Origin of the sequence: Fusibacter ferrireducens, assembly GCF_015352425.1 — a bacterium.
Classification (GTDB): Bacteria; Bacillota; Clostridia; order Peptostreptococcales; family Acidaminobacteraceae; genus Fusibacter_A; species Fusibacter_A ferrireducens.
The window spans coordinates 1-115,343 of sequence record NZ_JADKNH010000009.1 but is presented as its reverse complement, the minus strand read 5'-3'; the positions used below and the strand labels follow the sequence as shown (position 1 = coordinate 115,343).

General features: G+C 38.9%; 93 protein-coding genes (1 of these 93 running past the window's edge). 74 read left to right on the top strand and 19 right to left on the bottom strand.

The genetic code is table 11. From position 1 onward, the window contains the following. On the top strand, positions 1–2,214 hold the 3' portion of the coding sequence (locus tag ISU02_RS15200; RefSeq protein ID WP_194702691.1) for a pyruvate formate lyase family protein. It extends 198 nt beyond the left edge of the window; 2,214 of the gene's 2,412 nt are visible here — the last part of the coding sequence; its start codon lies beyond the left edge, outside the window; its stop codon occupies positions 2,212–2,214. A 149-nt stretch (positions 2,215–2,363) separates the two neighbouring features. On the opposite strand, the gene ISU02_RS15195 is transcribed toward ISU02_RS15200, so the two are convergent. Beyond that, positions 2,364–5,630, bottom strand: a complete 3,267-nt coding sequence (locus tag ISU02_RS15195) for a CocE/NonD family hydrolase (protein WP_194702690.1) — start codon at positions 5,628–5,630, stop codon at positions 2,364–2,366. Between the two features lie 446 nt (positions 5,631–6,076). On the opposite strand from ISU02_RS15195, the gene ISU02_RS15190 reads away from it, so the two are divergent. The 6 genes from ISU02_RS15190 to ISU02_RS24365 all read left to right on the top strand — a co-directional run bounded on the left by ISU02_RS15190 (position 6,077) and on the right by ISU02_RS24365 (position 13,605). Beyond that, a complete protein-coding gene (locus tag ISU02_RS15190) occupies positions 6,077–7,051 on the top strand; it encodes an ABC transporter permease (RefSeq protein ID WP_194702833.1) in 975 nt (324 codons plus the stop codon). Further along, complete coding sequence (locus tag ISU02_RS15185) at positions 7,041–7,907, top strand: ABC transporter permease (RefSeq protein ID WP_194702689.1); 867 nt, start codon at positions 7,041–7,043, stop codon at positions 7,905–7,907. The genes ISU02_RS15190 and ISU02_RS15185 overlap by 11 nt, the downstream gene beginning before the upstream one ends. 12 nt (positions 7,908–7,919) lie before the next feature. Then, a complete protein-coding gene (locus tag ISU02_RS15180) occupies positions 7,920–8,897 on the top strand; it encodes an ABC transporter ATP-binding protein (protein WP_194702688.1) in 978 nt (325 codons plus the stop codon). 1 nt (position 8,898) lies between these two features. Beyond that, on the top strand, positions 8,899–9,852 hold the full coding sequence (locus tag ISU02_RS15175; protein WP_194702687.1) for an ABC transporter ATP-binding protein: 954 nt from the start codon (positions 8,899–8,901) through the stop codon (positions 9,850–9,852). Positions 9,853–9,869: 17 nt separating this feature from the next. After that, positions 9,870–11,432 (top strand): ABC transporter substrate-binding protein, encoded by a 1,563-nt coding sequence (locus tag ISU02_RS15170; protein WP_194702686.1) that lies wholly within the window; start codon positions 9,870–9,872, stop codon positions 11,430–11,432. A 187-nt stretch (positions 11,433–11,619) separates the two neighbouring features. Then, positions 11,620–13,605: a sigma 54-interacting transcriptional regulator gene (locus ISU02_RS24365; RefSeq protein WP_194702685.1), complete on the top strand. Its 1,986-nt coding sequence runs from the start codon at positions 11,620–11,622 to the stop codon at positions 13,603–13,605. Positions 13,606–13,661: 56 nt separating this feature from the next. Here the strand turns inward: ISU02_RS24365 and ISU02_RS15160 are convergent, their stop codons facing one another. After that, positions 13,662–14,819 (bottom strand): PucR family transcriptional regulator, encoded by a 1,158-nt coding sequence (locus ISU02_RS15160; RefSeq protein ID WP_194702684.1) that lies wholly within the window; start codon positions 14,817–14,819, stop codon positions 13,662–13,664. Positions 14,820–15,143: 324 nt separating this feature from the next. On the opposite strand from ISU02_RS15160, the gene ISU02_RS15155 reads away from it, so the two are divergent. From ISU02_RS15155 to ISU02_RS15140, 4 genes are all read left to right on the top strand, one after another. Continuing rightward, positions 15,144–16,304 carry an MFS transporter gene (locus ISU02_RS15155; protein ID WP_194702683.1) on the top strand — a complete coding sequence of 387 codons (1,161 nt, stop codon included), beginning with the start codon at positions 15,144–15,146 and terminating at the stop codon, positions 16,302–16,304. An 88-nt stretch (positions 16,305–16,392) separates the two neighbouring features. After that, on the top strand, positions 16,393–17,319 hold the full coding sequence (locus tag ISU02_RS15150) for an alpha/beta hydrolase (RefSeq protein ID WP_194702682.1): 927 nt from the start codon (positions 16,393–16,395) through the stop codon (positions 17,317–17,319). 46 nt (positions 17,320–17,365) lie between these two features. Further along, positions 17,366–18,274 (top strand): adenylylsulfate kinase, encoded by a 909-nt coding sequence (locus tag ISU02_RS15145; RefSeq protein WP_194702681.1) that lies wholly within the window; start codon positions 17,366–17,368, stop codon positions 18,272–18,274. Between the two features lie 27 nt (positions 18,275–18,301). Continuing rightward, the gene (locus tag ISU02_RS15140) at positions 18,302–20,005 is read left to right on the top strand and encodes an alpha-amylase family protein (RefSeq protein WP_407646446.1); all 1,704 of its coding nucleotides are present in this window, start codon (positions 18,302–18,304) and stop codon (positions 20,003–20,005) included. 63 nt (positions 20,006–20,068) lie between these two features. On the opposite strand, the gene ISU02_RS15135 is transcribed toward ISU02_RS15140, so the two are convergent. Continuing rightward, the gene (locus tag ISU02_RS15135; protein ID WP_194702679.1) at positions 20,069–20,974 is read right to left on the bottom strand and encodes a LysR family transcriptional regulator; all 906 of its coding nucleotides are present in this window, start codon (positions 20,972–20,974) and stop codon (positions 20,069–20,071) included. Positions 20,975–21,109: 135 nt separating this feature from the next. On the opposite strand from ISU02_RS15135, the gene ISU02_RS15130 reads away from it, so the two are divergent. The 16 genes from ISU02_RS15130 (at position 21,110) to ISU02_RS15055 (ending at position 40,160) form a co-directional block, all read left to right on the top strand. Continuing rightward, the gene (locus ISU02_RS15130; RefSeq protein ID WP_194702678.1) at positions 21,110–22,390 is read left to right on the top strand and encodes an aminotransferase class V-fold PLP-dependent enzyme; all 1,281 of its coding nucleotides are present in this window, start codon (positions 21,110–21,112) and stop codon (positions 22,388–22,390) included. A gap of 65 nt (positions 22,391–22,455) precedes the next feature. Then, the gene (locus tag ISU02_RS15125; RefSeq protein WP_194702677.1) at positions 22,456–23,664 is read left to right on the top strand and encodes a dicarboxylate/amino acid:cation symporter; all 1,209 of its coding nucleotides are present in this window, start codon (positions 22,456–22,458) and stop codon (positions 23,662–23,664) included. Positions 23,665–23,775: 111 nt separating this feature from the next. After that, a complete protein-coding gene (locus tag ISU02_RS15120) occupies positions 23,776–24,630 on the top strand; it encodes a MurR/RpiR family transcriptional regulator (protein WP_194702676.1) in 855 nt (284 codons plus the stop codon). Positions 24,631–24,930: 300 nt separating this feature from the next. Beyond that, complete coding sequence (locus ISU02_RS15115; RefSeq protein WP_194702675.1) at positions 24,931–26,889, top strand: alpha/beta hydrolase family protein; 1,959 nt, start codon at positions 24,931–24,933, stop codon at positions 26,887–26,889. Between the two features lie 52 nt (positions 26,890–26,941). Continuing rightward, positions 26,942–27,319: a DUF3899 domain-containing protein gene (locus ISU02_RS15110; protein ID WP_194702674.1), complete on the top strand. Its 378-nt coding sequence runs from the start codon at positions 26,942–26,944 to the stop codon at positions 27,317–27,319. A gap of 107 nt (positions 27,320–27,426) precedes the next feature. Further along, a complete protein-coding gene (locus ISU02_RS15105; RefSeq protein ID WP_194702673.1) occupies positions 27,427–29,232 on the top strand; it encodes a peptide ABC transporter substrate-binding protein in 1,806 nt (601 codons plus the stop codon). A gap of 114 nt (positions 29,233–29,346) precedes the next feature. Next, complete coding sequence (locus tag ISU02_RS15100) at positions 29,347–30,294, top strand: ABC transporter permease (protein WP_194702672.1); 948 nt, start codon at positions 29,347–29,349, stop codon at positions 30,292–30,294. Beyond that, complete coding sequence (locus ISU02_RS15095) at positions 30,294–31,433, top strand: ABC transporter permease (RefSeq protein ID WP_194702671.1); 1,140 nt, start codon at positions 30,294–30,296, stop codon at positions 31,431–31,433. The genes ISU02_RS15100 and ISU02_RS15095 overlap by 1 nt, the downstream gene beginning before the upstream one ends. A gap of 17 nt (positions 31,434–31,450) precedes the next feature. After that, on the top strand, positions 31,451–32,500 hold the full coding sequence (locus ISU02_RS15090) for an ABC transporter ATP-binding protein (protein ID WP_194702670.1): 1,050 nt from the start codon (positions 31,451–31,453) through the stop codon (positions 32,498–32,500). Next, a complete protein-coding gene (locus ISU02_RS15085) occupies positions 32,484–33,443 on the top strand; it encodes an ABC transporter ATP-binding protein (protein ID WP_456071378.1) in 960 nt (319 codons plus the stop codon). The genes ISU02_RS15090 and ISU02_RS15085 overlap by 17 nt, the downstream gene beginning before the upstream one ends. Before the next feature lie 2 nt (positions 33,444–33,445). Next, positions 33,446–34,897, top strand: a complete 1,452-nt coding sequence (locus ISU02_RS15080) for a serine hydrolase domain-containing protein (RefSeq protein ID WP_194702669.1) — start codon at positions 33,446–33,448, stop codon at positions 34,895–34,897. A 34-nt stretch (positions 34,898–34,931) separates the two neighbouring features. Then, on the top strand, positions 34,932–36,515 hold the full coding sequence (locus ISU02_RS15075) for an N-acyl-D-amino-acid deacylase family protein (protein WP_194702668.1): 1,584 nt from the start codon (positions 34,932–34,934) through the stop codon (positions 36,513–36,515). Between the two features lie 49 nt (positions 36,516–36,564). Continuing rightward, complete coding sequence (locus ISU02_RS15070; RefSeq protein WP_194702667.1) at positions 36,565–37,353, top strand: putative hydro-lyase; 789 nt, start codon at positions 36,565–36,567, stop codon at positions 37,351–37,353. Positions 37,354–37,417: 64 nt separating this feature from the next. Further along, on the top strand, positions 37,418–38,155 hold the full coding sequence (pxpB, locus tag ISU02_RS15065) for a 5-oxoprolinase subunit PxpB (protein WP_194702831.1): 738 nt from the start codon (positions 37,418–37,420) through the stop codon (positions 38,153–38,155). A gap of 14 nt (positions 38,156–38,169) precedes the next feature. Beyond that, positions 38,170–39,198, top strand: coding sequence for a 5-oxoprolinase subunit C family protein (locus tag ISU02_RS15060; protein ID WP_194702666.1), 1,029 nt, complete (start codon positions 38,170–38,172; stop codon positions 39,196–39,198). A gap of 71 nt (positions 39,199–39,269) precedes the next feature. Beyond that, positions 39,270–40,160, top strand: a complete 891-nt coding sequence (locus ISU02_RS15055; RefSeq protein WP_194702665.1) for a DUF4392 domain-containing protein — start codon at positions 39,270–39,272, stop codon at positions 40,158–40,160. Positions 40,161–40,171: 11 nt separating this feature from the next. On the opposite strand, the gene ISU02_RS15050 is transcribed toward ISU02_RS15055, so the two are convergent. Continuing rightward, positions 40,172–41,911, bottom strand: coding sequence for an ABC-F family ATP-binding cassette domain-containing protein (locus ISU02_RS15050; RefSeq protein ID WP_194702664.1), 1,740 nt, complete (start codon positions 41,909–41,911; stop codon positions 40,172–40,174). A 230-nt stretch (positions 41,912–42,141) separates the two neighbouring features. Here ISU02_RS15050 and ISU02_RS15045 point away from each other — a divergent pair, with 230 nt between their 5' ends. The 8 genes from ISU02_RS15045 to ISU02_RS15010 all read left to right on the top strand — a co-directional run bounded on the left by ISU02_RS15045 (position 42,142) and on the right by ISU02_RS15010 (position 48,411). After that, entirely contained in the window at positions 42,142–42,300 is a 159-nt protein-coding gene (locus ISU02_RS15045; protein WP_194702663.1) for a nucleotidyltransferase domain-containing protein, read from the top strand. Positions 42,301–42,418: 118 nt separating this feature from the next. Then, positions 42,419–42,799 (top strand): lactoylglutathione lyase, encoded by a 381-nt coding sequence (gene gloA, locus ISU02_RS15040; RefSeq protein WP_194702662.1) that lies wholly within the window; start codon positions 42,419–42,421, stop codon positions 42,797–42,799. Positions 42,800–42,911: 112 nt separating this feature from the next. Beyond that, entirely contained in the window at positions 42,912–43,346 is a 435-nt protein-coding gene (locus tag ISU02_RS15035) for a DUF3783 domain-containing protein (protein WP_194702661.1), read from the top strand. Between the two features lie 400 nt (positions 43,347–43,746). Further along, positions 43,747–44,883, top strand: coding sequence for an ABC transporter substrate-binding protein (locus tag ISU02_RS15030; protein ID WP_228727841.1), 1,137 nt, complete (start codon positions 43,747–43,749; stop codon positions 44,881–44,883). A gap of 167 nt (positions 44,884–45,050) precedes the next feature. Further along, positions 45,051–45,926, top strand: a complete 876-nt coding sequence (locus ISU02_RS15025; protein ID WP_323985052.1) for a branched-chain amino acid ABC transporter permease — start codon at positions 45,051–45,053, stop codon at positions 45,924–45,926. A gap of 2 nt (positions 45,927–45,928) precedes the next feature. Next, complete coding sequence (locus ISU02_RS15020; protein ID WP_194702659.1) at positions 45,929–46,927, top strand: branched-chain amino acid ABC transporter permease; 999 nt, start codon at positions 45,929–45,931, stop codon at positions 46,925–46,927. Positions 46,928–46,939: 12 nt separating this feature from the next. Beyond that, the gene (locus tag ISU02_RS15015) at positions 46,940–47,698 is read left to right on the top strand and encodes an ABC transporter ATP-binding protein (protein ID WP_194702658.1); all 759 of its coding nucleotides are present in this window, start codon (positions 46,940–46,942) and stop codon (positions 47,696–47,698) included. An 8-nt stretch (positions 47,699–47,706) separates the two neighbouring features. Then, complete coding sequence (locus tag ISU02_RS15010) at positions 47,707–48,411, top strand: ABC transporter ATP-binding protein (RefSeq protein ID WP_194702657.1); 705 nt, start codon at positions 47,707–47,709, stop codon at positions 48,409–48,411. A gap of 168 nt (positions 48,412–48,579) precedes the next feature. Here ISU02_RS15010 and ISU02_RS15005 read toward each other — a convergent pair whose 3' ends face one another. The 3 genes from ISU02_RS15005 to ISU02_RS14995 are packed head-to-tail and all read right to left on the bottom strand — an operon-like array spanning position 48,580 to position 53,955. Next, positions 48,580–51,546, bottom strand: coding sequence for a response regulator (locus tag ISU02_RS15005; protein WP_194702656.1), 2,967 nt, complete (start codon positions 51,544–51,546; stop codon positions 48,580–48,582). A gap of 15 nt (positions 51,547–51,561) precedes the next feature. After that, on the bottom strand, positions 51,562–52,638 hold the full coding sequence (locus tag ISU02_RS15000; protein WP_194702655.1) for an HD domain-containing phosphohydrolase: 1,077 nt from the start codon (positions 52,636–52,638) through the stop codon (positions 51,562–51,564). An 18-nt stretch (positions 52,639–52,656) separates the two neighbouring features. Next, positions 52,657–53,955 (bottom strand): ABC transporter substrate-binding protein, encoded by a 1,299-nt coding sequence (locus ISU02_RS14995; protein ID WP_194702654.1) that lies wholly within the window; start codon positions 53,953–53,955, stop codon positions 52,657–52,659. Positions 53,956–54,141: 186 nt separating this feature from the next. Here ISU02_RS14995 and ISU02_RS14990 point away from each other — a divergent pair, with 186 nt between their 5' ends. The 15 genes from ISU02_RS14990 to ISU02_RS14920 all read left to right on the top strand — a co-directional run bounded on the left by ISU02_RS14990 (position 54,142) and on the right by ISU02_RS14920 (position 68,689). Next, the gene (locus ISU02_RS14990; protein WP_194702653.1) at positions 54,142–56,115 is read left to right on the top strand and encodes a sigma-54-dependent Fis family transcriptional regulator; all 1,974 of its coding nucleotides are present in this window, start codon (positions 54,142–54,144) and stop codon (positions 56,113–56,115) included. A 297-nt stretch (positions 56,116–56,412) separates the two neighbouring features. Next, positions 56,413–56,901 (top strand): Na+/H+ antiporter subunit E, encoded by a 489-nt coding sequence (locus tag ISU02_RS14985; RefSeq protein WP_194702652.1) that lies wholly within the window; start codon positions 56,413–56,415, stop codon positions 56,899–56,901. Continuing rightward, the gene (locus ISU02_RS14980; protein WP_194702651.1) at positions 56,894–57,160 is read left to right on the top strand and encodes a monovalent cation/H+ antiporter complex subunit F; all 267 of its coding nucleotides are present in this window, start codon (positions 56,894–56,896) and stop codon (positions 57,158–57,160) included. The genes ISU02_RS14985 and ISU02_RS14980 overlap by 8 nt, the downstream gene beginning before the upstream one ends. Beyond that, entirely contained in the window at positions 57,153–57,431 is a 279-nt protein-coding gene (gene mnhG / locus ISU02_RS14975) for a monovalent cation/H(+) antiporter subunit G (protein ID WP_228727840.1), read from the top strand. The genes ISU02_RS14980 and mnhG overlap by 8 nt, the downstream gene beginning before the upstream one ends. 5 nt (positions 57,432–57,436) lie before the next feature. After that, positions 57,437–57,676 (top strand): Na(+)/H(+) antiporter subunit B, encoded by a 240-nt coding sequence (locus ISU02_RS14970; RefSeq protein WP_194702650.1) that lies wholly within the window; start codon positions 57,437–57,439, stop codon positions 57,674–57,676. Continuing rightward, on the top strand, positions 57,673–57,960 hold the full coding sequence (mbhE, locus tag ISU02_RS14965) for a hydrogen gas-evolving membrane-bound hydrogenase subunit E (protein ID WP_194702649.1): 288 nt from the start codon (positions 57,673–57,675) through the stop codon (positions 57,958–57,960). The genes ISU02_RS14970 and mbhE overlap by 4 nt, the downstream gene beginning before the upstream one ends. Continuing rightward, complete coding sequence (locus ISU02_RS14960) at positions 57,950–58,387, top strand: MnhB domain-containing protein (RefSeq protein ID WP_194702648.1); 438 nt, start codon at positions 57,950–57,952, stop codon at positions 58,385–58,387. The genes mbhE and ISU02_RS14960 overlap by 11 nt, the downstream gene beginning before the upstream one ends. Beyond that, on the top strand, positions 58,368–58,730 hold the full coding sequence (locus tag ISU02_RS14955) for a sodium:proton antiporter (RefSeq protein WP_194702647.1): 363 nt from the start codon (positions 58,368–58,370) through the stop codon (positions 58,728–58,730). Before ISU02_RS14960 ends, ISU02_RS14955 begins: the two co-directional genes overlap by 20 nt. 4 nt (positions 58,731–58,734) lie before the next feature. Continuing rightward, positions 58,735–60,213, top strand: a complete 1,479-nt coding sequence (locus ISU02_RS14950) for a complex I subunit 5 family protein (protein ID WP_194702646.1) — start codon at positions 58,735–58,737, stop codon at positions 60,211–60,213. Positions 60,214–60,246: 33 nt separating this feature from the next. Continuing rightward, positions 60,247–61,815 carry a complex I subunit 5 family protein gene (locus ISU02_RS14945; RefSeq protein WP_194702645.1) on the top strand — a complete coding sequence of 523 codons (1,569 nt, stop codon included), beginning with the start codon at positions 60,247–60,249 and terminating at the stop codon, positions 61,813–61,815. Between the two features lie 12 nt (positions 61,816–61,827). After that, on the top strand, positions 61,828–63,882 hold the full coding sequence (locus tag ISU02_RS14940; RefSeq protein ID WP_194702644.1) for a complex I subunit 5 family protein: 2,055 nt from the start codon (positions 61,828–61,830) through the stop codon (positions 63,880–63,882). Positions 63,883–64,079: 197 nt separating this feature from the next. Further along, positions 64,080–64,955 carry a hypothetical protein gene (locus ISU02_RS14935; protein WP_194702643.1) on the top strand — a complete coding sequence of 292 codons (876 nt, stop codon included), beginning with the start codon at positions 64,080–64,082 and terminating at the stop codon, positions 64,953–64,955. A 166-nt stretch (positions 64,956–65,121) separates the two neighbouring features. Next, positions 65,122–66,510 carry an Lcl C-terminal domain-containing protein gene (locus ISU02_RS14930; RefSeq protein WP_207736347.1) on the top strand — a complete coding sequence of 463 codons (1,389 nt, stop codon included), beginning with the start codon at positions 65,122–65,124 and terminating at the stop codon, positions 66,508–66,510. Between the two features lie 24 nt (positions 66,511–66,534). Next, on the top strand, positions 66,535–67,200 hold the full coding sequence (locus tag ISU02_RS14925) for a response regulator transcription factor (protein ID WP_194702642.1): 666 nt from the start codon (positions 66,535–66,537) through the stop codon (positions 67,198–67,200). Continuing rightward, complete coding sequence (locus tag ISU02_RS14920) at positions 67,190–68,689, top strand: sensor histidine kinase (protein ID WP_194702641.1); 1,500 nt, start codon at positions 67,190–67,192, stop codon at positions 68,687–68,689. The genes ISU02_RS14925 and ISU02_RS14920 overlap by 11 nt, the downstream gene beginning before the upstream one ends. Before the next feature lie 82 nt (positions 68,690–68,771). On the opposite strand, the gene ISU02_RS14915 is transcribed toward ISU02_RS14920, so the two are convergent. From ISU02_RS14915 to ISU02_RS14905, 3 genes are all read right to left on the bottom strand, one after another. Next, positions 68,772–68,969 carry a helix-turn-helix transcriptional regulator gene (locus ISU02_RS14915; protein WP_194702640.1) on the bottom strand — a complete coding sequence of 66 codons (198 nt, stop codon included), beginning with the start codon at positions 68,967–68,969 and terminating at the stop codon, positions 68,772–68,774. A 14-nt stretch (positions 68,970–68,983) separates the two neighbouring features. Beyond that, the gene (locus ISU02_RS14910) at positions 68,984–69,316 is read right to left on the bottom strand and encodes a hypothetical protein (protein ID WP_194702639.1); all 333 of its coding nucleotides are present in this window, start codon (positions 69,314–69,316) and stop codon (positions 68,984–68,986) included. Between the two features lie 177 nt (positions 69,317–69,493). Beyond that, positions 69,494–71,056, bottom strand: coding sequence for a WG repeat-containing protein (locus tag ISU02_RS14905; protein ID WP_194702638.1), 1,563 nt, complete (start codon positions 71,054–71,056; stop codon positions 69,494–69,496). Between the two features lie 169 nt (positions 71,057–71,225). Here ISU02_RS14905 and ISU02_RS14900 point away from each other — a divergent pair, with 169 nt between their 5' ends. The 6 genes from ISU02_RS14900 to recQ all read left to right on the top strand — a co-directional run bounded on the left by ISU02_RS14900 (position 71,226) and on the right by recQ (position 79,862). Further along, on the top strand, positions 71,226–72,704 hold the full coding sequence (locus ISU02_RS14900; RefSeq protein ID WP_194702637.1) for a sigma-54 interaction domain-containing protein: 1,479 nt from the start codon (positions 71,226–71,228) through the stop codon (positions 72,702–72,704). Positions 72,705–73,308: 604 nt separating this feature from the next. Then, positions 73,309–74,424: a 4-hydroxybutyrate dehydrogenase gene (locus tag ISU02_RS14895; protein ID WP_194702636.1), complete on the top strand. Its 1,116-nt coding sequence runs from the start codon at positions 73,309–73,311 to the stop codon at positions 74,422–74,424. A gap of 14 nt (positions 74,425–74,438) precedes the next feature. Next, on the top strand, positions 74,439–75,791 hold the full coding sequence (locus tag ISU02_RS14890; protein WP_194702635.1) for an aldehyde dehydrogenase family protein: 1,353 nt from the start codon (positions 74,439–74,441) through the stop codon (positions 75,789–75,791). A gap of 936 nt (positions 75,792–76,727) precedes the next feature. Continuing rightward, a complete protein-coding gene (locus tag ISU02_RS14885) occupies positions 76,728–77,294 on the top strand; it encodes a GDSL-type esterase/lipase family protein (RefSeq protein ID WP_194702634.1) in 567 nt (188 codons plus the stop codon). A gap of 82 nt (positions 77,295–77,376) precedes the next feature. Beyond that, entirely contained in the window at positions 77,377–77,916 is a 540-nt protein-coding gene (locus ISU02_RS14880) for a DUF1697 domain-containing protein (RefSeq protein WP_194702633.1), read from the top strand. Between the two features lie 140 nt (positions 77,917–78,056). Beyond that, a complete protein-coding gene (gene recQ, locus ISU02_RS14875; protein WP_194702632.1) occupies positions 78,057–79,862 on the top strand; it encodes a DNA helicase RecQ in 1,806 nt (601 codons plus the stop codon). Between the two features lie 106 nt (positions 79,863–79,968). Here the strand turns inward: recQ and ISU02_RS14870 are convergent, their stop codons facing one another. Next, the gene (locus tag ISU02_RS14870; RefSeq protein ID WP_194702631.1) at positions 79,969–80,292 is read right to left on the bottom strand and encodes a putative signal transducing protein; all 324 of its coding nucleotides are present in this window, start codon (positions 80,290–80,292) and stop codon (positions 79,969–79,971) included. Positions 80,293–80,561: 269 nt separating this feature from the next. Between ISU02_RS14870 and ISU02_RS14865 the strand changes: the two genes are divergently transcribed. After that, positions 80,562–80,990, top strand: coding sequence for a flavodoxin (locus ISU02_RS14865; protein WP_194702630.1), 429 nt, complete (start codon positions 80,562–80,564; stop codon positions 80,988–80,990). 6 nt (positions 80,991–80,996) lie between these two features. Then, positions 80,997–81,599 carry a DUF3793 family protein gene (locus tag ISU02_RS14860; protein ID WP_194702629.1) on the top strand — a complete coding sequence of 201 codons (603 nt, stop codon included), beginning with the start codon at positions 80,997–80,999 and terminating at the stop codon, positions 81,597–81,599. A gap of 179 nt (positions 81,600–81,778) precedes the next feature. On the opposite strand, the gene ISU02_RS14855 is transcribed toward ISU02_RS14860, so the two are convergent. The 8 genes from ISU02_RS14855 to ISU02_RS14820 all read right to left on the bottom strand — a co-directional run bounded on the left by ISU02_RS14855 (position 81,779) and on the right by ISU02_RS14820 (position 90,896). Beyond that, positions 81,779–83,185: a Na+/H+ antiporter NhaC family protein gene (locus tag ISU02_RS14855; RefSeq protein ID WP_194702628.1), complete on the bottom strand. Its 1,407-nt coding sequence runs from the start codon at positions 83,183–83,185 to the stop codon at positions 81,779–81,781. A 49-nt stretch (positions 83,186–83,234) separates the two neighbouring features. Next, complete coding sequence (locus ISU02_RS14850; protein WP_194702627.1) at positions 83,235–84,389, bottom strand: alanine dehydrogenase; 1,155 nt, start codon at positions 84,387–84,389, stop codon at positions 83,235–83,237. Between the two features lie 592 nt (positions 84,390–84,981). Next, a complete protein-coding gene (locus ISU02_RS14845) occupies positions 84,982–86,388 on the bottom strand; it encodes a sigma-54 interaction domain-containing protein (RefSeq protein WP_194702626.1) in 1,407 nt (468 codons plus the stop codon). Between the two features lie 172 nt (positions 86,389–86,560). Then, positions 86,561–87,232, bottom strand: coding sequence for a 3-oxoacid CoA-transferase subunit B (locus tag ISU02_RS14840; protein ID WP_194702625.1), 672 nt, complete (start codon positions 87,230–87,232; stop codon positions 86,561–86,563). A gap of 23 nt (positions 87,233–87,255) precedes the next feature. Beyond that, positions 87,256–87,984 (bottom strand): CoA transferase subunit A, encoded by a 729-nt coding sequence (locus ISU02_RS14835; protein WP_194702624.1) that lies wholly within the window; start codon positions 87,982–87,984, stop codon positions 87,256–87,258. A gap of 59 nt (positions 87,985–88,043) precedes the next feature. Then, a complete protein-coding gene (locus ISU02_RS14830; RefSeq protein WP_194702623.1) occupies positions 88,044–88,886 on the bottom strand; it encodes an alpha/beta fold hydrolase in 843 nt (280 codons plus the stop codon). 35 nt (positions 88,887–88,921) lie between these two features. Further along, the gene (locus ISU02_RS14825; RefSeq protein ID WP_194702622.1) at positions 88,922–90,436 is read right to left on the bottom strand and encodes a sodium:solute symporter family transporter; all 1,515 of its coding nucleotides are present in this window, start codon (positions 90,434–90,436) and stop codon (positions 88,922–88,924) included. Further along, complete coding sequence (locus ISU02_RS14820; protein ID WP_194702621.1) at positions 90,429–90,896, bottom strand: hypothetical protein; 468 nt, start codon at positions 90,894–90,896, stop codon at positions 90,429–90,431. Before ISU02_RS14820 ends, ISU02_RS14825 begins: the two co-directional genes overlap by 8 nt. Before the next feature lie 387 nt (positions 90,897–91,283). On the opposite strand from ISU02_RS14820, the gene ISU02_RS14815 reads away from it, so the two are divergent. The 16 genes from ISU02_RS14815 to ISU02_RS14740 all read left to right on the top strand — a co-directional run bounded on the left by ISU02_RS14815 (position 91,284) and on the right by ISU02_RS14740 (position 114,746). Then, positions 91,284–91,907 carry a TetR/AcrR family transcriptional regulator gene (locus ISU02_RS14815; protein ID WP_194702620.1) on the top strand — a complete coding sequence of 208 codons (624 nt, stop codon included), beginning with the start codon at positions 91,284–91,286 and terminating at the stop codon, positions 91,905–91,907. Positions 91,908–91,925: 18 nt separating this feature from the next. Further along, entirely contained in the window at positions 91,926–92,825 is a 900-nt protein-coding gene (locus ISU02_RS14810) for a LysR family transcriptional regulator (RefSeq protein ID WP_194702619.1), read from the top strand. Positions 92,826–93,697: 872 nt separating this feature from the next. Then, a complete protein-coding gene (locus ISU02_RS14805; protein WP_194702618.1) occupies positions 93,698–95,395 on the top strand; it encodes an ABC transporter substrate-binding protein in 1,698 nt (565 codons plus the stop codon). A 113-nt stretch (positions 95,396–95,508) separates the two neighbouring features. Then, positions 95,509–96,477 (top strand): ABC transporter permease, encoded by a 969-nt coding sequence (locus ISU02_RS14800; protein ID WP_194702617.1) that lies wholly within the window; start codon positions 95,509–95,511, stop codon positions 96,475–96,477. 10 nt (positions 96,478–96,487) lie between these two features. Next, entirely contained in the window at positions 96,488–97,390 is a 903-nt protein-coding gene (locus ISU02_RS14795) for an ABC transporter permease (RefSeq protein ID WP_194702616.1), read from the top strand. Position 97,391: 1 nt separating this feature from the next. After that, positions 97,392–98,378: an ABC transporter ATP-binding protein gene (locus ISU02_RS14790; RefSeq protein WP_194702615.1), complete on the top strand. Its 987-nt coding sequence runs from the start codon at positions 97,392–97,394 to the stop codon at positions 98,376–98,378. Continuing rightward, positions 98,371–99,384 carry an ABC transporter ATP-binding protein gene (locus tag ISU02_RS14785; RefSeq protein ID WP_207736346.1) on the top strand — a complete coding sequence of 338 codons (1,014 nt, stop codon included), beginning with the start codon at positions 98,371–98,373 and terminating at the stop codon, positions 99,382–99,384. The genes ISU02_RS14790 and ISU02_RS14785 overlap by 8 nt, the downstream gene beginning before the upstream one ends. A gap of 67 nt (positions 99,385–99,451) precedes the next feature. Further along, on the top strand, positions 99,452–100,474 hold the full coding sequence (locus ISU02_RS14780; protein WP_194702613.1) for a serine hydrolase domain-containing protein: 1,023 nt from the start codon (positions 99,452–99,454) through the stop codon (positions 100,472–100,474). An 88-nt stretch (positions 100,475–100,562) separates the two neighbouring features. Then, positions 100,563–102,131 carry an N-acyl-D-amino-acid deacylase family protein gene (locus ISU02_RS14775; RefSeq protein WP_194702612.1) on the top strand — a complete coding sequence of 523 codons (1,569 nt, stop codon included), beginning with the start codon at positions 100,563–100,565 and terminating at the stop codon, positions 102,129–102,131. Next, on the top strand, positions 102,128–103,039 hold the full coding sequence (locus tag ISU02_RS14770; RefSeq protein WP_194702611.1) for a PHP domain-containing protein: 912 nt from the start codon (positions 102,128–102,130) through the stop codon (positions 103,037–103,039). Before ISU02_RS14775 ends, ISU02_RS14770 begins: the two co-directional genes overlap by 4 nt. 40 nt (positions 103,040–103,079) lie before the next feature. Continuing rightward, positions 103,080–103,391: a PTS sugar transporter subunit IIB gene (locus tag ISU02_RS14765; protein WP_228727844.1), complete on the top strand. Its 312-nt coding sequence runs from the start codon at positions 103,080–103,082 to the stop codon at positions 103,389–103,391. 16 nt (positions 103,392–103,407) lie between these two features. Continuing rightward, positions 103,408–104,673: a PTS sugar transporter subunit IIC gene (locus ISU02_RS14760; protein WP_207736343.1), complete on the top strand. Its 1,266-nt coding sequence runs from the start codon at positions 103,408–103,410 to the stop codon at positions 104,671–104,673. Between the two features lie 336 nt (positions 104,674–105,009). Continuing rightward, positions 105,010–105,339 carry a PTS lactose/cellobiose transporter subunit IIA gene (locus ISU02_RS14755; protein WP_207736341.1) on the top strand — a complete coding sequence of 110 codons (330 nt, stop codon included), beginning with the start codon at positions 105,010–105,012 and terminating at the stop codon, positions 105,337–105,339. After that, the gene (locus tag ISU02_RS14750) at positions 105,336–106,430 is read left to right on the top strand and encodes a DUF871 domain-containing protein (protein WP_194702609.1); all 1,095 of its coding nucleotides are present in this window, start codon (positions 105,336–105,338) and stop codon (positions 106,428–106,430) included. Before ISU02_RS14755 ends, ISU02_RS14750 begins: the two co-directional genes overlap by 4 nt. A gap of 354 nt (positions 106,431–106,784) precedes the next feature. After that, positions 106,785–113,417: an S-layer homology domain-containing protein gene (locus tag ISU02_RS14745; RefSeq protein WP_194702608.1), complete on the top strand. Its 6,633-nt coding sequence runs from the start codon at positions 106,785–106,787 to the stop codon at positions 113,415–113,417. Between the two features lie 633 nt (positions 113,418–114,050). After that, a complete protein-coding gene (locus tag ISU02_RS14740; protein ID WP_194702607.1) occupies positions 114,051–114,746 on the top strand; it encodes a DUF3658 domain-containing protein in 696 nt (231 codons plus the stop codon). Positions 114,747–115,343: the final 597 nt, after the last annotated feature.

The window sequence follows — 115,343 nt, the reverse complement described above, 5'->3', positions numbered from 1 at the left end:
TCTGGTGCGAGTAAACCTTTTGGCCTTGAAATGCAATACGAATACGGCGTATGGACAAAAGAAGAAGTAGAGTCTTTAAAGAGTGAAGTGTATACGATTACACCTGAAGATGAAGAAGAACTATATCATCTCAATGAGAAGTTTAGTAATAACTCAGTAAATAGTAATCTAATTGAAGCCATGGGAAAGTCTTTAGGCGAAAATGAACGCTTATGGCCATTTATGAAATCAGGCTGTATTCTTCCGCCTTGGAAAGACAAAAAGGGTGGATCTGGAGGTGGCTTTGCAATGTCAGGGTATGGGCTTGGCCCAGGATTTTCTCTGGTGTGCATAGATTATTCTCGTATTTTGCAAGAGGGTGCTAAAAGTATTATTTATGAAGCAAAAGAATGCTTGAAGAATTTAAAATACGATTCTGCAGATAGTATAGAAAAACGTAATTATTGGGAGGGTGTTGTCATCGTCTTTGAAGCATGGGTTCGCATGAGCAGAAGATATGCAGAATTAGCTGAAAATATGGCGCTTGCTGAAAAAGATAAAACACGTAAAGAGGAATTGCTTGAAATGGCAAGAGTCTGCCGAAAAGTACCTTATGAACCTGCGGAATCTTTTTATGAAGCTTTGCAATCGTTCTGGTTTACTTTTTTATTGGTGTGTCCTTCGCCAACATCCACAGCAGGTCGATTTGATCAGTACATGTATCCGTTTTATAAGAAGGATATCGATAACGGAAAGATAACAGATTCAGAGGTACTGGAATTACTAGAGATTATGCGTTGCAAGGTGATGAAAATCAATCGAGTATCTGGCAAAGCAAATAGAGCAAAAAATGCAGGTATGGCAAAATGGTATAACTGGACTATTGGTGGACAAAAGAAAGATGGTAGCGATGCAACAAATGAATTATCGTATCTTTTGCTAGATGCGGCTATTGAAACGCATTTGCCACACCATACACTAACGCTGCGCGTGCATTCAGGTACGCCTGAAAAGCTTATGATTAAAGCGCTGGCATGTGTCAGAAGTGGCGTAGGCTTGCCCGCATTTATTGGGGATAACAGTTTCATTAATTTTTTTGTGAATCAGAGTGAAACCAATCGCTTGTCCATTGAAGAAGCAAGGGATTATGTGCCAACAGGCTGTGTTGATGGCAATATTCCAGGGATTACCCGTACACAGGTGGCCACATTTTTCGTAGTTCCGCAAGCCATGGATATTTGTATGCATAATGGATTCTGCAGATATACAAATGAAATGGTTGGAAAGTCCTTTGGCGATGTAACTGAAATGTCAACTTTTGAAGAATTTAAAACGGCAGTTTTTAATGAAATAAGATATTTGATGTCCATGGCAAATGAGAGGATTAATGTAGAGTTGATTATAGAGCGAGAACTCTTTCCAGACGTATTCCGGTCTGCACTCATGAAGGACGGCGTAAAAGAGGGCAAGGATATGTATAATCGAAAGTTTGCCTTTGAAAACGGTGCGGTTTTGGGTGCAGTTGGAGGTGTAAACGCAGGAAATGCACTCTATGCCATAAAGAAGCTCATCTATGATCAAAAAAAATACTCTATGAAACAGCTTGTGGATGCTCTAGATGCGAATTGGGTGGGTTATGAAAGTATGCAACAAGAGTTTAAAGCTCAAGATAAATATGGCAATAATATACCTGAGGTGGATGCGTTAGTTGCGGCAATATATAAGTTGCATGCAGATGTTTGCTTAAGTCTCCCATGTGCATATGGAGATACTTTAAAGCCCAATGCCATATCCATTTCTGCACATCAACCTGGTGGCGAGTGTACTGGGGCCACTGCCGACGGTCGGAAAAGCGGAGAAATTCTTGCGGATGCCTCGTTATCCCCAGACCACGGGACGGATAAAAATGGTCCTCTGGCGGCTTTTATGAGTGCAATGCGCGTAAATCAAGACGCTTATCAGGGCACTTTAATGAATATGAAAATCTTACCGGATAATCTCAAGACGGAAGACGACCTAAAAAAACTGGGATCTATGATAAAAACATACTTGACACATGGCGGTAAGCACATTCAATTTAATATTGTAGATCAAGAAGAGATGGAAGATGCAAAACATCACCCAGAAAAACATTCTGAACTCGTGGTAAGAGTTGCAGGTTACAGTGCGTATTTCACGAAGTTGACGCCTCAAATACAAGATGAGGTTATTGAACGGACAGGACATAACCTGTAACGGATCGCATAAAGGTGCTGTTGACAATAATTTTAATTAAAAAAAATGACTATATGACCCCAAATAGATGGGAAAATATGGTCATTTTTTTGGAAAAGTATTGTCTATGCAGCGTCAGTGATGTGGCATTATAGAGATAAACCCGTTATTCAAGGATTCAAATCTATTTTTAGTATGAGCGTATTGTGTGCATCATAGTACTTGGAAATCAAGTTGTCGCCTGTTAGGCTCAATAGATCTAGGCAATGATTTTTGGTATTATAAGCAGGTGATACAATATCCGCAAGATATGGACTAAAGTCATCTTCATGAACTAAGAAACAGCCGTTATCCAGTACGGGATTTTTTTGTAATTTCTTTGAAACATAATCTACGACGACTATATTCTGTTCTGTATTAAACGCCAATATGCGATGGGTTCTCTTTTCGTTAAGTTGAGAAGCGAAGAAAAATTTTAGAGCCTGTTGTGTTTCTCGTTTTTCTCCGTATTCACCTGTTGTGTTGCCGTACAGAAAGGTTAAGGCATCTACTTTGTTTAAAGCTTCAAAGGTGCGCAAGGACTGCTTAAAGGCAATGTTAATGGTATCCATGCCCCGACCGCCAAAAAGTGCTATAGGTGGTACAGAGGGATTTGCATAATTTACCGGGGAAGCTGATGCAGCTTGCTGAAGTTTGGAATCGAATAAACTGTTGGATGGTGTGCAACCATTTTCCATATATTCTCTTAAAACCTTTAATCCCTTGCCGGGACCACTAAAACCTATAACTTCTGAACTTGGCGAATATTCTCCGTCAGTCATCAAAATTCGATCGGCTTGAAGTTGTGGTGAATGTTGGAATTCATCGGCAATATCCTTGCCCATGTAGAGCAAGTCAGACCATGCAAAGCCAGCGGCTGCTGCCTGTACTCTACTGGAATACTCTAAGTTGCCGCCAACGTCACCTTCCAGAGCAGGTAAGTCTCCTGTCATGGCCACCATCAGGGTTGTATTGCCGCCAAGGGAAAAGCCATACATGCCAATTTTATCTGGATTAATGCCAAATTGAGCTGCATTTGCTCTTAAGTAACGAATAGCGCCTTTGGCATCGTTAATATAATCGGGAAATTCGTTAGGTGGATAGTTTCTAACGTCGATTGCGGCTATGGCATACCCTGCTTCGTACATCATGAGCATTTGAGTGGGGAGATAGGCATATGGACTGCCGTAACCATGAATGTAAACGATACAAGGCATGGATTCAGAGTGTTTCTTTATAAAAACATCAAGATAGAGATTTTTGCGCCCTGGGACAAAGAGATTGTAGTCACGAGAAGATATGGGGACATTGGCTACAAACTGTTTTCTATATGTCGGGAAAGGGTGCACAGGTGCTGAGGGAATTCTACTGTCCGGCATTGTGGGACTGCTTATTGGAGCGCCCACAGCACAAAAATGAATGTTGCCTTCGGCAAATACAACGCCATGCTCTGTCACTGTGTATGCATCTGGCGTCTTGAATTTATGCCAAATGCTGTTTGTATAAAGATAAGTGTTTTCTTTGAAAGCATAGAGCGTGGCTGGAAAACTTTTCTCATCAAATGTAGCCAAGCCCTTGTAAGTCTGATTGGACTCTTCAAGGAAGGGAACGCTGATGAAAGAAGCATATTGGCCTCCAGTATATAATGTGATTTCAGGGCATTCATTTTCATACATGTTATGCTGATATGCGGCTCTGTTAGCACAGGTAATTGTAAATCGTATTCGACTTTGAGCTGAAAAATGATATGCTATAGGATCTATGGCAAACTGAATATGAGTAGGTTGACTCAGGCCTTCGTCGAGACAGCGCTTTACATCTGATGACATACTCGTATGCCACGTAGCCCCCATTTTCTGCCACGCTGGATTTGGACCAGTCGTTCGATGAGAAGCGCGCATGACGCCATCTTTAATATAATGAGAGGTGCCATCAGGAAGCACTTCTTCTAAGTAGACGATAAAATCAACGTCTCTAGCAGGAGAAGATACCCATAAATCAACAGATACACAACCGGCCATCTCATTTTGATAAAGTGAAAAGAGTGGTGCGGTTGTAAAGGTTAACCCCTTTTGGTCCACATCTTCAGACATATTGCCATTCCAAAAGAGTTCAGATCGGTCATAGTTACTGAGCCCTTCTTTATTTTTAAATACGATGATATCATCTCTTATTTGATAAGTGATAGACTCTACGTTATTGCACGGTTCAAGTGTTAAAGTGCCATCGTGAGCTGAAGAGATCGTATGGGATGCTTTTGGCGAAAGATATAATGGAGTTCGGACTTCATTTTCTGGTGGCCAACTCTCAGAGAAACGCCATTCGTGACCTTCCTGAGCATTAAACATATAGTATGTGACTGCGGGCATTTTATCAAAGCCGTTGTCGATACCTTTTAAGACATAGTCGTACCAACGGCAGTATGATTCTAAAATATCTATGGAACCGTTGGGAAAAGGGGAGTCGCCTATAAGTGCGCCAAAATGAGTCCACGGTCCAAGAAAAACGGTTCCGCCAAAATCAATAAAATGCGCTAACTGCCCTAAGGTGCCTGATTCAAGTTCGCCGATATATTGATGCTGTTTTACAGAGGCATTATGAAAGAAATGATCCAATTTTCCAAAAGGAGGTAATGTCATATTGGTTTTTTTGTGGTCATAATCTGGATGTTCAGAATCTCTACACATGTCTTCTAGAAAAAGCGTTTCGAAGAAATTCTTATTATGATTAAAATGACAGTTGACATAAGCTTCATATGCGATTTGGCCATCGGTATCTGCATCCACAGGGACCACGGTCTCTAAGTATTCTGTCTTAGATAACATATGATCCGGATTAGGAAGTTTAATATGAGGGACAGCAGACACACCGTTTGGATAATTCTGGTAGTAAAAATCTGAAACGGCTACAACAGGTGTGAGAGCAACAATTTTATCCGGGTATAATGCGGATGCACAGAGCTGTATATAGGCACGATTAGAGCATCCTAGCATACCAATTTTTCCAGTACACCAGTGTTGTGACGCCAGCCATTCCGTTGTGCTTATGAGATCTTTACTGTGTTCAATACTGCCAAAACTATCATTGACCCCATAAGAAACACCGCATCCTCGAAGCTCAACAACGGCGAAAATATAGCCAAATGCGACTAAATCGCAGCCCATTTTAATCTCAGGATCGTTTAGATTTCTTCGATTTGATCTTGAAGCCAGTAATATAACGGGCAAATTTTCTGTGACAATCTCTTCGCCAGATAAGGGAAATGTTATGTCAATTGCCAGTTTTGTCCCATCATAACTTTCGATGTATTGAGATTTTGTCTTAGTGTTCTCATATGTTGGATTCGAGTAGCCCTTATAGGAAAATGGTAATGATTCTTTATAATTATTTTTTTTCATATGTTAACCTCCTAATATCCATATTTGCGCAAAAACGATGCCAATATCGATGGGGCGTGGATGGATTTAAAACAGCAAAAGACGTTCTAAACGAGAGAATTGAATCTATTGCTATATTATACAATAAAAATCCAGCGGATATAGCATTGTCTAAAAATAGAATAATAGCCATTGCAAATCATTTCAAATTGCAAAATAGATCTTATGGCAAAGAGAAAACGTTTCAATATGAAACCTTCTTTATGAAATGTTATTTCATATTGAAACCATAATTTTTAAAAAGAGGTGTGTATACATTCTGATATGAGGTAAAAGATAAAAATAAAATAAGATTATATCTAGTATATTAGACCTTTTCTGAGCATAATGAATGTGCCAATGAGCAAATTGGCACATAGATTGCGTTAAGGTACTATAAATATAGTTTGAATGATGAAAGGAGAAATATGTTTGAGTTTATAGCAAAAAGATTTTTATGGCTAATACCAGTCATTCTAGGGGTAACATTTTTTGTGTTTACCATAATGTACTTTACACCAGGCGATCCAGTTCGATTGATGTTAGGCGCTAACGCAACAGAGCAACAAATACAGCAGGAGAGAGATGAATTGGGATTGAATGACTCTTTTTCTGTTCGCTTTGTGGATTACTTAAAAAAAGTATTTATTGATTTCAATCTGGGAAATTCTTATCAAACTAAACAAAGTGTGACCGATCAAATATTATTAAGATTTCCTTTTACAGTGAAAATTGCATTGATCAGTGTATTGTTAGCAACATTGATTGGGGTGCCTCTAGGTGTTCTGGCTGCAACTCATCAGTATTCATGGAAAGATAATATTTCTATGTTTGGTTCGCTATTCTGCGTATCTATGCCCAGTTTTTGGTTTGCATTAATATTAGTCATGCTGTTTTCTCAAAAGCTAGGATGGCTTCCCTCCTCGGGGATTAAATCGTGGACGGGTTATATTCTGCCTTGTGTCTCTATTGCATTAGGCGGGGCAGCGGGAATTGCAAGACAAACGAGGTCAAGTATGTTAGAAGTCATTCGTCAAGATTATATTACGACAGCTAGAGCAAAGGGTCAGAAAGAAATGAAAGTCATTTTTAATCATGCTCTCAAAAATGCTTTAATACCAATTATTATGACGATTGGTAACATGGTCGGGGCTCTTCTCGGGGGCGCTTTAATTGCGGAGACGATTTTTTCCATACCAGGCATGGGTGTGTTTATGATGAATGGTATTTCACAAAGGGATTATCCTGTGGTACAAGGAGGCGTATTGTTCATCTCCGTTTTCTTTTGTTTATTTATGCTTCTTGTAGATGTTGTGTTTGCATATGTTGATCCAAGAATTCGATCACAATATAAAAGTTCTAAAACAAAAAGAAGAAAGGGAATAAGAAAATATGACAGTTAATAGGCGAAAAAGGCATAAGTCGCAATTAAAAGAAATTTTAGGAAGACTTTCGAGAAATAGACTTGCAATGGCAGGATTGATCATTATTCTCTTAATTGGCATACTTTCTTTACTAGCACCGATTGTTGCCCCCTATAATTTTGCAGAACAGAACCTTAAAGCAACTTATGCGGCACCAAGTAAAGCTCATTTACTGGGGACAGATAAATTGGGGCGAGATATTTTTAGCAGGTTAATTTACGGTGCGAGACAATCTCTCAAAATAGGTATACTTTCTGTGGGATTGGCTTCTACATTGGGAACGATATTCGGTTCTATTGCAGGTTATTACGGTGGCAAAATGGACAATATCCTCATGCGTATTCTGGATATTTATCAGTCTATTCCTGGGATGCTTTTATCCATAGCGCTGGCAGCATCACTGGGGCCTGGTATCAACAATGCCATTCTTGCAATAGGTATATCTACAATACCTGCCTATGCCAGAATTATTAGGGCTTCTATTATGACAGTTAGAGAAAAAGAATTTATTGAAGCAGCCATTGCGATCAATGCAAGTGATTATCATATTATTACCAAACACGTTTTACCCAATTCAATATCTCCTTTAATTGTCGAAATTACGATGAATATTGGAAATTCTATTTTAGCAGCGGCAACACTTAGTTTCATTGGATTAGGGGCGCAACCACCATCACCTGAATGGGGCGCAATGCTTGTAGAGGGCAGAAATTACATGAGAGACTATGGCTATTTAGTCATTTATCCAGGTATTTGTATCATGACAAGTGTTTTATCTTTTAACATGCTCGGGGATGGGTTGCGAGATGCGCTTGATCCGCGGTTAAAGAATTAAGGAGACAGATAAATGAGTATTAATAATACCTTGCTAGAGATTAACAATTTAGTGGTTGAGTATGTTGCAGATAGAAAAGTTATCAAAGCGGTCAACAATGTCAGTTTTACATTGAACAAGGGCGAGACGCTTGGGCTTGTTGGAGAGACAGGAGCGGGTAAAACGACAATTGCTAAAGCGATCATGAGAATACTTCCTGATCCTCCAGCAAAGATTAAAAGTGGGGAGATTTTATTTGAAGGCAAAGATATCATGAAGATGTCTGAGCATAAGATTCGCGATATCAGGGGCAATAGCATTTCAATGATATTTCAAGATCCAATGACTGCGCTGAATCCAATAATGACTATTGGAAAACAAATTGCGGAAACCATTGGATTGCATGAAAAATTATCTAGAGCAGAAGCTGAAATTAAAGCCATAAAGATGCTAGAGAAAGTTGGCATACCCGGCGAAAGATTTTCAGAGTATCCTCACCAATTTTCTGGTGGTATGAAACAGAGAGTTGTAATCGCAATGGCATTAGCGTGTGAGCCAGATCTTCTTTTGGCGGATGAACCGACAACAGCACTAGACGTGACGATACAAGCACAGGTCCTTGAGATGATGGATAAGCTCAAGAAAGAGTTGAACACTTCTGTTCTGATGATTACTCATGACCTCGGCGTTGTTGCTGGCACTTGTGATAAGGTTGCCATCGTATATTCAGGAGAAATTGTTGAATATGGAACAACTGCTCAAGTATTTGATTATCCTGGGCATCCATACACCAAAGGTCTATTCAATTCTCTACCCAGATTGACCTCTAATGAAAAACGTCTTAAACCCATTAAGGGCATGATGCCTGATCCAACGCATTTACCAGTGGGTTGCAAATTTCGTGATAGGTGTCCGCATGCTATTGATGAATGTAGAGAGGAACGGGATAGAAATGTAAATATTGGAAATGAGCACTTTGTTAAGTGCGATATTATGACGAAAGAGGTATGATATGGCTACAATGTTAAGGGTGGAAAATTTGAAGAAATACTTTAATACGCCAAATGGTGAGTTACATGCAGTTGACGATATCAGTTTTGAGATTGAAGAAGGAAAGACTCTGGGTATTGTTGGCGAATCTGGCTGCGGTAAATCGACATTAGGAAGAACTATTTTACACCTATTAGACAGTACAGGTGGTCAAATTTTTTTTGAAGGGGAGGATGTAACTTACTTAAAAAGACAAAAGTTAAAAAAATTGAGAGAGCAAATGCAGATTATATTCCAAGATCCGTATTCTTCTTTAAACCCAAGAATGAGTGTGCGAGAGATCATTATGGAGCCTTTGCTTCTCAAAGGTGAAATGAAAGAAGATGAGATGGAAATTGAAACAGAGAAATTGATGGAAACTGTAGGACTTGAGAGTCGATTGGCCGATGCATATCCTCATGAATTAGATGGTGGCAGGAGACAAAGAATTGGGATTGCAAGAGCATTGGCGTTAAGTCCCAAGTTTATTTTGTGCGACGAACCTGTATCGGCTTTAGATGTGTCCATTCAGGCCCAAATTTTAAATTTGATGCTAGACTTGCAAGAACAGAGAAAACTGACCTATATTTTTGTAACGCATGATTTATCGGTGGTTAAATATATATCTGATGAAATTTTGGTTATGTATATGGGTCAAATGGTGGAAAAAGCGCCTGCTGATGAATTATTTGCCAATCCGTTACATCCTTACACAATGGCCTTGCTATCTGCAATTCCAATTCCGGATGTACATGCAAAAAATCAAAGAATTATTTTAAAGGGGGAGATTGTGTCGCCAATAAATCCAAAACCAGGATGTCGTTTTGCAGCAAGATGCAATTATGCTTCTGAAGAGTGTCATAAGCAGCAATATAGCAGAGAATTGAGTAAAGATCATTTTGTATCCTGTCATAAGGCGGAATTTATTAACAAATAAAAAAAGGGAGAGAACAAATGAAGAAGAGATTTATGAGATTGGTGGTTATGTTAATTATACTTGCAACTTCATTTAGCATTGTTGGATGCAGTTCGAAGAAAAATGATGCACAAACTGAGGGTGCCGTGAATGAAAATGAGAATGCACCTGAAGTGAGAGATAAGATTAATATCGCAGTTGATAGTGATGTTGGCAACATGAATGTATTTGGAAGTGGCAACACTTATGCATATATTTCCAATCAAATTTATGAAGGCTTATTTGCTTTGGGCTATGATAAAGAAGTAGTCCCTCGATTGGCAGAAAGTTGGGAAGAAATTGACAGCACCCATTATATTTTTAAGATTCGCAAAGGCGTAAAATTTCACGATGGCAATGATTTAACGGCTAATGATGTTCTGTTTTCCTATAAGCTCATGCAGGAAGATGCTAATTATAATCAATATGTGATTAATGTCGACTTTGAAAAGACAAAAGTTGTTGATGACTATACCTTTGAACTCTACTTTAAAGAACAAAACGCATATACCTTTACCAATTTATCCAATGTCAACATTGTAAGTGAAGCATCATGGACTGCAAGTCCAGATAAAATGGTTACGACGCCAATTGGAACAGGTCCTTATAAACTAAAGGATTATTTGAGCGGTTCATATATAACTTTAGAATCATTCAGCGAGTATTGGGGCGGGGAGCCAAGTATCAAAGAAGCGACTTTTACGGTAATCGCAGAACCTTCTCAAAAGACTACAGCTTTGGAGACCGGTGAAGTCCAACTTGTAATGAATGTTCAAATTAGCGACATCGGTTATTTAATGACAAACAGTGATTATAATGTGACATTAGATACGGGTGTGCAATCGTTAAGCTTTTTCTTGAATATGAACGAGAACTCCGTATTTTCTAATAAGCAGGTTAGACAGGCGTTTGGATATGCATTAGACAATGACGCAATTAATATTGTGGCATATGATGGATATGGGAAAGCAGGTACTGCGCCATTCTCTGCAGCAATGAAAGATTACAGCGAAAAAATGGTGGGTGAGATTTATACAACCACTGATGTCGGAAAAGCAAAAAAAATGGTCGATGAATCTGGTGTCGATGGCGGTGTTGTGAAAATTGCAACAAACGGCACTAGCGCGCAGATCGCAGCAGCTGAAATTATTCAAAATGTATTGTCTGAGCTAGGGTTCACTGCTGAAATTAACAATTACGACAGTGCCACCATATGGAATGTTGGTTCTGATCCAACGCAATGGGATGTACTGTTGATGGTTACAGCCTCTCCAAGCGGTTATGGCGTTGATTCGATGAAAGCGTTCTTAGGCGGTTTAAACTGGAGTGGCTGGAAAGGTGAGAGCTTTGATCGCTTTATGCAGCTTTGTAAAGAGACGATTGGTGCAAACAGTGTAGACGCTTCAAATGAAAAGGCTGTGGATGTTGTGAAAGTAATCGAAGAAGAAATGCCAATATATTCTTTGGTACAACTTGCCAACAGCTATGCATTTGATCCTAGTTTGAACTTTAGAGTATGGAATGCTTCAAGCCTCTATTTAAAAGATTTAAAATTTGAGTAACAACATTTGAGTCATCTCTCAATGCCTCAAAACGATTTTCGCTGACGCTGTTTGAGGTTGAACATCCCTCAGACAGCTTTCGGCTCATATCTTGTTGTTTTAAAAAAAGGTAGCAGGAATTCCTGCTACCTTTTACTACTTATGTTTGTACGTGGTACAATGATAAAAAAGCCTGGAGGTAAATGTCGTGTTTCGTATATTTTTCATGAATCTGTTTGGAGACTCGATGATAAAGCAAGTTCAGGGTCTTGAGAAGATCATAGACTTCCATATGTATATTGGTGATGCTACGGCTTGTGATGAAGAGTTGAACAAGCAAATTAAGTGGGTAAATGAAGAACAGATGGATGCTATCATTTGCCAGTGGGAAAATTATGATAGAATCATGTCATTTAAGCCTTTAGTGCCTGTTTACCCTGTTTCTATGACTGCTTTTGACACCTGTGTGATTTTGTATCTTTTGCAAAAAGAGTTGAAGTCAAAAGGTTTAGAACATTATAAAAGAGTTGTCTTGGGCACGTATTTACCCATAACAGTTCGTCTAGATGTCCTAGAGGAGATGTACAATTTCGAGTTGATTAATCCACCTTGGAATGATGAGTTGGAACAAGGTTATTTTAATGCACTTGCAAAAGAGGGGTATGATGTCGTCATATGCAATACGAAATATGTTGATGCTGTTAGAAACAGTGGCATGTATGCTTTTCATGACGATCGAATTTACGATTATTTAGATTTTAGTCTGGACTTAAAACGTGCGATACAACAGGTGGCCATGGGCTCTCAATTGCAGCAAACACTAGATGAATTTAAAAATATGCTGAATAATTCATTTGAAGCCATTTGCATTTTGGATAGGGAGGGCAGAATTAAAGCATATAATGAACAGGCGGTCGGCATGTTTAAAGCGATTGAAGGCGACAGCTATAATGGACAGTACTTTCCAGACATGGTTACAGCACTGGATGAAGACGAGTTTGAAGATGTTTTGAATAAGGGGAAGGCATACTATAGCAGAATCATAAATGTGAATAATACGTATGGCATGCTTAATATAACGCCTAATCAAAAGGATGATGCTTTTCATGGTGCTGTCGTGCACTTTACGACTATACAACAGATTGAGAAAATGGAGTCTCAAGTAAAGAGCGAGTTTTATCAAAAAGGTCATTTTGCAAAATATAGATTTGATGAGATCATTGGAGAATCGGTTGCCATTACGAAATCTAAAAAATTAGCGGAGCGGTTTTCAAAATATAATACAAGCATATTGATTTATGGTGAGAGTGGTTGTGGAAAAGAGTTGTTTGCACAGAGTATACACAATTCTAGTTTTAGAAACAATCAGCCCTTTGTGGCCATAAACTGTGGTTCCCTACCGACGAATCTTTTGGAAAGTGAATTGTTTGGGTATGTGGATGGCGCATTTACAGGGGCCTTAAAGAAGGGGAAAAAGGGACTCTTTGAAATTGCAAACAAGGGGACGATATTTTTGGATGAAATATCTGAGATTGATGCACAAGGTCAGACAAGACTGTTACGCGTGATTGAAGAGAGAAGTGTTATGAGAATTGGAGATGACAAACTCATCCCCATAGATGTACGTATCATTGCTGCTTCCAATAAGAACTTGCTTGAACTTTCAAAACAGGGCAAATTTAGAGAGGATTTGTATTATCGTCTCAATGTGTTGACATTGACGATCCCACCGCTGAGAGAGCGAAATAGAGATGTGATTCTGCTTGCACAAAATTTTATTGAGAATTTTGGAAAGCGCTACAACAAGAGAATCCTTTTAAGTGAAGCGGCAGAGGAAATGCTGTTGAGCTTATCTTGGGATGGTAATGTGAGACAATTGAGAAATTTTTGTGAAAGGCTTGTTATTGTGGCAGACCATAAATATGTCGATGAAAAGGATGTTCGAGAACAGATAAAAGGCACGGATTTGTCTTTAATTGAAAAGGATATGCTCTTGTCTACCGAGCGCTTAGAAAATGGCATGGATGAAATGGCGACTGATAAAGGCAGCATCAGTCAAGCAGAAAAAAACAGCATTTGCAATGCACTTGAAAAGACAAATGGCAGAAGAGAAAAAGCGGCAAAAATACTTGGCATAAGTAAATCGACACTGTGGCGAAAAATGAAAAAATACAACTTAACAGACAAATACTAGCCCATTTTTGAAAGAGCAATACGCGTCTATCTATTGTGAGCACGAAAAGACAAGGCTCACAAATTTTGTTCCAAATACTCTTTGTAATAAGTTACCACAAAACAAGACATTAACAGTTTAAATTGTATTTGGCCATCGTCAAGAGGATCAGAAATGATGTTTTTGATTTTTTTGAGTTTGTTAAAAACTGTATTTCTATGCATGTAAAGGATTTTCGAAGTAACGGTAATATTACAGCCATTGAGCAGATATTGGAATAATGTCGTCAACAAATCGGTGTTGTGATCTAAATCATATCGATGCAATTGAATGATATCTGGAGAGACCAGATAAATAATATCCGAATGTCCGTGTATTCGAATGAATTCTTTGACAGACAGATCGATAATATAAAAAGTGCTGTAGTTTTCAAAATTATAGATATTGTCACTAATGTGATAAGAGGACAGTTTTCTGCCGAGATATAAAGACGAAAGTGAAGTGTGATATAAAGTTGGGTAAAGTAGCGGATATCTGCAAGCATTACTTATACCAGCATCCATATGATACTTTTCCAGAATAAGCGAAAATTTGTCATATGAAAATGCCAAATCACTATCAGGGCGATTATCCTGGGAGTACAAGATGACAATTTGATTTTTAAAAGGAAAAATATTTGTTTCCGGGAAAAGATCGTTTAATTCTTCAAATAGAAGATAGAGATCGTTCTCAGATAGTTTCGGATGATCTTGCTTCATGATAAGCACAATACACGCAACAAAGCGGCGAAAAGAATAATAAAATTCATTTATAATGGTGCGCAGTTCATCTTTATGCCTAGGGGTCTGAATAAGCTGTTGCCACAAAATTTTCATCTTTTCATAATTGCCGTGGTCTATCAATCTCTTTTTCTGTTCAAAAATTTTTGAAAACACAGTGCTCAGTTCATCTAGGCTACAAGTTAAAAATATATATGAGCAAGTGTCTTGAGCATCATCCAATTTGGGGAGCTCATGTACACAATCCACTACAAAAAAAGTCACATTTTGAAGACTGTTTTTTGAATTTAAAATAGATTGAAAGGTTTGCATTTTACAGATATAGACGCCATCCTGCCGAATATACGCATTTGGCAGAAGTAAGGAGATACCATTTTCAATTTTGATATTTGAAGTCCTTAAAAGGGTTCCTTTAATAAATGGAGATAAGGTTAGAATTAATTCGTCTGATTTCATTTCATACCTTTCAGGCAGTATCCAACAGCGATACAGCACATACCTTTCTGGTTAATGGTATATTGTTGTTCCAGATGGATGCCATTTTTTGAATTGGATACCATCTTAAAAGCAATATGCCAATCATCTACAATTATAAGTTTAATGGATTCATTGAAGATGTCAATAGTTGCTGAAGATTTGCTGTACTAAAGCATTTGTCGTGTGCAACTCTTACAGGAAGATGTGCAATTAGACCAAAAAAAGGAGGGTTGCACAAAAAACCTTTGTTGTAAGGCGTCTGAACATTTATACTTTTACATATGTTGAAGAGGAGTGAAAAGCATGGATGCCAAACTGTGGAACTTTAGGTTTTCTGAAATAGTGCTTATAAATACATTGTTGAGTTTTAGCTTTTACATGGTGACAACGACATTAGTCGTGTACTTAGTTGGAATTGGGGTAAGTCTTGCGAGCTCAGGTGCAATTGTGGGCCTGTTTTCGATTACCGCCCTATTTATAAGACCTTTTACGGGGTATGTTGCCGATCGGTATGATCGAAAAAAAATGTTGATGATTGGAAGTTTTTGGGTTACTATCTCCGTGATTATGTATGTGATTACAGATAATCTCATGCTCATAATTCTATTTAGAATCATTCATGGGATTGCCTTTGGCATAAATAGTACAGCCATTGTGGCAATGGCCAGTGAGTTTATTCCCTCAGAGAGATTTAGCGAAGGCATTGGATATCTCGGCTTAGGTCAGGTTGTAGCTTCAGCTGTTGGACCGGGATTGGGTATTGCAATTATGAACCAATACGATGTGGTGTATGCTTTTTATATATCGGCTTTTTTTTCACTGATGGCTTTAGTGGCTTTATTAAGGCTAAAGTATTCGTGTACATATAAAAATCAACGTAATCGTAAATTCGCAGTCAAAGATATTATTACGTTTAGTATAATGGATTACGTTTTCATTGGGGGCGTATATTCGTTCATCAATGGGGGCATTTCAGCGTTTTTAGTATTGTATGCCCACAGTAAATCCATAGAAAATGTAGGGATCTATTTTACAGTCAGTGCCATTTTCTTATTTCTTGCAAGACCGATATCTGGAAAGATCATGAAGTGGAAAGGATTTAATTACGTATTTTATCCAAGTATTCTTTTGACAATCGTGTCGTTAATACTTCTGTCTTGGGCGGACTCAATGACGCTGATTCTCATATCGGCAATGTTGCGGGCTTTGTCACAAGGAAGTGTACAACCTTTGTTACAGGCTGCTAGCATAAAAAAAGTGGGTATAGAAAAAAGTGGCGTGGCCACAAGCACTTTCTATCTAGGAGGCGATATTGGACAAGGCGCTGGACCGATGGTGGGGGGTATAATTGCAAAAAGCTATGGCTATGAAGAGATCTTCTATTTGTGCATAATACTTTTAATTTTTTCCCTGTTGATTTATTTCTTCAATGGCAAAAGACATGCACTGAAAACAGGCACATAAGATATCCGCATACGAAGGTGTTTTTCGGACACTGGGAATATAAAATTTTAAAATCAGAAAAAAATAGGATGAGAATGGAAGTGGCAAAATGAGTACGCTAGATGTATTGACCGAGCTCAGGGTTCATCTCGAAAAGCAGCCCATATTAGAGCTGGATAAGGAACTGGACAGTATCAGAAAATTAGAACCGTCGTTGTATAGACCTAGTGACGCCTTGGCTATTGAAGAAGTGCAGATATGTGCGCAAAGGACGGCAAGAATCTATAGACCGTTAAACTGTCAAGACGAATTATTACCAGGTGTATTTTGGATTCATGGTGGTGGGTACGTCCTTGGACATCCTCAGTGTGAGGATCAAATGTGTGCAAAGCTTGCACTGGAAGTCCCTTGTATCATCGTATCTTTAGATTACCGATTGGCCCCTGAATACCCATATCCTGCTGGCCTTGAAGATTGCTATACAGGCTTGAAATGGCTGTTTGAATGTGCAAGCACATTAGGGGTTGACCGCAAACGTATAGCCATAGCAGGTCCAAGTGCTGGAGGTGGCTTAACGGCGGCTTTGACGTTGCTTGTCAGAGATCGGGGAGAAGTTTCCGTGAGCTTCCAAATGCCTTTATACCCCATGATTGATCATCGCAACGAGAATTTATCTAATCAGGAAATCACAAAGAAAACTATGCCTAAAGCTTGGAATAAGGATCTCAATGCAATTGCTTGGGATATGTACTTGAAAGATGTGGACAGAGCTCATGTGCCCATATATGCATCTCCTGCACTGGAAAAGAGATTAGAGGGATTGCCTCCGACATACACCTGTGTCGGTCAGTTGGACCCTTTTAGGGATGAGACAATTGATTATGTTCAAAGACTTGCTCAGGCAGGTGTTCCTGTTGAGTTTCACTTATATCCTGGATGTTATCACGGGTTTGATGCTCTTGGAGAGGAAACGGAAGTCAGTAAAATGGCAAATGACATGTATGTGAAAGTATTAAAAAAAGCTTTTTACAAGTGACAGCGACTGAATAACCAAGAATCTGAATTTAAAAAGGAGTTTGAAAATGTGCTCATTAAATGTTGAAATACCGAAACTGGATGATTATTCAAATATACCAAAAGGAGATATGCCAGGAGATAAGATAGAAATTGACAAAGGGAAAATTGAAAAGGCGGAAGCGATATTCTTAGAACTGATGAAGTCCGTGCCCTCACTTTTGGAAAAGGGAAAAATTGTTATATCGGTATACGGGGGTTCAGGTGTGGGCAAATCGGAAATAGGGTCCCTACTGGCTTACTATTTTAATCATATGAAAATAAAGGCATATCTCATGTCTGGAGATAATTATCCACATAGAATTCCAATGCAAAATGATGCAGAGCGATTGAGAGTCTTTCGTGAATACGGCATCAAAGGCCTGGTCGCTTCGGGAAAATATAGCCGTAAGATCAATGAAGATATCATTGGGTTACAGGCTTTAGATTTGGATTTTGATCCTAAATTGTGCAATGAACATCCAGAACTGGAAATCTATCAAGAAAAGGGGAAGGAAAGTCTCTTTAACTATTTAGGCACAGATAAAGAGCTTGATTTTTCTGAAATAAATGGCATCATTGAGCAGTTCAAGAATGGAAGCGAGAGCATTTTTCTGAAAAGGATGGGGCGTGAAATTCACGAATTGTGGTATGAGATGATTCCTATGAAAGAAGTTCAAATTCTAATTATCGAGTGGACTCATGGCAATAATCCAAACCTTGTGGGCATTGACATGCCTATATTCCTCAATAGTACGCCTGAGGAGACAAAGGCACATAGACGCAGTAGAAATAGAGATGGCAACATCGACAGTCCATTCACAAATATGGTTTTGGAAATTGAACAGGCGAAATTGTATGATCAAGCTCAAAACGCAAAATTGATTGTCCTTAAAAGTGGCGAAATCGTATCTTTTGAGCAGTTCAAAAAAATATGAGAACTGTAGCGAGGAGGAGGGCGAATGATGAAAAATAAAATTAATGCAAATGTGATGTTGAATGCTTATCCTGATAGCCTTGGGGGCACCTTAAATGAAATTACAGGACTTTTGAGTTTGGATGAACTTAAGGATGCCTTTGGTGCATTTTATATTTTACCCAGTGTATTTAACACGGACCTAGACAGGGGATTTTCTGTGATTGATTATGAACTGAACGACCTGCTGGCAAGGAGAGATGATCTGGAAAGGCTAAAGGCACTGGGCATTGAATTCAAATTCGATTTTATACTGAATCACGGTTCTGTATTGTCGCCGCAATTTCAGGATTTACTTCAAAAAGGTGGAAATTCCATATACAAGGATTTTTTTATTGATTGGAATAAATTTTGGACAGGCTATGGGACGATGACTGAAGAAGGTTATATACAGCCAGAGGAAAAGTATATCCGGGACATGTTTTTTAGGAAAAAGGGATTGCCTATATTGATGGTCAGGTTTCCAAATGGTGAGGAAGTACCCTACTGGAATACGTTCTACCAAAAAGTCTCATATCCTAAAATCGATCCTCAAGATATTATGAAAATGACAAAGATACAATATTTGACTGCAGAAAAACTCTCTAGTCAGATCAATGAGATCCTTGAATCAGAGCAATCGTTGAAAGCCGTCAACTGGGGCGATCATGTTGAAGACAAAGAGACGATCTTAGAGTTTATCGAAGGCTCCAGAAGGTATTTGGGTCAAATGGATTTAAATATCAACTCGCCCCTTGTATGGGATTTTTATAAGGAGACGCTGGCAAGGCTCGCGGATTATGGCGCGACGATTGTACGCTTGGATGCCTTTGCCTATGCACCGAAAAAACCGGGTGAGCGAAATTTTCTCAATGATCCGGATACGTGGGATCTGCTCAATGATATACAAAAATTGGCGGAACCCCTAAACATAACTTTATTACCGGAAATTCATTCGAAGTATGAAGAGAAAATCTATGAGCTGCTGGCTCAAAAAGGCTACATGACCTATGATTTTTTCTTGCCAGGATTGATTATAAATGCATTTGAGAGTCAATCGAAGAAAGTGTTGGAGTCATGGGCTCGAGAATTAACCACCAAGAATATAAGAACGGTTAACATGTTAGGGTGTCATGATGGTATCCCATTATTAGACCTAAAAGGTCTCCTCAAAGAAGAAGAAATTCAGCAATTGATTGATACCGTCGTTGAAAGAGGTGGACTTGTGAAAGATCTGCATGGTCAAAAGAATGTCTATTATCAAGTAAATGCCACCTATTATAGTGCTTTAGGTGAAAATGATATGCGCATGTTGCTGGCAAGAGCCATTCAACTCTTTATGCCTGGAAAACCGCAGGTATGGTATTTGGATTTATTTGCAGGTGTGAATGATTATGAGGCTGTTAAGGCATCTGGTGTAGGTGGACATAAAGAGATTAACAGAACAAATCTCAATCGAGAAGCCATTAAAAGTGGATTGAAAAAGGAGATTGTCAAAAGACAATTGGCGTTGCTGAAATTTAGAAATACTTTTCCGGCTTTTGGGTTTGACAGTACGATGCACATTGAGGATGAGCAGCAAAATCAATTGACTTGGTCTTGGCAAAAAGAAGGTTATAGGGCTGTATTAAAGGCGGATCTGATCTCGTTAGAATTTTCAGTCGAAGGCTTTCAACCCGATGGATGCAAAACTTTTAATTTTAAATTGAAATAGGTTAAAAACAAAACGACTGCCCAGTTGAGCTATGGGGCAGTCGTTTTATTATATATTATGATTTTATGAAGTCATTTCGCTGAAATAGTCACTGTTTTTGAATTGTTCCAATATCTGATCGAACTTTTTTAAGCTTTCCTTTCGATCTGGTCTGGGATAGCGATGTGTAATCTTATAACAGACTCGGTCCGGAGGTGGCTGTAACAATTCTACAATTTTTATCGAATTTGCTTTTGAGAGTGCGCGTGCCATTGAAATAGGTACGATGGACCAACGTTTTGAATCCACTAAAAAAGAGTAAATTAAAGAGGCCGTATCGACGATATTGTAGGGACTGGATTTGGGATCGAACCAGTAATTATGCCAAGTTTGAAATTCACTTCCCCAAGCCAAAAAAATTTCAAGCTCAGGATTTAAATCGCCTGCACTAATGCGTGACGGCAATTCTCCTAATTTTGATTGAATGATGACCATCCTTTCGGTGAAGATGGGTTCAATTAAAATATTTTTAGAATGCACTTCTTGAAGTACAAAGCCAACATCGATATCTTGATTTAACAATAATCGGTACACTTCATATGACCAATGCGTACAAACTTTAAGGGAAATTTGCTCTTTAGATTCAGAGAGCATTTTGTAGAGTGGCGGAAATAAGAGCGTGTTGAGACTATCTACAGAGCCTATATCAAGATGAAGATTCACTTTTGAATTTTTCCATATGTCGAGATCTTGGTTGATCATCGATATTTTTCTTGCAATGTTTACAAACTCTTCGCCTTTTTGTGTAATCGTGACGGAACGCATCCCTTTTCCTCGCATAACGAGTTTAACGCCGAGCTCGTCCTCAAGATTTTTAAGTCTATGACTAATGGTAGATTGAGTCAAATGCAACGCTTCAGCTGCTTTAGTGAGACTGCTTTTATCAATGATTTCTAGAAAGGCTTCTATGCCTTGAAGATTATAGTTCATAATAGATCTCCTTAAATATGAAAATTATTAATATTATATAGCAAATATATTCATTGTACAAGAATCTGAACTTGTACTAAAATCAAAAATAAGATAAATTGCGCAATTATCTGAAAACGGAGAGGAGAGACAGATATGGGATTAGTGAAAAATGCAGGCTTGTTTTCATCTGAAATGACAAGTGACATAAAAGGCAAATTCTTCTACGTCGATTATGATAACAACGGAGAGAAACGGTTATTTTTTGAAAATGCTGGAGGCTCATTGAGATTAAAGAGTGCTGTTGAGGCGGATGCTCGATATGCTGCATATCCAGATTGTCCTGAGCGGATTCACGATATTGCGTTAATGCTTAAGGGCGTTCAAAAAAAAGGCATTGAAGATGTGAGGTTACTCTTAAATGCACATGATGGCAATATTCTCGTGACTTATACGGCATCTATTGCAATGTACAATATGGTGAGAGCGGTCGTGGAAAATAACCCTGGCCAAAATGTGGTAACAACTTGCTTGGAACATCCATCGTCTTATGATGCCTGTCAATATTATGCTGAGAGAACTGGAAAAACGTTTAAAGCAGTTAGCGCCAATCGGACGAGTGGCCGAATTGAAGTGGATGAAGTTCTTAAGCATATTGATGCGGAAACTTGTTTATTAAGTGTCATGTATGCTTCAAATCTCTCTGGTGCAATTATGGATATTGAAACGCTTGTACAAGAGGTTAAAAAAATAAATCCGAATACGTATATCATAGTGGATGCCGTACAGCATGCGCCGCATGGGCTGATTGATCTACAAAAGACACCTGTTGATGGTCTTAATTTTGCGCCTTACAAGTTCTTTGGCAATCGGGGCGTTGCATATGCTTATGTCTCGGAACGCTTGTCAACACTGTCGCATGACAAGCTAATTGCCAGGGCTGATAATGATTGGGAACTTGGAAGTCCAACCCCTTCAGATTATGCGGCTATGACAGAGATCGTCAATTATCTATGCTGGATTGGCAATCAGTTTAAACCAGAACTTATTGATAGAAGGGCCCTCATTGTTGAAGGCATCACAAGAATAAAAAAACAGGAACAAGCATTATTAGAATTAATGTTGAATGGGACTGAGGCCCAAAAAGGTTTAAGAGACATCAAGGGCGTTACAGTTCACTTTGATACGGATGATTTTGAAAAGCGAGACTTAATACTTTCTTTATCGTTCGATAAAATGGACTGTACAACTGCAACGATTAAGTATCGAGAAAAAGGGGTCATCGTTTATGAACGCGTTGCTACAAGTTTGTACTCCAAGAGAATGCTAGAGGCATTTGACCTAGAGGGTGTATTGAGAGTTTCACCGCTACATTGTCATGATATTACAGACGTTGTAACCTTCTTGAGAGCAACCGAGGCATTGGCATCGGCGTAAAGGGGCGTAAAGTATAAACTTGAGAAGGTTTTGTAATTTATAATATTGAGAAGGGAGTTTTAAATATGGGGAAGTCTAAAATGCAGCTGAGTACCAAAGTGTTTATCGGTTTTGGGTTAGGCATTATACTTGGATTGATTTTTAAAGAACAAATACTCGTCATTAAGCCTCTGGGGGATCTTTTTTTGAGATTGATTAAAATGATCGTTGTACCTTTGGTATTTTTCTCGATCATAAGCGGCGTTGCGAGTATGGGTGATATCAAAAAGCTTCAGCGTGTGGGCAGCAAGACATTATTGTACTATTTTGTAACAACTGCTATATCTGGTCTTATTGGGCTAACGGTAGCAAGAGCTTTAAAACCAGGTGCAGGCTTTGCGCTGGACATGATTCAAAATGGGACGGTCGAAGCAAAAGAAGCGCCAAAGTTTATGGATACACTACTCAATATGGTGCCAGTGAATCCATTTCAATCCTTGGTGGATGGCAATCTAATCCAGATCATTATATTTGCTGTATTTGTGGGTATTGCCATTACGATTATTGGAGAAAAAGGCAAACCGGTTAAAGACATTGCGGATAGCCTTGCAGAAATCATGTATAAGATCACAGGCATTGTAATGGCGTATTCGCCCATCGGTGTTACAGCCCTAATTGCGGCATCCGTTGGAGAGTATGGGCTGAAAATTTTTGGTCCATTAAGTAAACTGATCTTAGCGGATTATGTTGGTATGGGACTTGTGCTCGTCTTGTTGTACACAGTGATGTTAAAAGTAATTGCTAAAATAGGGCTAAAAGAATTTTATAAGCACATTTTTAAAATCTGGGCAGTTACTGCCAGTACGACCAGTAGTTCAGGGACACTTCCTGTATCCATTAGAACTGTTGAAGAAGACTTTAACGTCAAGCCAGAACTTGCAGGTTTTACACTGCCATTAGGTGCAACCATGAACATGAATGGTGCTGCAATTTATTTTGCAGTGGCTGTGGTGTTTGTATCTCAAATATATGGCATAGAAATGAGCTTTGCTCAGCAAGGCATGATCGTTCTTTTATCCACAATGATTTCTGTTGGTGCACCGGGTATTCCAGGTGGTGGCATTGTCATGACGATCATGTTATTGAATACCATGGGTCTACCTGTGGAAATCATGGGTCTTATAGCTGGAATCTATAGAATTTTGGACATGGGACACACGACGATTAACGTTACAGGTGACGTTGTCAGCACGCTCTGTATTGCCAGAACAGAAAATGAATATAAAGTGATATAGAGCGTTTTAATAGGAGACCCCTTAAAAAAATGAAAGAAACTTGACATCATTGTAAAATTTGCTATATGATATAAAACACACAATAACAAATTAATAAAGGGGTCTTGCAAAGTGAAGAATAGAATTCTATCATTGATTGATGATAAGTACAAAGATTTTTCGAAGACATTTAGGATCATTTCAGATTATATCAAGTATAATTATACAGACGTTTCTTTTCTATCCATTAAGGACTTTAGTGAAAGAGCAGGCGTCAGCACAGCAAGTATTTCTAGATATACGCAGGAAATGGGATTCAGTGGCTATCAAGATTTTCAAAGAGAACTTCAAAGTATTTTAAAAACAGAGGTAGAACCATCAACAGAAGTCAAAAACTCTATTTTAATTGAATACGATGAGAGCAATTTATTAAAGGAAATGATCAATTCTAATATCAAGAATTTGCAAGATGTGTACTCCGATGAACTCTATGAAGCTCTCAATAAGGCAGTTGAAATGGTGGACCCCAATAAACGCGTCTTCATAATAGGGCTTAGGTCTTCCTTTACAGTGGCAAACTATTTACACTACATGTTATCTCGCTTTATGGGGGATGTGGTCTTGCTAGACGCTGCCAACGATTGTGTATTCGACAAATTGACCTTTCTGAAAGAAGATGATTTGCTGATTGTCATAGGCTTTTCAAAATATGCAAAAACCACTTTAAAGGTGACGGAATTTTTCAAGCGCAATGGCAATAAAATTATCGCTGTTACGGATAGTGTTTTTTCGCCGCATGCAATCATTGCAGATGTTTCCCTCATTATAAAAAATAGATATACCACCTTTTCGTTTGTTTCCACAATGACCATATTAAATGCATTTGCAGTTTCTGTGGGCAAAAAGAACAAAGAAGAGTCCATAGAGAGAATCAAACACAGAGAACAAATTTTAAAAGAAAACGACATTCACCTTCTGAAAGGATAGCGTATGTCTTTTGAGTTGATGGCGTCAAATTGAATTTTAGAGCAGGTAATCCATATATGTGATTACCTGCTCTTTTTTAATAGCAAGATTTGAACTAAAAACTGTGATGAAGCGTGTTCAACTTAAACAGCGCCTGTGAAAATTTTTTTACGTATTAAATAATGTTTACATATTCAGAATATTGTGATATTATCTACAAAAGTAAATGTTTTTACATATGTAAATATATTTACACATCGAAACAACATCATTTTCAGAGAGAAAAAAAGCAATTGCTATTGAATTTGTGGAGGCCCAATCATGCAAAATCTAAAGATAACAGATATGTTGAATTACAAATTTTTATACAGTTTGAGCAGTTCTGAGGACAGTGAGACTGCATGCTTTATTTCCAGTGAAATGAATGTGGCAGAAAATACTTATAAAAAGCAGCTCTGGCAATATGACGCCAAAACCCGTGCCCTAAAGTGCGTTAAAGACTTGGGTAGTTCAAACCAGTATTATTGGTATGACAATAATTCTGTTCTAATTTCTAAATTGGATGAAAGTAAACAGATTTCAGGTGTATTCAGAATAAATTTGGACACGGGTATCATAGAAGATGAGTTCATAGTACCACTGTCAGTGAAAAACATTCAAAAATTGGATGAGGAACGCTTTATTATAACGGCTTTGTATGATCATTGTGAAGAGGACGACTTTTCTGAGAATTTCGTAGATGCAGGGATGAAAAGAGCAAGACGCAATGAAGATTACTATGTCTTTGATGAAATTCCCTTTTGGCATGATGATAGGGGGATCATCAATAAAAAGAGAAGAGGGCTATCTCTTTTTAACAGGAAAACAGGTGAGAATAAGCTCATTTCAAAGCCCCTGTCGGATGTGTCTGCTGTCGGGATTAGACGAGAAAAAGTTCTTTATCAGGCAAAGACCTACACAGAAAAAATAGAGGTGACATCCGGCCTATATGTATACGATATCGTCTCTGATACAACTGAAGTCATTGTTGCAGAAGGCACCTACAATATTTCAAATGCGCTGTTTATGGAGGACGATATTGTTTTCTTTGGAACGGATATGAAATCCTATGGGATCAGACAAAATGACTGCATCTATATTTATAGAGTTGACACGCATAAAGTAGAGCTTTTAAAAGACATGGATGTCTCTCTCAAAACAGCTATCACTTGTGATTGCAGATATAAAACCAACAATACGGTTAAGGTGCATAAGGGAAAAGTTTATTTCACCATTACAACGGGATATGAAACAGAGCTTCTTTCGATTGATCGCAACGGTTACCTTGAGAGACATATGGAAAAAAGTGATGCTATAGATGATTATGCTTTCATAAATAGTGGCATTCTATATGTGGGCATGAGAGATATGAGGTTGCAAGAACTTTATCTCAAAGAGGCACATGACAACTACAAAATTTCTGAATTTAATGAGAGTACTATTCAAAATAAGAAGATTGTATCGCCAGAAATCTTTACTTATAAAAGCAACGCGTATGAAATTGATGGGTTCGTGATTAAACCGGTTGAATTCGATGCGCATAAGCAATACCCGGGCATCTTGATGATCCACGGTGGGCCCAATACCACTTATGGCAAAGTTTTTTATCACGATATGCAATGTCTCGTAAATGAAGGCTACTGTGTCTTTTTTACAAATCCACATGGCAGTGCAGGCAGAGGCAATGCATTTGGTGATTTGAGAGGACGATATGGGCATGTGGACTATGAGGATCTCATGAATTTTACAGATGAGGTCTTAAAGAGGTATCCGTGGATAGATTCATCCAATCTGGGGGTCATTGGCGGTTCTTATGGTGGTTTTATGACCAATTGGATTATTGGACATACGGACCGATTCAAGTGTGCGATTTCTGAAAAGGGGATTTCCAACTGGATTGGAAAATTTGCAACGACAGACATTGGGATTACAACCAATGTAGATCAACAGGCGTCAGATCCTTGGACGGATCAACCTAAAATGTGGGCGCATTCACCTATGAAATACGCAGATCGCGTTAAGACGCCAACACTCTTTATTCATTCGGATCAGGATTATAGATGTTGGTACTTAGAAGGCCTTGAAATGTTCACTGCTCTGATGTATCACAATGTAGAATCCAAAATATATCTCTTTAAAGGTGAAAGCCATGCGATAAACAGAAGTGGTAAGCCTAGAAATAGGATTAAAAGATTGGAAGTTATTTTAGAGTGGTTTAAAAATCATTTGAAAGGTGAGTAAGAGTCGAAAAACGCAGGTTGAATAGGAGATGGATAACAAGAAAGGAGCATTTATGAAAAGTGGGGTAGCATCTCGTACGGTTAAATGGATCGGCGTAACTGTTTTAATTTCTTTATTCTATGGTCTCTTTGTGAGCGGTGATTCTGCTCATGTTGCAGTTTCGAATTTATCGTTTATGGGGGCAATTATTTTTATGATCATAGGCTGTTTCAGAATCACTCAAGCTTTTAGATTTTATGATCTCTTATCCTTTGGAGTCAAAAAATTATGGGAGATTATAAACACGTTGCACTATCAAAAATCAGACTCGAAAGTTGGCGAATATTATCAGTATTACAGCTCGCAAACTTACGATAAACCCATTGCTGAATTTATAGCAGCAGGTGGTATATTGCTCTTGTTCTCTTTTGTAACGGGTGTGATGATTTAGACATAATCCAATTTAGAAGGGGTAAAAATCGGCGGTGCTTACAACGCCATATGAAATCTAAGTGCATTGGCGTGTGTATATAAACGATTAAAATTAGGAGGGGAAAAATGAATAAAAAAACGATGTTTAGAGGAATTTTGGTTTTGATGCTTCTTTTAATGTTGTTGTCGGGGTGTAACAACAACGCAAAAGTGGAACAACAGCCAGAAGAAACCACACCTGAAGAAGCACCAAGTGCGGCGAGCAATGTTGTGACGGATGAAGGCTATGGGATTTTAAAGGAAGCGACAACTGCCACAGTGGGCTCTCTCAATCCTCAGACTTATTCGTCATCCTACCAATCTACGGTGCTCAATCGAATCGCAATTAGGTTGTATGCTTATCTGCCTAATTCAGATTATACATCGTATGAACTCAGGGGCGAACTCGCAGAAGGCGCTCCAGAAATGATGGATGAATCAGGAAAAGTGTGGAAAATAAAGCTTAGAGAAGGCGTCAAGTGGGCTAATGGCGATGTATTGGATGCAGAAGATGTCCTCTACACTTTTAAGAGATTACTCGATCCAAAGATGGTACAACCAAGAGGCGGTGGGTTCTCTAAAGACTACATTGAAATCAGTAATGCGGAGCAATACTACTTACAAAATGGGGAAGGCGGCATTCAAACGGACTGGGAAGAAGTGGGCATAAAAATGCTTGATCCACTTACGATAGAAGTGACCACAGTGGATAAACAATCTGCCACGGAGGTCATGAGCCATTTCACACATACAGCACATGCAATTGTCTACGACAAGTTGTATGAAGAATGTATGAATGCAGAAGGCACAGAGACGCTTTATGGGACCGATAAAGATAAGTTCATGTCCTCTGGGAAATTCGTTTTGGAAAACTGGATTCCAGATGCGTTAGTAGTTTATAAGAAAAATCCAAACTATTTTGAAAAGGACAGCATTAAACTTGCAGGCATTGAGACTAAAGTGGTGGAGAATGCTGGCACTAAAATGCAGTTGTTTGAAAATGGTGAAATAGATTATCTGGGATTATCCACAGAAGATTACCTTAAGCATGATCAAGATCCAAGGGTTTTAAGTGAACCGGGTAATGCCATTACGTACATTTCCATCAACACAGTGAATCCAGATAAACCGATCCTTGCGAATAAAAATTTTAGAATGGCAATGACTTATGCAGTCGATCGCAAGGGGATAACGGACATCACGAAAGATGTACCAGCAAACTACATGATCTCAACAAGACAGGTTATTGATCCTGCCACAGGTGCGCGATATAGAGATACAGATCTTGCCAAAGCGAATATTTCTGAAAATTATGGTTATGACCCTAAACTCGCAAAAGAATACTTTGATAAGGCTATGCAAGAAGAAGGTCTGAAGACCCTTGAACTCACCATGCTTTATAGTGATTCTGAGCGTTATAAAACCATGACGGAATACCTTCAAAAACAATTGCCAGTGATCTTTGGAGAGGATCAGTTCACACTCAAAGTACAGGCAATGCCATCGTCTCAGCTTCTATCGCTTAAAAAGACTTGGAAAAAAGATCCGACAGCATATGAATTGACATGGTCTGCATGGTCTGGAAATGAACTTGCACCTTGGAATGCCATGAAATATTGGACGGGATCATATAGTCGTAAAAACGAACCTTTCTCAAATGAAGAATTCAATAATATATGGGATGAAGTGAATTTTGGAGAGAGCCGATTTGAGGCGGGGAAAAAATTAGAGTATACAGCGAGAATGGAGCAGATCATACTTGAAGAAGTGCCATTTATACCCGTTGCAGAAGGACGAAGCTATTACTTGAAGAGTGATCGTGTGCACTTAGCTTTCCCACATTGGATCAATAAAATTGATTTTGGTTGGGCATACGCAAGTATAGTTGAATAGGATTTAATCATCTTGAAATAGACTGGCGTTCAAATGCTCTGTCCAAGTGCTAGGACACCAGTCTATCATTTTGGAAGCGAGTAACTTAACTAACTTAAGGTAAGGTGTTTGTAAATGACTAAATATATAATACAAAGACTTATTGCGCTGATCATAACATTATTTCTAATCATGACAATTGCTTTTCTTGTGGTTAGATTAATGCCAGGCAGTTTCTATGACAATCAGGATTTGCCAGAGACGGTTATTCAGGCAATTAATGCAAAATATCATTTTGACAAACCGTTGATTGTTCAATACTTTTACTTCATCGGCAATATCCTTCACTGGGATTGGGGCACTTCAATTGCAATTCAGCCCAATGTGCCCGTCTTTGATCTGTTAAAGACGCGGGTACCCATCTCACTTCAAATAAACCTGATTTCACTGTTCATCTCTATTCCCATAGGAATTGCCGCAGGAAGTCTAGCGGCTATAAAGAAAAATACTCTTGTGGACCATTTCATTTCCTTTATGGTGGTGATTTTCATCTCGGTGCCCTCGTTTATCTTTGCAACAGCGTTACAGTATTTCTTGGCATATAAAGGCGGCTTGTTTCCCATCATTTATGATGCGGCTGCTGCCATGGGAACGCAAAAGGCAATGTCTATGTTTCTACCGGTAATGGCGCTGACCTTTAGTCCCATTGCCAGAGTGACGAGATACCTCAGAGCAGAGCTTGCAGAAACCATGAATTCAGAGTTCCTGTTGCTTGCCAGAACAAAGGGGCTCACCTATAGACAGGCGATTATGAGACATGGCATGCGCAATTCTTTTTTGCCTCTTGCGAATATAATCATACCGATGTTTACGAACATACTTGGAGGATCGTTGGTTATTGAACGTATTTTTTCAATCCCCGGTATGGGCGGCATGATGATTGATTCTATAAGCGTAAGTGATCATTCGGTAACAATAGCAATACTGATGTTTTATTCGTTTATTTCATTAGTGACCATGCTGATTGTGGATATATCATACGGCATTATAGATCCTAGAATTAGAGTGGGGGGCAGAAAATAATGAGGATTTATTCTAAAGAAGATTACCGAGAACTGGATGAGAAAAAATTCAAATTAGTCCAAATGGATCATGATATTAAAGATGAAAAATTTGAACAAGAACCGGTTGGTTTTTTTAAAGATGCACTGATTAGATTTCGTCAGAATAAGGCTTCTGTACTCGCTTTTTTCATTATATGCATCGTCTTGTTCTTCACCATATTTGGGCCATACATGAACTCATATGGTTTTAATGATCAAAATTCAGATACGATTAACATGCCTTGTAAAATTCCTCTTTTAGCACCTTTGGGGATTTGTGATGGGGGCAAAGTCATTGTCAATAGGCGTGCTGATTTGCTGGGAGATCCTTCATATTATCCCGAAGGCAGTATTCTAGAAGTCTTCAATGAGAGAGAAATTCAGGGTGTGAAAATGGTAGACGTCAAAGTGGACTACTATAAATACACTGGCAACGGCGATAAATGTTTTTGGTTCGGAACGGATTATTTAGGCAGAGATTTATGGACGAGATTGTGGAGAGGCTCTCGAGTTTCGCTTTTAATTGCCTTTGTATCTGTGATTACCAATGTTTTTATAGGCGTCATTTATGGTTCCATCGCTGGGTATTATGGTGGCAAAGTCGATATGATTTTAATGCGAATTACTGAAATCATAAGTGCGTTGCCTCGAATTGTAATCATCACTATGTTTATCATGTACTTTGGAACGGGACTCTTTGCAATTATCATGGCACTTGTGGTGAAGGGCTGGGTGCATACCGCTCGAATGGTAAGAGCTCAGTTCTATAGATTTAAGCAAAGAGAATATGTTCTTGCGGCTAGAACTTTGGGGATCAGAGATGGCATCCTTATATTTAGACATATTTTACCCAATGCCATTGGGCCCATTATTACCTCGTCTATGATAGCGATACCAAGTGCTATATTTGCAGAATCGTTTCTCGCCTATATTGGATTGGGACTTCAGGCGCCGGAACCTTCTATTGGGGTTTTACTCTCCCAAGGCCAAAAAGTGCTATTACACTATCCAAACCAATCCATTATCCCTGGCATTCTAATTTCAGTGTTAATGATTTCGTTTAATCTGTTTGCCAATGGTCTGAGAGATTCGTTTGACCCAACGCTTCGTGGCGCATAAAAGAGAGGTGGAGTTCAATGAATGATGATAAAAAACTGCTTGAAGTAAAAGATTTGGCAGTTTCATTTAATACATTTTCTGGGAGTGTCAAAGCTGTCAGATCGATCAGCTTTGATTTGAATAGAGGTGAAACCCTTGCGATTGTTGGAGAATCAGGTTCCGGAAAATCGGTTACAATAAAGTCCTTATTGGGCATTCTAACAGGCAATGCCACTATTGAAAGCGGTGAAATACGCTACAATGGGGACGATTTACTAAAATACAGTGAAAGTGATTTTTATAAGATCAGAGGTAAGAAAATTTCACTGATATTTCAGGACCCGTTTTCGGCACTGAATCCCATTATGAAAATAGGGAAGCAAATTACAGAAGCATTGATTTTGAGTAATAACATGAACAAAGAAGATTCAAAAAAGAGGGCGCTTGAACTCATGGAAATCGTAGGCATATCTGAGCCTGAATTGAGGTATGATCAGTATCCCTTCCAATTTTCTGGAGGTATGAGACAGCGGATTGTAATTGCAATTGCACTTGCAAGCGATCCAGAAATTCTCATATGTGATGAGCCCACAACTGCGCTGGATGTCACAATTCAGGCCAAAATACTCAAACAAATAAAAAAGATAAAAAATGAAAGAGACTTATCCGTTATTTTTATTACGCATGATCTTGGTGTGGTGGCGAACATGGCAGATAGAATCTGTGTGATGTATGCAGGTAAAATTGTGGAATACGGGACTTGTGATGAGATATTTTATGAACCCGCACATCCATATACTTGGGCCTTGTTGTCTTCTATGCCCGATCTTGAGACGCGTGAAAAACTTTTTTCAATTTCTGGAACGCCGCCAAATATGCTCTTTCCACCTAAAGGCGATGCCTTTGCTCAGAGAAATAAATATGCCATGGCAATAGATTTTGAAGAAGAACCGCCTTTTTTTAAATTGAGTGAGACGCATTACGCTGCAACATGGCTTTTGCATGAATATGCGCCAAAGGTTGAAATGCCTGAAATCTTGGCTAAGAGACTTGCACGCATGAAGGAAGAAGGTGGCACAAGTGAGTGAAAAAAAGGTGATTTTAGAAATTAAAAATCTCAAGATGAGTTTTAATAAGGGACGCAATAAGAAAAAGGGGATTGTCAGGGCAATTGATGATGTGAGTTTTAATATTTTAAAGGGCGAAGCCTTTGGCCTAGTGGGTGAGAGTGGTTGTGGTAAAACCACAACTGGAAGGACCATTATCAGATTATACGATCCTGAGGATGGTGAAATTTATTTTGACGGCAAAAAAATTTCAGGAGAGATGAACAAGGATTTGAGAAAGTATCTATCGGATCACATTGCAATGATCTTTCAAGATCCCATTGCCTCTTTAAATCCGCGTATGACTGTGGCTGAAATCATCGGTGAAGGGCTTAAATTGAGAGGCATCGTCGATCAAAGTGACAGAACAAAACTCATCAATAAAATGCTGAATAAAGTTGGACTTCTGCCAGAGCATGGGACGCGATATCCTCATGAATTCAGTGGAGGACAGCGACAGAGAATAGGTATCGCCAGAGCCCTGATTGTAAACCCATCCTTTATAATTGCCGATGAACCGGTATCGGCGTTGGATGTTTCAATACAAGCTCAAGTCATTAATTTATTGGATGTTTTGAAAGATGAACTCGAATTGACTATATTGTTCATAGCGCATGACTTATCCGTTGTAAAATATTTTTGTGATAGAATTGGCGTCATGTACTTTGGCAAAATAGTGGAGATTGCACCTGCAGAAGAACTCTATAAAAATCCGGTGCATCCCTATACGAAGGCACTTTTATCTGCAATTCCAATACCAGATCCAAGGAGAGAGAAAAACAGAGAAATTCAATTTTATGATCCCAAGATGCACGATTATAGTGTGGAAAAGCCCATGCTTCATGAAGTCGCCCAAGATCATTTTGTGTATGCTTCTGAAAGTGAGCTTAAAAAATATAAAATGGATAGGACAAAGGAGCGTTAACGATGATGCAACTATCATTAGATGTAATTCATAAAGCGATTGAAACGCATACTGTAAACCAAATGAGAAATTATCAGGGCACCCCATATGCCTATTTATCAGATAGCGAGAAGGCACTTCTGGTGGATGCCCATATGAATACATTTTATAAACCCGATACGGCGGGTGCAGCCTTAATGGTCATTCGTGATGGACAGATTCTTATGCAAAGGGGTTATGGCCTCAGAGATCTTGAGAACAAGCGCCCTGTCACGGAGAAAACACAGTTTTATCTGGCTTCTATGTCTAAACAATTCACAGCAATGGCCATTATGATACTAGAAGAAAAAGGATTGCTTAAATACGATGACAGGATTGTACAATACTTCCCAGAACTTTCGCATTACGCGAGCGAAGTGACCATTAGGCATTTGTTGAATCACACTTCAGGCATGCCCAATTACTTTGAATTGTTAAAAGAACCTGAAGAGGCCATCCAAATAACAAATACAAGAGTGCTAGAGTTGCTGGTGGCTCAAACCCAAATGAAAGCATCTCCTGGTGAACTGTATTTTTATAATAATTCAAATTATGTGTTGCTGGCAATACTCGCGGAACGTCTTTCCAATCAGAAATTCCATGAATTTATGGAAACACATATATTTGGCCCCTTGGGGATGAAAGATACATTTGTCTACTATGATCAATCCAAACCAGAATTTAATGAGAGAGCTTATGGCTATGATTTTATAGAGAACCAATTTGAAGATTGTGATTATGATCGTTTGACGGCTGGTGGCGGTGGTATTTATGCCACCATTGGAGATCTGTTTTTGTGGGATCAGGCACTTTATACTGAAAAACTTGTCAAGAGAGAAACGATTGAGCAGGCATTCATCTCAGGCGAGCTCAGTAATCATGAGGCCGTAGGCTATGGTTTTGGATGGAAGATGGGCGATTTCAGAGGGCAGAGGTTTGTGACTCACACTGGGAGCAGTCGCGGTTTTAGAACGCGTATAAAGCGCTATTTGGACGCACATTTCTCAGTGATTATACTTTGCAACTTCTGCCAAGCAGAAAGGGAGATTATTGACAAAATCGCTCAGATCTATTTAGATGAAAAAATGACTTGTAACTATGGCACCCCTCTACATGTGGCGATTGAAAATCAACAGATGGATCTCATTCAAACTTTGCTGAATTGTGGTGCCGATGTCTATTTGAAAGATGGTAACAACAAAGATGCCATTGAGTTAGCTGTGGATATTGGCAATCCCAAGATGGTGTCTCTGCTCATACAGCATGTACTAGAAGCGTCAAGCCGTGATAAGGCTAAAGCGGACGTTGACGTTTTGGCACCCTATAGAGTCAAATTGCAGGGCTATCTGTTTAGATTGGCTATAAATGACATGATGGATGAAAAAAAACAAATAGAGTGCTTGATGAGATCCCATAAAGGACACTCTAGCCAATGATGTAAATTGGACAAGACATAGGAGGAAAACGAGCGTGTTGGATATAGCAATTAACAATGGACGTATTGTAGATGGCACGGGTGAAAAGAGCTACATTGCTTCTATTGGTATCAAGGATAAGAAAATTGTTGAAATTAATAAAAATAATGAAATACTGTCAGGAAAAAATGTAATTGATGCAAGTGGTCTCATTGTATCCCCGGGATTTATTGATATGCATTCTCACTCAGATTGGACTTTTTTGATGGATAATCGGTCGGAGAGTAAAGTTTTACAAGGGGTTACAACGGAGGTTATTGGAAACTGCGGCAATTCTATTGTGCCGAATACTCAGCTGAATTTAGCAGAAGTAAGTGAGTACGCAAATATAGAAAAGGTTGCTCATTGGAGACTCCATACACTTGGAGACTATATTGAAAAACTTAGAGAGATAGGCTTGTCTATAAACTGTGCGCCTTTAATTGGACATGGCACTTTGAGAAAAATGGTTATGGGATTTGATAATCGAAGACCAAATGAAGCTGAAATGCAGCAAATGAAAGCGCTCTTATCAAGAGAACTGGAGACAGGTGCGTGGGGAATGTCGGCAGGACTTATATATCCACCCGGATGCTTTAGCGATAGAGCAGAATTGATTGAGCTTGGCAAAGTTTTAAAAGCACATGATGCCCTTTTCACAGCACATATAAGAGGTGAGAGCGATGCTGTATTTGAGGCGGTGAAAGAGATGATTGAAATTGGCCGCGGATCGGGTGTGCACGTTCATATTTCTCACTTGAAACTCATGGGCAAAGATCAATGGGGCAAGGCAGAAGACCTTCTTGATCTCATCCATCAATATGCAAGTGAAGGCGGTCTTATTTCTTGCGATCAATATCCCTATACAGCCTCTATGACGTCGCTTAAAACTTTAGTGCCAGAGTGGGCGCATGAAGGTGGCATCGAAAAGATGCTTGAGAACTTAAGGGGTAAAGATGAACAGAAAATTTTAGAGGGTATAGACGTAGAAATGAATAAGAGAGGTGGCCCTGAAAAGGTGGTCATAGGCACAGTGTCAGAGTTTCCTGAATGGGAAGGCAGAAACATTCAGCAAATCAGTGATCAAATGGCTTTAGAGCCTGCGCATGCGGTTAGAGTAATTTTAGAAAAATCTAACGGGACAATGAAAGCAATTTATCATACAATGGATGAAGAAGACGTAAAGCGTATCATGAAGCATATGAACATCTCCGTTGGAAGCGATGGCTATGGGATAGACTATGAAGGTAAAATTTATACCAATCAAATTCATCCAAGGAGCTTTGGCACTTTTCCGAGATTTTTGAAGTTCACGAGAGAAAATGAACTGCTCAGCATGGAAAAAAGTATTTATAAAATAACGGGACTTGCAGCCAATCAGTTGGGTATAAAAGATAGAGGTAAAATAAAACAAAATCATCAAGCGGATCTTGTGATTTTTGATTATGAAAAAATTGCAGATACGGCAACCTTCATGAATCCAATTTCAAAACCAGAAGGCATTCATCATGTGATTGTATCCGGCGAATTGATCGTGCAAAATGGTGTGCAGACTGAGGCGAAAAATGGTGAGGTGCTTTTAAAAACGGCGGTTTTATAAGATGAAAACCTTAAATAAGACCAAACTCTTATGAAAAAGGAGGTAAAAGATGCGAGATTTATCTTCGTGTACCCCTGCTGAAGTGAGGCAGATGATCAGAAACAATGAGGTTAAATCGCCCACTGCTGGAATGTGTCACGGCTACGCCCAAGGCAACTTGGTGATACTGCCCAAGGCATTGGCGTATGATTTTTTACTGTTCACGCAACGCAATCCAAAGCCATGCCCAGTTCTAGAAGTGAGTGATGTTGGAATCAAAACGTTAAAAATTGCGAAGGATTCAGATATTGCCACGGACATACCGAAGTATAGGGTGTATAAAAAGGGCATTCTTGAAGGCGAGTATGACCATTTGAACTCAATGTGGAGAACGGATTTTGTCTCCTTTATACTGGGGTGCAGCTTTACTTTTGAATCCGCGCTTATGAACGAAGGGATTGAAGTAAGGCATATAGAACAGAACTGTAATGTGCCCATGTATGTGACGGATATCATGTGTGAGCCTGCAGGGATTTTTTCAGGCCCCACAGTGGTGAGTATGAGGCCGATGACGCCAGATAAAGTGATTCAAGCCATAAGGATAACCTCAAGGTATCCTGGGGTTCACGGTGCGCCTATTCATATTGGAGATCCGGGACTCATCGGTATAAGGGATATCCACAATCCGGATTTCGGTGATCCGGTAGAGATTAAGGCAAATGAGATACCCGTATTTTGGGCCTGTGGTGTGACGCCGCAGGCAGTTGCCATGAAAGTAAAACCTGAGATCATGATTACGCATGCGCCAGGGCATATGTTTATAACAGATATTGAGAACCATAAACTGGCTATTGTATAATAGCCAAGAAGGTTCAAAGTTGGTTTAGAGCATGGTTTTAGAATCGAGAAAGGTAGAGAACATCATGTATCCCAAATGTAAATATGCCCTATCTGGAGATCGTGGTGTTCTCATAGAAGTGGGCAATACAATTTCTGAGGCGATCCATTATAAAATTAGAGGTTTGGTTTACAGTATAGAACAATGCCCCTGCAATGGTATTGTTGAACTGATACCAGCGTATAATTCCATTTTACTAATATATGATCCCCTTTTAATCACATATGAAAAAATGGTTGCCTATCTGAAGGCAATAGAAAGTTCTGTGCATGAAATTGAGTTACCGCCTTCAGAAATTGTCCATATGCCCACACTTTACGGGGGAGAATATGGCGAAGATATCGGATATGTGGCCTCCTATAATAATCTGACGGTTGAAGAAGTCGTCCAGATACATAGCAATGGCCTGTATCTCATTTACATGCTGGGATTTACGCCTGGATTTCCCTATTTAGGGGGAATGTCTGATGCTATTTCAACACCACGTCTAAGCGCTCCACGTGAGAAAATAACCAAGGGCTCCGTGGGGATTGCAGGCAATCAAACTGGCATATATCCCATTGATAGTCCGGGTGGATGGCAATTGATTGGTCGAACGCCAATTGTATTATTTGATCCAAATAGAGAACCTGCGGTTTTACTCCGATCGGGTCAGTATATAAGTTTTGATCCCATTGAAAAAGATGAATACGATGAGATCAGCCGTGCGGTTTCTGCGGGGACCTATCAGGTAAAAAAGACGATTTATGTGAAAGGTAAGTAAGATAGATGAGCCATATGAAAATTATTGAACCCGGTCTTTTGACAACGTTTCAAGATGATGGCAGAAAAGGTTACCAGCAATATGGGGTTCCTGTGGCAGGTGCTATGGATTCGTTTGCCATGCAGCTTGCCAATATTTTAGTGGGCAATCACAGAAATGATGTGGTCCTTGAAATTACCATGAAGGGACCTAGCATAGAATTTACCGCCAAGACTTACATCGCTTTAACAGGCGGAAAATGCCCTGTAACATTAGATGGCAATTCAGTAAATATGTACGAGACGGTCTGTGTTCATAAGGGCAGTATATTAAAGATTGGTCAAGTATATGAAGGTTTTAGAGTCTACTTGGCAGTTAGGGGCAGTTTTGACTTGCCAAAAATCATGGGCAGTGCATCGACTTACTTAAGAGGCCGCATTGGCGGTTTAGAGGGAGACAAACTACGAGTGGGTGCAGTTCTCAGCATAAAAGAGATTTCAAAAAATCGATATTTTAATCTGAGAAAAATGCCAGAGGAAGTGATCCCTGTCTATGACGATTCTATTGATGTGAAAGTGATTCTAGGACCTGAAGATGACAGCTTTACACCTGAGGGGATGAAGACCTTTCTCGGTAATGAATATATTTTGACGCACCAATGTGATCGAATGGGTTATCGGCTGGAGGGAGCGAAAATAGAGCATAGAGAAGGTGCCGATATAATCTCTTCGGGCATCAGCTTAGGTGCTATTCAGGTTCCCAGTCACGGTGAGCCCATCATCATGATGGCAGATAGGCAGCCAACAGGCGGCTATGCCAAAATAGCAAATGTGATCTCTTGTGATATATCTCGTCTCGCTCAACTGAAACCGGGTGACAAAGTCAGGTTCAGTGCTGTAAGGATTGATGAGGCACACCAAATGATTAAAGCGCAAGAGCAAACTTTGACGGATCTGGCGGCATACTATGAAAAAAATGAGATCGTTGTATCAGAAAGAGCGAGAATATTTTCGATAAGGGTTAAAGAGAAGCAATACGAAGTCGTGGTGGAAGAAATCAAGTGATTTGAAATGATATTCGAACGGATAAACAGAGTATTTTAAAAGCAATGCTATAGATATGAGGTGAAGGAATTATGAACCAAATCTATTATAGTGAAATTGATAAAATTATTGGACGGCATCTTGAGAACAGGGGCATGGATAGAGTTCAATTGGTTGGAGAAACCGAAGCAGGAGCGAAATCACTTTATCTATCGAAAACGGTGATGATTGTCACGGGATTTGTCATAAGAGATTGTCTGACAGGTGAAACGGATGGCCCTCTAGGAGCCATCGCTTTGGCAAGTGCCCTAGAACAGCTTGGGAAGTGTGTCGTCCTTGTAACCGATGTCTTCACAGAGCGTATCTTACGGGATTGCTGCCGGATTAAGGCAGTTAAAGCGCCTATTGAAGTCATCCCAAGAGAAGGTGCAGAGCCATTTTGTGATGGGATCATTCAAACTTATAAGCCGACTCATATTGTTGCCATTGAAAGACCAGGGATGGCTCAAGATGGTCATTATTACTCCATGAGAGGGGAAGATCTAAGCGACATGGTATCCAATGCAGATCACCTTTTCATAAATGCCAAAAGACATGGTATTGTGACCTTAGCTGTGGGGGATGGCGGCAATGAAATCGGCATGGGCAAGGTTGCCCCCCTAATTCACAAGTATGTGAAAAAGGGCGCATATATAAGTGCAGTGACTTCCGCAGATTATCTTGTTGTTGCAGGGGTTTCAAATTGGGGTGGACATGCTTTGGCAGCTGTCCTCTCAATGTTGGAAAAAAAGATGTTGCTCCATGATTGCTCAATGGAGACTCAACTGCTCGAGGCGATGGTGTCGGCAGGTGCAGTTGACGGCTGTACAAAACAGCGTGCACTCACTGTAGATGGTTTGAGCTTGGAAGAAAATCTTGACGTGCTTGAAGCTTTAAGGCGCATTGTTAAAACCGCTTTTGAAACGTACGCATTGTCAGGTTGAAGTGTTGAAAATTAAAGCAGTTTAATCAACGCTTCCAGTTCTTCGGATAATCCTTTTGCAAGTTCAAAATCAGTTGCTTCTAAGGCTAAAGCAATCTGTGTTTCAACGGCCTTTTTCTTTTGTTCAATTTCTAAATAGTCCTTGTCAAAATGGCGTTCATAGACCATCTTTCTAAATTTACGCATACTCATCTTTCGAATCGTTTTATTTTCGATGATCAAAACATAGTCCATGCAGTTGGCAATGGTGTAGTAATCATGAGAGATCATGAGTATTGCACCTTTGTAGTTTATAAGGGCTTTTTCAAGTGCCAGTTGTGCATAGGTGTCTAAGTGACTTGTTGGTTCATCAAGCAATAAAAAATTAGCACCTTGGGCGGCCACTTTTGCAAGTTGTAAAATGTTTTTTTCGCCCCCAGAGAGTGAACTGATCTTTTGATCCATGACTTCTTCTTCAAAACCATAACCACGAATATGAGCTCTGACTTCACCATAAGTATTGAAACCAGCATCGAAGAATTCCTGAAGTATGGTATTGGATTCATCTAGTATTTCCTCTTGAAGCTGAGATAAATAGGCCGTTTGGACGCCTTCAGCTGTAGAGATCGACTCTTGATTATTCTTGTGAATGTCTCTCATGAGAGTTGTTTTGCCGGTACCGTTTGCACCTATGAGAGCTACTTTGTCCGTGGAGCCGATTTCAAAGTTGACATTTTCCAAGAGGACGTCTTCGAATGAAACCTTGTAATCACATACTTTTAGGGCAAAGGTATCCATGACTTCGTGATCAGCCTTCAATCGAATACTCGGTTGTTTAATGGCCACAAAGGGTTCTTTGATCCGACGAGCTTCAAGGCGTTCTTGAATTTTAATGCGTGCTTTTAGAGATTTGCCTCTGGCTGCTTCTGAATCGTAAGTTGCAATTTTTCGAAGTTTTTCGATGAGGATTTCATTTCTTTCAATCTCTTCATTATCGGCAATCGCCAACTCTTGGAGTTCAATCTTCTTTTGAAGCAGTGAGAAATTATAATCGATATAACGGCCGTCGAACTCTTGCAGTTCCTTATTTTCAAGGTGAATAATCTTATTGAAACAATGATTTAACAGATATCGGTTATGCGTGATCACAAGCAAGATGCCTTTGTGCGCATTGATGAGTTCTTTAAGGGCGTTTAGATTTTCAAAGTCTAGAAAGACGTCTGGTTCATCCATGATCATCAGGTTTGGGCTGTTGAGCATTTCCTTGATCACTTGAATGAGTTTAAATTCACCACCGCTGAGTTCAGACACTTTTAAATCTTTATGTTTCATTAAATTGGCGAGATTGAGTTTTTTATGGATATTGCTTTCAAAATCATGGCCGTCAATGGCATCAAATGCGTCCAGTGCATGTTGATATTCTTCGAGAAGTGTCTCTAGTTCCGTGGCGGTTTCCATCTCAGTGCAGAGTGTTGCGATTTTGTCCTGCAAAGCGATAAAAACTTCTGCGATATATTCAAAAACAGTGGTATCTTTTGTCCTGTCCAGTTGTGAAAATTGGCTGACATAGCCTATTCTGCAGTTTGGCAATAGCTCTAACTTGCCATCGTACATATACTCTTCAGGATCTCTAATGATGTCGATAAGGGTACTTTTACCACTGCCGCTGGTACCGATAAAGGCACAGTGTTGGTCATCTTCTAATGTGAATGAAATTTTGTCGTATAAATCTTTTTGGGGAAACGAGTAGGATAGTTGATCCACTTTTAACATATGCTTACCTCTTCTTTTATCATCAAAAAAGAGCTCTAAAATACAAGCTCTTTCATATATAATCTTCTAACGTGTCATTTTGTATTTGATTATTATGTAATAAGGTCATCCGTGTGGATTCACCGCTTGAAGCATAACACTTTTTATAATAAATTTCAATCTTTTTATAATTTGCTGATCCTCATGAAATGAATTATAATGGAGTAAACCATGTAAATGAGGATAAGACAATGAACTCATTATCTCAAGAGATCACTAATATGTGCGTCGATTATTTGAATAAAAGATTTTCTCCTCTTTTTATAATCGTATTCGGATCTTATAGTCGTGCAGAAGCAAGACCAGAAAGTGATCTCGATATCGCTGTATTTTGCGACTCGATATTTTAAAACGTATTTTAGAGAGTCATTGAGGAGACTTTGATGCGTTTATAGATGAGATTAAATGAAATCGTGTCATGGAAGGACTAATTGTAAATAGAACATCGTCTAATTTAAGGAGGAACACATGAAGTATAAAATGTTGCATACCTGCATAAGAGTTATGGACTTAGACAAGTCGCTAAAATTTTACCAAGAGGCTCTCGGACTTGTGGAAAGAACTCGAAAAGATTTTCCAGAAGACGAATTCACGTTGGTTTTCTTAACCGATGAAGATAGAAACTATGAAATCGAGTTGACTTATAACTATAATCCAGAAAAGCCCTATACGATTGGAAACGGGTTCTCCCACTTTGCAGTATCTGTGGAAAATCTAGAACAATCTAGAGAACGCCATATTGAAATGGGTTACAAAGTGACCAAGCTGATGGGATTGCCGGGAAATCCACCGAGATTTTACTTTGTGACAGACCCAGATGGCTATGATATAGAAGTCATTAGAGCTTAATCCGCTTTTTATCAGTAGAGCTATCTACCCGCTTTTATACGCACTACTGAGAAGGGCATGAAAACATAAAGCAGATTTGAAGTACAGAAAAATAAATTCAAGGAGTAGGAATATGTCATTTGAAAAAATAGATCGTGAGAGCGAAGAACGCAAAATAGGTCGAAATTGTATTCTAGTTTACGGTTATAATGCACAAGAACTTGAACTGATTGAACTCTGTAGACAAAAATCAGGTATCGATGAAATTGTGGTTATTTCTGAATCGGAGATTCACAAGACCTTGGGCACCCTTTTAGAACAAGAAGCACTTAATCTGGCGAATTTGCCAGTTGCAGAGGCATACACACTTATTCCGACCATTATCTTCAGTGGAACGTCACATTCTGAATTAGATCGATTTATAGAAGCCTCTAAGAAGGTGACCATGCAAAGGCCTATATTTGCAGGCACAACACCTCATAACTTAACTTGGGCCTTCAGTGCTCTGGTGGAGGAACTCATTCAAGAGCGAGAAGAAATGAAAAAAATGAGAGCAATGAAATCGTAATTCTGAGATCCTAAAAATAAACGTGGAAAATAGATCGTAAAGCATATCTGATGGTTGGCAAACCGTAAGATATGCTTTTTAAATTGGGAAAACTCAAAAGCAAAAGGTGTGACAGTTTTGTCTCTATAGTTCGTGATTGATATAACATTAACATATGTGTCCGCAATACACGGAAATTTATTGCAAAAAAAGACGAAAAAAATAAGAAAAATTAATATTTATGAATAAAATACGATTGATGCATCAAAAAAATATTTGAATGTTTGTATGAAATGTAATAAAATGTTTCACATATTTAATATAAAGAGATTATTCACATATTTTAGAAATATTTTCATTTAATGAGATGAGATAGAGAAAAATATGATGAATAGATCCAAGATTAAAGGGGGAATTAGATATGAATTCAAAGAGATTGGCGCTAGTGATGGCATTGGTATTGATGCTATCCACATTACTTTCAGGTTGTGGCGCGAAAGCAGAAGAAGTGACTGTTATTAAATTAGGGGTCATCGGGCCTTTAACGGGTGACTACAGTATGTATGGCACTTCTGTAGAAGAAGGGGCTAAACTTGCAGCTAAAGAGATTAACGCTGCTGGTGGCATCAATGGTAAACAAATTGAAATTATTGCTTATGACAGTAAGGGCGATAAAACTGAAGCTGTCAATGCGTATAACCGATTGAGAGATCAAGATGGTATTATCGGTTTAATCGGGGGTACATTTAGTGGGACAACATTAAGCATTAAGGAAATCGCAAAGACGGATAATATGCCAGTATTGACGCCAACAGCAACCAATGGAGAAGTCACATTGGATGCGGCTAACATTTTTAGAGCATGTTACACTGATCCATATCAAGGGGCTACTGCAGCAGTGTTTGCAGCACAGGAATTAGGGGCTAAAAAAGCAGCAGTACTATACAATATTGAAGACCCATACTCAGAAGGTCTTGCTGTGGCATTTAATGAGAAATTTTCAGCTACAGGCACAGTGACAAATTATGAGGGTTACACTAAAAACGATGCAGATTTTAAAGCTGTTTTAACTAAGATTGCAGCAGAAGATCCAGATGTCATATTCTTGCCAGATTATGTTGCCAAAGTCGGCGTTATCCTTTCTCAAATTAAAGAACTTGGTTTGGATATTGTTGCAATCGGCGGCGATGGTTGGGATGGCATAGAAGCGGATTATGCAGAAGTGGCAGAAGGTCATTATTTTGCAAATCACTATTCTAAAACAGATGAATATGAGGTTGTTCAAAACTTCGTCAAAGCATATGAGACAGAGTGGAGCAAATCGCCAAGTGCCCTTGCGGCATTAGCCTATGATTCAACTTATATCATGGCAAAAGCAATTGAAAAAGCAGGTTCGACAGAGGCGGCAGCTATTATTTCAGAACTTGCAAAAACAGATGCAGATGGCGTTACAGGTCATGTGACATTCGATGCAAATGGAGACCCAGTTAAAGATATTTCAATTATCCAAATTGTGAATGGTGGTCATAAATTAGCAGCTAAGGTATCAGGTAACTAATCATTTGAGTGACTGAAACACTAAACATTTGTTTCAGTCACTTGTTTTTTAAAAGGGTAAGTGAACTGATGCATAGTAATAATAGCAATTTAAAGAGATAAATAATCATCAGTATAGCAGTTGAATTCAATTGAATTCAACTCATATAGAATGGGGGAAGTTATTTGATTCTTTTTTTACAACAAATAATCAACGGGCTATCTGTGGGGAGTGTCTATGCCCTTATAGCTTTAGGATATACAATGGTGTACGGTATCATAAAACTTATCAATTTTGCACATGGAGAAGTCATGATGGCTGGGGCCTATTTTGCATTTGTAGTGGCCATATCCAGTCGATTTCCATTTCCGATTGTTTTATTCATATCCATGGTCATGGCGGCAATTGTGGGGATTGTTATTGAAAAGTTGGCGTATAAGCCTTTGAGAAACGCACCGCGTATTTCTGCGCTTATTACAGCCATTGGTGTGAGCTTGTTTTTACAAAACTTAACACTTGTAATCTTTAAAGCAGATCCCAAAATTATGCCTGTGCTTATTGAAAAAAAGCCGATTAATATTGGATCGTTACAGATTGGTACAGTAACACTTACCACGTTAATATTGGCGATAGTCTTTATGGTGATTCTAGATGTTTTTATCAAGAAGACGAAACCTGGAAAAGCCATGCGTGCTGTTTCAGAAGACAAGGATGCTTCAGTCTTAATGGGAATCAATGTGAACAAGACCATTAGTATTACCTTTGCAATAGGTTCTGCACTAGGTGCACTGGGAGGTGTTCTCTACGGTATAACTTATACGCAAGTCTATCCAACGATGGGGATTATGCCAGGTCTAAAAGCGTTTGTTGCCGCTGTTTTGGGAGGGATTGGTCTTATACCTGGAGCGGTTTTAGGAGGCTTTGTCATAGGTATGATCGAAACCATTTCAAAAGCATATATATCCAGTCAGTGGTCAGACGCTATTGTTTTTGGCCTTCTAATAGTCGTTTTGCTCTTTAAACCCACAGGGATTTTAGGCAAGAACGAGAAAGAGAAGGTGTAGAGATGGATAGAAAAATACTCAAAAACTATGCGATTAATATTTTGGTTATCATTGCGATTTATATTTTATTGAAAGTTTTAATGGGCACAGGTGTGATCAGTAGATATCATCAAGGGATTATTATTTTCATTATGATCAATATCATACTGGCCACAAGTCTTAATTTAGCCACAGGCTTTTTAGGTCAATTAACACTTGGACATGCTGGATTTATGGCAGTTGGGGCCTATGTATCTGCAATGACGGCTGTCGCACTTAAGGCCAATTTTAAAGGTATGCCTGATCTCGTGATGCTCATTATTTCTCTGGCAGTGGCTGCGGTGGCATCCGCTCTAGTGGGCATTGTCATAGGTGTACCTGCGCTCAGACTGAGAGGGGATTACTTAGCCATCATAACACTTGGATTTGGGGAAGTCATACGCGTGGTGATCAACAATATCAAAGCAACTGGGGGAGCGCAAGGCTTCACAGGCATTCCAAAGATTTCGACTTTTGACAATGTGTTTTGGATTACGGTTTTGGTAGTGCTCTTCCTGTATAGATTGACACATTCACGTCAGGGACGTGCTATTTTGTCCATACGTGAAGATGAGATTGCCGCTGAAGCAGTGGGGGTTAAAACGACACATTTCAAAGTCATGGGATTTGCCATAGCTGCTAGTATTGCAGGTATTGGCGGTGGATTATATGCACATTACATTGCATTTTTGGATCCGAATACGTTTAACTTTATGCGTTCTGTAGAAATTCTTGTCATTGTCGTTTTGGGAGGTATGGGTAGTTTAACAGGCTCTATACTTGCCGCAATTGTGCTTACAATTATGCCAGAAGCGCTTAGAAGTTTTGCGAACTACAGACTTTTATTATATTCGTTCATGCTGATTATCATGATGATCTTCAGACCAAAGGGCATTTTTGGTACCGGTGAGTTTTCATGGCAAGGTTTTTATGACCGATATCAGATGCGTAAAAACGCATTGCTAAAACGTGAACAAGAATAGGAGGGAAAGTCTATGGCGTTATTAGAAGCAACGAATATTTGCATGCAATTCGGCGGTTTGAGAGCAGTAGATAACTTTAATCTCTCTATTGATGAGCATGAGCTCGTGGGCTTAATTGGACCGAATGGTGCAGGGAAAACAACTGTTTTTAATATGCTCACAGGTGTGTATGCACCAACGGAAGGCAATATCAAAATTGATGGCGTCAGCGTTGTGGGCAAAAAACCATATGAAATTGTGAGAATAGGTGCGGCAAGAACCTTTCAAAATATCAGATTATTTAAGGATCTTACCGTTTTAGATAATATCAAGATCGCGTATCATCATGAACTCAAATACTCGACGCTTGAAGGGATTTTGAGGTTGCCCAGATATTGGGCAGATGAGAAGAAGGCACATAAGGCATGTTTAGATTTCCTTAAAATTTTCGATATGGAAGATTATGCGGAAACACTTGCTAAAAATTTGCCGTATGGTAAACAGAGAAAATTAGAGATTGCCAGAGCACTTGCTACAAAACCTAAAATTCTAATGTTAGATGAACCGGCTGCTGGTATGAATCCGCAGGAAACGCATGAGTTAATGGAAACGATTGGACTGATCAGAAAGCAGTTTGATATCGCCATTCTGTTGATTGAGCATGATATGCATCTTGTTATGGGCATTTGTGAAAGGATTGCAGTGCTTGACTACGGAAAAATCATTGCAGTTGGCACGCCAGAGGAAACCCGGAATAATCCGGATGTGATCAGAGTTTATTTAGGGGAGTAGGTGAGCGTTTGTTAAAAATAGAGAATATAGATGTTTATTACGATAAGATCCATGCGATTAAAAACGTCAGTTTTGAAGTACGCGCAGGTGAAGTTGTGAGCCTTATTGGTGCCAATGGCGCTGGCAAGACCACCATTTTAAAGACCATTTCAAAATTAATGGAGCCTACGCATGGTGTGATACTATTTGACGATCAGCCTTTGAGTAAACTGGCGCCACATCAAATGGTCTATCTTGGCATGGCGCATGTGCCTGAAGGCAGACGTGTTTTTGCAAAGATGACAGTTGAAGAGAATCTTTATATGGGGGCTTACATTCGCAAGGATAAAACCCACATTGAGAAAGATCTTGAACGCGTATTTGAGTACTTTCCAAGATTAAAGGAGAGAACTAGCCAGCCTGCAGGAACTTTAAGCGGTGGGGAACAACAGATGCTGGCCATTGGGCGTGCGCTGATGTCTAAACCTAAATTGTTGCTGATGGACGAACCCTCTATGGGACTTGCTCCTTTATTGGTACAAGAAATCTTCAATATTATACAAGAAATCAAAAAAAGCGGTACAACGATATTGCTTGTTGAACAAAATGCAAACCAAGCACTTCAAATTGCAGATCGAGCGTATGTACTTGAAACCGGCAAAATTACCATGTCTGGAAATGCAAAAGAACTTCTCAATGATGAGAGCATTAAGAAGGCCTACTTAGGCGGCTAAGTGATGTATTAATGTTTTAAAATACCATGAGTCCAGTTTTAAAGAACTGGACTCATGGTATTTTATGATTTTAGATAGAAGAGATCATCAGAATAAAACCAATCCTTATAATAAAGCGAATTCACAAAATAAAATAATTTTTAAATAAAACGATTTCTCTAAATAGATCTAATCTGCATTACATAACACATCAATTTCATCAAGCACAGTACGGACCAATTTTATAAATGGCGTGGTCAGTTCTTCGATCTGATCTTCTTTTACATCCTTTAGAGCTGTTTGCAGTGTCGCAGCCATTTCGTGAACTGCATTGGCGCCGATACTGCCGGAACTGCTTTTAATCTTATGGACGATTTGAAATGCCTCGTCATAAGCATGACTGTTAATGGCGCTTTCAAGTGATTTGCCCACATTTTGATTTTCTGTAAAATAGGTTTTTAGAACCATCATGTATAAGTCCTTATTGCCGCCTACGGATTTTAATCCCTTCTCAAAATCAAGTGCTGCATGTCTTACAGTATCTCCAGTTACAGAGGATAAGGACATTTCTTGGTTGAGGTTTTTTAGTATCGAACGCACTTTTCGGATGAAGTCCTCAGGTTCAAAGGGTTTTGTAATAAAGTGGGTTATGCCGGAAGCGCGACATTTTTCTTCAACACCTGTGATAGCATCGGCAGTCATGGCAATAATGGGGACTTGGCGATCGATGGCTCTAATTTGTGCACTGGCTTCATAACCATTGAGCACGGGCATGTGTAAATCCATTAAAATAAGTTGGATGTCATCTGGATGCGCTCTGTAATAGTCCACGCCAACTTGGCCGTTTTCTGTGAGGATCACCTGATAACCGCATTGTTCTAAGAGCGATTTTGCAATAAACTGATTGGTCAAATTGTCTTCAACCACAAGAATCTGATAAGGCTCATTTGGCTGAGGGTCCATGTTATCCGGATCAATCGTTTCATCCATATCGCCCAAGGGGCGCTCTTTGATATACTGTGCATTTTCAGAGTGAATTTCGAGGATATTAATTTTAAATAATTCAACAATACCGTTATATAAGACGGATGGAATGATGGGTTTTGCAATACCCAAGTTGAGTTCGGCAACTTCAAGTGTATCGAAAAGATCCACTCTGGAAAGTGGTACCAGTAGAATGGTCTTAGGAAATTCATCTGCAGGGGTTAATTGCTTTAGCTTTTTACAAAATTCGATGCCATTCATACTTGGGGATTCATAATCTATAATCAACAGATTATACGGTGTGCTGCCGCTTTGATTTGCCTTTTCAAGAAATTCAATTGTGCGCTCTTCTGTTTGAGCAAAATCAGCAATAATATTGAAAGATTGAAGATATTCTTTGAGCAAATTCGAGTAGAAAAAAGAAGCATCATATACGAGCGCTCTTATATTTTTAAAGTAGAGTGCAGCGTCCGCTTTGCGTTTTTCGTAATCCTTGTTGTAATCCATTGCAAGTGGCAACTGTATATTGAAAGTGGAGCCCACACCGAGTTCGCTAAAAACTTCAATTTTGCCCTGCATGAGTTCAACGAAGGTTTTAACGATAGACATGCCGAGGCCAGTACCGCCAAATCTTCTGCTGATGCTTGAATCCGCTTGATTAAAGGGAACAAATAAGTGTTGTAGCTGCTCTTCTGACATACCTATGCCAGTATCTTTTACACTGAATTCTATAATGTAATTGTCTTTGACTTTTGCAACCAATCGGATGAGCAAAGAAACCTCACCGTCTTTGGTGAATTTAAGGGCGTTATTCACAACATTGAGCAAAACTTGTCCAATCTTTTTGGGATCGCCTAAGAAAAAAGTGGGTATTTGAGTGTCTTTGTGCATAGAAAATTGTATGCGCTGTTCCTCAATTTTATGAGAGGCAATATTGATGACTTGTTCGATGGTTTCATCTAAGTTAAAAGGTATCGATTCCAGTTCGATCTTACCAGCCTCAATTTTGGAAAAGTCCAAAATATCATTTATAATACTGAGCATGTCTCTTGAAGCGCGTGTGATTTTTTCCAGATAAAGTTTTTGAGTCGTGCTCAGTTCTGTTCTGTGAAGGATATATGACATACCTGTAATGGCGTTGAGAGGCGTTCTTATCTCGTGCGACATGCGTGCTAAGAAGATGGATTTAACTTGATTTGCAAGTTCAGCATCGTCTTTTGCAACTTTTAGATCGGCCTCAATTTGTTTTCGAAGTTTGACTTCTTTCTTTAATTTGATAATCCAAAAGAAGGACACAATTAAAACAAGCAATACAAGCAAACCAATTATACCGGCAATTCTATAAATCTCCTGATAATTGACTTTGCTGTCAACGCCAATCCAAGTGTTGTTGATGGTGATTTGCTCTTCTTTAGTGATATCAGCCAGTGCTTTATTTATAATGCTTACAAGTTCAGGCCAATCTTTTCTAATGGCAAAGTGAAGAGATTGAGGGAGTTGGTCAGCTATGGTTATATAATTGAGATTAGTGATGCCGATTTCTTTAGAAATAAAAGTAGAGGTTGCAAAGTTTCCCACAAAGGCATCACTCTTCTTATTTGAAACAGCTTTAAGTGCATCTTCAACGGTTGTGTAAATATTCAAATGGATGTCGGGATAGTCTGCAAGATAGCTATGATGAGAACTGTTTTTCTGCACAGCTACATTTTTACCTTTCAAGTCATCGAAATTATGAATCGTCTTATTTTCTCTGTTGACAAAAATAGCGCGATAAGTATCATAATAAGGCTCTGAAAAAAGAAAGTATGATTCTCTGGTCTTTGTCTTTAGAACGCATGAAAGACCGTCCAGTTCACCGAGAACAGCCTTTTCATAGGCGGATTCCCAAGTGAGATCTTGAGCCATTTTAAATTGAAGCCCCGTTTTTTTTGAAATGAGATGGATATAATCTGCAGCGATGCCCTTGTAGTTGCCATCTGAATCAAAAAATTCATAGGGGTAGAATTGAGGATCCACCGCCAAGTTTATGATGGGATGCGTCTCTATGAAAGTGAGTTCTTCAGACGTTAAAGGTATAGTGGGAATGGTGGTGCTTGAGGCCACAGAAATCAGTAGAAGATTGGCAATTAAAACGAGGGCGAGAAGAACCGTTTTTTTTGAGTTTGTTTGCATTGTGCGCCCCCTTTTCTAATGTGTTTGATCAAATTTTGCAACGATTATTCTGACATCATTCTTGATTTCCATAAAGGCATCCACGAGATCAGGATCAAAATGCCTGCCGCGGTTCTCTTTTAAATATTCAAGTGCGATTTCATGGGAAAAGGCTTCTTTATAGACGCGTTTGCTGATCAATGCATCATAGACATCGGCGATTGCCATGAGCCTGCCTGGAAGCGGAATTTCGTTACCTTTTAGACCTTTCGGATAGCCTGTACCATCAAATTTCTCGTGATGGCCGCTGATGCACTCCATAGCTGTTCTGACAAAGCTTGGCAGTAATCTATCTTGAATTTCAACTCTGAGCGCATTTACACCAAAATCCACATGCTGTTTCATGATTTCAAATTCCTCTTGAGTAAGTTTGCTAGGTTTTAGCAAGATGGAATCTGCAATGCCAACTTTTCCAATATCGTGCAAGGGTGCTGTCTCAAAGATTTCCTTAATATAGTCATCAGTCAATAGGGTTTTATAGGGTTCTTTTTTTCGAAGGTGCTCACACATTAACTTAATAATCCATTGTGTTCTGTGTGTGTGATTGCTGGATTCCAAATCTCGAGTTTCCAATAGATTCATAAGGGCTTTAATGGTGATGCTACGCGTCAACAACAACTCTTTTGTGCGCTCTTGTACAGTCTGATCCAAAATGGTATTGATTTCTTCAAGCGATCTGCTGGCACTTTTGAGTTTGACATGGATTTGGATTCGGCGCTTTAGAGATTCTAAGTTTAGAGGTTTGCGTATATAATCCACAGCACCGAGTTCTAAACCAAGAATTTCATTTTCAAGTTCATCATAATTGGTCAATATGAGCACTGCAATCTTCTGAAAGTCTGAGTTTGCCTTCATGGCTTCCAGTACTTCGAAACCATTCATACGGGGCATATTGAGATCTAGGATCATGAGATCAATATCCGGATCAGTTTCTAACAATGCCATCGCTTCAACACCGTCACAAGCTGAAACCAAGTTATATCCATCTAATATGCTCTTGATTAGAAGCATATCGGTACTGGAATCGTCTACGATTAAAATTTTTATATCCATTTGTTTGACCTCCACTTATTATTCGTTGAGAATGATATTGCCCGATGATTCCACTTCGTTTAAAAAATCTTTTATAGTCATTTTTGCACTAAAGACTTTGTGTAATCCGGATTGATAGAGTTGTTCTTTGATAACTTGCCATTTGGAAGTGGGCACATCAATGCTTGGAGCATCAAAGCCACTTAAAAAAGGTAAATATCTTGAGTATTCACCAGAGGTCATCGCTTCGGCGATATGCTTGCGCATGGGGACTCTAAACGGATAATAAGTATCGTGCTCAGGGCTATATTCACCTCTAAAAATCATTTCTTGCGCTTCTTCGGAAATCATAAATTGAAAAAAATGATCAGAAGTTTCTTTCATATCTTTAGGCATGTTTTTAGAAGCACCTAATAGAATGGGGCCCACTTCTGGTTTTAATCCAATGGTATTCAGTGGTATGATACCAATTTCAAAGGGGTTATGATTTTTGTCAATATCCGTTACGCCCCATATCCCTTGAAATTCAAAGGCAATTTGTCCTGCTCTGAAATAGTTCATGACCTCAACGCCCGTATCTTCTCTCCACGATGGTTGTGCATACGCGCCTAATGTATCTCTGTAAAAGCGAATCGCATTTTCAGCTTCTGGCGTGTTGAGGAGCACCTTCTTTCCTGAATCGTCCACGAGTTCAGCACCATAAGCATGAACAAATTGATTAACCATCCAAGAGACATCGTTATGATCAGCCCCCACTAAGCCAACCCCAATAGCTTTAGTGTTATTATGTACAGTTTCTAAGGCCGATACAAAGGTCTCCAAACTCTGTATGTTTTTTGGATCAACACCTGCTTTTGTGAGCAAATCGGCATTGTAAACCAAGCAGATGGAATGCCCTATCCAAGGGATGCCGTAGAGTTTGTTTTCAATGATACCAAGTTTCCAAATTTTAGGATAAAAGTGGATAGACTCCTCTGAAAAGACATCAGATAGATCCATAAGGTCGCCTTTTTCACCGTAGTACTTGACGAGTCTATAGGGCAGCGCATAGAGCATAGGCTCGTCTTTGTCAGCAAGAGAATCGCCAATATGAGCCATGTCTTCATCGCCACCGATGAGTACAATTTCATAGGGCTCTTCGCTCGTCTGGTTAAAAACGTCAACGATCTCTTTGATGGCCGTGCTGCGGCCGGAATATTCAGGCCATGTGACTCGAAAGAATATTGGTGACTTAACTGTAGAGGGATCTGCAGGTTTTGGGGCGGAGTTAGCACATGCAGCTAACATTATGACGATCCAAAATGACAATAAAATCCATTTCAATTTATTTGATGTCATGTTTAGGCCTCCCGTAATAGAATCCGTTTTATACGTATATCTGTTATCCTAACATTAATACCCATTAATGTGAGCTGTCAACAGAATAAATGTTTTTTGATAAAAAATAAGCGACTTATGTATTTCGAAAGTCTCAATACTCTGATAAAATAGACACAACAATTAAACTGAGAAGGGGGTTGCCATTTGCCATCTAAAAAAATGCTCCAAGGCAACATTAGATATATTAAAGAATGGGAAAATTTTATAGCCACTGGTCAAGTGGATACTTCAGTTATGCGACGAGAAATTGTGGATTCTTGGCGTCGCAGTAAAAAATATGGCGTTGATCCGTTGAGTAGCAAGATCAAAATTGAACTGACCGACGAAAAGTTAGAGCAGACAAAAAAAGCTTTTAAACCAATTTTGGATATTGCCCTACCTTTTATGGAAATGATTTATGAAGCTGTGGGTGAAGTGGGCATGGTGGTCAGTTTTATTGATGCAGATGGTTTTATCATGGCAAGTCTTGGTGATGAAGGGCTATCTTCTGAGTTGTTGTTGCACACAGGGAAAAATGTAACAGAAGAGCAGGTAGGCACCAATGCGACGGGGATTGCTCTTAAAAAAGGCATAGCACTACAAGTTCTAGGGGCAGAGCATTATAGACAGGCATATCATAGAAAGACCACGTCAGCAGCGCCTATAAAGGATGAATACAATAATGTGCTTGGGGTCTTGAGCATGTCAGGCGAATGCTCAACGGTTCATCCGCATACATTGGGGATGGTGCTGGCCTCTGCGCTTGCCATTGAACATGAGCTCAGACTCAATCAGAGGAATGCAGAACTCAGACGTGCAAACGAGCATCTCGATGCCATTATGCAGACCATATCTGAGGGGATTATGACGATTACTTTTGATGGGATTATAACGGATATCAACTATTTTACAAAAAAAATGTTTAGAAAAACCTATGATGAGTTAGTGGGTGAACATATAGATGACATCGTCAAAAAACCAGTATTGGAAATGATTAAAAAGGAAATGTCATCCAATGAAGAAAAAGAACTGCAGTTTTTTTCGGATGGGCGAAAAAGGACGGCATTGATTTCCTTTAAACCGATTTTCTCTCAAGATGAAAGTATTAAAGAGTATCTGATCACAATTAGAGAGACTAAAAAAGTATATTCTCAGGTCAATAAACTCTTTGGTTCCAAAGCTATTTATACCTTTGATGACATACTGGGAAATAGTGTAGAAATTAAGGATTCCATAAGGCTGGCGAAGATGATTTCCATGACGGATGCGACCATTTTACTACATGGGGAAAGTGGCACCGGAAAAGAGATGTTTGCACAAGGCATTCACAATGAATCCCCACGGAAAAATAATTCATTTGTCTTTATAAATTGCGGTGCCATCCCGAGAGATCTCGTGGCGAGCGAACTCTTTGGCTATGTGGAAGGTGCCTTCACAAGTGCCAGAAAGGGTGGCAATCCAGGCAAGTTTGAACTTGCAGATGGTGGGACTTTATTTTTAGATGAAATTGGGGATATGCCTCTAGATACACAAGCCAATCTTCTGAGAGTTCTCGAGACAAAACAAGTGGTTCGCGTTGGTGGTAACGAAGTCATTCCGGTAGATGTCAGAGTTATTGCAGCAACACATAAGGACTTGGCTGAAGAGGTAAGACGGGGGAATTTCAGAGATGATTTGTTTTATCGATTAAATGTCATGCCCATAAAGACACCTTCTCTGAGGGATCGAAAAGAAGATATACGTATTTTAGTGGATTTTTTTTATGCGCAATTCACCAAGAGAACGGACCAAAAATCTGCTATTGATGAAAGTTTTTATACGGTTATGGCACAATACAGTTGGCCAGGAAATGTGCGTGAACTCCAAAACGTCATGCAGATGGTCACCAACATTGTGGGAGAGCATGAAAATTTATCGAGTAAGCACTTGCCAGATTCGATCAAAGAGACGATTGGCATGGTCACAGAAGATGTGGCAAGGGAAACGGAAGCTTATGTGAGACCGCTTCATATCATTGAAAAAGAAGCTATTATTAATGCGCTTAAAGCTTCTGATAATAATTTGGTGCAAGCTGCTAAAATGTTGGAAATAGGTAGAAGTACGCTATATAGAAAGATAGAGAAGTATATGATTTTATAGAATGTGCATCATTTTGAGACATGTGTCTCGAAATGATGCATCAAAAATACTGTAAACAGCGTCTGAATGTATTGTTTTGATACATTTTGACGCTGTTTTTTTTAATTTGTCCCCAAAATGGCATAAATGTATCAAAAAAAATACAAATGTTTCGTTTGACGAAAAAAAATTTTACTTGCTGAACATCAGCCTTTTCAGTCTGTTAGAAGATTGATACAAGACATAAAAGTGCCTTGTCACAAAAGATGGCATCTTAATTGCGTGTTAATAGAGTGTGGTTTTTGTGGAGGTGTCATCTTGAAAAAATGGATCAATAAATCGGAAAAAATAGGCATTCTGGCTCTATTCTTTTTAATATTAACAGAACATATTACGGTGCTCAATATAGTTGTAGCCCTGTTGATTGCGACTCTGATTTCTAAAAGTTTGGATTCGAAAGTCCTCTTAAGGCCCTATATTAGAGGACGTATTTTAATAAAGTGGATAATCTATGGTGGTATTTTATTTTATGAAGTGATTAAAGCCAATATTCAAGTGGCATTGATTACGCTCTCGAGACATATGGATATTGAGCCCATGGTTGTCACTTATGAGAGTCAACTTTCAGATGAGTGGCTTTTGACAATTCTAGCCAACTCTATTACGTTGACGCCAGGGACCATGACAGTGGACATCAAGGGCAATCAATTGCTGATTCATTGTTTAAATCGATCGTATTCAGAAGGTCTGTCAGAAATGCTGCTTGAAAAAAAACTCTGTGAAATAGAGAGGGATATCAATGGATAAATTTTATTTGTTTGTGGTTATTTTTCTTGGTATTACCATTGGCCTATGTATGTATAGGGTAGTGAAGGGACCAACAAGAGGCGATCGCATTATTGGAATTAATATCATATCGACAAAGACCATTGTCATTATAGCGACGATTTCTTTCTTATTAAAGGAGACTTATTTTATAGATGTCGTATTGGTTTATACGTTGATTGCTTTTATAGGCTCATATGCTGTTGCAAGAGAAATCAAAGGAGGCACAGAAAATGATTAATCTGTTTTCTATGATTCTAATGGGCTTTGGTCTGTTTTTCTTCTTTGTGGGCACACTTGGCGTTCTCAGATTTCCAGATGCTCTTACAAGGGCACATGGTGCGGCAAAATGTGACACCCTCGGAGCTGTTCTTTGCATTGTGGGGTTAATCCTTCAGTCAGGATTTACTTTTACAACGATAAAACTCATTGTGGTAATCGTGTTTCTTTGGACGACAAATCCCACTGCAACACATATGATTGCCAAAGCGATTTATAAGAGAAAGGACTAGAAGTCATGGATATTTTTAATATAATCGTACTCGTCATCATGATTGTGGGTTCTATTGCCGCTGCGGCTTCCAAAAATCTGTTGGGCTCTGTAATTATTTTCATGGTGTATTCGCTTATGATGGCAATTTTATGGCAACGAATGAATGCACCCGATCTTGCAATTACAGAAGCGGCTGTAGGTGCGGGCATTACTTCTATTTTTTTCATTATAGCCCTCAGAAAGACAAAGGTGATTCGAAAATGAGATCAATTGTGGCAACTCTTTTAACAATGTTTTTTATTGGATTTTTATTGCTTGCAGTGATGGATATGCCAGCAATAGGGGGTGTGGATGCACCCGTTCACAATGAGGTTATGGACAAATACGTGAATGATGCCATGACGGATACAGGTGCCATCAATATTGTGGCAGCCATGATTTTAGATTATAGAGCTTTTGACACTTTCGTTGAAGCATCAGTTATATTCACAGCACTTATATGTATTATGATCGTACTCAAAAAGGGAGGAACAAAATATGAAAAGTAGCATTGTTAAGAACATTACAAATTTGATGTTACCCTTTATCCAAGTTTTTGGTATTTACGTGATTTTATTCGGACATCTTTCACCAGGAGGTGGTTTTGCAGGCGGTAGTATATTAGGTGCAAGTTTAATTCTTTTTAGATTTGTAAATGGCAGTAGTGCTACAGATGCAAAATTTAAATATCACTACTTACTGAGGTTTGCATGTTCTGCGTTGGTTTTATATGGCGTTTTGAAGGGCTATGTGTTTGCTTCGGCTTTTCTAGGACTTCACGACATTATTGGCATCGGAACGCCGGGATCTTTATTAAGCGGTGGATTCATTATGCCACTCAATATTTTAGTAGGTCTAGTGGTGGCCATCACATTCTACTTTATAGCTGTACTCTTTGAAGAAGGAGAACTTGAACATGCAGATCTTGTTGAATAACTATATGATCGTAGGCGCGATATTTTTGTTCGGCATTGGGTTCATGATATTGCTGCTCCATAATAATTTAATAAAGAAAATTATTGGCATGAACATTATGGATACTTCAATTTTTCTTTTGTTTGTAAATTTAGGTTATATAAAAGGTAAAGAAGCGCCTATTATTATTGATGGCGTCATGCACGCGTCGGGGTATGTAAATCCAATTCCAACGGGTTTGATGCTCACTGGAATCGTTGTAGCTGTAAGCGTTACCGCTTTTATGCTGGCACTTACCATAAAGCTCTACGAGAAATATGGCACTATTGAACTGGACGAAATTCAAAATCTAAGAGGTGATTAATTATATGCAAAATTTGATTAAGTTGATACCGTTGGCATCTATTATGATATTAATGCTCTTTGCATTTGTCATACCACTTCTAAAAAAGAAAAAACATGTCTATAAATTAACACTTGTAATCATGTCCCTTGTAACAGTGATTAACTTGATCCATGTGGTCTATATTGCGCTTAATGGCGGATACTTATTTGACGTAGGTCACTTTCCAGCACCTTTTGGCATAGTGCTTCGCATCGGTGAGGTGGAAAGTGGTATTGGACTGCTCTTTTGTTTTATTAATCTGATGGTTTTGTGGTATTCCTACTTCAGTCTTGAAAAGGAAATTAAATCAAACAGAATCGGCTTCTTTCATACTTTAGATTTCTTACTCTTGGCTTCTCTTTTGGGGATCGTCTTTACTTATGATATCTTTAATGGATTTGTCTTTTTGGAAGTGAGTACACTTGCGGCTTGTGGGATCATTGTCGTCAAGGATAAAAAGGCCAACATCAAGGCGGCTATCAAATATCTGATTTTGAGTTCATTGGGGTCAGGGCTTGTATTGATGGGGATCGCATTTGTCTACTCCATATCGGGTCATTTGAGCATGAGCTATATTCATGAGGCATTGATCCAAAATGCAGAGGGCAAACACAATTTAATCCTCATCAGCATGATTTTATTTACAGTGGGTCTTGGGATTAAAGGGGCCATGTTTCCGCTCCATATTTGGTTGCCGGATGCCCATTCTTCTGCGCCGAGTCCGTCTAGTGCTATTTTATCCGCGCTGGTAATCAAGGCACCGATTATCTTTTTGATCAAGGTTTATTATTTGGTTTATGGGACGACAATTTTGTCGGGAACAGTTGTTTTGGATTTGGTATTATTTTTAGGCGTCCTAGGGATGATCTTTGGGTCACTGTTTGCAAGGTCACAGAAGGAATTAAAACGCATGATTGCGTATTCCAGTGTGGCGCAAATGGGGTATATCTTCTTCGGAATCGGCTTAGGCAATAAACTGGGACTTATAATGGCGATCTATCACATTATAGCGCATGCTGTGACGAAGGCCTGTCTCTTCTTATCTGCGGGGTCCTTTATTGAGCAGACCGGTTATAAAACCATAGACGAGTTCAAGGGCATCGGTAAAGAAATGCCTGTAACCCTGGGTATATTCACAATCAGTTCGCTTTCGATGATTGGTATCCCCATATTTCCGGGATTCATCAGCAAGTGGAATTTAGCGATGGCTTCCATTGAGTCCGGAAAGATTTTGTTACTTTTTGTGTTAATCGCCAGCAGTTTGCTCAACGCAGTTTACTACTTCCCAATTATTATCAATGGTTACTTTGGAGAAGATAATCTAGTTGGAAAGGTTTTTAACTCAAAAATTAGACCTGTGAGAACGCTTCTGCCATTGATTATTTTATCTGTTGTGATGGTTTTAGCAGGTTTATTCTCAGGGTTTATCATCGAGTTTATCGGACGTGGCATTTATATATAGAAACGAAATTTTGGAGAATATTTTGGAGAACATATGGAAAAAATAATAATGCTTTTACCGCTGGGGGTGCCCATAGTGGGCACGCTACTCATTGCAGATAAAAAAATAATAAAGGACGAATACGTTACTAAGTTTGTGTCAATAGTTCTGTTTGCCAATTTTCTTTTGGTCTTAACTTCTCTTTTTGGCAATCCTTTGTTACAGCTCCATGTGCTTGGCGTAAATGATTTTCTAGATGTTTATTTCAAAATAGATCAGATGACGCGCGTATTTGCTCTAATGGCTTCTATTTTGTGGATACTGACCGCTTTTTATGCCTTTGAATACATGAAGCATGAACAGAGAACAAGGCAATTTTATACTTTTTTCACTTTGACACTTGCCGTCATTTTGGGGGTTGCCTATTCGGGAAATCTGTTTACACTCTACGCTTATTATGAGCTCTTAACACTTTGTACATTGCCTCTGGTCATTCATACTGGTACAGAAGAGGCGCTTTCCAGTGGGAAAAAATATATGATCTATTCATTTGCAGGGGCTTCACTTGTCATACTGGGAATGATGATTCTATACTCAATTACCGGCACAATGACATTTATGCCAAGGGGTATATTTAATGATCTCAGCAACTATGACCAAGATTTAATTCGCTTTAGTTATATTGCAATGTTTCTAGGATTTGGTGTAAAGGCGGCGCTTGTGCCCTTTCACTCGTGGCTTCCAAATGCAATGGTGGCGCCTACACCAGTAAGTGCATTGCTTCATGCAGTTGCCGTGGTTAAAAGTGGTGTGTTTTCTCTGATTCGAATTACTTACTTTGTCTTTGGAGCAAGCGTAATCAAGGCTGTGAACGTAACTCAGTATCTGATCCCTTTTGTGGTGATTACAGTGGTAATGGGCTCTCTTTTGGCACTACACCAAGATCATCTTAAAAAGAGACTGGCCTACTCGACCATTTCGCAATTGGGGTATATACTTCTCGGCATACTGATGCTGAATCCAAATGGCCTTGTAGGGGCGATCTTGCACATGATCAACCATGCTGTAATTAAGATCACACTGTTTTTCTCAGTGGGTGCCATTTCACATATGACGCATAAAAAATATATACACCAGATCAGTGGTTTAGGTAAAAAAATGCCGATAACGTTCATTTGCTTTACGATAGCATCGGTGTCACTGGTGGGGATTCCGCCAACGAATGGCTTTGTAAGTAAGTGGTTCTTGGGAGTAGGCGCACTTAATGCCGATAATTTATTCTATATTTTTATTTTGCTCTTAAGTGCTTTTTTTACAGCTGGATATTTATTCCCAATTTCGGTAACGGCTTTTTTTGTGAACGGCAAACAAAATGCAAAGCAGCAAAATGCAAAAGCGCATGAAATTGTCGTGGAGGCCTCATTGGAAAAAGAGGCTATAGAAACATCAGATCATTCAGAACAGATGGATCATACAGGTGCGTCGATAGCATCAGAAACGCTAGATCCTTCACCTTTTATGCTGGTTCCAATTGTTATTTTGACAGTGATTATCGTTGGACTTGGGATTTTTCCAAATGTAGTGATTAACTTTCTCGGTGGTGTTATCGCGGATGCTTTTTAAGGAGGGCATTTAATGAATACATTAGTTTATATATTAATTCTCCCTTTATTGGGTGCCTTCATCGGCTACTATATAGGTAGAAAAAATGAAATGAAGAGAGATCTTTTCAATGTGGTGTTCACTGCTGTGGAACTCTTGCTAGTGATTACACTTTTTCCAGCGATTAAAGATCAGGCGATTGAGTATATGGTGCCTAATATCATGGGAACTGGACTTCATCTCAAAGTGGATATGTTGAGATATGCCATGCTTTTTATATCGGCATTGGCATGGTTTTTGACCACAATGTATTCAACGCAATATTTAATTAAAAAGAAAAACCGCAATCGTTATTATTTCTTTTTTATGCTTACTTATGCCATGACCATGGGCGTTTTTATGTCAGAGAACATCATCAACCTCTTTACATTTTTTGAGGGGATGTCTTTGACATCGTATGCACTGGTCATTCATGATGAAGATAAATACAGTCATGAAGCGGGCAAATCTTATTTGGCAATGGCCATTGCTGGTGGTCTTGTGATGTTATTTGGCATCTTCTTGGCCTTTGATTATACAGGGACATTGGACATCGGCGATATGGGTAAAATCATGCCGACGCTGGGAGATATCAGATATGTTATTGCACTTCTGGTCATGTTTGGTTTTATGATTAAAGCCAGTGTCTTTCCATTGCACACTTGGCTTCCAAAAGCTTATACGGCAGCGCCGACACCTTCCAGTGCATTATTGAGTGGCATTTTGCTCAAGACGGGTTTATTTGGGATCATCATTGTCTTAGTGGAACTTATGAACTTTGACATTGCCATAGCGCTTTTACTGTACTGCTTGGGCATCATCAATATTTTTCTAGGCGGTATTTTAGCGATTATGCAGAGGAATGTTAAGCGCATAATTGCCTATAGCAGTATGAGTCAAACTGGATTTATGCTCATGGGTATTGGGCTCGTGGGGATTCTTGGGAAAGAGGGTGGTCTTGCTTTAAGTGCGACAATCCTCTATATGATCAACCATGCCTTTTTTAAAATTTTATTGTTCATGGGTACGGGGATTATCTACATGATTTTAGGCGAACTCAGTATTAATAAAATCAGTGGCTTTGGACGCAAAAAATATAAGTTGGGAATCTTCTTCTTGATTGGTGTGTTGGGGCTTTGTGCATTCCCAGGGTTTAATGGATTTGTTTCAAAGACACTTTTGCACGAAGCAATCTTAGAGGCTCATCACAGCACACATCATATCTTTTTCACGGTTACAGAGTATCTTTTCATCTTGGGTGGTGGCTTAACCGTAGCCTATATGCTCAAACTATTTGTGGCCATCTTTGTAGAAAATAATCCTGAATTTTATGGACAGTACAATGAGCAGGTTCATAAAAGAGCCTTGGTTCCAATGGGGATTTTAGCAGCACTTATCCTCTGCATTGGCTTATTTCCAAATGCGATTTTGGAGCCGCTTATAAATTATGCTGAGTACATTGGCTTTGAACCCATTTTACACGTTAAGGTTTACAGTTCTGAATCCATCTTGTACTCTATGATTTCTCTACTTATAGGCATTCTGATTTATCAGTTGATCATTCGAAGAAAACTTTATGTGAAGCACGAAACTGGCGGGGCTTATTTTAATCCTTCACTTGGGTGGTTCAATATAGAAACGGATCTGTTTGATCCGATCTTAAAGATATTGTATAAGTTGTTTAGCATCGTATTTAGCCTAATTGACAATTGGCTTCTATTTACGGCCAAGCTTTTGGCAGACGGCTTTAAGCGTATTTCAGATGTGGATATTGTAACCAGTATTAATCGTGAGGTCAAATGGGTGCCCAAAGAGGCAAGTCTGATGATTAAGGGCATAAACGCAAAGGCAGAGGATCTTAAAAATATAGATCCTAAAATGAAAATGGAGGAAGCGCTTGAATTGGAGATGTTTAAGGAACAGTCCTCCAAACTTAAGGAGTTAATTGTCAGAGGTCATTTTAAAATGACGAGTATTTCAAATTCTATTTTCTTGTTTGGCATTGTGGTAGTCTTTTGTTTTCTGTTCGTATATGTGATTGGCAATTGAGCTGACTTTTCAATGCAAACCATAGATTTGACTTTAGCTGAAAGCCTTATAAAATCAAGTGTTTAGCTTAAACGCATTAAAAAGTATTACAGAAAAAACCCCGAATTCGATCGGGGTTTTTTATATGCATATCATGATAAACTAAAGGTGTAGGTGAACTGAAATCCCTTGGATGAAGTCAGACAATGAGGTATGTAATGGGGAAAAGTTGGGTTTTAGGTATGGTTACTTTGGTGATTATCATTGCAGCAATTATACTGAGTACAGAGAACATTGACGATATAGATAGCAACTTTGACGAACATGTCTTCTTTGCAAAATGGCAAACTTACATGGGCTATGCATTATATGAAGAAAACGGTCAAATTCAACTGCCTTTTTTAGATGAATACCCAAATTACAATCAATTTGCCGGAGACATAAGAGAAGTATCTTTAAATTTTACACATGATTTTAAAGGAGATGTGCATTTAGAGATGGAGAAGTCTCGTAGTCCCATAAAATTGTCTGGCTTTTCGATCGTAGGGGGCAATAAAACTTCAGGTGGCAAATACAGCATAAGAACAATGCAAATTCCCTTTAGCATTGAACGTGAAGGCATCGTCAAATTCGATGAATTAAGCGTTATTATGTCCAGTGGTAAAATTTATACGTGGCAAGTTGGACAATGGGAAATTGAGATTAAAGATCTATTGAAATACGATGATTTCGAGCAAGGCGATCGCGGCTTTGCGATTGATCCTGTACCAAAATTTTATTTTGAAATGATTAACAAAACTCAAGAAGTGCTCAGATGTGATGCGCTTGTCTATGGGGAAACCATCCTCAATGAGCTCCTGATAGATTTGTCGTTATGTGAAGCTGAAACAGAAGGCGGCTACACTAAAATGATCATTTACTGTGATGAGGCATGGATTGCTTCGGCAGATGCTTTTTATTATATCAAACCTTTTTTGCAGTATTACGTGGGAGATGAGAAGCGGATTGCACCTCTTAAAGAGGTTGATTTCAGCGGCCTGTTTACAACAGATAGCATCCGTTTGATTCTAGAGAACAGAGGTAAAATGGAATAAAGGACGACGCGTTAGGAGATCCATAAAATAAAAATCAGTATGATTAAAGATTCATAAAGCTCAAAATCAGTAAGACCAATGAGCACTCTAATTTTAAGGATTTCACTTAGACTTCACAAACCTCCTTTAAACTGATGATATCAGGTAATATAAAGGAGGTTTTATAATGCAAAAATTGAAAATGACAAGGTACTGGCGTCTTTTTATAAGTTTGATATTAATGCTCAGTTTACTGGGCGGGTGTACACAAGATGAAGCTGAGGTGATAACTTCGCAGGAATCCAGAGCAGTGGTCCAAACGGCATCTTCAGTGAAAATGGTAACCTCTGTCCAGATCAATGAAAAGGGCAATATGACACCGCCAATGCATCTTCAAAATCGTACAGATTTAGAGGAGGCCAATCAGATGGAATTGGATTATTTAGAGTCTATTGGGTATAAATCTAAGGCCTACGGCTATCCAATAGTGGACACAGGACAAGATACTTTTTATAATGAAAGTAGAATTATCCATGCGCCCAGTGAAGGCGATGCCTTTTATGGACAAGATGCAACTTACACAGGCAATGCACCGAGTTATGTGGACAATGGTGATGGCACTATAACAGACCTTGTGACAGGTCTCATGTGGCAACAAGATCCCGGTGAAAAGATGACGTGGCAAGAGGCGATGGCAGGTGCAGATTCTTTTGAACTGGCAGGGTATGATGACTGGAGATTGCCAACGATTAAAGAACTCTATTCGCTCATCAATTTCAAAGGGGAAACAGGAGAAAGTGCTCAAACATCGGTACCCTATTTAGATTCACAGTATTTTAATTTCACTTACGGTGACGTGACTGGGGAGCGTTTTATCGATTCACAGTATGCCACCAGCACGATTTATGAAAGTACAACCTTTGAAAACAATACCACGATGTTTGGTGTGAACTTTGCGGATGGTCGGATTAAAGGTTATCCTGTGGATGGCAAAGATTTCTATGTGATGTATGTGAGGGGCAATACCAGTTACGGTGTCAATCAATTTGTAGACAACGGTGACGGCACCATTACGGACTATGCCACTGGATTAATGTGGATGAAGTATGACAGTGGTGCCATGGATTTCGTCGAAGCTCTAAAGTGGTCTGAGGACTTAGATTATGCAGGTTATGACGATTGGCGTCTTCCTAATGTAAAAGAGCTTCAAAGTATTGTGGATTATTCAAAGTCACCGGATACGACGGATTCAGCTGCCATATCAGATTTATTTCAAGTCACACAAGTGACAGCCATTAATGGTGAAATGGACTATCCCTATTTTTGGAGTAGTACGACACATCTGGATGGTAGAGAAAAATATTCAAATGCGGCCTATGTATCCTTTGGTGAAGCACTGGGCTATATGAACAATCAGTTTATGGATGTGCACGGTGCAGGTGCCCAAAGAAGTGATCCAAAAGTGGATACAGCATCGGAGTATCCTTCTTACGGAAACGGACCACAGGGCGATGTGAGAATGGTTGAAAATTATGTGAGGGCGGTTAGAAGTGTGGATTTGGATGCATTAAAATAAAAAGCGTTAAAGGCGGTGGACTCTTTGAAAATATTAATTGTTGATGATGAAAAGAATATTAGAAGACTTTTAAAAGACTTTTTGAGCAATGAGGGGTATGAGGTCATCGAAGCTGCAGACGGTTTCTCAGGTATCGATCAAACCATTGCCCATCGAGATATTGATCTCATTTTACTGGATGTCCGCATGCCTAAACTTAACGGTTACGAAACTCTAGAGTCTATGAGAGAAATAACAGATGCACCTGTGATTTTTCTCACTGCAATGGATGGTGCATACGATGAAGTCAAAGGTCTCGATCTGGGTGCAGAAGATTATATCACGAAACCCTTTCAGTACGAAGTACTCATGGCGAGGATCAAAAAATGCTTAAAACGAAGTCCAAAATTTGATAAAGAGCAGTTAAACAGCAATCAGATTAATTTGAGACTCAAAGAGAAAAAGGCCTATATAGAGGGTGTGGATATAGAAGTGACCAATAAGGAATTTGAGCTTTTAGAGTATTTGATCATCAATAAGAACATCACGATACAGCGTCAAACCCTATTGGACCGTATTTGGGGCTATGATTATGAGCAAGATCCTAGAACCGTAGATACTCATGTGAAGACTTTGAGAGCTAAATTAGGTGCGTGTTCGGGATGTATAAAGACTGTTAGGGGAGTGGGGTATCGATTTGATGAAGCATAGAACTTTAAAAACGAAGATGATTATCCTCTTTTCTCTGGCATTTCTGTTGATGCTCATAGGTCTTTTGATGGCAAATAAATTTTTTATGGCGGATTTCTATATTTATACCAATAAGGATCAGATGATTAAAAATGCAAGGTCATTAGAAGCTGCGTTGATTCATCCAGACGAAATGGAAAACCTTTTTAATCAAAGCAATCATTTAGGAGGCGCTAAGGCCTTTGTATTAAATTCAGAGGGTGTCTTTATGCAGGAACTATTTCAGCCTAAAGAAGCTCAAATTATGACGCCAATTGACCATGAGTTTATTGACCATATGATAAATGAGGTCAAAACTAATCAAAAAATAGAAGGCTTTGAAGTTTTAAGCGGTGATCATTTAGTTGAAGGTCAACTTATTTTGTTGAGACCACTTAAGGATGGGAAATACTTATTGATGATAAAAATGATGGGGATTGCTGAAGAAGTCATCAGACTCAACGTCTTATTTTTAATGAGTAGTGCCGTGGTCATTTTTGCGATAGCCCTCATTTTAATTGTTCTGATCAGTGAGCGTACGGTTAAACCCATAAGAAAAATGGTGGCTCAAACAAAGCGTATGAGCAAATTTAAATTTGATGAACCCATTGTAGTTACCAGTGAAGATGAAATTGGACAATTGTCTACGAGTATTAATAAACTCTCAGAGGCACTCTCAGATCATATATTGAAACTGGCAGAGAGCAACGAAAAGTTGAATCGTGAACTGGCAAAAGAGAAGTCCCTTGAAAAAATGCGTCGACGGTTTGTATCAGATGTCTCTCATGAACTCAAGAATCCAATCAGTATGATTCTAGGCTATGCAGAAGGGCTCAAATACAATGTCGTCAAAACAGATGAAGCAAAATTACAATATTACGACATTATGATCGAGGAATCCAATAAGATGTCCAAGTTGATAAGGGATCTGCTGGATCTCTCGAGTTACGATTCAGGCACCTTTTCTTTGAGTAAAGAAGAGGTCGATATGAGTGTGCTGCTCAGAGAGAGTTTAGAACGGTTTGAACCTGAGATTCAGAAGAAGGGCGTTCAGGTAGACACAGCTATCATAGAATCTCTGGTCATTCACTCAGATCCCCTTAGAGTCAATCAGATCATTACAAATCTGATGTCCAATGCCATTAAATATGTGGATGAGATGGGTACGATCCAGATTACACTTGAGTTATGTGAAGTCGAGCGAAAATTAAACGAGGCAGCGTTAGAGGAAACGGCATTAGACGAAACAGGAGGTCACTTGCATTCTGTGAAGCTACGTATTGCAAACACAGGTGCCTTGATACCTGAGCAAGACCTCGACCAGATTTGGAACAGTTTTTATCAGATTGACACTGAGAACGAAGGCAACGGCTTGGGACTTGCAATCGTTAAGAGTCTTGTGAATCGACTTGAAGGACAGTGCACGGTATCTGTAGAACCACCTTATAATGTGTTTGAAGTGTTGTTATGAATAGCTTGAAAGATGAAAATACTATAGTGTAGGACTATTCTTTTGAGGAACTTTCCAATCGTGTATTTGAGTTATAAAGGCTTCAATCGTTAATGGGCGAGAACAAGGCGTCAACAGTAGTTCCGAGGAACGTTGCCAAATTGAAAGCTAAAGATAATGTTGGATCATATTTATCATTTTCAATAGCGATAATTGTTTGTCTTGTGACCCCTAGTTTTTCAGCGAGATCTTCTTGACGTAGTCCCACCTCTTTTCTCAATTTTTTTATATTATTCTTCATACGATCTCCTAATTTTAGTTCATTTTAAAAAAGAGATAAGCACCCACAGAGAGTATAATGGACACGCCTGCGATTGATAAAATAATGCTCCAAACAACCTTATTCGGTTCTTCATATTCTTCATCATCTAAAATCATTTTTCTTTTCATGAACATTTCAGAAAATCCTTGAACGATGAGTGCACCTATCAAAATTAAGCTTGGTAGGCTATTAAGAGGTTGACTATTTGAAATGCTCAAACAACATTCATATAACGTCCAAATAATCAAAGTCAAAAGCACAAATTTAAAACCGTATTCTTCGGATTTTAGTCTGATATTTCTATTCATTTCATCCATTTTTTTCATGATATAACCTCCAAATTGAAATGTAAAAAACTATTTACATTCATTATGTGCTTTTAAAATAGAATGTCAATAGTTTTTTACATTTTTAGATTTTATTCTGCTCCTAATTTCATGTGGATTTTGTATAAATAAAATAGATACAATGGTTCCGTAAGTAAAGTTTATTGGCTCTATCGGTTATACATCTCCATTTCCAAACCAATCTATTTCCCAATGGTTCTCAATATAAATAAATCTAACAAATGCATCAGTAGGAGACCAAAGGTCTTGTTTTAACATGTATCCGACTTCTCCATTACTTAAAACAACAGTGATCCACTTCGTATTTTCATTATCGATATATTCAAAACGGCTCATAAGTGCAATAAGTTCATTACCGTAGTAATCAATGATTTCAGAATTTACGTCTGCTTTGTAGAAAATGGGAGCTTTCTCATTTTTGATATAATCAAAGCATATGGGATCATATACCTGAGGAAACTGGTCGTATACGAATGGGGCGGAGAATCCCTCATCTGAATTTGCAGATACACCTATCTCAATAAGTGATTTTAATGCACTCCAAAAAGGCGAAGTGTTAGGATTTGAGATTAATCCCCATTTATTTAAAAAGTCTTCTTGTGTCTGTATAGAGCCATCACTAAATCTCGTGTTTTGTGTTAATTGTTTAAGATATTCAACATCTTTATCCTCTATTTTTTCCGATAGTTCTTTTAGGAAACTTTCTATTTTATCTGACGCTGTGTATTCATTTTTGAACTTAAACCTCAAATAATTATCGCTGATTTGATCAACTCTTTGTCCGAACGGATCGACAATGTATTCGTGTAAAAGTCCAAATACATGAGCTTTTTTATTAATAAAGGGCTGACATTCAGCATAGAGTGGTTCAATTTTGAGCTTTCCTTCAATATCAATATAGCCATACCCTCTATTATCGATCATTACAGATGCTAAACCTTCTGAAAAAACATCTGCATCCAAGAAATCATTTTTTATTTTTAATGCGCCACTTTTATCGATGTATCCCCACTTTTCATCAATCAAAACAGGAGCCAATCCCCCATTGAAAGATTTTACACATTCAAATTTTGGCTTTATTACTAATACACCAGATTCATTTATAAATCCCCATTTCCCGGCCACACTCACCGCTGCCAATCCCTCGGTGAAAGTTTTCGCTTCATCAAAAGCAATTGGAAATGGGATTAATCCTTCTCTATTTAAAAAATAATGTGCTTCAGAACCTTTCATTACCTCATATGAATTAACAGCACTTTCTAAAGATAAATAAGATGAAAAAATAATGAGACCATTACAATCTACATAATTATTAAGATCATATTTTTTTTCTTCCTCTGTGTATGTCAAGATTTCACGTTGATCAGAAAATTTGGTGTTATATATGTACAATTTACACTTTATTTCAGTTAAATCATTTGTAATTTTATAAAGTTGAAATGCGGCATCTTTATAATTTTCAAATCCATCGAGTTCGAGTTGATGGGTTTCATTACTCCCAATTATTTCTTTGAATTGAAAATCATTTATCAAAGTATTTGCCATGGTTCGACTCATATTCTCATTGATAGGAACTGTACGAATCACATAGGGTGAGGCATTTTTACCAATATCGGGACTAAATTGTTTTGCCAGACTGTGCACTCGAATAACTGTAATAAATAGAATACTCACCAAAATTGCTGTGATTGCTAAAAAAGAAATTTTTAATTTACTCATACACTTTCTCCTATGATTCCTCTAAATTATTATCTAGTATGATAATGTGAAGATAATTAAATTATATAGCATAATGCAAATATTAGCAGTAATTAAAAGTCCAAGTCAAATCGGTATATGCTATAATGTAAGCGGAATACGCTTCAAAGTAAAAAGTAGAGGAAATATTATGGCGAATATTAAAGAGCAACTCAGAAAACCCTTTTGTGGCAAAGAGACCTGTGAAGCTTACGGTGATATGGTAGATGAACTAAAGAGAGTGAAGAAGCTGACCCGAAAACTGGATGTCGTATTGGATTCCTCCTATGATGGTATTTATATTACGGATGGGGATGGGATAACGTTAAGGGTTAATAAAGCATACGAGCGCATCACAGGGCTCAAGCAAGGCGATATTATAGGGAAAAGCATCAATGTGCTCGTTGAGCAAGGGATCATTTCTAAAGCGTGCACCATGCTTGTGCTTGAAAATAAAGAAGCGATGACCATCCAACAAGAATTGGCGGGTGGTAAAGTGGTCCTCGTCACGGGAACTCCTGTTTTCGATGAAAATAATGAGATTGAAATGGTGGTTAACAATGTGAGAGATGTCACTGAGCTTTTGGAACTTAGAGAAGCCCTTAAAGAAAACGAACTGAAAATGAACTTGTATAATTCAGAGCTTGAACGCCTTAGAAAAAAAATGAATCGGCCAGCAGAAGTCATTTCTAGGAATATAGAAATGAAAAAGCTCATGGAAAGTGCCATCAGAGCAGCAAGGCATGATACCACGGTTTTGATTTCTGGTGAGACGGGTGTTGGCAAGGAAATCATGGCAAAATTTATTCATCAGCACAGCGATCGGTGCAACGAAAAACTCATAAAGGTCAATTGCAGTGCAATTCCTGAAAACCTTATGGAGTCTGAATTTTTTGGTTATGAAAAAGGCGCTTTCACAGGGGCCAATTCCAATGGTAAAACAGGGCTCTTTGAGGAAGCGAATGGGGGGACCATTTTTTTAGATGAAATTGGCGAGTTGCCCCTCAATTTACAGTCAAAAATGCTCAGAGTGCTTCAAGAGCAAGAAATACAGCGCGTGGGCAGTGTGGGAACGATTAAAATTGATGTCCGAATCATTGCAGCAACCAATCAAGATTTAATGCAAATGATAGAACAAGGCCTTTTTAGAAAAGATTTGTTCTATCGACTCAACATTATTCCCTTGCATGTGCTCGCGCTGAGAGATCGTGTTGAAGACCTAATCCCTCTGGCTAATAATTTCTTAGAAAAGTTAAACTTGCTCTATGATGAAAACAAGAAGTTTGACAAAGAGGTTTATAAATCTTTTGCAAACTACAATTGGCCGGGTAACATCAGAGAGCTTCAAAATGTGATCGAGCGTGTTTTCATCATGACAGCAGATCAACTGATTCGAGAAAAAGATTTACCCTTAGAGGTGAGAAGTCCTTCTGATGATGAAGTTGTCGTTGAAGGCGAATTAAAGCTTAAGGAAGCCGTCGGCAAATTGGAACATGCTATGATACAGGATGCGTTTAAGAAATATGGGAATGTAAGAGATGCGGCACGTTCTTTGGGGATAGATGGTTCTACTTTCGTCAGAAAAAGGACAAAATACCTTCATGAACTTTCATTATTAAAAACAGAATAGTAGAGGGTGCTGCATAAATGCAACGCGTTGCAATAACGCAGCAATTGTTAAAAAAGTCTCAAACTATTCTTGCTAAAGCGTCTGGTTTTATGGACAGCTTAAATTTGTTGCAATTTTGCATCTAAAATTTGAGGTGTCCATTTTATTTTGCAATCAATAATTCAAAATAAGAAATGCAAAAAAAATAAATTTCAATCTAAACGTTGAAAATACAGTGAGTTTGAAAAATGAAATTTATATTTTTGAACTTGCATAGAGTTTTGGCATACATATTGCTTATATATAAAGTGTGTTAAAAAAAAGACAATCAAACCATTCTAATCGAAAAGGAGAGTTGATTATGGCATTAATGACGCAATACGCTTGTATTGAAAGTTTAAGCAAACCCCCTGAAGTTGGAAAATGAAAGCAGAATGACTATTTTTAGAGGAATATGAAATAGGATGCTTGGAACTGTAGTAGCGGGCTATAGGACAGAGACTATGCATGGTACGGGTTCATCTCAAGCTCAAAGAAACGTATATGTAAGATGAAGTAGCGTTCAAGGAAAAAGGAATTGGCTAATAAGGTCGTTAACCATAAATCACATTTTAGGAGAGAAGCTATGGAATTGTTAAAGATGAAAACAAAACTGCATCAATTTGATAACTTTGCGGGTTTTGCAGAGCAATTTCAAATTGGCGAGAAAGATTTAATACTTACAAATGGATTCCTTTACGATCCTTTCATCAAGCCACTTGATTTAAAGGCAAGAGCAATTATGCAAGAAGCTTTTGGTACAGGTGAGCCCACAGATCTTATGATGAATGCGATTTTAGTGGAAGCTTTAAAAGCGCCTTATGAAAGAATCGTTGCAGTTGGCGGTGGGACAGTACTTGATATCGCTAAACTTTTGGTTCTAAAAGGCGTAACAAATGTTGTGGATGCTTTTGAAAGAAAAGTGCCGCTCATAAAGGGAGCTCAGTTGATTGCAGTGCCAACAACCTGTGGTACAGGCAGTGAAGTGACCAATATTACCATTGCGGAGTTGACCACAAAGCAAACGAAGATGGGGCTTGCAGATGATCTCTTATTACCAGATGATGCGGTCCTTATACCGAACCTAATGGTGGGATTGCCATACAGTTTTTACCTTTACAGCTCAGTGGATGCACTCATTCATGCAGTGGAGTCCTATGTGTCGCCAAAGGCAAATGTCTATACCAAAACATATAGTATCCAAGCCATTGAAATGATTTTAGAAGTGTACAGTGAATTGATTGAAAAAGGTGAAAAGCATCGTTTTGAAAAGTTCAATGAAATGGCGATTGCAAGCAACTTAGCGGGAATTGCTTTTGGAACTGCTGGTGTTGGTGCTGTTCATGCGATGTCCTATCCACTGGGCGGCAAATATCATGTTCCGCATGGTGAAGCCAATTATCAATTTTTCACAGCGGTTTTCAGACATTACATGGCGCTCAAGCCGCAAGGTGAAATTGAAGTGCTTTGTGAAATACTTTCTGAATCACTCAAATGTGAAAAAGAAAAGGCATTTGATACACTGGAATTGTTTTTATCTCAATTATTACCTAAAAAGCCACTTAAAAGTTATGGGATGACGAGTGAAGAGATTGACCTCTTTACAGAAAAGGTAGTCACAGGACAACAAAGATTATTGGCAAATAACTATGTTAATTTTACTGAAGAAGACATCCGTGGCATCTATAGCCGTTTATTTTAATAGGAGGTTTCAAAATGATTAATGGAATGATAAAAAATGCTAGAATTGCTCAAAAGAAATTTGAAGGGTATAACCAAGAACAAGTGGATCGTATTGTTAGAGAGATTGGCAAAGTTGTTTATGACAATGCTGAGTTGCTTGCAAAAATGGCTGTGGAAGAGACCAAGATGGGCGTTTATGAGCACAAGGTGGAGAAGAATAAAGGGAAAGCCAAAGTTATTTGGAATGACCTTAAAGATAAAAAGTCAGTGGATGAAATCAGCTTCAACCCAGAAACCAATATCATCGAAATTGCTAAACCAATCGGTGTGGTAGGCGCAGTTTCGCCAACAACAAACCCAATTGTAACACCAATGTGCAATTCTATGTTTGCACTTAAAGGTAGAAATGCCATTATCATTGCACCACATCCAAGAGCAAAAAAATGCAGTGCCCACACAGTTGAGTTGATCAACGAGAGATTGGCAAAATTAGGTGCACCCGAACATTTGATTCAAATTATTACAGAACCCTCAGTTGAGCTCACAAATGAACTCATGCAAGCAGTTGATGTTGTCGTTGCAACAGGCGGTATGGGTATGGTGAAAGCGGCTTATTCATCGGGTAAACCAGCATTTGGCGTAGGTGCTGGCAATGTTCAAGGCATCGTGGATAGAGATGTAGATTTCAATCAAACGGCTATTAAAATGATTACGGGTAGAGCTTTTGATAATGGCATCATCTGTTCTGGAGAACAAACGATTATTGCACATGAAGATGACTATGATGAAGTGATAAAGGCATTTGAAGCAAATGGCGCCTTTTTAGTAAGAGATGAGCAAATGCACGAAAAACTAAAAGCAACTCTTTTTGAAGGGGATCACCTTAATAAAGATGTTGTTGGTCAATCGGTTCAGCAGATTGCTGCAATTGCAGGCGTTAAGGTTCCAGAAGGCACAAAAGTGATTTTATTAGAGGCAAAAGGCATTGGCAATGCAGATGTTTTATGTAAAGAAAAAATGTGCCCTGTGATGTCTACATTCAAATACAAGACGATTGATGAAGCAATTCATATCGCTAAAACAAATTTAGAATTCGAAGGCAATGGCCACAGTGCTTCAATTCATTCTAATAATCTCGGTCATATTAAAAAAGCGGGGATGGCGTTATCGGTTTCTAGATTGGTGGTAAACGCACCGTCTGCAACAACTGCTGGTGGCAGTTTTTACAACGGATTCGCACCAACAACGACATTGGGTTGTGGCAGTTGGGGTAACAATTCAATCTCTGAAAACTTTACGTATAAACATTTGATCAATGTTTCAAGAATTGGATTGGTCAGAGAGCATGTTGAAGTACAAACTGACGAGATGATTTGGGCAGTGTAAGGTTAAGAATAGGCAAAAACAAAGAGCTGATGAATTAAATACAAAATGCAAATGTGCACAAAAAAAATGAAACCCAAAAAAAAAACTCTAAAAAAAATAAAACCCTATAAAAAAGTCAAATCTTACTCCTAATAAATGTGGTAAGGTTTGACTTTTTATTTGTCTAATCAACGTGTTTGGATTCATCTTTAAAAAGTACAAAAGAGGATAGACCAAAAACAAGAAATGCGATTACAATATCAATAAAAAAATCAGCTGTCTCAAATATTTTGTGTCTAAAAAAATAATTTATCAATTCTTTTGCAACTGCAACGAGGATGCCTAAAAATCCCCAAGTAAAAAATCTCTTGCTCCATTGAAGGTCTAAAGAAGACTGCTAGACCAAATCGTTTAAACGATGCATAAAGTCATAATATGACTCTATCTGCTTGCTCTATTATAATGTTATCATATTAGGTTGAATAGGGAAATGTTACAGCATCATATGTTTTATTGAACAAAGGACAGGGGCTTATTCTCTGTGCACTAGATAAATATTAGAAATGAGTAACTGGAAAGAGTAAAAATTTTGTATAATTAGAAGAGACGTACTGATGGTAACAACATTTGAGCCATCTTTCGATGCCTCAAACCGATTTTCACTGACGATTTTCCCGATTGAAACCTCGGAGAAAATCTTTCGGCTCAAATCTTGTTGTTTTAATCATTGTCCACCAAAACCTTGTTTTGCCGGACCCGTTTTCGTCTAACCGCTTAGAGCAGGTTGAACATTCCTGCCTCTAAGCTGGACGAAAACTAATGATAATCATTGTCCACCAAAACTTTGTTTTGCCGGACCCGTTCTCGTCTAACCGCTTAGAGCAGGCTGAATATTCCTGCCTCTAAGCTGGACGAAAACTAATGATTTATATAAAAGTAGAAAAAGGTGGTCGTTAAATGAATATAGTCTGTATTGGGGATAGTTTGACATTTGGTTATGGGGTTAAAGCCTCAGAAAGCTGGGTGAGTGTATTATCTGTGAAGTTGGGGATGAAAATAATCAATAAGGGTGTGCCAGGTAATACCACCACTGAAATGAAAAACAGATTTATAAAAGATGTCATAAACTGTAGACCTGATAAAGTGTTGATCATGGGCGGAACGAATGATTTGTTTTTAAAAGGCAGAGTAAGTGACGTTGTAGATAACATTGCTCTAATGATCGAACATTGCAAAAAACATAAAATTGAGCCTATAATTTTGACCTCGCTGCCTGTCAATGAAGACCTCGCTGAAAAAACGTGGTTTACAGATATGGATTACAAGAAAATCAATGCTGATTTGACAGAATTAAGGCATTTGTTAATTCAATATAGTTCAGAGAAAAGTGTGACTTGTTTGGATATTGGCACCCACTTATTAGAGGAAGGCACAATAAGAGACCACTTTTTAGAGGATGGCATACATGTATCAGAAGTGATTCATAAAAGAGTGGCAGAAATAATTTTTGAGTCCATATTCTAAGCAGGGGATGTGCATTTTATCATATAAAAGTGGTTGGTCTTTAATATGTGAAAAATTCTGAAGAAAGCGAGAGATGATTCTAATGAAAAAATATGTTCTTTTTCTGAGAGGTATAAACGTGGGTGGAAAAAACAAGGTATCAATGTCTGAATTAAAGGTACTATTTGAGCAAAATGAATTTAAAGAGGTAGTCACCTATATCAACAGTGGTAATATAATTTTTTCCAGTGATTATACAGATGAAAAAAAGTTAAAAGAAAAATGTGAAGTATTAATTGCAGATCATTTTCAGCTCAATATTCCAGCCATGATTGTATCTGTTGATGATCTCGTTTTAGCGCTTGATCATGCACCTACATGGTGGGGACATGACAAGGCATTAAAGCACAATGCAATCTTTATATTGCCTCCTATGACTGTAGAAGAAGTGTTTAGAGAAGTTGGCGCAATTAAACCTGAATATGAAAAAGTGGCTCATTATGGTCGGGTCATCTTTTGGTCTGCGCCTATTGAAACTTTTTCAAAAACACGTTGGTCAAAGGTTGTGGGTTCATCTGTTTACAAAAGCATCACCATTAGAAATGCAAACACGGTTTACAAGATGATGCAGCTTTCAGAATAATTTATTGCTTGAATTATGGCTGTTTATCTCTTGACATTAGAGTAACACCGTACTTGATCATATAGATAAAAACATGCTAGGGTATGTTATAATAAAATCCGAAGACTCTATTCATCCAATAAACTTAGAGGGAGTTTTAAATGCATACAATTTTAAAAAAATACTTTGGTTATGACGCTTACAGAGAAGGTCAAGAATCTATAATAGAACAAATTGTTTCAGGCCAAGATGCCTTGATTATAATGCCCACAGGTGGCGGGAAATCCATCTGCTACCAAGTGCCAGCCATGATGCTTGAAGGCGTTACAGTGGTAATCTCTCCACTGATTGCATTGATGAAAGATCAGGTGGAAGCACTACTTCAAAATGGTATTCCAGCGACTTTTCTCAACAGTTCCATCACGGCACAAGAGATGAGAACACGTCTTGAGGGCATCTCACAAGGCGAATATAAATTGGTCTACATAGCGCCAGAGGCCTTGATGACTTCGCAATTCACAAGGCTTTCAAGGCATCTTAATATTCAGTTAGTTGCCGTGGATGAAGCGCATTGCATCAGTCAGTGGGGGCATGATTTTAGACCGAGTTACAAAAATATATCTGAATGGATCGATCAACTTGGTAAGAGACCCATCATAGCGGCATTCACTGCCACCGCCACAAAAGAAGTCAGAGAAGACATTTTAGAGCTTTTAAAGCTTCGTGATCCCTTTGTGAAAATATCAGGCGTAAAGCGTGAAAACTTGATTTACAAAGTGATTAGACCCACTAAAAAATACGATTATTTAAAAGAGTGGTTTGAAAAAGTACCTAAAGAACACACGGGCATTATTTATTGTGCCACTCGTAAAACGGTGGAATCTTTAACGGATAAACTTAAAAAAGAAGGGTATTCTGTGGCGGCGTATCATGCGGGCATGAGTACAGAAGCACGCAATAAAACGCAAGATGCCTTTATGCTGGATAAAAAGCAAATTATAGTGGCGACCAATGCGTTTGGCATGGGGATTGACAAGCCTGATGTGCGATTCGTCATCCATTACAATATGCCTAAAAACATGGAAGCTTATTATCAAGAAGCGGGTAGAGCGGGACGTGATGGTGAGGAAAGCGAGTGTTTGCTCATGTACGATGCCTCTGATATCGTCAAGCAAAAGCTACTGATTGCACAGGGGACCAATGACCCTATCAGGTATCGGATGATGCTTTCTAATCTTCAAGCGTTGGTTCAGTATTGTCATACCAGTGCTTGTTTAAATGGTGAAATTATGCGTTATTTTGGAGAGCCAGATCCAGAAACACAGTGTGGGTATTGTGGCAACTGTCTAGACACATCAGAACTTATAGATGAAACGCTTACGTCACAAAAATTGCTTTCATGTGTATATCGAGTGGGTCAGCGGTACGGCATGAACCTTGTCATAGATGTTTTAAGAGGCTCAAAAGCTCAAAGAATCATAGATTGGAAGCTCAATGAGGTTTCGACTTATGGTATTTTAAAGGAAAAATCGGTTCAAGAACTGAAGGATTTAACGATGTTTTTAATTGCAGAGGGCTATTTGAGCATCACCACTGATGAATTCCCAGTCTTAAAGCTCAATGCTTTATCACAAGAAATTTTAAAAGGTCAGAGAACTGTGATGATGAAACAATCACAAAGGCATGTCTCGTCTTCTAAAAGCAAAAAAACCAAAAGTAAAAAAGCCAAAGGACATACCGGTTCGAATCCTGAACTCTATAATGCATTGGTCGATCTCAGACGGACGCTTGCGGAAGAGAAAAGGGTGCCGCTCTATATTATTTTTTCAAATGCAGTGATTGAAGATATTGCAGAATACACGCCTAAAACCAAGGCTGAGTTTATAGAAATTAAGGGTATTGGGGAGAAAAAATACGATCTTTATGGCGAAAGGTTTATGGAAATTGTGAGAGCAATGACATCATAACCTTGCAGATCTATTCCCCATGTGAACGCCATTTTTAAAATACAAAAATAAAAAAGCCGTTAAAATGAAATCTTGAAATTTAGAAATCATTTTAACGGCTTTTTGGTTAATCCTCAGATGGATCAGGATCATCCTCAAAATCATCCTCAAAATCATCTTCAGGATTGATGGCTTCTTCTGCCTGGGCCATGAGAGAAGCTTCATCAATAGTCTGTATTTCGCTAAAATAGAGCGTATGTAGTTTTTTTGCTGCTTCTTCGTCTGCCTCTGAAACAAAAATATCGATGCCGTAGTTCGAAGTTCCCATATAAAGGGTCAGAAATTCCCCGGCCTCCCTATGCTGTGGCATTATTTCAATACCATTATCTGCAAATAATTCTTTGAGCATTTCAAGTTCTATTGGATCAGATACGGTTGCAATTTTAACCATAGTGTTGCCTCCTTATAAACTTAATTTATAAATGTAGAATTGGATGTTATTTAGATTCTATTTGTACCTTATAGTTAAATGATAACACTAATTAAAGCGGAAAGACATGAAATGTTGTATGAAGCATAAATTGTTATATGAAGCATAAATGGCATATGAATTTCTTGTGAAATGGTTGACAAATAAACGGATATTCGATATATTAGTTCTTAGATGTAAATGATAATCATTATCAATAAAATACAATTTGGAAAGAGAGGAATCATGCAATGAAAACAGTAATGGTAATTTATTGGAGTGGCAGTGGGAACACAAAAACTATGGCAGAGGCCATTTGCAAAGGCATAGAAGATGCAGGCGAAAAGGTCATATTAAAGGACGTTGGATCAGCTTCAATAGAAGACATTAATAGTTATAGTCATATTGCACTGGGTTGTCCTTCAATGGGGGCAGAAGTCTTGGAAGAAGTGGAGATGGAGCCTTTTATTGATAGTATTCAAGATCTCGTAAAGGGGAAGAAGATTTTGCTATTTGGCTCCTATGGATGGGGTGCTGGCGAATGGATGAGAGATTGGGAAGAACGTATGAGAAATTATGGCGCTGACTTAATTGCCGATGGTCTCATCATTAATGAAACACCAGATCAATCAGGCCTAGATGAATGTACTGAATTTGGAAAGCAACTTGCGAACAGTTAAAAATGTATGATGAATAAAAATATAGAGAAGAACGAAATTGTAAAAATTCAAAACGATGCGTTCAATCAGCTTTATAGGCAGATGGCTATAAACTGCGCACCAACGATTTTAGGTGAAAAACCAGCCTCCTTATTCTGTATAAAGAATAAACCTACTTTGATAAAAAATTTTGAAGATCAACAGCCAAGGATCGAAAAATTATTTGGTGTGAAAATATTTGTACTGAAACATAGTGAAAATCACCTTGTTATCTTACTTTATAATTTAATTGAGTTAATGAGTATTCTCAGTACGACTGAAGCCTCTCAATTTCTGGAATCAATGGGATATGTGCTATCAGACTCATTGGACGTTATTCTATATCAGCTGAGCACGAATTTTGAAGCGGGATGCCCTCATGAAATTGGTATTTTTTTAGGCTATCCAATTCTGGATGTGAAAGCATTTTTAGAGCCTAAATCTGAATGCCTTCTATGTGGGTATTGGAAGGTGTTTTCCAATGTTGAATCGGCTAAAAAAACCTTTGAAAGATATGATAAAGCTAAAGCATTTGTAACGAATGTATTTGAAAACGGATTGGATTTTCAGGAACTTTTACTCTGCATATAAGCAAGTTTGAAAAATGAACCCCCTTGTAGTCAGAATCAAATTCTAACGATAAGGGGGTTCTTTCGTGACATTGAATTTTCTGACGTTTCATTAGGACGAAATTAATAAAACAAAATCAAGAAAATGAAATCAATGAAATGAAATCAATGAAATGAAATCAATAAAACGATATGGTAAAACTATACGACAAAACCAATGATGAGGTATAAAATGGCAGCAAATCCAGCAGCGGTAAGTGCATAAGGAATTTGTGTTTTTACATGATCTATATGGTCAGCTGCAGCACCAGTGGATGCTAGAATTGTCGTGTCAGAAAGTGGTGAACAATGATCTCCAAAAACACCACCACCAGCAACTGCGGATACAGTGGCCAATACTAAGAAAGTGATTTCATTGCCTGAAAAATTAAAAGCTAGAGGTGCAGCAATTGGCATTACAATGGCAAAGGTACCCCAAGAGGAACCTGTTGAAAATGAAATTGTCGCTGCAATTAAGAACGTTACAAAAGGCAATAAGTTGGGAGTTAACCAAGTTTCAGTGATGGAAATAATGTAGTTTGCCGTGCCCATTTGCTTGCTCAAACCGTTGATAGAGTAAGCAAGTGCTAAAATGATAATCGCTGGCATAATCCCTTTCATGCCTTTCATTGCAGTATCCATGATATCTTTAAAAGGAATGCCTTGGATACGCATAATAATGCCTAAGACAACAGAAGCGGTTAAGAAAGCTTCCATTGTTTTCGCAGATTTAAGTGTGATAAAGGTACCCACTGCAATACAGATGACGATAAAGACTGGAAAAAGAAAATCGAAAAAGACATGCGTTTTAATACCTGGATACGGTGGTGTATCAGTCAATTCTTCTCCAACGAGTGGCTCAGCGCCATCACGTAAGACTTTGCCTTCAGTTAAAGCACGTTTTTCTGCCTTTTTCATCGGTCCAAATTCAGGAATAATGCCTGCTGAAAAAAGGCCTACTAATACAACTGCTATGATTGCGTAGAAGTTAAAGAAAACTGCTTTTGTAAAGATAAGCATGCCCTGTTCAGCCGTTTCCACAGGTCCAATCCCCACAAGTAGACCTGATATAAAGACTGCCCAACCTGTTATTGGAACGAGAACACTCACGGGAGCAGACGTTGAATCTGCTATATAAGCAAGCTTTTCACGCGAAATTTTAGCATCATCGGATAAACTTCTCATGGTTGACCCAACAAATAGTGGACTGAAGTAGTCGCTGAAAAATACGAACATCCCCATAACCCAAGCGGTTAATTGAATTTTTTTGCGAGAGAGTTTCTTGTTTTTCATAACTTCTGTAAAGCCCTGTATGGCACCTGTTCTCTGAAAAAAAGCGATGAGAATCCCAATAAATATTTCAAGTAGAAGAATCCATGAGAAACTCGTTGTCCCTAGAGATGTTTTGAGTAGTGTTGGAAATGCCATCAAACCTTCACCAGTGAGTAATACACCAATAAAAATAGCGATGAATAGTGAAAAAACAGTATTCCTTGTCTTAAATGCTAGAGCAACTGCTATTACTGCTGGAATCACAGAAATAAACCCCATATGTGTCATGCCATCCATAATATTGCCTCCCTTATTAATAATAAACTTCAAAGTTACAATTTGTCACCTACCCGATATGAGTTGTGGTTGCACTTGGTGCAAGATTCAAATCCTTTCGATCGGCGATATCCAATACGGTTTCAGGTGAGGTAAATGGTCTCTTTTGGATAACGCTTGTTTCAGTGTGTGTCAATGCCCCCTTATAGACACACAGACTTCTTCTGAGATAACCATCTTTTACGCAGGCCTCTGTGATTCCGTTGTTCGCAATGGAAAGGATATGTGGAAAGATGGAAGCTGCATAAGCTTTGGAAACCGTATGCGGTGCAGCACCTGGAATGTTATCAACACCATAGTGCAAGACGCCGTTAATGACATATGTTGGTTCCAAATGTGTTGTCGGTCTATAGGATTCTACAGCACCGCCAACATCTGCACTCACATCTACGATCACAGAACCCTTCTTCATCAGTTTTAAATCTTCCTCATAAATCAAGTGATCTTTTCGATGCTTAGGCCATTTTACACAATTTACGACCAAATCGATATCGCCTAAAATACTTTGAATATTAGAGCGATTGGAAATCATAGTTGTCACATTTTTTGAAAACTGATATTGCGAGTCTCGGAGTATGCCAACATTGATATCCATCAAATACACTTGTCCTCCCAACGAAGCAAGTATATCTACGGCACCTTTACCAACGATTCCAGCACCAAGAACGAGCACTTTCGCAGCGGGTGCGCCCCCAATTCCGAAGATGGACTGCCCTCTGCCGCCGTTGATGCTGAGTAGGTGATAGGTCCCCATAATAGCACCGAGTTTTCCAGCTGCTTCACAATTTGGTGAACCGTACTTATGTGTGTCTTCTGCAGTGAAAGCAATCACCTTTTTATCCAGTAAGACTTGAACCTCTTCTGGATTAGCTGCTGGGTGAATACAAGTAAAGATGATTTGATCTTCTCTGAGCAGTGCATATTCAGAAGGCTCTATTTCTTTCACTTTAGTGATAAAATCGACTTTGTCAAAGAGCGCTTCTTTGGATTCTAAAATAGTAGCACCAGATTTTTTATAGGCTTCATCTTCAAAGCCAGCCAAAGCACCAGCAGATTTTTGAACAAAGACCTCATGACCGCTTTGAATTAATTCTTTAACTTCAACGGGTGTGAGAATAACCCGTGATTCGCCTTCTTTTACTTCCTTTAAAATGCCTATTTTCATAATATTCATCCTTTCATCTTGTCCATTTGATTAAGATTACTTAGATATAATGGCAATTATCGTGCCAAGTTTTAGAGCAAAATTTGATGGAAATGGCCTTAAATCCATGCGAAAATGGTTGCAAATGAGATTATTTTTGTTATATATATATCAATTCTGCCATTAAAGTGACAAAAAAAGGTGCCCAAAACATAACAATTCGGTCATAATGTTATATTTTGGGCATTTTTGTTACATTATGGGCAGTTTGATAACATCACCTTTTATTTTGTATTGAGCGTAATAAAATTGTATACTCAGTTCGCTTCGCTACCTTCGTAACTTGATCACTGGATACACGTTCAAGTCTTCCACTTACGTACTCAGTTCGCTTCGCTACCTTCGTAACTTGATCACTGAATACACGTTCAAGTCTTCCACTTACGTACTCAGTCAGCTTCGCTACCTTCGTAACTTGATCACTGAATACATGTTCAAGTTTTCCTCTTACATACTCAGTCCACTTCGCTACCTTCGTAACCCTTGTGCAATCCTAACGGATTGCATTCAGTTGGCGTTTGGACGCCCACTTTGAGAAGTGAGGGACACCTTCTCAAGGGTTATATAAATCTATTTTTCTTTGCAAAGTTTGTCGAGGCATCTTTAAAATACGAGATGCTTTTGAAACGTTTCCACCAGTTTCTTGAATTGCTCTTTGGATCAATTGACGTTCTACATTTTCCACAGCTTCTTTTAAAGGTTGCAATTCAATTTGGTCATAATCTGAAGGTTCATATTCAATGGCTTTGATGTCCGTGATACGCTGTTCGATATGATGATACTCTAAGATTTCTTCATCTTTATGTGTTTTAGAGATGCCATATTGAAGAAAGTGATCAAGCTCTCGGATATTACCTGGCCAATGGTAGCTTGTGAAAAAGTCATAGACATTTTTAGATACTTTTGTGATGTTTCGATCGAGTTGTCTATTGTAACGAGTGATAAAAAAATCCATTAAGGGTTTAATATCATTAAGTCTATGGCGTAAAGGCGGAATTGCAAAATAGAGCACACAAAGTCTATAGTAAATATCTTGCCGCAACTTATGAGATTGAATACATTTTAAGGGTTCTTCGTTAGAAGCGCTGATAATGCGTACATCTACTTTCTTTTCTTTTTTATCGCCGAGCCTGCGCACGTAACCTTCTTCTAAGACGCGGAGCATTTTAGCCTGAAGTCCAATGGGCATGGAATTGATTTCGTCTAAGAATAGGGAGCCGCCATCTGCGAGTTCAAAGAGACCTGGAGAATCAATAGCACCTGTATAACTGCCTTTTGTCGAACCAAATAGGATGCTTTCGAGTAGATTCTCTGGGATAGCAGCGCAATTTTGAGCAACGAATGGGCCGTCTTTGCGCTCACTGGCATTATGCACGGCATGGGCGAACAATTCTTTACCGGTGCCAGTCTCACCGTAGATAAAAACAGGGGCTTTGTTGTCCGAGAGGTGTGTGATCTGATTTTTGATATCTTCTATTTTGGGGTCATTAGAGATGATATCCTCCAAAGTGTAGCGTGCTCGATCTGATCCTAGGCGATATTCGGGCAGAAATTTATGCTGAAAGATGGCTTTATCGATTTCAAAAATATATTTTTCGCGTTCGCCTTGTGAAGTGATGTCTTTAGAGAGTTCAATGGCGCCGATGATTTCGCCGTTGGCTTTAATTGGAATTGAAACGTTCATGGTTTCTATGGTACATCCAGTGATGTCAGTGATTTTTTGTGTCTTCTTCTGTATGATTTTCTTATGGTTGATGGCCGAATAGAGTGTGCTCGTCTTTTGATTAATGTTGGTAAAGACCTCATCCAATTTTTTACCGATAATATCCTTTTCAATCATTTCAGGATAAAAATTAGGATTGAATTTGATCGAATATTGGATGATGCCTTTATTGTCGATGATGGTGACACCATCGATGTACTCAATTTCTTTAAAAAAATTATTCGATTTTGATGACATAATCAATCCTCCTGATAATCACGATATTGTATCATTACTTTAGTTCTATCATTATATCATGTTATCTCTGAATATAGGAGGGGACAATTGTTAGATATAAAAGCACTATTGCGCCTCTAGACGACTAGATTTGCAATAGCGCTTTATATGATTTAAAACAATATTTTTGAACCTAAAAGCCCATTTGATATTCTCTAACTTTGTTAGGATTGATGGTAAAGCTTGCATCCGTAACCATTTGTAGTGCTTCAACAGTTAAGTCTGGTGCAATTTCTTCAAGTTCTAGGCCATTTTCGGTTACGCTAAAAACGGCTTGATCAGTGATGATCGTGTCAACGACGCCCTTTCCAGTGAGTGGGAGTGTACAGGACTGAAGTATCTTAGAATTGCCATTTTTATCACAGTGTTTTAGTATGGCAATGACTTTTTTGGCGCCTCCAACAAGGTCCATTGCACCGCCCATACCGGGCAAATATTTGACTTCGTCAAAAGGAATGGCCCAGTTTGCAATATTGCCGCTTTGATCTACTTCAAGTGCCCCTAAGATGGTGACGTCCACGTGTCCACCTCTTATGATAGCGAAAGAAGTGGCAATGTCAAAAATACTTGAACCAGGTAGTAATGTAATGGGTTGGGAGGCGGCATTTGCAAAGTCTGAATCCTCGCTGCCCAGTTCAGGTGTGGGGCCAAACATCAATGCACCATTTTCGGTTTGGAAAATAATCGCCTTTTCGGGTGAAATATAATTGGCAATGCCCACTGGCATGCCGAATCCCAGATTTACAACTTCGCCATCTTGCAGTTCCAGTGCAGTTCGCCTGACTATTCTCTCTCTTGCATCCATTTGGGTTGACCTCCTGTCTTCAGTTATTCCGCTTTAGGGTGTAAATAGCCACTTTTAATCCAAAGTTCACGATAGAGTGCCTGCTGTTCGGCGATTGGATAGCCCTCGACGACAGCATTTACAAAAATACATGGGGTTCCAACCCTTTCAGGATCAATAGATCCCAATTCTACGATTTCATTGACTTCCGCAACCGTATAATCAGCGGCTGAAGCCATGACGGGATTGCTGTTTATGGCAATGCCACGATATTGGATATTGCCAAGTGTATCTGCTCGGAAACCTTTTATAAAGGCGATATCAGCACGAAGTGGTAATTCTATCAAATAGGGTTTGCCGTCAATCGTGATTTTTTCCTTCCCCTTTTCCACTAGGGTATCTACACCTATTGGTGTAACAACGGCACCTAGGCCAGCACCGCCTGCTCGGATTTTTTCAATCAGTGTCCCCATGGGATAGTATTCTATTTCAACTTCTCCATTTTTGTAAGCTTGTATGGCTTCCGGACAAGTGCCCGAATGTGCAGTAATAAATTTACGAATCTGTTTTTGTTTAAACAGAGGTGCTAGATCAAAATTACCGCCAGGATAGGAATTGACAATGGCAATCACGGTTAAGTCTTTAACGTTCTTTTCAGAAAGTTTTTCGAGGCACTGCAAGGGTGAGCCCACCCCCAAGAATCCGCCGATCATGATTGTCATACCATCTTTGACTTGGTTGATAACATCGTCGAGCGATCTTACTTTATTCATCGACTTTCTCCTTTTTTTAACGACCTGTCAAATTATAGACCCATCTATTTTATAGCGGTCTATTTAAAACATTTTTCCACAAAATGATGTATTGTGTTTTGAAGTTCAGGAATGTCTTTATGCATCATCGTAAAATGATTTGCATCTGTAATATAGTAGTCTAAATGTTTTATGAGTGCTTTGGTTTTATCATACGCTTTCTCATAATAAAGCGGTGCATTTCCTAGGCTACCCTTTGCGTACACCAATAATACAGGGCAGGAGATATTAGGCAGAATAGACTCATGGGGATATTCTAGTAGACTGACTAAGTCGCTATGGATGGCGTCTGCACTACCTTTGCATTTAAACTTACCCTCAGTGGTTTGACCAATTTCGTGGTTAACGCTGTTGCTGAGCACTTCATTCCAAGCAAGGCCCATGGCTTCGTATGACTTGCGAGCGCCTTCGACATAGTCTTCTTTTTGTTCAAATATATTTCGAACCCTCTCCAGAGCAGGTTCAATATTTTCAACATCTTGTTCAGTGACAACGCCAGCACCATCTAAGAGCACAATACCGCGGATATCTTTTCTGCGCGACGCAATGATAGCGGCTGTATAAGCGCCCATAGAGTGTCCGATAATCAATGGATTTTTAAGACCGAGATCCTCCATAATGGCGAGGGCATCTTCAGCATGTTTCATGACGTTGCTGTCGGGATCTGCTGGAGAACTGTTGCCTCTGCCTCTGAGATCATAGGAGATGAGATGGTATTCTCCGCCAAGTGTATTTGCAATTAACTGAAAGTGATTTGCATTACCTGTTAATGCGTGGATGCAGAAGATGGGGCCTTTTAGGCCCTCCCATTCCATTAGATAGAATTCGAAATTACCGATTTTTTTTAGATATTCTTTTTTCATTGACTTGATGATACCTCCTATAATTTGTGATATATTTACAATTCCATTGCGGCTTTGACACGAGGATCAAGCGCATCCCCTTTAGCCCCCTTTGTGAACAGGGAAACCACAATAGTAACTAGGATAGATAAAGCGATAACGTTCATGTACCAAGGTAACCCGCCTGGCCATTTGATGCCTGTGCCTACTAAAAACATGCAGGTGATGTTCAAAATTAAGGATACTAAAAGGCCTGAAAAAGCACCCTCTTTGCTGCAACCCTTCCATAATAACCCGATCACGAAGACAGGGAATGTAGCGGTAATAAAAGTACCATAGCCAAGTGTCGTCAACATGGCAACCATAGAACCGCTTTTCAGAGTGAATATGATGGTTGCAATACCGAGGACGATCATTGCCACACGGCCTATAGTGACTTGTTTTTGAGAACTGAGTTTGATGCCAAGTGCATCGGGAACATCTCTAGCAATCATTCCTGAAGCCATGGTTAAAAACATGCTGGAAGTGGATAATGCTGCGCTGATCACGGCGGCATAGGTGAAAATTTGTCCGATGACCCCCACATATTCTGAAAAAGCAAGAATCGCACTATCTGCATTTTCTAAAGGCATGATTTTGCCGCTGGCCACTAAATACATAGCCCCCATCCCTGCAACGACCGCTAAAAATGAAACAAATAAATGTGCTACAGATGCGAACAATCCCATTTTGGGCATATCTCTAGGGTCTTTTAATGCATACATTCTGGATAAAATAGCGGGTTGTCCCAACAGTCCAATCATAGGCATAATGATGAATGCCATTGTGGTGCCATTAGTGGCTATGCCCCAACCATCTAACATGTTAGGTGAAAATGTTTTGGTAATACCGGCACCTGTTACCGTTGGCATAGCAGCAATAGTCATCACTGCATTCCCCATACCGCCAGTAATAACATAGAAAGAAATGATCAAGATGATGCCTGCAATCACCATGACAAACCCTTGAAAAGCTTGGGTCAACAAGCCACCCACATCCCCACTGATAGCGGTGTAGATGATGAGAACGCCAAAAATAATCAGTGCGGAAGTCAAAGGAGACCAGCCCAGTAAATATCCAAATAGAACTGTAACGCCTTTAATCTGAGAAGAAAGATAAGCAATGCTGGCAAGGAAAATTAATATAGCGAAGACCAGTTTGATGCCTCGGTGATTTTCAAAGCGTAAAGCGGCTACATCTCCTAGAGTTGAGATCGGAGCGATTTCAGCCATAGCGCGCATCTTTTTGCCTAGAATAATATAACTCATTGCAAAGCCACCCGAGGACAGAATCCAGAGATTGATGGTATTGCCAAGCACGTAGAAATTACCGGGAACACCCATTACGGCAAAAACACTGGCTGCTGCTGACATCGTTGCCAATCCCACAGCGGCTGGACCAAATAATGCGGTGCTTCCAAAGAAGGATTGGGCGTTACTCATTTTCTTTTTAGACCACCAGCCTATTAAAAGAGAAACGACTATAATACCAAATGCACAAAGTGCAATGGCAACTCTTGCACTATTACTCATACAATTTACCTCCTTTGTTCAATTCTTGGTTCAGGGATTTAATTTTTGCCTGATAGGACGCCCAGTCTTCTTGAGAAAGCCACTTGTCTTTGTTGTAGTAAAAGCCCAAAGATAGCGTTAATACAGAGCCTACCCATGCTATGAATAGCCATGCAAAAGAAGGATGAAACCCCATAACGGTAAAAGTGGGGGCGTTATTTCTGAAAAGAGTTGAATAATAGCCCACCAGTCTAAAACTGACTACCCAAAGTACAAACCAAGCTAAAATAGGATACAACATAAACCCTTTTTCGAGCTTGCCATGGCGCTTGGCACCAGCAATGAGGTACAGCAACATCATGACGAAAGAAACGAAAATGCCTTGATACCAGTAGCCTACCCATGCCATGATGGTTATAGCGCCCCATAAAATCCCTGTGGTCACAATAAGAATGTCATTCTTGTTTGAAGATTCAATCATATTAATCCTCCTAAATAGATTGTTGGTTAGGATGTTGACTCCTTAACCATTGTTACTACCCAAATAAATGATTGCCTGCGTTTCCCTACCTAGAGCTAATTTTGAGATGTTTTTTTGCTTGTCCCCCTTTTTGATATCATTTCTCTGGTAAATCAAATAATCGTCTGAATTTTCTGACACAATATCTAATGTGATTATATAGTGATACTTTAATGTTGTGAAATACCAATAATTCATAACTTATAACCAGTGGTTATAAATGAATTTTGGTCATTGACATTGTTTTTCGGTTTGATATACTAAAAAAAAGCCTTACACAGACTTTCAAGAGATCCCTTATATGAATGGGGAAATGCATAAAATTTGATTGTTAAGGGGATGATGTAAATGCCGAGACATTTTTCACCAGAAGAAAAAGAGCTCATTCAAGATAAGATTCTGGATGCAGGGATGGTTTTATTCACTAAATTTGGTGTCGGAAAAACAACTATTGAAGACATTACAAAAGAAGCACATATTGGAAAAGGTACATTTTATCTGTTTTATGGTTCAAAGGGTGCTTTTTATCTTGATCTGTATGAGAGGGAATGGAAAAAGTTGAATGGCAAGATGGAAAGTTTATTTTTATATAAAAAAGGTAAACTATCCGATTTATTGCTGGCCTATATTATTGAGAACAGACGTCACTTGTTGGAACATCCTATTTTATCAAAAGCCTATGAACCTTCAACTGTCTCATCTATTTTCGATCAAGCTGGGCACGAAAGGTTAAGAGAATTCAAAAGGTTGAGCAGTGAAAAACTCTGCCAAATTATCGATAGTTGGATTTCAGCAAATGATTTAATTTGCCCCATAAGAACTGAAGTTGTTGCTGGCATGATGAGAAGTCTTAGTTTTTTAAATTACCATCGCATGGAAATTGGAGAAGATATTCTAGATGAAGTGGTGATGAGATTTGCAGATAATATTGCTCTAATGGTGAGGGAAGCAACGAGCACCGGAACAGAATAAAAAGAAGGTTGTGATTTTTTGGATATTAAACAGCTCATATATTTTGTAGAGGTAGCTAAAGAGAAAAGCTTTACAAAGGCGGCTGCAAATTGTTATGTCTCTCAGCCAGCACTTAGCAAGTCTATTAGGCATTTGGAAGAAGAATTGGATTCTCGATTATTTATTAGAGATGGGGCAATCTTTGAACTCACAAAAGAGGGTGAAATTTTATTTGCAGATGCCACAAATCTTATTGATAATTTCCATAATATCCGGAAAAACATTGAAATGACACGGACTCATCTGGATGCTCCCATTAAAATAGCGGTGTCTCCGTTTTTGGGGAATCTCTTCTTTGGTAAAATCATAGCAGAATTCTGTGCATTAAATCCTGGCTTGCCAATCAGCTATTACGAGACGGATAAATTATCTTTAATCAGTCCTAATTTTATAAAGACAATGGATATCTCCCTGTTATTATCGCCGCAAAAAGAGTTTGAGGTCACAGGCGATTATGATGTAAGCAATCTGATGCCCTGTAATCTTATGGGTTTGGTATCTCATCAGCATGGGTTTGAAAAGAAGAATAATCTGAGCTTACAATCATTTTTGAGAGAAACCATTATTACGACGGATGATGTCTTACAAATTATAAATGCAAACGATTTGAATCCGTTGGGCAAGAAGCATGTTTTTTCAGCTTTAAACGCAGAATATGTACAAAATATGATTTTGCACAAAGAAGGACTTTTAATACTTCCTGATTTCATTGCGAAATCCATGGCAGCAAATCCAAGATATAAACTTTTAGAACTTGAGTACGATATTACTTGTAGATTGGTATTAATTGCGAAAAAGAATGTGAGATACAGTAAAATACTAGAAAAAATTCAAAGATATATTTTTAGTGAATTCAATCTGAAATATAGGACTTTATAAAGTTGTTTTTTACTGGAAGAAGTCAATAGGGCATAAAGATCTGACGAAGAGGTCTAGAGTAAATCAAATTATTTTGAATTGCTTTAGGCCTCTTCATGTTCAAGAGGGGTCTTGGGAGTCTCTTGAGGGCGATTATGTTTTGATTCCGATCAAACAGGATTCAATTGGAATGACATTTGATCTACTCAGGTGAGAAACAAGTGATTGTTGAGAAATCCTAGATATCGTCGGCCGTCTTCCTGTTTTCAGGACAGATGTGTCTTTAACAGTGGTAATTATAGTAAATGACAAAAAAGGCTTTAAAGTCGCTATAAAAAGTTGTAAAAGGCATAAGATAGGGTAGAACATTTGTAATTAAAGACTTAGAGAAGATCGGAATGCATTTTAAGAATGGTGTCAGTGGGCTTGTATCCATTGATAGAAGCCTATATGTGAAAGATGGCATCAAATTTGCTAATAAATATAGAATGTAAGATAAAGCGGCAACCCATAAACAGAATTCAGAAATCGGGAAATAAGCTATATTTTTAAATCAGGAAATGAGCAATAATTGCCATTGAAGTGGTTGCGCGTTCTATAAAGCAGCTTAAAGCTTCTATTGCTGTGACATAAGGTATGCCGTTATCAGGGGAATCTCTTGTTAAACTCGATGGGAAAAGGGTACTCTATATAGAGTGAATGACCGTTAGAGTATTTACGGAAAACTGAATTTTGACACGTTACTCTTAGAAGCATAAAATATAAGTAGGCATAAAATATAAATGGGCATAAAAGCAGATAATAAAAGTAGATATAAATAGCTTATAGCATATTTGGGGGCAAAAAATGACATAGAGTCATTTTTATATATTTAAAAGAATGGGGGAAAAAACATGAAAAAGATCTTTAGTTTATTGTTGATATTGACATTGGTATTAAGTCTTACAGCTTGTGGGACTTCTAAAACTGATGGCGGTTCGACACCAGCGGCTGAGACGCCTGCTGAAAAACACATTGTCAACTTGGGGATTACAGCTTTCCCAACAAATACGAATCCTTTCATACAAACCATGCAAGCGGATCACAATGCACTGCGCATGTATGAAACATTGGTGATTCAGGATGCCAAAACACTTGAGTTTAAAGGGATTTTAGCAGACAGTTGGACAGCTTCTGATGATGGACTCGAATGGACGGTTAAACTCAAAGAAGGCATCAAATGGCAAGATGGTGAAGCCTTCGATGCAGATGATGTGATGTTTACTTATGGCATCATTTTAGACAACATGGAAAACGAAAATGCGAGCTTTAGCAGAAAAGCTGACGTAAAATCAATTGAAAAGATTGAGAAGCTAGGCGATTATGAGGTCAAATTCACGACGAAGACACCGGTTGCCAATTTTCTAGACACACCACTTCAAGTCATCTATATCGTACCAGAACATATTTTTGGTGCGATGCCACTTGCAGAGATGCTTGAGTTTACAAATCCAAATCCGATTGGGACATCACCTTGGAAATTGGTTGGAGAATTCAATCCGCAAAACACAGAACTCGAATACGAAAGATATGAAGACTATTATGGTACAAAACCAAATGTAGATGGGTTGCTATTCATTTTATTCGAAAACTCAGATACGATGTATCAAGCTTTTAAAGCAGGATCCATAGACATGTTCTCACCAAGTGGCACTCAAGCGGAAGAACTTGAAAGTGATCCCAACGTCAAGGTCTTAAAGAATTTACAACCTAAATTAACAGAGATTGGTATTAACAGTTCGGATGATCCAAGATCAACCGTTAACAAATCACTTAAAATTAAAGAAGTGAGACAAGCCATTAATCTAGCACTTGATAAGCAAAAGCTTGTAGACGATGTTCTAAAAGGCGTCGGTTATGCAGGGACGACGATCGTTCCAACTTCAGCAGGCAAATGGCATTTACCAGGCGAACATGAGTACAGTCCAGAAAAAGCAATTGCTCTACTTGAAAAAGCGGGCTTTACAGATTTTGAAACCGTTCAAATCAGCGGTAGAGATGTCAAAGTGAGAAAGAATGCTGAGGGGGATACTTTATCTTTCAGAATGGCACTTTTAACAGATGGTTATGCATGGCATTACAGAGACAGTGCGCTCTATATTGTCAAATGGCTTGAAGAAGTCGGCATTGGTTTAGAACTTCAATCTATAGATGGTTCTGCACTTGGCGATATGATGAACTTAGATGCAGATAATTTCTGTGACTTTGATATGTATATTTGGGGTTGGACGCCAGGTTATGATCCAGGATTTATCCTAACGGTTCTCACAACAGATCAAATCGGTGGTCGCCAAGAAGTCATGTATTCAAATCCAAAATACGATGCGCTTGTGGACTTACAAATCACACAAGTTAATGAAGCGGAAAGACTTGAAACCGTTCATGAAGCACAAAAAATCATCTTAGAAGATGCACCTTATATTCCACTCTATTACCAAGGCTACTATGACGCATACAGAACAGATAAATATGAGGGCTTTATCCAATTTGCAGGAGACGGTACAATCTTTAATAATGAAACCTACATCAATATTAAGCCTGTATCCAAATAATATTTGAATTCAATGGAAGAGTGTTCCTCTTTAGGGCACTCTTTCATTTGAATAAAAGTGTTGTTTTAACAACGTTTCCTCGCAATAAGTACGATAGATGATGGGGGTAATCCATGAATTTTAGGTATTTTACTAAAAAAATATTTCAAAGTATCATTACAATTTTAATCGTATTGACCATTAGTTTCATTCTCTTTAGAGTCATGCCGGGAGATCCCACTTCTATGTTTGTAAAAAGCGGTGTGGACCCAGAGGTTGCAGCACAAATTAAGGCCAATTACGGCTTGAACTTGCCGATATATCAACAGTATTTTGTATACATCAAAAATGCCATGATGGGTGATTTTGGCACATCTTTTTCATTTAAAAAACCCGTTATGGAAGTCATCTGGAACAGATTGCCGAATACACTCTTGTTGGCACTTTGTGCTCAAGCGTTGGCAATTGCCTTTGGGATCATCTTTGGGACTGTGGCTGCTGCGCACAGGGGTAAGAAAATCGATGTGGGCTTACTCAGTATAGCGCTTTTAATCTACGCAATTCCAGCATTTTGGTTTGGTATGGTGCTCATCGTTATCTTTGGTGTCAAGCTCGGATGGGCCCCTTTATTTGGCATGATGACACCAGGGCTTAGAAATGTAAGTACCTTTACTTATATTAAGGATGTGGCACACCATTTGATCATTCCGACAATCACACTTGGGCTTGCTATCTTTGGCAGCTATGTCATGATTATGAGAAGTTCACTGTTGGATGTTTTTACAGAAGATTATATCAATACTGCTAGAGCGAAGGGCTTTAGTCGAAAGTATATCATCAGAAAGCATGCGCTTCCGAACGCCATGCTCCCCATGGTCACTGTAATTGCAACTTCAATCGGTTTTATCGTTGCAGGTGCCATACAAACGGAAACGGTTTTCACATGGCCGGGTGTTGGGACATTGCTTTTAAAAGCACTTACTGCTAGGGATTACCCACTATTACAAGGGTCGTTTTTAATCACAAGTTTTGCTGTGGTGGCGGCTAATTTTATTGCGGATATCATCTATATGTACATTGATCCGCGTATCCGATATGAATAGGGGTGACTAAATGGAAAATTCAAATCATAAGAAACAGATTAAGAAGGACAAATTTGAAGTCAGATTGAGAAATTTTAAGAGATTTACAAAAGCTTTTTTTGGCAATAGAATTGGCACGATTGGTTTTTTAATGGTGATATTATTCTTTGTCATCGCTTTTGTTGGGCCTAAAGTTTATCCGTACTCAACGATAGATGTTGGCAAAGGGCCTATGATGGCACCCCCTTCTTCAGAATTTATATTTGGGACAGATCATTTGGGGAGAGATCTCTTTGGCGCCATAATTCATGGGACGAAGACTTCTCTAATTGTAGGGTTCTCAGCGGCATTTATTTCTATTAGTATTGGAACAATCATTGGACTGGTTGCAGGTTTCATAGGTGGGAGATTTGATAGCATACTCATGAGATTTACAGATGGCATGATGGTTTTGCCTAAACTGCCACTGATTATGGTATTATCTGCACTTCTAGGGACTAATATTAGGAACATCATCTTAGTAATAGGGTTCACAGGTTGGACGGGTACCGCTAGATTGGTGCGTTCACAGGCTTTATCCATAAGAGAGAGGCCTTACATTGAACGTGCAAAATCGATCGGTGCTGGTAATTTCTATATCATGTACAAGCACATTTTGCCGAATGTATTTCCAGTGATTTTCGCCAATACGATTTTGGCCACAGCTTCAGCAATATTGGCAGAAGCTTCATTGAGCTTTTTAGGTTTAGGCGATCCGCTTTCGGTGAGTTGGGGACAGGTGCTCAACGGTGCGTTTGTAAATGGTGCAGTGAGCATAGGTGCATGGTGGTATTTTGTACCCGCAGGGGTAGCGATCATTTTATTAGTACTCAGTTTCACTTTTGTAGGGTATTCTTTTGATGAAATTCTTAATCCAAAGTTAAGAGGTAGATAATATGAATGAGCCAAATAAAAAAATACTTGAAATCAAAGATTTAAGTATATTCTTTGATATCAGTTTAGGAACCGTAAAAGCGGTTGAAAATGTGTCTTTCGACCTCTATGAGGGTGAATCTTTGGGCCTTGTTGGTGAATCAGGCTGCGGCAAAACGACCACAGCACTGACAACCATGGGGATGCTTCCAGACAACGGCTACATTCATTCGGGTGAAATTCACTATGAGGGCAAAAATTTGGCCCCAAACACGGAAGAGGAGTGGCAATTATACAGATGGAACGATATCGCAATGGTATTTCAAGGTGCAATGAATGCCTTAAATCCAGTTAAAAAAATTAGTTTTCAAATTGCAGAGGCCATTACACTTCACAATCCCAATATCAATCCAAATGATGTCAAGGTAAAGATCAAAGAGCTGTTTAAACTGGTGGGACTAGATACGAGCCGTATAGATAATTACCCGCATGAGTTTTCGGGTGGCATGCGTCAGCGCGTTATGATTGCAATGGCACTTGCCTGCGATCCCAAGGTGCTCATAGCGGATGAACCCACCACTGCACTGGATGTCATGGTTCAAGCTCAAATTATTGATTTGATCAACAGTTTAAGAATAAAACTCAACATGAGTATGATCATCATTACGCATGATTTATCCATTATTTCTGAAACTTGCGATCGAATTGCCGTGATGTACGCGGGGAAAATCGTAGAAATCGGTAGTGTGAGAGATATTATCAAGAACAGTCTGCATCCTTATACCAAGAAGCTGATTGCTGCGTTTCCCAATATTTATGGTGAAAGAAAGATGATCGAATCCATACCGGGAACACCACCGAATTTGCTAGATCCACCAAAAGGCTGTCGATTCCATTTGAGATGTAGTGAAGCCATAGAACTTTGCAAAAGCATTGAACCTAAATTGGTTTCGTTTGGAGATGGACACTTTGCGGCATGTCATTTATTGAGAGGTGATGCAAATGAATAAATATATTGTGGAAGCAAAGGATTTAAAAGTGCACTTTAAAATTCGAGGCAGCTTTATAAGTGGTCTCCTGAATAAAGACGATAAGGTCGTCAAAGCAGTGGATGGTGTGAATTTGGGTATTAAAAAGGGAGAAATTGTTTCCCTTGTTGGTGAATCAGGCTCTGGTAAAACCACTGCTGGTCGTGCAATTCTCAACCTGCAGCAACATGAAGGGGAACTTAAATTCGACAATGAAGTCTATAAGTTCAATGATAAAACTTGGTTGAAAAACTTTAGGAAAAGAGCTCAAATGATTTTTCAAGATCCTTACCAATCGCTTAATCCAAAGTATATGATCATCGACGTGGTATCAGAACCCTTAAGGCTCATAGATAAGCATTTAACACAGTCGGAAATCAAGGATAAGACGATACAAGCCTTAGAATTCGCAGGTTTGAAGCCGGGAGAGGACTATATCTACAGATATCCTCATGAACTCAGCGGTGGACAGAGACAGCGTGTTGCCATTGCTGCCGTCTTTATCGTATCTCCAGAATTTATTGTGGCAGATGAGCCCGTGTCCATGCTAGATGCTTCCATTAGGGCAGATATTGTAAAACTCATGTACGAAATGAAAGAGCAAAAGGGCACTTCATATCTTTTTATCACTCATGATTTATCTTTAGCTTGGCTCATATCCGATCGGATTGCCATTATGTATCTTGGTAAAATCGTGGAAATTGGTCCTGCGGATATCATTTCAGGAGACTGTAAACACCCTTACACGCAAGCGTTGGTAAGTGTTCTTTCCAATGTGGATGTGGACAATAAGCGTGAAAAGATCGTCTTAAAGGGTGAAACACCTTCACCGGTGGATTTGCCAAAGGGGTGTCGTTTTCACCCAAGATGTCCGAATGTCAAGCCGAAATGTACCGAGGAAGAGCCAGAACTTCGTGAACTTGGTAAAGATCAGTTAGTAGCTTGCCATTATCCAGATCGTATTTTGAAATTTGTAGGGGAAAAATAGAGTTCGTGTGAAGCAATAGAACTCACAGTGAAACAATCGAACGCACAGTGAAGAAATAGAGGTCAGTATGAAAAATAGGTCCATTCTTTTAGAAAAAATTGATAAGTGCATTACTAGCGGTGTACAAGAGGGGGTTTTCCCAGGGGCAAATTACTGTTTGGTGATTGATGATGCAGAATATTACGGGAGCTTTGGAAACAAAGCGACCCATCCTGTAATAGAACCCAATAAATTGGATACGGTATACGATATTGCTTCGTTGACAAAAGTCGTTGGAACGACCACTGCTATTTTAAAACTGGTTGAAGAGGGGCAATTGAAATTGGAAGACAAGGTGAGTCAATATCTCCCTTTTATAGATAATGATATTGTGACCATCAGGCATTTGATGACACATAGTTCTGGTTATCCCGCATTGACGCCGGGGACTGAGGAGATGACTTCTGTTGAGCCACTTCTTAACGACCTGAGGGCTTGTACACTAGAATATGAACCGGATTCTAAGGTGGTTTATTCAGATGTGGGATTTATGTATTTAGGTTTTATCATTGAAAAAATCACGGGTTCACTTCCACGTTACCTTAAAGAACATTTTTTTAAACCGTTGAATATGCAAGATACCTGCTTTAATCATAAAGACCTTGTTCGGATAGCTCCTACAGAGATCTTTGGTTTCAGGGGGCTTATTAGGGGAAGTGTACATGATGAAAAAGGCTTTTTACTGGATGGTGTTGCAGGACATGCAGGCATCTACAGTACAGTAAAGGACCTTGGGATATTTGCCAAAATGATTTTAAATCAGGGCGAGTTTAATGGCAGACGTTACTTGTCGGAAGCATCCATTGAGTGCATTCAGAAAAAAATGATTCCAATAGATGGAGACTTTAGAAGCATTGGCTGGATTGTTAGAAATGTATCTGATCATGAAGTCATTTATCATACAGGATACACAGGCACGAGCTTGTTGATTGATTTCGAAAAAAAATTGGCTTTTATACTCTTATCCAATAGAGTTCATCCCACGAGGACAAACATTCAAATCATTGGCTTTAGGAAAAGACTTGAAGCTATTTTATATGAAAATTTGTAGTAAATATTTGTAGACCATTATAACAGGTTATGAACCATTAAAGGGCGTTGTAAGTCATTGTAAATGGCGATTAAGGAGAGCAAAAAAAATGTATGATTTGGTGATCAAAAATGGCAAGATTGTCTCTGGTACTGGAGAAAAAAGTTTTATAGCAGATGTTGCAATAAAGGATAAGAGCATTGTTAAAATTGCGCCTGATTTAGAGGATGGTGTGAAAAATATAGATGCAGGCGGGCTGGTTGTTTCTCCCGGTTTTATTGATATGCACACACATTCGGACATTGCGTTTATTCAAGATGAAACCTGTGGCAGCAAACTGTTTCAAGGCGTTACGACGGAACTTGCCGGTTGCTGTGGTTTTTCTTACTACCCAAGCGACGATGCGGGTTTTGAAAGATTAAAGAGTTATACTGAAGAAAAAGAGTATATCCGCTATGTGTCTAAATCTCTGGGCGAGTTTGTTCAGAAGACTGAGGCTATGAATAAGAGCATCAACTGGGGCACATATGTTGGACATGGTGCTTTAAGAGCGTCCATTGTGGGTTTTGGTGATGTCAAGGCAACGCCTGAGCAAATCGAAGCCATGAAGGCGCTGCTGGATGTGGCACTCAGTGAAGGCGCATTTGGCTTGTCACTTGGTATCGCTTACGCGCCAGGGATGTTTTGTGACACCGATGAGTTGGTAGAACTCAGCAAAGTCGTTGCGAAACATGGAAAAATCGTGACGTCGCATATCCGAAATGAAAATGTAGCTGTGTTTGAAGCGATAGAGGAAATGATTGAAATTGGAAGAGCTTCAAAAGCACATGTACATATTTCTCATTTAAAATTGGGCTATGGGAGCTGGCATAAAACAGAAGAACTTTTTGATATTATTGAGTCTTCAAGAGCAGAGGGCGTCAATCTGACGATAGAACAGTATCCATATAACGCTTCATCCACAGGCCTTACGGCTGTGTTGCCCAATTGGGTGCACGAAGGTGGCATAGATAAAATCCTAGAGAGATTTAGAGATCAGCGTGATGAGGTCATCAAAGGCATTGAAGGCAGCAATAGTTTCGAAATGGGTCTAGATAGAGTTATGGTGGTTTCCACTGGTGGCTTTATGCCAGAGGCTGATGGTAAAAATATCAGAGAAATTAGTCAGATGCTCGGAAAATCTGAGGCAGAGACGGTGATTTACCTATTGGAAAACACGGCCTGTACGGTACCGACGATTAGATTTACCATGGATGATGAAGATGTTCTCAAAATTATGAGCCGAAAAGATTGCGCTGTAATCAGCGACGGAAGCGCTTATAATATCGATCCTGAGAAGATGTCTTTTAAACCGCATCCTAGGAATTACGGCACTTTCCCAAGATTTTTAAAACTCAACAGGCAACATCAATTGATGTCACTTGAGGACGCTGTTTATAAGATGACGGGATTGCCTGCTCAAAACGTTCACCTGGAAAATCGGGGCATTCTCAAAGAGGGCAATTATGCCGATATTACGATTTTTGATTATGATAAAATCGAAGACACTGCCGTGTTTAATCATTCCATTTCAAAACCCATTGGTGTTGAGTATGTGATTGTAAACGGTAAAATCGCCATTGATCAAGGTAAACTTACATCAGAGAGATCGGGGGAGATGTTATTACAAAAGTCATGACTTTTAACGCACAAATTAAAGGCAATATCCACTGTCATACCACGCGGACAGATGGCGAATGCTCTGTTGAGGCGATTCAAAAGCTTTATAAGGCAAAGACATATGCCTTTTTAGCCATAACGGATCATCGCATTTACTTTGATGAGGAAGGTGTTTCTAGAGATCTAATCTTACTCAATGGTTGTGAATACAATTGTTATTTGGACCACGAGGCCTATGATGAGCGCATACACTTTCACTTGTTGACCCTTAAGGACCCAGAACAGGATGTATCAAACCGTATTGAACATGATGACAATTCGTATAAGAGTTTATTTTATACCAAATTAGATGAAGTTCAAGATCTCATAGATGAGCTCAGAAGTCGTGGTAATTTGGTGATTATTGCGCACCCTAAAAACCCTTTTATTCCAATTGAATTACTGAAGGCACTTCGAAATTACGATGGTATAGAAGTCTATAATGCCAAATCGGGACAGGATGCTTCAGACTACTTGTTTGAATTATATCAGATGAGAAAGACGTTGTTATTTACTTCAGTGGATGATTCACATGCTCTCTTAGATGATCAGGGTGCATGTGAATACTTTAAAGGCTACATCGTCGTTGAGGACAGTGCAACAGATAAAAATAAAATTGTAAAGGCCATTAAAAGCAAAAGATTTTATGCTTCAAATGGACCTGAAATTTACAGTTTGGCAGTTGATGAAAACCAGTTAACACTACAGTGTTCAGCAGTTTCAAAGATTGAACTGACTGTATTCTCAGAGGAACAGTTTGAAACCATATGTTTTGAAGAAAAAGATACACTCATAACAGCGTTACAGTATCAGTTTTCCAAAGCAATGACGCATTACTCAATGATTTGCATAGATGATCATGGGAAGAAGGCATGGATTTCCAACTGAGTTTATATAAATCAACAGGAGGCAATTTTTCGTGAAAATTATGTTCGTATGTGCAGGTGGAATGTCCACCACAATAACCGCAAAAAAACTAGAGGAGATTTCTAAAGAAAACGGTGTGGCAATGACCGTAAACGCTTTTGGTGCCTCAGGGTACTTAAGACAGCTTGAAACAGAACAGTATGACGTGCTATTGGTGGCGCCGCAGATTAGACACCGATTTGACGCCATCAAGGAAGAGTGCGCTAAATTTGAAGATTTAATCGTGGATAAAATTCCACCCAATATGTATGCCCCCATGGACCCAATTGTGAAAAAACTCTTTGATTATATCATGGCAAAAATAAATGCATAAGGGGAGGTAACACTCAATGATGGAAAGGCTCATGCTCTGGTTAGACGAAAAGTTTTCCACACCAATGGCCAAACTCTCTGAACAGAGACATTTACGCGCAGTGAGAGATGGCATAGTGGGGACGCTGCCGATTATCACTGTGGGTTCTTTTTTTCTAATAATTGCATTCCCACCTGTGCCAGCAGACACAGCACTTGCACTTTGGGCTAAGGCACATGGCGCTACGATTCTGTTACCCTATCGGTTGACAATGTATATGATGTCCTTATATGCAGCGTGGGGTATCGGTCACAGTTTGGCTAAATCCTATGATCTGGATGGTGTATCTGGAGCCCAATTAGCAGTGGTGGCTTTTCTAATGACAATGGTTCCACGAGCCGTCGATGGGCTGGGCTGGGCACTTCCTATGGCCAATTTAGGGGGTTCAGGTATGTTTGTCGCAATTATGACGTCTATATTGGCAGTTGAAATCATGAGATTTGTTTACAAATCCAACTTTAAGATCTCCATGCCAGAGCAAGTGCCTCCATCTGTTGCAAGGTCTTTTAAAGCTTTGACACCAACGGCAATTGTGGTTGTGTTAATGACTTTTATCACCTTCGTATTTGGTTTCGATTGGCATGGCGTTGTCACCAAAATCATGGCACCGCTTGTGACCACATCGGATACGCTTTTTGGCGTGTTGGTTCCAGTCGGTTTAATCACTGTATTTTGGTCTGCCGGCATTCACGGGGCTTCAGTGGTGGGGTCTTTGGCTAGGCCGATTTGGACTGTATTGCTCGATGCCAATGCCAAAGCGGTAGCAGATGGGTTGCCTTTACCTCATATTGCGCCAGAACCTTTTTATCAATGGTTCATATGGATTGGTGGTGCAGGTTCCACTATTGGACTGGTTTTATTGATGGCATTTGCCTCTAAATCGGTCTATAGTAGATCATTGGGGAGAATGGCACTTGCGCCAGGACTTTTCAACATCAATGAACCCTTAATTTTTGGTGCCCCCATCGTATTAAATCCTATTTTGATTATACCGTTTATTCTAACGCCAATAGTACTTGCCATCATAAGCTATATTGCAATGGCATTTCATCTGGTTGCAAGGCCTTTTATCATGGCGCCGTGGACACTTCCGGGGCCAATTGGCGCATTCGTAGCAACAGGTGGGGATTGGCGTGCCATTGTCCTAAGTGTCGTTTGCATTTTAATTGCAATGATCATTTACTATCCCTTCTTTAAAATTTATGACAACAAGCAATTGGCACTTGAAAAAGAAGACCATTAACGCGCTTACAATTCATTATACACCCCCAAAAAAAGTATAATGGAGCTTAATATTGTCTGGCAAAACTGAGTTTTGTCAGACTCATTTTGTTTAATGCGTTTAAAAAATTGAAGTGATCTGCAAGAGGTTAGGCAACTATTTTTAGATGATTATCCATGTGGGATAATAAATCTATAAAAAAATAGATGGATTGTGTAAAATAGACTTTGTATACTTTAAATATAGGTGAGCGATTAAAAAGATATTCAATTCAAAAGATATTCAATTCAAAAAAGGAGAAGAAGATTGGATCTAGTCTATAACGGGTTGGAACTATAGAATCTTCATGATAAAAAAATGAAAATGGATGAAATGATGATTTTCGGAATCGTATCAAATGCAGGAAACGCGAAAGGCTTTGCTTATGAAGCCATTGAAGCAGCTGAAAATAATGAATTTGAAAAAGCAGAGGCACTTCTAAAAGAAGGTCATAAAGCCCTTGGTGAAGCACACAAAGCTCAAACCGACATGATTTATGCCGAAGCACAGGGGGATCATGTTGAGTTTAACATCATCTTAGTACATGCTCAGGATCATCTTATGACGGCCATGACAGAACTCAACATGGCAGAAAAGTTTATTAAGCTCTACAGAAGAATGGAAGAGCAATGTGGAGGCTCAAAATGAGAAAATTAGGGATATCCATATACCCTGAAAAAAGCAGTTTGGATGAAATGAAAGCTTATATTGATCTGGCGTCTGAAAATGGGTTTGATCGCATTTTCACCTGCTTGTTGAGTGTGGATAGAACACAAATAGATAAGATTGTGAGCGCATTTAAAACCGTTAATGATTATGCTGCCCAAAAGGGCATGTGCGTCATTGCAGATGTCAGCCCAAGTGTCTTTAAAGACCTGAATATCAGCTATAAAGACCTCTCTTTTTTCAAAGAGATTGGCGCACATGGCATCAGACTAGACATGGGATTTTCAGGTAGTGAAGAGGCTTTGATGACTTTTAATGAACAGGGACTTCTCATTGAAATCAACATGAGTAACGATACACATTATATAGATACGATTATGAACTACATGCCCAATAAAGACAAATTGATTGGATGCCATAACTTTTATCCCCATCGATTCAGTGGGTTAAAGATGTCACATTTTGTGGCCTGTACAGAACACTTTAAAAAATACGGTCTCATAACGGCTGCTTTTGTGACTTCACAAGTAAAGGACAGCTTTGGACCTTGGCCTGTAACGGATGGACTGCCTACGCTGGATTGTCATCGAGAATTGCCTATAGATATCCAAGTCAAGCATTATATCAGCATGAATGGCCTCATAGATGATGTGATCATTTCGAATTGCTATGCGTCAGAAGCAGAACTTAAAGCCATCGGAAAACTCAGACGAGATTTGGTTTCCTTTGAAGTGGAGCTCGTCGATGGCCTGCCGGAAATTGAACGCAGAATCGTACTTGAAACTCTACATTTCAATAGGGGTGATGTATCGGATCATTTGATTCGTTCCACGCAATCCAGAGTAAAATACAGAGGGTACCCATTTGAGCTTATAAATCCTGTGGCGATAAAGCGTGGCGATGTGATTATTGAATCCAGTGCATATGGTCATTATGCTGGTGAGTTGCAAATCGCTTTAACGGATATGCCAAATTCGGGTAAAACCAGTGTAGTAGGTCATATTAGGGATGAAGAACATTTTTTATTAGATCTCGTTAAACCTTGGCAAAAGTTTGTGTTTACGAACAGGTGAAGCAGGCTCTAATGATTTAAGACAAAAGAACAATCTCATTTTGAGGTTGTTTTTTTATGTGATCCTATAAGAACACAGTCCTAAAGTACAATCGCAAGGATCATTGTAAACCTGAAACAGTCCTATACACGTAGTGACACCTAGCTATGCCAAAGTGACCAGTGGTGTATTGTAAAAAACCTTCAAATAAGATAATTAATAATAGTAGAGAGGATTAGAGTGCCAACCTTCAAAAGTTGAACAATCCGCTATCACATGATTTTGTTTACGGAAAATACGTGAAACAACATTTTGCGTAAAATAGACTTTTGACACTCTACTAAAGATTAAAAGATAAAAGAGGGGGATTTTATAATGAGGCAATTACGAAGAGTCACTGCGACCATTTTGATAGTGGCAATTATGATGGTTTCCATACCAGTGGCAGCTTTTGCAGATAGTGAAGTACAGACGATTCATTGGGCAGAAGAAATGATTCAAAGTTTTAGTGATGCAGGCTATATTGATGCACCCGTTGGTTCGTCTTTTGATGAGGAAATTACTCGGGGCGAATTTGTAAGGTTAATATTTAAGGTTTCCGGTGTTGAATTGGAAGAATATGAAAGTGTTTTTTCTGATATCGGAAGGGAAGATGCATATGCAAAGGAAATAGTAACGCTCTATAACTTAGGCTGGATTCAGGGGTATCCAGATAAAACCTTTAAGGCCAATGATATCATCAGTCGCTATGAAGCGGTAGCGATTATCTTCAATCTGTTAGAACTTGAAGAAAAAGCAGGTAATCACTTTAAAGATTCTGAGGATATGCCAGATTGGGCAAGAAGTAAGGTAGAGACGCTCTACGCAATGGGTTATTTTAAAGGTTATCCAGATGGCGAATTTAAAGGTAACAGGGTAATGCGCTATTCTGAGGCCGTTTCTTTTTTATATGAAGTGGATCAGGATTTAAAAGCCTATGCTGGAGAAAAGGCCAATAATTCTGTAGAAGGTTTAATCGATGAGCAAAGTCATGTGGATAATGATGAAGATGATAACGATAATGGCGGCGGTAGTAACGGTGGATCATCTCTACCACCAACGCCACCAACACCTCCAACGCCTCCAACGCCTCCACCAACACCTGTTGATACGATAGCACCTGTTATAGCATCTGTAGCAGATGGCGAAATTGCATCAAATGAGGTAGCGAGTTGGGTAGCGCCCTCAACAACAGCATCGGACAATGTGGATGGTTTGGTAGGTGTAACGATGGCTTACACGAGTGATGATGTAGGTCATCATGTTGCGGATCTTGCCAGTGCAAGAAACCATTTGAGTATTGCAGGGCATACCGTTAAAGTGGTTTATACCGCATACGATCATGCGGGTAACAGTGCCAGTGAGACGGCTGTTTTTACAGCTAAAAGCGGTGAAAAAGGCTATAGTGGTAGAACTTATAGTGGGGATGAAATAACCCAAAAAGAGGGCCCTATTGAGCCATCTGATACTTTTGATGTGACAAGAATGATGCCAAATCATGGAACTCTTGGCACTTATGTGACCCTAGAAGGACAGAGTTTCACAGCGGATTTTGAAGACTTTAAAGTTTACTTTGAGGGTGCTCTTCAAGGAAAAGTTGAAGCTCAAATCGTAGATTATAAAGTGGGTGAAGTGGTTGTCATTGCGCCGATTATGGAGATTGAATCCTATAAAGTCTATGTTGAAACAGCCAACATGACTTCTTATAAGTTTGATTTTCATGGTGAAGCATTGGCGGTTCAAGCTGATCATGACAGTGCAAAAGTGCTTGTAGAGGATACCAGAGCCTTAATTGACAGTACGATTCATGAAATTCAAATTGCCTATACGCCAGAATTAAATGCGGCGCTTTCAAGCAATTTAATTGACGAATTATCGGATCTTAAAACAGAACTAGACGGCTTGATGGTAGAACTCAATCAAGCAGATCCAGAAGTGCTTGAGATTTTTAATCAATTGATGGCAACAGAAGCGCTCGTAAAACAAAAATCGGATATGGCCATGGCAACAGAACTCTTGAGCCATTCTACAGCCTCGGCATCATTAGATAACATCAATACGGCGATAAAGACCCTCAAAGAGGTGCATTCGACACTAAAAACAGCGAGAACTTGGATGCGCAATATTGGTATTGCCATGATTGCAACAGGTGTTATCGGCAGTATATTCAGCTTTGGTGGGACAACGAGCTTAGTTGCCCTTGGAAAGTCAGTTCTAAGCTTCTGTGAAACGGTGCTAACGCCAATTATTTCAACGCTTACAGGTATTATATTTGTATTGGATTGTGCGCCTTCATATGCGGTTGGCGATTCTTTTGCCACACAGGTTGTATCTGACAATTATGGCCTGAATGAAGGTTTTCTATCTCTGAGAGAAATTTTGGGAGAACGTTCCAGTACCAATGATTTGTATGAAACCGCTTTAAAACTCAGAAACTCGACAATTCAGTTGAAATCCAGTGTAGAAGGCCTTTATAATCCAGCAGATGCATTTGGCGTGGATGAATCTTTGCTAACCGCAATTAAGGACGATGCGGTGCTAGAGACTATGTATGAAGATATGAGAAAGTCTAAATCAGATATCGATCCGCTCTTAAATTGTATGAGCAAGTATACTTTAGAGGCGGATATTAATGTCTATCTTTCAGAGCTGAATCTTTACATTGAGCTCATTGAAAATGATCCAGTGACGGTGTATATCAATAGGAATAGCTATAGACATATATTTGCGGGTTCTGATGGTATCATTCAGGACTTAGAAGAGATTGTGAATAAAATTCGAACAGATGGCACGATTCAAATCATAAATGTGGGTACTGCTTCTCGTTTTGAATACACTTTCAGTCAGAACTTTAGACAGTGGGCAGATACAATTTTAGAAGATCAAATTAAGGATTATGATGCGAGAAATCAGCTGGTTGAAAACTTGTACAACGCAAATAAAGATGCTACTCTCTTTGAAAAGATAGAAGTTTTGCCAGCGGAGATTATGGATACAAATGCTGGGGTGCTTTATGTTGGCAGAGCATTGCATATCAAAGGGACTATGGATTTTGAAGGTAATACGGATACGGGTCTTATTGTGGATGAAGCAACAGGAGCAATCACATCCAATTTTAATAATCCAGTGGCAGGTGCTGTTGAGTTCATGATCGGTGGTTTTGTTTCTGATTTTGTGGAGAACATTATTGGTGATATCTTTGACTTTGATGTCAATTTAAGTGATGTAGAAGTTAAGCTTAAGTTGGAATCTGAAGATGAATCGGTAGTCAGTGGTCACTGGGATGGTGATAAGCTGGTTATTAAAGGTCATAAACCTGGCATCGTGAAGGTTAAAGTGATTGCAGATATCGAACAGGTAACGGGGCCGAATGCAAAAATTCCAGTAGAATCTGCATCCATTACGAGAACGTATGTAGTTCTGTCAGGAACGCAAACAGAGCCGCCCTTTACGGCTGGACCTAGAATTGATAAAATCATCAATTTAGAAACGATGACAGAGTCACCATTGACGATAGAGGCTTATTTAGGAGACCGTTTAAAAGTGGAAGGGTTTGGTTTCAGTAAAGAGAAAGAGACGCACCAAAATATATTTGTACCAACGATAGAGGGCTATAATCCGTTGGGGATTGTTGAAAAAAGATTTATTTCAGCGGCGGATTATAATGCTTTTGAATTTGAGTTACCAGACACAGTAGAAGGCGATTTTCAAGTGGTTGTTGGGAAAGACCAAGATATGACACCGACGAATTTGCCAGGTGAAACTTATGCTTCTAACCTTGTGACAGTAAAGGTTAAGAACAACGAATTGCATAAAGCGCCACCATCTGCAATTGTGGGTGAAATTTTATCAGTAAGTGGTAAGGGCTTTTCTCATTATGGCAAAAATAATAAAATAGAATTTTTGGATCCACAGAATAATGATGTGCGATTGGGTATTGCCAGTCCAGTCATTCAATCTGGGAGTATAGCAGGTGTTTTGACAGAGACTTCCAGTTCGATTGCAGATTTTGGTGGTAACATAGACTGCAACTTCCACGAAGAACTCTCGTTTAAAGTACCCGATATGCCAAAAGATACACGTTATGATTTAGGCGTGAATACACTTAATAATCGCTTTTTATCCAATGTGAAATCCGTAATGGTGAGAAAGTTTTCCGATCCAATCAGCTTGGATAAAGGCACTATGCGCGGAGATATTGCAATTAATGAAACCACAGAAGACATGCTTTCCGTTTATATGGATTTATCTGACGAGGGCGGCTTTATGCTCATGGGCGCATATGCGGATGGCTTAACAGGTACGGTAAAGTCAATCTGTGAAATCAGTCGAAATATCGGCGGTATTGAAAGTGCTCCTGATGAACCTTCTGCGGATTATCACTTGGGTGCCTATGGGACGACTTGGATCGGAAAAGATAACAACCAATTTGACGACGTATTTGTAGCTTTTAGTGATGACGGCGTAACATGGCATGACGCCATCAATATTTCGAGCAGTAATAAAGTCTCGTGCCACCCTAAGATTAAACTCACGGATATTGATGGAGATGGGGATGCCGATGCGCTACTGACCTATGAAGAAAATGGTGCTGACGAAAGTGAAGACACAAATATCAAGCTTGCCGTCATTGAAAATCATGGAGGCAGCTATGCATTAAGAACGCTTAAAAGCATTTCCACAGAGGATGGATGTGCACCCGCTATTGATGCTGTGGGCAATCATGTGGTCGTCACTTATAGTGAAGCGCCATCTATGGGAAGTGGCGATGATTACGAGCGTCAAATAAAGGCATATGAATCAGATATCGAGGCCTTTGATTTTGTAAAAGTGAAACGCTATCAAGTCTCTTCTTTGACAGGTAAAATAGACTATTATGATTACGGCATTAACAATGGGAAAGATATGCTTTTATATGCAACTGCCAACAATCCAGATGTTGCGATTTATAAAGAGGGCAATACCTATAAGACCTATTATGTTTGGGAACAGACGAGAAAAAAACATGACAGTATGCGAGGTATAGATGATTTTGAACCAGAAGAGATATACTATGCCCAGTATACAGAGGGTGTAAAGGTGGTTGAGTCCAAAAATATCGCTGAGATTTCAAGACAGTGTCAAGATCCTAAAGTTGCTGTGGATGCAGATGGCGTGGTATCCGTTGCCTTTATCAATATAGGCGTTGAAGCACAAACGTATGATGCTCAAGAGATTAGAGCCTCTCTCTACTTTATGCGCAGCATGGATGATGGCGTAACGTTTGCAAGACCTTATATGCAATTGGAGAATCATGGGCAGAGAATAGGTCACTTGAATTTGGAGGCTTATGATAGTGGCAAAAACACTTTGATTTATCAGAAATATGATGCTCAAAAGGATTCAACGATTACGATTACTTCTACGAAGGCTTATCGTTATGATAGTGCCACATTAGAACATAAGGATACAAATGCGCAAACTAAAAAAACAAATGAATATGTGGTACGCACGTATACGAATAAAAAACTGTCTACAGTGCCTTTGGCACCTTATGAAATGCCAACAGGAGATATCATCATTTCTGAGCTTAATGGTAAAAACATGCGTAAAATCGTACGCAATAATTCTACTATTGGACGCATTTCATCGACGCATGATGGCCAATATATATACTATACACAACAGTGGCTATACCAAGCAGAAGCCGATGGTTCGCATCCGATAAGGGTCAACCTTGGACCGTGGGAACAATTTTATGTTGGCGCAACGGTTTCTCCGACTGATTTATATGTTCAAACAGTTGGTTATGGCGAAATGATTGGTACGGGTGGTGTACTCGTAATGGATCTCAAGAATGGCCATGCCTTTAAGACAACTGAACCTTATGGCGTTGCCAGTGAAAGTATGTGGGCGACTGATGGTGCGAATGATTACGATATTGCGGCTTCGCCTATGAGATGGTGGCATTCGTATGAAGACAATAATTTCACACTTTCAATGTATTCTGCCACAGCAAGCGAAATGGACACGTGGCCAGCAATCACTCAAGATGCTTCAGTTATCTCATATTTGAGAATTGACAATGCGCACTTAGGAGATTGGGATTATATCGATGGTGGCAAATTTTCAGATTTTGGTACGGTGTACTTGCGATTTAAAGAAGACTATGAGAAACGAGTAGAAGTAGATACAGAGGGCACCATGCTTTCTTTCGCACCTAATAATAAAGTGATGGCATATGTTAAGAAGGCAAACGGCAAACGAAAATTGAGACTTATTCATGTGGAGACACCTGATGTGAAAGCTGAAATTGACTTCGGAAATGAGATTTTTAACCCTATGTTTGTAGGAGACAGTAAAAATATTGTGTTTAACCAATATAGTGACGGCAATGTATGTCTTTCTGGGGTACCTATTACAACGATAGCTAAAACAACCTCTTCTGCAGGTATTGTTGTGACCACCACTTCAGCCGCTTCTATCGAGGTTGGCATTGGGGGCAATATCAGTTCAACAACAGGTGTAAGCGGTGTTCCAGGGCGCTTAGTCATTGATGATGGCAGTCAGAATTCAACAGATCCAGGGACAAAAGACCACACTATGGTTATTGAGTCAAAAATGATTTCTAAAACAATCTATCAGACATACAATGAAGGGGAGAGTGGCTATGTGGAGATTTCACTTTCACAGATACCAGATGATACAGTTTATGTCGCCATCCGCGAAAATAGAAATGATCAGTTCATTATAGAGGGGAGCTATTGGGATACGAGTGGTGGCTATCCAGTGTTTAAATATCCGACATTGACATTTGACCCAAGTAATTTTGATACCCCTCAGCGTATTAACTATACTTGCTACGAGGATTCAAAGATTCGAGGCACTGTAGTGGGGGACTTAATTTTTTCAATTACTTCTAGAGGAAGTGTCTACAGTAGTTTAACAGAAGATCAACACGTGAATTTAACGGCGATAGACAATGATTAATTTAGAAGATTCTAGGCAATAACGACAAAGGTGCGTTTTCAAAATAACCCTTACTAAAAATGACTATATCCATCCGATTCAGGGATGATATGGTCATTTTTGATTTTAAAAAAATAGAATGGGTTTAAAGAACCAGTTCTAATGCATTAAGATATACTTCACAGGTATGCTTGGAAGAACTGAACCATGCTATAAAAGAGGTATTAATAAAAAAAGTATGATATCTTATTATGATTTGTGGATTAGTGCTAGGTGATAGGTGAAGTTTAGCCGAGGTATTATAGTCAAATTTTGAAGAAAACTTAATTTAATTTTTCATAGTTATATTCTAATAGCACCCAGTTTATTTTTGACAAGATATATTATAATAGGGCACAAATATTATTTTTGGTCCAATTTGGATGTATTTTGTTTCAAATAGGCCAAAATGTAGATAAATATTTAGAAATAGTGGATAATGGAATGGATGAAACCTTAAACGAAAAATGTCAGTATTGCGATTTGAGAAATTTTATTATAATGAAATATTAATGGATTGTAATTGCTATAAATTGAAATTGTCTCGGCGTTAAGATTTCATATAAAACCGATTTTGAAAAAACTGAGTATATAAAACGATGAAAAGGAGCGTATATGAAAATAGCTAACTCTATTAACTTATGTTCAAGTATAAGCGTATTAGAAGCACTTAAGAAAATTTATAGATTTGGGATTAGTACAAATCTTAATCTTAATTTATCATTAGGAAATATTATAGATCCATTTGATGTTGAAACACGAAAAAGTTTATATGATCATTCTGTTGATCCTGATTTATTAAAAAAAGTGGACTTTTTCTTAAGGTCTGTTACAAAAGTTAAACATATACGTTTGTGGATCAATACTAATGATCCCGATGATGCTTGTCTTAAAGCGTTCATTGCGGCTAAATATGATAACCACAAAATAAGCATTTGTGATATAAATGCGAGCATCGATAAATACAAGAGAAATGCAGTGCGGAATATCAATAATCTCAATATAAGGCAATTAAAAGCATTGACAAAATATGAATATATTTTGTCCTTTAATGAACGTCAAGAATGTCAAAATAATTGGAATAAACTTATTTTAGAGAATGCTGAGTTGCGTACGATTGTTGATGGTGTTCTTGCTTCTGTTTGTATCGATTTTTATGATAAAGCAATAATGAATGAATTGCACCGTATTAATTTACCTTTTATGCAATCGTTAGCATATCTGCTTACATGTTTTCCATCGCTTTCAGAAACTTTCTTACGAAATCGTCTAGAATATCTAATTGATACATTGGGTTTGGATATAAAATAATTTATAGTTTATATCAATTAATATAAATACACAAAATAGACATTTACAAGTATCTATGTCCGTCTATGAACAAAATGAGAGCGATTTTCTTCATTTAGTTACTGAGCAACAAGATGAACGGAAGGTATTAATGAAGGTGACTTTGGAGCTGTCTCTAGATGTACTGTTCAGGATGACAACCAAATTACTATTTGAGATATAACTGATTTTACAGGAAACCCTTTTTAAATTTTCGTACATATGAATATAAATAGGCTAGTAAACATATATTAATTAGTATCCCACTTTATGTAACAAAATTTTAAGGAATTGACCGCAGATCGATAGAATTTTGGTGGTGTCAATGTTCGAATAGTGTAATAAGCTCTATCTTTTCGATTAAATAGAAAAAAGATTGCATATGATTTAAAATTCCTATAGCATGGTGATAACAGTACATACTATAAGATGAAATGCGTGGATTAATGTCAGGTGGGAGTTAGCGTGAAAAATAAAGTAGCTCAAAGTAAAAAAGGGCATACTTAATAAAGGTCTTTTAGGCCCTACAAAAATGAAGCTTTAGTCTAAGCCACGGAAATATCAGTTTCTTTTATTAGA

Coding starts and splice junctions, on each gene's coding strand:
- ISU02_RS15195 (WP_194702690.1), bottom strand. CDS start 5,630: ATGAAAAAAAATAATTATAAAGAATCATTACCATTTTCCTATAAGGGC.
- ISU02_RS15190 (WP_194702833.1), top strand. CDS start 6,077: ATGTTTGAGTTTATAGCAAAAAGATTTTTATGGCTAATACCAGTCATT.
- ISU02_RS15185 (WP_194702689.1), top strand. CDS start 7,041: ATGACAGTTAATAGGCGAAAAAGGCATAAGTCGCAATTAAAAGAAATT.
- ISU02_RS15180 (WP_194702688.1), top strand. CDS start 7,920: ATGAGTATTAATAATACCTTGCTAGAGATTAACAATTTAGTGGTTGAG.
- ISU02_RS15175 (WP_194702687.1), top strand. CDS start 8,899: ATGGCTACAATGTTAAGGGTGGAAAATTTGAAGAAATACTTTAATACG.
- ISU02_RS15170 (WP_194702686.1), top strand. CDS start 9,870: ATGAAGAAGAGATTTATGAGATTGGTGGTTATGTTAATTATACTTGCA.
- ISU02_RS15160 (WP_194702684.1), bottom strand. CDS start 14,819: ATGAAATCAGACGAATTAATTCTAACCTTATCTCCATTTATTAAAGGA.
- ISU02_RS15155 (WP_194702683.1), top strand. CDS start 15,144: ATGGATGCCAAACTGTGGAACTTTAGGTTTTCTGAAATAGTGCTTATA.
- ISU02_RS15150 (WP_194702682.1), top strand. CDS start 16,393: ATGAGTACGCTAGATGTATTGACCGAGCTCAGGGTTCATCTCGAAAAG.
- ISU02_RS15145 (WP_194702681.1), top strand. CDS start 17,366: ATGTGCTCATTAAATGTTGAAATACCGAAACTGGATGATTATTCAAAT.
- ISU02_RS15140 (WP_407646446.1), top strand. CDS start 18,302: ATGAAAAATAAAATTAATGCAAATGTGATGTTGAATGCTTATCCTGAT.
- ISU02_RS15135 (WP_194702679.1), bottom strand. CDS start 20,974: ATGAACTATAATCTTCAAGGCATAGAAGCCTTTCTAGAAATCATTGAT.
- ISU02_RS15130 (WP_194702678.1), top strand. CDS start 21,110: ATGGGATTAGTGAAAAATGCAGGCTTGTTTTCATCTGAAATGACAAGT.
- ISU02_RS15125 (WP_194702677.1), top strand. CDS start 22,456: ATGGGGAAGTCTAAAATGCAGCTGAGTACCAAAGTGTTTATCGGTTTT.
- ISU02_RS15115 (WP_194702675.1), top strand. CDS start 24,931: ATGCAAAATCTAAAGATAACAGATATGTTGAATTACAAATTTTTATAC.
- ISU02_RS15110 (WP_194702674.1), top strand. CDS start 26,942: ATGAAAAGTGGGGTAGCATCTCGTACGGTTAAATGGATCGGCGTAACT.
- ISU02_RS15105 (WP_194702673.1), top strand. CDS start 27,427: ATGAATAAAAAAACGATGTTTAGAGGAATTTTGGTTTTGATGCTTCTT.
- ISU02_RS15100 (WP_194702672.1), top strand. CDS start 29,347: ATGACTAAATATATAATACAAAGACTTATTGCGCTGATCATAACATTA.
- ISU02_RS15095 (WP_194702671.1), top strand. CDS start 30,294: ATGAGGATTTATTCTAAAGAAGATTACCGAGAACTGGATGAGAAAAAA.
- ISU02_RS15090 (WP_194702670.1), top strand. CDS start 31,451: ATGAATGATGATAAAAAACTGCTTGAAGTAAAAGATTTGGCAGTTTCA.
- ISU02_RS15080 (WP_194702669.1), top strand. CDS start 33,446: ATGATGCAACTATCATTAGATGTAATTCATAAAGCGATTGAAACGCAT.
- ISU02_RS15070 (WP_194702667.1), top strand. CDS start 36,565: ATGCGAGATTTATCTTCGTGTACCCCTGCTGAAGTGAGGCAGATGATC.
- pxpB (WP_194702831.1), top strand. CDS start 37,418: ATGTATCCCAAATGTAAATATGCCCTATCTGGAGATCGTGGTGTTCTC.
- ISU02_RS15060 (WP_194702666.1), top strand. CDS start 38,170: ATGAAAATTATTGAACCCGGTCTTTTGACAACGTTTCAAGATGATGGC.
- ISU02_RS15055 (WP_194702665.1), top strand. CDS start 39,270: ATGAACCAAATCTATTATAGTGAAATTGATAAAATTATTGGACGGCAT.
- ISU02_RS15050 (WP_194702664.1), bottom strand. CDS start 41,911: ATGTTAAAAGTGGATCAACTATCCTACTCGTTTCCCCAAAAAGATTTA.
- ISU02_RS15045 (WP_194702663.1), top strand. CDS start 42,142: ATGAACTCATTATCTCAAGAGATCACTAATATGTGCGTCGATTATTTG.
- gloA (WP_194702662.1), top strand. CDS start 42,419: ATGAAGTATAAAATGTTGCATACCTGCATAAGAGTTATGGACTTAGAC.
- ISU02_RS15035 (WP_194702661.1), top strand. CDS start 42,912: ATGTCATTTGAAAAAATAGATCGTGAGAGCGAAGAACGCAAAATAGGT.
- ISU02_RS15030 (WP_228727841.1), top strand. CDS start 43,747: ATGAATTCAAAGAGATTGGCGCTAGTGATGGCATTGGTATTGATGCTA.
- ISU02_RS15020 (WP_194702659.1), top strand. CDS start 45,929: ATGGATAGAAAAATACTCAAAAACTATGCGATTAATATTTTGGTTATC.
- ISU02_RS15015 (WP_194702658.1), top strand. CDS start 46,940: ATGGCGTTATTAGAAGCAACGAATATTTGCATGCAATTCGGCGGTTTG.
- ISU02_RS15005 (WP_194702656.1), bottom strand. CDS start 51,546: ATGCAAACAAACTCAAAAAAAACGGTTCTTCTCGCCCTCGTTTTAATT.
- ISU02_RS15000 (WP_194702655.1), bottom strand. CDS start 52,638: ATGGATATAAAAATTTTAATCGTAGACGATTCCAGTACCGATATGCTT.
- ISU02_RS14995 (WP_194702654.1), bottom strand. CDS start 53,955: ATGACATCAAATAAATTGAAATGGATTTTATTGTCATTTTGGATCGTC.
- ISU02_RS14980 (WP_194702651.1), top strand. CDS start 56,894: ATGGATAAATTTTATTTGTTTGTGGTTATTTTTCTTGGTATTACCATT.
- mnhG (WP_228727840.1), top strand. CDS start 57,153: ATGATTAATCTGTTTTCTATGATTCTAATGGGCTTTGGTCTGTTTTTC.
- ISU02_RS14970 (WP_194702650.1), top strand. CDS start 57,437: ATGGATATTTTTAATATAATCGTACTCGTCATCATGATTGTGGGTTCT.
- mbhE (WP_194702649.1), top strand. CDS start 57,673: ATGAGATCAATTGTGGCAACTCTTTTAACAATGTTTTTTATTGGATTT.
- ISU02_RS14960 (WP_194702648.1), top strand. CDS start 57,950: ATGAAAAGTAGCATTGTTAAGAACATTACAAATTTGATGTTACCCTTT.
- ISU02_RS14955 (WP_194702647.1), top strand. CDS start 58,368: ATGCAGATCTTGTTGAATAACTATATGATCGTAGGCGCGATATTTTTG.
- ISU02_RS14950 (WP_194702646.1), top strand. CDS start 58,735: ATGCAAAATTTGATTAAGTTGATACCGTTGGCATCTATTATGATATTA.
- ISU02_RS14945 (WP_194702645.1), top strand. CDS start 60,247: ATGGAAAAAATAATAATGCTTTTACCGCTGGGGGTGCCCATAGTGGGC.
- ISU02_RS14940 (WP_194702644.1), top strand. CDS start 61,828: ATGAATACATTAGTTTATATATTAATTCTCCCTTTATTGGGTGCCTTC.
- ISU02_RS14935 (WP_194702643.1), top strand. CDS start 64,080: ATGGGGAAAAGTTGGGTTTTAGGTATGGTTACTTTGGTGATTATCATT.
- ISU02_RS14930 (WP_207736347.1), top strand. CDS start 65,122: ATGCAAAAATTGAAAATGACAAGGTACTGGCGTCTTTTTATAAGTTTG.
- ISU02_RS14920 (WP_194702641.1), top strand. CDS start 67,190: ATGAAGCATAGAACTTTAAAAACGAAGATGATTATCCTCTTTTCTCTG.
- ISU02_RS14915 (WP_194702640.1), bottom strand. CDS start 68,969: ATGAAGAATAATATAAAAAAATTGAGAAAAGAGGTGGGACTACGTCAA.
- ISU02_RS14910 (WP_194702639.1), bottom strand. CDS start 69,316: ATGAAAAAAATGGATGAAATGAATAGAAATATCAGACTAAAATCCGAA.
- ISU02_RS14905 (WP_194702638.1), bottom strand. CDS start 71,056: ATGAGTAAATTAAAAATTTCTTTTTTAGCAATCACAGCAATTTTGGTG.
- ISU02_RS14900 (WP_194702637.1), top strand. CDS start 71,226: ATGGCGAATATTAAAGAGCAACTCAGAAAACCCTTTTGTGGCAAAGAG.
- ISU02_RS14895 (WP_194702636.1), top strand. CDS start 73,309: ATGGAATTGTTAAAGATGAAAACAAAACTGCATCAATTTGATAACTTT.
- ISU02_RS14890 (WP_194702635.1), top strand. CDS start 74,439: ATGATTAATGGAATGATAAAAAATGCTAGAATTGCTCAAAAGAAATTT.
- ISU02_RS14885 (WP_194702634.1), top strand. CDS start 76,728: ATGAATATAGTCTGTATTGGGGATAGTTTGACATTTGGTTATGGGGTT.
- ISU02_RS14880 (WP_194702633.1), top strand. CDS start 77,377: ATGAAAAAATATGTTCTTTTTCTGAGAGGTATAAACGTGGGTGGAAAA.
- recQ (WP_194702632.1), top strand. CDS start 78,057: ATGCATACAATTTTAAAAAAATACTTTGGTTATGACGCTTACAGAGAA.
- ISU02_RS14870 (WP_194702631.1), bottom strand. CDS start 80,292: ATGGTTAAAATTGCAACCGTATCTGATCCAATAGAACTTGAAATGCTC.
- ISU02_RS14865 (WP_194702630.1), top strand. CDS start 80,562: ATGAAAACAGTAATGGTAATTTATTGGAGTGGCAGTGGGAACACAAAA.
- ISU02_RS14860 (WP_194702629.1), top strand. CDS start 80,997: ATGATGAATAAAAATATAGAGAAGAACGAAATTGTAAAAATTCAAAAC.
- ISU02_RS14855 (WP_194702628.1), bottom strand. CDS start 83,185: ATGGATGGCATGACACATATGGGGTTTATTTCTGTGATTCCAGCAGTA.
- ISU02_RS14850 (WP_194702627.1), bottom strand. CDS start 84,389: ATGAAAATAGGCATTTTAAAGGAAGTAAAAGAAGGCGAATCACGGGTT.
- ISU02_RS14845 (WP_194702626.1), bottom strand. CDS start 86,388: ATGTCATCAAAATCGAATAATTTTTTTAAAGAAATTGAGTACATCGAT.
- ISU02_RS14840 (WP_194702625.1), bottom strand. CDS start 87,232: ATGGATGCAAGAGAGAGAATAGTCAGGCGAACTGCACTGGAACTGCAA.
- ISU02_RS14835 (WP_194702624.1), bottom strand. CDS start 87,984: ATGAATAAAGTAAGATCGCTCGACGATGTTATCAACCAAGTCAAAGAT.
- ISU02_RS14830 (WP_194702623.1), bottom strand. CDS start 88,886: ATGAAAAAAGAATATCTAAAAAAAATCGGTAATTTCGAATTCTATCTA.
- ISU02_RS14825 (WP_194702622.1), bottom strand. CDS start 90,436: ATGAGTAATAGTGCAAGAGTTGCCATTGCACTTTGTGCATTTGGTATT.
- ISU02_RS14820 (WP_194702621.1), bottom strand. CDS start 90,896: ATGATTGAATCTTCAAACAAGAATGACATTCTTATTGTGACCACAGGG.
- ISU02_RS14815 (WP_194702620.1), top strand. CDS start 91,284: ATGCCGAGACATTTTTCACCAGAAGAAAAAGAGCTCATTCAAGATAAG.
- ISU02_RS14805 (WP_194702618.1), top strand. CDS start 93,698: ATGAAAAAGATCTTTAGTTTATTGTTGATATTGACATTGGTATTAAGT.
- ISU02_RS14800 (WP_194702617.1), top strand. CDS start 95,509: ATGAATTTTAGGTATTTTACTAAAAAAATATTTCAAAGTATCATTACA.
- ISU02_RS14795 (WP_194702616.1), top strand. CDS start 96,488: ATGGAAAATTCAAATCATAAGAAACAGATTAAGAAGGACAAATTTGAA.
- ISU02_RS14790 (WP_194702615.1), top strand. CDS start 97,392: ATGAATGAGCCAAATAAAAAAATACTTGAAATCAAAGATTTAAGTATA.
- ISU02_RS14785 (WP_207736346.1), top strand. CDS start 98,371: ATGAATAAATATATTGTGGAAGCAAAGGATTTAAAAGTGCACTTTAAA.
- ISU02_RS14780 (WP_194702613.1), top strand. CDS start 99,452: ATGAAAAATAGGTCCATTCTTTTAGAAAAAATTGATAAGTGCATTACT.
- ISU02_RS14775 (WP_194702612.1), top strand. CDS start 100,563: ATGTATGATTTGGTGATCAAAAATGGCAAGATTGTCTCTGGTACTGGA.
- ISU02_RS14770 (WP_194702611.1), top strand. CDS start 102,128: ATGACTTTTAACGCACAAATTAAAGGCAATATCCACTGTCATACCACG.
- ISU02_RS14765 (WP_228727844.1), top strand. CDS start 103,080: ATGTTCGTATGTGCAGGTGGAATGTCCACCACAATAACCGCAAAAAAA.
- ISU02_RS14760 (WP_207736343.1), top strand. CDS start 103,408: ATGATGGAAAGGCTCATGCTCTGGTTAGACGAAAAGTTTTCCACACCA.
- ISU02_RS14755 (WP_207736341.1), top strand. CDS start 105,010: ATGAAAATGGATGAAATGATGATTTTCGGAATCGTATCAAATGCAGGA.
- ISU02_RS14750 (WP_194702609.1), top strand. CDS start 105,336: ATGAGAAAATTAGGGATATCCATATACCCTGAAAAAAGCAGTTTGGAT.
- ISU02_RS14745 (WP_194702608.1), top strand. CDS start 106,785: ATGAGGCAATTACGAAGAGTCACTGCGACCATTTTGATAGTGGCAATT.
- ISU02_RS14740 (WP_194702607.1), top strand. CDS start 114,051: ATGAAAATAGCTAACTCTATTAACTTATGTTCAAGTATAAGCGTATTA.